At 70.7% G+C, this 112937-nt stretch carries 102 protein-coding genes, 6 tRNA genes and 1 pseudogene (2 of these 109 cut by a window edge); 52 read left to right on the top strand and 57 right to left on the bottom strand.

What is annotated here, in order from left to right:
- A protein-coding gene (locus ACZ4N4_RS14175) for an MFS transporter (protein WP_467588120.1) crosses the window boundary here: on the top strand, positions 1-563 show its 3' portion. It extends 646 nt beyond the left edge of the window; the window shows 563 of its 1209 coding nt (coding positions 647-1209); the start codon falls outside the window, past its left edge; its stop codon occupies positions 561-563.
- 40 nt (positions 564-603) lie between these two features.
- On the opposite strand, the gene ACZ4N4_RS14170 is transcribed toward ACZ4N4_RS14175, so the two are convergent.
- On the bottom strand, positions 604-1470 hold the full coding sequence (locus ACZ4N4_RS14170; protein ID WP_467588117.1) for a GNAT family N-acetyltransferase: 867 nt from the start codon (positions 1468-1470) through the stop codon (positions 604-606).
- A gap of 210 nt (positions 1471-1680) precedes the next feature.
- On the opposite strand from ACZ4N4_RS14170, the gene ACZ4N4_RS14165 reads away from it, so the two are divergent.
- Together ACZ4N4_RS14165 and ACZ4N4_RS14160 are read left to right on the top strand one after the other, a co-directional pair.
- Positions 1681-2313, top strand: coding sequence for an HAD family hydrolase (locus ACZ4N4_RS14165; RefSeq protein ID WP_467588115.1), 633 nt, complete (start codon positions 1681-1683; stop codon positions 2311-2313).
- A 283-nt stretch (positions 2314-2596) separates the two neighbouring features.
- Positions 2597-4075, top strand: a complete 1479-nt coding sequence (locus tag ACZ4N4_RS14160; RefSeq protein ID WP_467588112.1) for a globin domain-containing protein — start codon at positions 2597-2599, stop codon at positions 4073-4075.
- 4 nt (positions 4076-4079) lie between these two features.
- On the opposite strand, the gene ACZ4N4_RS14155 is transcribed toward ACZ4N4_RS14160, so the two are convergent.
- The 5 genes from ACZ4N4_RS14155 to ACZ4N4_RS14135 form a co-directional block, all read right to left on the bottom strand.
- Complete coding sequence (locus ACZ4N4_RS14155) at positions 4080-4562, bottom strand: NUDIX hydrolase (RefSeq protein ID WP_351695799.1); 483 nt, start codon at positions 4560-4562, stop codon at positions 4080-4082.
- A gap of 86 nt (positions 4563-4648) precedes the next feature.
- Positions 4649-5554 (bottom strand): LysR family transcriptional regulator, encoded by a 906-nt coding sequence (locus ACZ4N4_RS14150; RefSeq protein ID WP_467588109.1) that lies wholly within the window; start codon positions 5552-5554, stop codon positions 4649-4651.
- 230 nt (positions 5555-5784) lie between these two features.
- The gene (locus tag ACZ4N4_RS14145; protein ID WP_467588106.1) at positions 5785-6933 is read right to left on the bottom strand and encodes a cystathionine gamma-lyase; all 1149 of its coding nucleotides are present in this window, start codon (positions 6931-6933) and stop codon (positions 5785-5787) included.
- Positions 6930-7421, bottom strand: a complete 492-nt coding sequence (locus tag ACZ4N4_RS14140; RefSeq protein ID WP_467588103.1) for a low molecular weight protein-tyrosine-phosphatase — start codon at positions 7419-7421, stop codon at positions 6930-6932. The genes ACZ4N4_RS14145 and ACZ4N4_RS14140 overlap by 4 nt, the downstream gene beginning before the upstream one ends.
- A 7-nt stretch (positions 7422-7428) precedes the next feature.
- Positions 7429-7806, bottom strand: coding sequence for a phage holin family protein (locus tag ACZ4N4_RS14135; RefSeq protein ID WP_450760480.1), 378 nt, complete (start codon positions 7804-7806; stop codon positions 7429-7431).
- A 60-nt stretch (positions 7807-7866) separates the two neighbouring features.
- On the opposite strand from ACZ4N4_RS14135, the gene ACZ4N4_RS14130 reads away from it, so the two are divergent.
- The 4 genes from ACZ4N4_RS14130 (at position 7867) to ACZ4N4_RS14115 (ending at position 10101) form a co-directional block, all read left to right on the top strand.
- Positions 7867-8184: a cupin domain-containing protein gene (locus tag ACZ4N4_RS14130; RefSeq protein WP_453568393.1), complete on the top strand. Its 318-nt coding sequence runs from the start codon at positions 7867-7869 to the stop codon at positions 8182-8184.
- 168 nt (positions 8185-8352) lie between these two features.
- A complete protein-coding gene (locus ACZ4N4_RS14125) occupies positions 8353-8565 on the top strand; it encodes a DUF5326 family protein (RefSeq protein ID WP_351695787.1) in 213 nt (70 codons plus the stop codon).
- 211 nt (positions 8566-8776) lie between these two features.
- On the top strand, positions 8777-9565 hold the full coding sequence (locus ACZ4N4_RS14120) for an IclR family transcriptional regulator (RefSeq protein WP_467588098.1): 789 nt from the start codon (positions 8777-8779) through the stop codon (positions 9563-9565).
- Positions 9566-9663: 98 nt separating this feature from the next.
- Positions 9664-10101: an SsgA family sporulation/cell division regulator gene (locus tag ACZ4N4_RS14115; protein ID WP_351748159.1), complete on the top strand. Its 438-nt coding sequence runs from the start codon at positions 9664-9666 to the stop codon at positions 10099-10101.
- Positions 10102-10233: 132 nt separating this feature from the next.
- Here the strand turns inward: ACZ4N4_RS14115 and ACZ4N4_RS14110 are convergent, their stop codons facing one another.
- Positions 10234-11754: a YibE/F family protein gene (locus ACZ4N4_RS14110; protein WP_467588094.1), complete on the bottom strand. Its 1521-nt coding sequence runs from the start codon at positions 11752-11754 to the stop codon at positions 10234-10236.
- Positions 11755-11995: 241 nt separating this feature from the next.
- On the opposite strand from ACZ4N4_RS14110, the gene thiC reads away from it, so the two are divergent.
- Positions 11996-13816 (top strand): phosphomethylpyrimidine synthase ThiC, encoded by a 1821-nt coding sequence (gene thiC, locus ACZ4N4_RS14105; protein ID WP_467588092.1) that lies wholly within the window; start codon positions 11996-11998, stop codon positions 13814-13816.
- Positions 13817-13924: 108 nt separating this feature from the next.
- Here the strand turns inward: thiC and ACZ4N4_RS14100 are convergent, their stop codons facing one another.
- The 4 genes from ACZ4N4_RS14100 to ACZ4N4_RS14085 form a co-directional block, all read right to left on the bottom strand.
- The gene (locus ACZ4N4_RS14100) at positions 13925-15154 is read right to left on the bottom strand and encodes a serine hydrolase domain-containing protein (RefSeq protein WP_467588090.1); all 1230 of its coding nucleotides are present in this window, start codon (positions 15152-15154) and stop codon (positions 13925-13927) included.
- A gap of 217 nt (positions 15155-15371) precedes the next feature.
- Positions 15372-16241, bottom strand: a complete 870-nt coding sequence (locus ACZ4N4_RS14095) for a hypothetical protein (protein WP_467588087.1) — start codon at positions 16239-16241, stop codon at positions 15372-15374.
- A 180-nt stretch (positions 16242-16421) separates the two neighbouring features.
- Positions 16422-17510 (bottom strand): metallophosphoesterase, encoded by a 1089-nt coding sequence (locus ACZ4N4_RS14090; RefSeq protein ID WP_467588084.1) that lies wholly within the window; start codon positions 17508-17510, stop codon positions 16422-16424.
- A gap of 327 nt (positions 17511-17837) precedes the next feature.
- Positions 17838-18950, bottom strand: a complete 1113-nt coding sequence (locus ACZ4N4_RS14085) for a LacI family DNA-binding transcriptional regulator (RefSeq protein ID WP_450760494.1) — start codon at positions 18948-18950, stop codon at positions 17838-17840.
- Positions 18951-19387: 437 nt separating this feature from the next.
- Here ACZ4N4_RS14085 and hisC point away from each other — a divergent pair, with 437 nt between their 5' ends.
- The 4 genes from hisC (at position 19388) to cydD (ending at position 27117) form a co-directional block, all read left to right on the top strand.
- Positions 19388-20467, top strand: a complete 1080-nt coding sequence (hisC, locus tag ACZ4N4_RS14080) for a histidinol-phosphate transaminase (RefSeq protein ID WP_453568380.1) — start codon at positions 19388-19390, stop codon at positions 20465-20467.
- 268 nt (positions 20468-20735) lie between these two features.
- Positions 20736-22244 carry a cytochrome ubiquinol oxidase subunit I gene (locus tag ACZ4N4_RS14075; protein WP_453568378.1) on the top strand — a complete coding sequence of 503 codons (1509 nt, stop codon included), beginning with the start codon at positions 20736-20738 and terminating at the stop codon, positions 22242-22244.
- An 18-nt stretch (positions 22245-22262) separates the two neighbouring features.
- Positions 22263-23270 (top strand): cytochrome d ubiquinol oxidase subunit II, encoded by a 1008-nt coding sequence (cydB, locus tag ACZ4N4_RS14070; RefSeq protein ID WP_467588079.1) that lies wholly within the window; start codon positions 22263-22265, stop codon positions 23268-23270.
- 115 nt (positions 23271-23385) lie between these two features.
- The gene (gene cydD / locus ACZ4N4_RS14065) at positions 23386-27117 is read left to right on the top strand and encodes a thiol reductant ABC exporter subunit CydD (protein WP_467588076.1); all 3732 of its coding nucleotides are present in this window, start codon (positions 23386-23388) and stop codon (positions 27115-27117) included.
- A gap of 1 nt (position 27118) precedes the next feature.
- Here cydD and ACZ4N4_RS14060 read toward each other — a convergent pair whose 3' ends face one another.
- The 7 genes from ACZ4N4_RS14060 to ACZ4N4_RS14030 form a co-directional block, all read right to left on the bottom strand.
- On the bottom strand, positions 27119-28006 hold the full coding sequence (locus ACZ4N4_RS14060; RefSeq protein WP_467588073.1) for an HAD-IIB family hydrolase: 888 nt from the start codon (positions 28004-28006) through the stop codon (positions 27119-27121).
- Positions 28007-28122: 116 nt separating this feature from the next.
- Positions 28123-29025, bottom strand: coding sequence for an LLM class flavin-dependent oxidoreductase (locus tag ACZ4N4_RS14055; RefSeq protein WP_467588070.1), 903 nt, complete (start codon positions 29023-29025; stop codon positions 28123-28125).
- A 42-nt stretch (positions 29026-29067) separates the two neighbouring features.
- Complete coding sequence (locus tag ACZ4N4_RS14050; protein WP_467588068.1) at positions 29068-29532, bottom strand: hypothetical protein; 465 nt, start codon at positions 29530-29532, stop codon at positions 29068-29070.
- Between the two features lie 19 nt (positions 29533-29551).
- Positions 29552-30121 carry an RNA 2'-phosphotransferase gene (locus tag ACZ4N4_RS14045; RefSeq protein WP_467589098.1) on the bottom strand — a complete coding sequence of 190 codons (570 nt, stop codon included), beginning with the start codon at positions 30119-30121 and terminating at the stop codon, positions 29552-29554.
- A gap of 175 nt (positions 30122-30296) precedes the next feature.
- A complete protein-coding gene (locus ACZ4N4_RS14040) occupies positions 30297-31247 on the bottom strand; it encodes a MerR family transcriptional regulator (protein WP_467588065.1) in 951 nt (316 codons plus the stop codon).
- Entirely contained in the window at positions 31244-33004 is a 1761-nt protein-coding gene (locus tag ACZ4N4_RS14035) for an SDR family oxidoreductase (protein WP_467588062.1), read from the bottom strand. The genes ACZ4N4_RS14040 and ACZ4N4_RS14035 overlap by 4 nt, the downstream gene beginning before the upstream one ends.
- The gene (locus tag ACZ4N4_RS14030) at positions 33001-33852 is read right to left on the bottom strand and encodes a M24 family metallopeptidase (protein ID WP_467588059.1); all 852 of its coding nucleotides are present in this window, start codon (positions 33850-33852) and stop codon (positions 33001-33003) included. The genes ACZ4N4_RS14035 and ACZ4N4_RS14030 overlap by 4 nt, the downstream gene beginning before the upstream one ends.
- Before the next feature lie 225 nt (positions 33853-34077).
- Between ACZ4N4_RS14030 and ACZ4N4_RS14025 the strand changes: the two genes are divergently transcribed.
- From ACZ4N4_RS14025 to ACZ4N4_RS14000, 6 genes are all read left to right on the top strand, one after another.
- Entirely contained in the window at positions 34078-35043 is a 966-nt protein-coding gene (locus ACZ4N4_RS14025) for an ABC transporter ATP-binding protein (RefSeq protein WP_362559838.1), read from the top strand.
- The gene (locus tag ACZ4N4_RS14020) at positions 35033-35941 is read left to right on the top strand and encodes an ABC transporter permease (RefSeq protein ID WP_453568361.1); all 909 of its coding nucleotides are present in this window, start codon (positions 35033-35035) and stop codon (positions 35939-35941) included. Before ACZ4N4_RS14025 ends, ACZ4N4_RS14020 begins: the two co-directional genes overlap by 11 nt.
- Positions 35938-36849, top strand: coding sequence for an ABC transporter ATP-binding protein (locus tag ACZ4N4_RS14015; RefSeq protein WP_450760516.1), 912 nt, complete (start codon positions 35938-35940; stop codon positions 36847-36849). The genes ACZ4N4_RS14020 and ACZ4N4_RS14015 overlap by 4 nt, the downstream gene beginning before the upstream one ends.
- A gap of 10 nt (positions 36850-36859) precedes the next feature.
- Complete coding sequence (locus ACZ4N4_RS14010) at positions 36860-37579, top strand: ABC transporter permease subunit (RefSeq protein WP_453568357.1); 720 nt, start codon at positions 36860-36862, stop codon at positions 37577-37579.
- 79 nt (positions 37580-37658) lie between these two features.
- The gene (locus ACZ4N4_RS14005; RefSeq protein ID WP_450760519.1) at positions 37659-37871 is read left to right on the top strand and encodes an SGM_3592 family protein; all 213 of its coding nucleotides are present in this window, start codon (positions 37659-37661) and stop codon (positions 37869-37871) included.
- 223 nt (positions 37872-38094) lie between these two features.
- Positions 38095-38200: transfer RNA gene (locus ACZ4N4_RS14000), tRNA-OTHER, on the top strand.
- Positions 38201-38218: 18 nt separating this feature from the next.
- Here the strand turns inward: ACZ4N4_RS14000 and ACZ4N4_RS13995 are convergent.
- From ACZ4N4_RS13995 to ACZ4N4_RS13955, 9 genes are all read right to left on the bottom strand, one after another.
- Positions 38219-39016 (bottom strand): HAD family hydrolase, encoded by a 798-nt coding sequence (locus tag ACZ4N4_RS13995; RefSeq protein ID WP_453568355.1) that lies wholly within the window; start codon positions 39014-39016, stop codon positions 38219-38221.
- Positions 39013-40290, bottom strand: coding sequence for a serine--tRNA ligase (gene serS, locus ACZ4N4_RS13990; protein ID WP_453568353.1), 1278 nt, complete (start codon positions 40288-40290; stop codon positions 39013-39015). The genes ACZ4N4_RS13995 and serS overlap by 4 nt, the downstream gene beginning before the upstream one ends.
- Positions 40291-40820: 530 nt before the next feature.
- Positions 40821-41756 (bottom strand): prephenate dehydratase, encoded by a 936-nt coding sequence (gene pheA, locus ACZ4N4_RS13985; RefSeq protein WP_467588054.1) that lies wholly within the window; start codon positions 41754-41756, stop codon positions 40821-40823.
- Positions 41757-41855: 99 nt separating this feature from the next.
- Positions 41856-43139, bottom strand: coding sequence for an iron uptake transporter deferrochelatase/peroxidase subunit (gene efeB, locus ACZ4N4_RS13980; RefSeq protein WP_467588051.1), 1284 nt, complete (start codon positions 43137-43139; stop codon positions 41856-41858).
- An 8-nt stretch (positions 43140-43147) separates the two neighbouring features.
- On the bottom strand, positions 43148-45220 hold the full coding sequence (locus tag ACZ4N4_RS13975) for a copper resistance CopC/CopD family protein (RefSeq protein WP_467588049.1): 2073 nt from the start codon (positions 45218-45220) through the stop codon (positions 43148-43150).
- Positions 45221-45234: 14 nt separating this feature from the next.
- Positions 45235-45696 carry a copper chaperone PCu(A)C gene (locus ACZ4N4_RS13970; RefSeq protein ID WP_467589096.1) on the bottom strand — a complete coding sequence of 154 codons (462 nt, stop codon included), beginning with the start codon at positions 45694-45696 and terminating at the stop codon, positions 45235-45237.
- A 62-nt stretch (positions 45697-45758) separates the two neighbouring features.
- Positions 45759-46412: an SCO family protein gene (locus tag ACZ4N4_RS13965; RefSeq protein WP_467588046.1), complete on the bottom strand. Its 654-nt coding sequence runs from the start codon at positions 46410-46412 to the stop codon at positions 45759-45761.
- Between the two features lie 129 nt (positions 46413-46541).
- Positions 46542-47276, bottom strand: a complete 735-nt coding sequence (locus tag ACZ4N4_RS13960; RefSeq protein WP_467588043.1) for a YcnI family copper-binding membrane protein — start codon at positions 47274-47276, stop codon at positions 46542-46544.
- A 162-nt stretch (positions 47277-47438) separates the two neighbouring features.
- Entirely contained in the window at positions 47439-48332 is an 894-nt protein-coding gene (locus tag ACZ4N4_RS13955) for a hypothetical protein (protein ID WP_467588040.1), read from the bottom strand.
- A 240-nt stretch (positions 48333-48572) separates the two neighbouring features.
- Here ACZ4N4_RS13955 and ACZ4N4_RS13950 point away from each other — a divergent pair, with 240 nt between their 5' ends.
- From ACZ4N4_RS13950 to ACZ4N4_RS13935, 4 genes are all read left to right on the top strand, one after another.
- A complete protein-coding gene (locus ACZ4N4_RS13950) occupies positions 48573-49022 on the top strand; it encodes an ATP-binding protein (protein WP_453568339.1) in 450 nt (149 codons plus the stop codon).
- Between the two features lie 38 nt (positions 49023-49060).
- A complete protein-coding gene (locus ACZ4N4_RS13945; RefSeq protein ID WP_467588036.1) occupies positions 49061-49636 on the top strand; it encodes a GNAT family N-acetyltransferase in 576 nt (191 codons plus the stop codon).
- Positions 49637-49758: 122 nt separating this feature from the next.
- Positions 49759-50697, top strand: coding sequence for an intradiol ring-cleavage dioxygenase (locus ACZ4N4_RS13940; RefSeq protein WP_467588033.1), 939 nt, complete (start codon positions 49759-49761; stop codon positions 50695-50697).
- Between the two features lie 10 nt (positions 50698-50707).
- On the top strand, positions 50708-51523 hold the full coding sequence (locus tag ACZ4N4_RS13935; protein WP_467588030.1) for a triphosphoribosyl-dephospho-CoA synthase: 816 nt from the start codon (positions 50708-50710) through the stop codon (positions 51521-51523).
- 1 nt (position 51524) lies between these two features.
- Here ACZ4N4_RS13935 and pdxR read toward each other — a convergent pair whose 3' ends face one another.
- The 3 genes from pdxR to ACZ4N4_RS13920 all read right to left on the bottom strand — a co-directional run bounded on the left by pdxR (position 51525) and on the right by ACZ4N4_RS13920 (position 55999).
- On the bottom strand, positions 51525-52889 hold the full coding sequence (gene pdxR / locus ACZ4N4_RS13930) for a MocR-like pyridoxine biosynthesis transcription factor PdxR (protein ID WP_467588027.1): 1365 nt from the start codon (positions 52887-52889) through the stop codon (positions 51525-51527).
- Between the two features lie 149 nt (positions 52890-53038).
- Complete coding sequence (locus ACZ4N4_RS13925) at positions 53039-54508, bottom strand: aminopeptidase P family protein (protein WP_467588024.1); 1470 nt, start codon at positions 54506-54508, stop codon at positions 53039-53041.
- Between the two features lie 111 nt (positions 54509-54619).
- Positions 54620-55999 carry a PP2C family protein-serine/threonine phosphatase gene (locus tag ACZ4N4_RS13920; protein ID WP_467588022.1) on the bottom strand — a complete coding sequence of 460 codons (1380 nt, stop codon included), beginning with the start codon at positions 55997-55999 and terminating at the stop codon, positions 54620-54622.
- A 613-nt stretch (positions 56000-56612) separates the two neighbouring features.
- Between ACZ4N4_RS13920 and ACZ4N4_RS13915 the strand changes: the two genes are divergently transcribed.
- Positions 56613-57287 carry a bifunctional DNA primase/polymerase gene (locus tag ACZ4N4_RS13915; RefSeq protein ID WP_467588019.1) on the top strand — a complete coding sequence of 225 codons (675 nt, stop codon included), beginning with the start codon at positions 56613-56615 and terminating at the stop codon, positions 57285-57287.
- A gap of 54 nt (positions 57288-57341) precedes the next feature.
- Positions 57342-57887: pseudogene (locus tag ACZ4N4_RS13910) on the top strand (hypothetical protein); the annotation flags it as partial.
- Between the two features lie 395 nt (positions 57888-58282).
- Here ACZ4N4_RS13910 and ACZ4N4_RS13905 read toward each other — a convergent pair.
- From ACZ4N4_RS13905 to ACZ4N4_RS13895, 3 genes are all read right to left on the bottom strand, one after another.
- A complete protein-coding gene (locus ACZ4N4_RS13905) occupies positions 58283-59272 on the bottom strand; it encodes a DUF5926 family protein (RefSeq protein WP_467588016.1) in 990 nt (329 codons plus the stop codon).
- 125 nt (positions 59273-59397) lie between these two features.
- Complete coding sequence (locus ACZ4N4_RS13900; protein ID WP_453568322.1) at positions 59398-60036, bottom strand: ATP-binding protein; 639 nt, start codon at positions 60034-60036, stop codon at positions 59398-59400.
- A 216-nt stretch (positions 60037-60252) separates the two neighbouring features.
- Complete coding sequence (locus tag ACZ4N4_RS13895) at positions 60253-61080, bottom strand: glycerophosphodiester phosphodiesterase (RefSeq protein ID WP_467588013.1); 828 nt, start codon at positions 61078-61080, stop codon at positions 60253-60255.
- A gap of 258 nt (positions 61081-61338) precedes the next feature.
- Here ACZ4N4_RS13895 and ACZ4N4_RS13890 point away from each other — a divergent pair, with 258 nt between their 5' ends.
- Complete coding sequence (locus ACZ4N4_RS13890; protein ID WP_467588010.1) at positions 61339-62823, top strand: S1C family serine protease; 1485 nt, start codon at positions 61339-61341, stop codon at positions 62821-62823.
- A gap of 56 nt (positions 62824-62879) precedes the next feature.
- Positions 62880-62972 (top strand) — tRNA-Ser (locus ACZ4N4_RS13885).
- A gap of 352 nt (positions 62973-63324) precedes the next feature.
- Here ACZ4N4_RS13885 and ACZ4N4_RS13880 read toward each other — a convergent pair.
- Both ACZ4N4_RS13880 and ACZ4N4_RS13875 read right to left on the bottom strand, forming a co-directional pair.
- The gene (locus tag ACZ4N4_RS13880) at positions 63325-63738 is read right to left on the bottom strand and encodes a hypothetical protein (RefSeq protein WP_467588007.1); all 414 of its coding nucleotides are present in this window, start codon (positions 63736-63738) and stop codon (positions 63325-63327) included.
- A gap of 16 nt (positions 63739-63754) precedes the next feature.
- A complete protein-coding gene (locus tag ACZ4N4_RS13875) occupies positions 63755-63916 on the bottom strand; it encodes a hypothetical protein (protein ID WP_467588004.1) in 162 nt (53 codons plus the stop codon).
- A gap of 530 nt (positions 63917-64446) precedes the next feature.
- On the opposite strand from ACZ4N4_RS13875, the gene ACZ4N4_RS13870 reads away from it, so the two are divergent.
- Positions 64447-64533, top strand: a tRNA-Ser gene (locus ACZ4N4_RS13870).
- 254 nt (positions 64534-64787) lie between these two features.
- Here the strand turns inward: ACZ4N4_RS13870 and ACZ4N4_RS13865 are convergent.
- A complete protein-coding gene (locus tag ACZ4N4_RS13865) occupies positions 64788-65669 on the bottom strand; it encodes a helix-turn-helix domain-containing protein (protein ID WP_467588001.1) in 882 nt (293 codons plus the stop codon).
- Between the two features lie 269 nt (positions 65670-65938).
- Between ACZ4N4_RS13865 and ACZ4N4_RS13860 the strand changes: the two genes are divergently transcribed.
- From ACZ4N4_RS13860 to ACZ4N4_RS13845, 4 genes are all read left to right on the top strand, one after another.
- Entirely contained in the window at positions 65939-67003 is a 1065-nt protein-coding gene (locus ACZ4N4_RS13860; RefSeq protein WP_467589092.1) for a ketopantoate reductase family protein, read from the top strand.
- Between the two features lie 381 nt (positions 67004-67384).
- Positions 67385-68368: an aldo/keto reductase gene (locus ACZ4N4_RS13855; protein WP_467589089.1), complete on the top strand. Its 984-nt coding sequence runs from the start codon at positions 67385-67387 to the stop codon at positions 68366-68368.
- 292 nt (positions 68369-68660) lie between these two features.
- The gene (locus ACZ4N4_RS13850) at positions 68661-69503 is read left to right on the top strand and encodes an MBL fold metallo-hydrolase (RefSeq protein WP_467587999.1); all 843 of its coding nucleotides are present in this window, start codon (positions 68661-68663) and stop codon (positions 69501-69503) included.
- Positions 69504-69881: 378 nt separating this feature from the next.
- Positions 69882-70760: a GNAT family N-acetyltransferase gene (locus tag ACZ4N4_RS13845; protein ID WP_467587996.1), complete on the top strand. Its 879-nt coding sequence runs from the start codon at positions 69882-69884 to the stop codon at positions 70758-70760.
- A gap of 173 nt (positions 70761-70933) precedes the next feature.
- Here ACZ4N4_RS13845 and ACZ4N4_RS13840 read toward each other — a convergent pair whose 3' ends face one another.
- Complete coding sequence (locus ACZ4N4_RS13840; RefSeq protein ID WP_467587993.1) at positions 70934-71899, bottom strand: bifunctional DNA primase/polymerase; 966 nt, start codon at positions 71897-71899, stop codon at positions 70934-70936.
- Positions 71900-72258: 359 nt separating this feature from the next.
- On the opposite strand from ACZ4N4_RS13840, the gene ACZ4N4_RS13835 reads away from it, so the two are divergent.
- From ACZ4N4_RS13835 to ACZ4N4_RS13800, 8 genes are all read left to right on the top strand, one after another.
- The gene (locus ACZ4N4_RS13835) at positions 72259-72576 is read left to right on the top strand and encodes a hypothetical protein (protein ID WP_453568312.1); all 318 of its coding nucleotides are present in this window, start codon (positions 72259-72261) and stop codon (positions 72574-72576) included.
- A gap of 183 nt (positions 72577-72759) precedes the next feature.
- Entirely contained in the window at positions 72760-73929 is a 1170-nt protein-coding gene (locus ACZ4N4_RS13830; RefSeq protein ID WP_467587991.1) for an acyl-CoA dehydrogenase family protein, read from the top strand.
- Between the two features lie 10 nt (positions 73930-73939).
- Positions 73940-74884, top strand: coding sequence for a bifunctional MaoC family dehydratase N-terminal/OB-fold nucleic acid binding domain-containing protein (locus ACZ4N4_RS13825; RefSeq protein ID WP_467589086.1), 945 nt, complete (start codon positions 73940-73942; stop codon positions 74882-74884).
- Position 74885: 1 nt separating this feature from the next.
- A complete protein-coding gene (locus ACZ4N4_RS13820) occupies positions 74886-76043 on the top strand; it encodes an acyl-CoA dehydrogenase family protein (RefSeq protein WP_467587988.1) in 1158 nt (385 codons plus the stop codon).
- Positions 76033-76482, top strand: a complete 450-nt coding sequence (locus ACZ4N4_RS13815; RefSeq protein WP_467587985.1) for a MaoC family dehydratase — start codon at positions 76033-76035, stop codon at positions 76480-76482. Before ACZ4N4_RS13820 ends, ACZ4N4_RS13815 begins: the two co-directional genes overlap by 11 nt.
- Positions 76479-77645 (top strand): lipid-transfer protein, encoded by a 1167-nt coding sequence (locus ACZ4N4_RS13810; RefSeq protein ID WP_467587983.1) that lies wholly within the window; start codon positions 76479-76481, stop codon positions 77643-77645. Before ACZ4N4_RS13815 ends, ACZ4N4_RS13810 begins: the two co-directional genes overlap by 4 nt.
- Positions 77646-77837: 192 nt before the next feature.
- Positions 77838-78395 (top strand): SigE family RNA polymerase sigma factor, encoded by a 558-nt coding sequence (locus ACZ4N4_RS13805; RefSeq protein WP_467587980.1) that lies wholly within the window; start codon positions 77838-77840, stop codon positions 78393-78395.
- A 124-nt stretch (positions 78396-78519) separates the two neighbouring features.
- A complete protein-coding gene (locus ACZ4N4_RS13800) occupies positions 78520-80175 on the top strand; it encodes a long-chain fatty acid--CoA ligase (protein WP_467587977.1) in 1656 nt (551 codons plus the stop codon).
- 162 nt (positions 80176-80337) lie between these two features.
- Here the strand turns inward: ACZ4N4_RS13800 and ACZ4N4_RS13795 are convergent, their stop codons facing one another.
- Positions 80338-84414, bottom strand: a complete 4077-nt coding sequence (locus ACZ4N4_RS13795; RefSeq protein ID WP_467587975.1) for a hybrid sensor histidine kinase/response regulator — start codon at positions 84412-84414, stop codon at positions 80338-80340.
- Positions 84415-84721: 307 nt separating this feature from the next.
- A complete protein-coding gene (locus tag ACZ4N4_RS13790) occupies positions 84722-85138 on the bottom strand; it encodes an SSI family serine proteinase inhibitor (protein ID WP_467587972.1) in 417 nt (138 codons plus the stop codon).
- Between the two features lie 170 nt (positions 85139-85308).
- On the opposite strand from ACZ4N4_RS13790, the gene ACZ4N4_RS13785 reads away from it, so the two are divergent.
- The 4 genes from ACZ4N4_RS13785 to ACZ4N4_RS13770 all read left to right on the top strand — a co-directional run bounded on the left by ACZ4N4_RS13785 (position 85309) and on the right by ACZ4N4_RS13770 (position 87173).
- Positions 85309-85399 (top strand) — tRNA-Ser (locus ACZ4N4_RS13785).
- Positions 85400-85680: 281 nt separating this feature from the next.
- Positions 85681-85753 (top strand) — tRNA-Arg (locus ACZ4N4_RS13780).
- 122 nt (positions 85754-85875) lie between these two features.
- Positions 85876-86766, top strand: coding sequence for a bifunctional helix-turn-helix transcriptional regulator/GNAT family N-acetyltransferase (locus tag ACZ4N4_RS13775; RefSeq protein WP_467587969.1), 891 nt, complete (start codon positions 85876-85878; stop codon positions 86764-86766).
- 185 nt (positions 86767-86951) lie between these two features.
- Positions 86952-87173 (top strand): hypothetical protein, encoded by a 222-nt coding sequence (locus ACZ4N4_RS13770; RefSeq protein ID WP_453568293.1) that lies wholly within the window; start codon positions 86952-86954, stop codon positions 87171-87173.
- Positions 87174-87542: 369 nt separating this feature from the next.
- Here the strand turns inward: ACZ4N4_RS13770 and ACZ4N4_RS13765 are convergent, their stop codons facing one another.
- From ACZ4N4_RS13765 to ACZ4N4_RS13755, 3 genes are all read right to left on the bottom strand, one after another.
- Entirely contained in the window at positions 87543-89852 is a 2310-nt protein-coding gene (locus ACZ4N4_RS13765) for a YncE family protein (protein ID WP_467587966.1), read from the bottom strand.
- A gap of 106 nt (positions 89853-89958) precedes the next feature.
- Entirely contained in the window at positions 89959-90480 is a 522-nt protein-coding gene (locus ACZ4N4_RS13760; protein WP_467587963.1) for a hypothetical protein, read from the bottom strand.
- Positions 90481-90579: 99 nt separating this feature from the next.
- The gene (locus ACZ4N4_RS13755; protein ID WP_467587961.1) at positions 90580-91089 is read right to left on the bottom strand and encodes a MarR family winged helix-turn-helix transcriptional regulator; all 510 of its coding nucleotides are present in this window, start codon (positions 91087-91089) and stop codon (positions 90580-90582) included.
- Between the two features lie 161 nt (positions 91090-91250).
- Here ACZ4N4_RS13755 and ACZ4N4_RS13750 point away from each other — a divergent pair, with 161 nt between their 5' ends.
- The 7 genes from ACZ4N4_RS13750 to ACZ4N4_RS13720 all read left to right on the top strand — a co-directional run bounded on the left by ACZ4N4_RS13750 (position 91251) and on the right by ACZ4N4_RS13720 (position 100091).
- Complete coding sequence (locus tag ACZ4N4_RS13750) at positions 91251-91619, top strand: HGxxPAAW family protein (protein ID WP_467587959.1); 369 nt, start codon at positions 91251-91253, stop codon at positions 91617-91619.
- Between the two features lie 73 nt (positions 91620-91692).
- Positions 91693-92565: a DUF2797 domain-containing protein gene (locus tag ACZ4N4_RS13745; protein ID WP_467587956.1), complete on the top strand. Its 873-nt coding sequence runs from the start codon at positions 91693-91695 to the stop codon at positions 92563-92565.
- 307 nt (positions 92566-92872) lie between these two features.
- Entirely contained in the window at positions 92873-93613 is a 741-nt protein-coding gene (locus tag ACZ4N4_RS13740) for a response regulator transcription factor (RefSeq protein WP_194078854.1), read from the top strand.
- A complete protein-coding gene (locus tag ACZ4N4_RS13735) occupies positions 93610-95277 on the top strand; it encodes an ATP-binding protein (protein ID WP_467587953.1) in 1668 nt (555 codons plus the stop codon). Before ACZ4N4_RS13740 ends, ACZ4N4_RS13735 begins: the two co-directional genes overlap by 4 nt.
- A 14-nt stretch (positions 95278-95291) precedes the next feature.
- Positions 95292-96782, top strand: a complete 1491-nt coding sequence (locus ACZ4N4_RS13730) for a bifunctional glycosyltransferase family 2/GtrA family protein (protein ID WP_467587950.1) — start codon at positions 95292-95294, stop codon at positions 96780-96782.
- Positions 96779-99028, top strand: coding sequence for a glycosyltransferase family 39 protein (locus ACZ4N4_RS13725; protein WP_467587947.1), 2250 nt, complete (start codon positions 96779-96781; stop codon positions 99026-99028). The genes ACZ4N4_RS13730 and ACZ4N4_RS13725 overlap by 4 nt, the downstream gene beginning before the upstream one ends.
- 328 nt (positions 99029-99356) lie before the next feature.
- Complete coding sequence (locus ACZ4N4_RS13720; RefSeq protein ID WP_467589083.1) at positions 99357-100091, top strand: TetR/AcrR family transcriptional regulator; 735 nt, start codon at positions 99357-99359, stop codon at positions 100089-100091.
- Positions 100092-100186: 95 nt separating this feature from the next.
- On the opposite strand, the gene ACZ4N4_RS13715 is transcribed toward ACZ4N4_RS13720, so the two are convergent.
- From ACZ4N4_RS13715 to ACZ4N4_RS13700, 4 genes are all read right to left on the bottom strand, one after another.
- Positions 100187-100660: a PPOX class F420-dependent oxidoreductase gene (locus ACZ4N4_RS13715; RefSeq protein ID WP_360481068.1), complete on the bottom strand. Its 474-nt coding sequence runs from the start codon at positions 100658-100660 to the stop codon at positions 100187-100189.
- A gap of 58 nt (positions 100661-100718) precedes the next feature.
- On the bottom strand, positions 100719-101540 hold the full coding sequence (locus tag ACZ4N4_RS13710) for a YceI family protein (RefSeq protein ID WP_467587944.1): 822 nt from the start codon (positions 101538-101540) through the stop codon (positions 100719-100721).
- 111 nt (positions 101541-101651) lie between these two features.
- On the bottom strand, positions 101652-104120 hold the full coding sequence (locus ACZ4N4_RS13705; RefSeq protein ID WP_467587941.1) for an MFS transporter: 2469 nt from the start codon (positions 104118-104120) through the stop codon (positions 101652-101654).
- A 95-nt stretch (positions 104121-104215) separates the two neighbouring features.
- Positions 104216-104788, bottom strand: coding sequence for a MarR family winged helix-turn-helix transcriptional regulator (locus ACZ4N4_RS13700; protein WP_467587939.1), 573 nt, complete (start codon positions 104786-104788; stop codon positions 104216-104218).
- 194 nt (positions 104789-104982) lie between these two features.
- Between ACZ4N4_RS13700 and ACZ4N4_RS13695 the strand changes: the two genes are divergently transcribed.
- Positions 104983-105186 carry a hypothetical protein gene (locus tag ACZ4N4_RS13695; RefSeq protein ID WP_351695652.1) on the top strand — a complete coding sequence of 68 codons (204 nt, stop codon included), beginning with the start codon at positions 104983-104985 and terminating at the stop codon, positions 105184-105186.
- A 116-nt stretch (positions 105187-105302) separates the two neighbouring features.
- On the opposite strand, the gene ACZ4N4_RS13690 is transcribed toward ACZ4N4_RS13695, so the two are convergent.
- The 9 genes from ACZ4N4_RS13690 to ACZ4N4_RS13650 all read right to left on the bottom strand — a co-directional run bounded on the left by ACZ4N4_RS13690 (position 105303) and on the right by ACZ4N4_RS13650 (position 111032).
- Positions 105303-106025, bottom strand: coding sequence for a hypothetical protein (locus ACZ4N4_RS13690; RefSeq protein WP_467587936.1), 723 nt, complete (start codon positions 106023-106025; stop codon positions 105303-105305).
- Between the two features lie 50 nt (positions 106026-106075).
- Complete coding sequence (locus ACZ4N4_RS13685) at positions 106076-106990, bottom strand: RNA polymerase sigma factor SigF (protein WP_453382261.1); 915 nt, start codon at positions 106988-106990, stop codon at positions 106076-106078.
- A 454-nt stretch (positions 106991-107444) separates the two neighbouring features.
- Positions 107445-108332, bottom strand: a complete 888-nt coding sequence (locus tag ACZ4N4_RS13680; protein WP_450760618.1) for an RNA polymerase sigma factor SigF — start codon at positions 108330-108332, stop codon at positions 107445-107447.
- Between the two features lie 234 nt (positions 108333-108566).
- The gene (locus ACZ4N4_RS13675; protein WP_453568267.1) at positions 108567-108860 is read right to left on the bottom strand and encodes a Dabb family protein; all 294 of its coding nucleotides are present in this window, start codon (positions 108858-108860) and stop codon (positions 108567-108569) included.
- 22 nt (positions 108861-108882) lie between these two features.
- On the bottom strand, positions 108883-109092 hold the full coding sequence (locus ACZ4N4_RS13670) for a hypothetical protein (protein WP_467589141.1): 210 nt from the start codon (positions 109090-109092) through the stop codon (positions 108883-108885).
- Positions 109093-109277: 185 nt separating this feature from the next.
- A tRNA-Ser gene (locus ACZ4N4_RS13665) sits at positions 109278-109362 on the bottom strand.
- Positions 109363-109439: 77 nt separating this feature from the next.
- Positions 109440-109871, bottom strand: a complete 432-nt coding sequence (tadA, locus tag ACZ4N4_RS13660) for a tRNA adenosine(34) deaminase TadA (protein WP_467587933.1) — start codon at positions 109869-109871, stop codon at positions 109440-109442.
- A 56-nt stretch (positions 109872-109927) separates the two neighbouring features.
- A complete protein-coding gene (locus ACZ4N4_RS13655) occupies positions 109928-110473 on the bottom strand; it encodes a tRNA adenosine deaminase-associated protein (RefSeq protein ID WP_453568261.1) in 546 nt (181 codons plus the stop codon).
- A gap of 361 nt (positions 110474-110834) precedes the next feature.
- Positions 110835-111032, bottom strand: a complete 198-nt coding sequence (locus ACZ4N4_RS13650; protein ID WP_450760741.1) for a hypothetical protein — start codon at positions 111030-111032, stop codon at positions 110835-110837.
- Between the two features lie 116 nt (positions 111033-111148).
- On the opposite strand from ACZ4N4_RS13650, the gene upp reads away from it, so the two are divergent.
- Positions 111149-111784, top strand: a complete 636-nt coding sequence (gene upp, locus ACZ4N4_RS13645) for a uracil phosphoribosyltransferase (protein WP_360481103.1) — start codon at positions 111149-111151, stop codon at positions 111782-111784.
- Positions 111785-111909: 125 nt separating this feature from the next.
- Here the strand turns inward: upp and ACZ4N4_RS13640 are convergent, their stop codons facing one another.
- Together ACZ4N4_RS13640 and ACZ4N4_RS13635 are read right to left on the bottom strand one after the other, a co-directional pair.
- Positions 111910-112575, bottom strand: a complete 666-nt coding sequence (locus tag ACZ4N4_RS13640) for a LytR C-terminal domain-containing protein (RefSeq protein ID WP_467587930.1) — start codon at positions 112573-112575, stop codon at positions 111910-111912.
- A gap of 143 nt (positions 112576-112718) precedes the next feature.
- On the bottom strand, positions 112719-112937 hold the 3' portion of the coding sequence (locus ACZ4N4_RS13635) for a type II toxin-antitoxin system VapB family antitoxin (RefSeq protein ID WP_003999914.1). 78 nt of this gene lie beyond the right edge of the window; 219 of the gene's 297 nt are visible here — the last part of the coding sequence; its start codon lies off the right edge, out of view — the gene reads right to left on this strand; the stop codon is at positions 112719-112721.

The raw sequence follows: 112937 nt of genomic DNA, 5'->3' as shown, positions 1-112937 counted from the left end.
TCGCGGCCATCACCTACATCGCACCGATGATGACCCATGTCACCGGCTTCGCCGACGGCTCCGTCACCTGGCTGCTGGTCCTGTTCGGCCTCGGCATGGTCGGCGGCAACCTGGTCGGCGGCAAGTTCGCCGACCGCGCCCTGATGCCCATGCTGTACGTCTCGCTGGGCGCCCTGGCGGTCGTCCTCGCCCTCTTCACGGTCACCGCGCACAACAAGATCGCGGCCGCCGTGACGGTCGCCCTGATCGGCGCCCTGGGCTTCGCGACCGTCCCACCGCTGCAGAAGCGCGTCCTCGACCAGGCGCACGGCGCCCCCACTCTGGCCTCGGCCGTGAACATCGGTGCCTTCAACCTCGGCAATGCCCTGTCCGCCTGGCTCGGCGGCATCGTGATCGCCGCGGGCTTCGGCTACACCTCCCCCAACTGGGTCGGCGCCGCCCTCGCCGCGGCCGCCCTGCTCCTCGCCTTCCTGTCGGCCGCGCTGGAGCGCCGTGACAGCGCCCCGAGCGCCGGGGCCGCCGGCGGTATGCCCGTAGCGCAGCGGGAGTCGGTCCACCACTGAGACGGCCGCAAGGCCGCGGTGGGTCCGTACCGGTGGATCCTCAGCCCGCCGCCACCGTCAGGGGCGCGAACCGCCGCGTCCAGTCTCCCGGCAACTCCGTGATGCCGTAGGTCATCACGGAGTTCATGGCGACGGAGGCCAGCCCGCGCTCCTTCGCCCATGCCAGCAGTTCCTCGTGGCGGATGTCGATGTCGGTGCGGAGCGGGCGGTCGGTGTGGGCAGCGAGCGAGGCGATGAGGGACTTCGCCGTCTCCGTGTCGCGGGCGATCAGCGGCCCGACTACATGGGTGTCCATGTTGGGCCACGCGGCCGCATAGCCGACGACCTGGCCGCCGTCCACGGCCACCCGCAGCTGGTCCGAGAACGCGGGCAGGCGGGCGATGAGAGGCGTGCGGTCGGTACCGAACACCTCCTCGTCCAGCCGCAGGATGGAACCGAGGTCCTCGGCCGCGGCCGCCCGTGTCGCCACCCGAAGCTCGGGGCCGCCCGGAGTGAAGGGTCCGGTCAGCATCTCCGAGCGCCCCGTTGTCTTGAACCCCAGCTCCTCGTAGAGCGGACGGCCGTACGGCGTCGCGTACAGCGTCAGGGGAGTCGTCCCCATCGCCGAGACCACGTGGCGCATCAGTCGGCGCCCGACACCCTGACGGGCATGCCGTGCGGCGACCAGGACCATACCGATCGCGCCGAGATCCGGGCGTTCCCCCGAGCCGTACTCCGTGATGACGCAGGCGGCGACCAGGCCTCCGCCGGGGTCGTCGATGCCGTATCCCTTTCCGGCTGTGAGGAGCAGGCGCCACTTGTGTTCCTCGCGCGGCCACCCCCGATCCTCGGACAAGTCGGCGCAGGCGGTGAGATCGCGTGGCGTCAGTCGGCGAATGGGCAGTGAGGCGACGGAAGGAGTGGGCACGCAGGTCAGGCTTTCCGACCGGCACCCGTGGCGTCCACCTGTTTCCAGGTAGACGCACGCGCTTTTGGCCATGCCGTAGCCCCGATCACAGCCCCTGGACAGACGGGGGACGTTTCACGTGAAACATCGCCTCCTCGCCCCCTCGCTCCACCGCCGCTGCCCGAGACCTCCCCGGCGAGCGGTGATTCCTTCCCACTAGCCTCGGTGACCATGGCGCGACTTCATCTCTTCGATCTCGACGGCACATTGCTGCACGGCACCTCCGCCCCCATCGAGATCTCCCGTCAACTCGGCCTGGAAGCACAGACGGTGGAGCTTGACCGGGCGATTTCAGCAGGACGGATAGCCCCGTCGGAGTACGCGGCGCGCGTGTACTCCCTCTGGGCCGAGCTGACCGACGCGCATGTGACCGCGGCATTCGACGCAGCACCTTGGCTGGCTCGTATCCGGGATGTCTGGGCCGAGATCAGGGCAGCGGGCGAGTATTGCGCCGTGGTTTCGCTCTCGCCGTCGTTCTTCGTGGAGCGCCTACTGGACTGGGGAGCCCATGCGGCCTTCGGCTCGCGCTTCCCGGCGGTGCCCTTCGTCGAGCCGGTGGACCCGGCGGGCGTCCTTGATCCTGCGGCCAAGGTGACCATCGCCGACCGCCTGTGCGAGGAGTTCCGGGTCAGCCGGGCGGACTGTGTCGCCTACGGGGACTCGATATCGGACAGGGAGTTGTTCGCCGTGGTTCCGGTGTCCGTGGCGGTCAACGCGGACGGACATCTCGCCGGTCTCGCGACGTACTCCTACACGGGCCGGGATCTATGGGATGCCTACGAATTGGCTCGTGGTGCCCGGTAGTTAAGGGACCTTGTGGTTCGCCCGTTGTTGGATTGATGGGGGAGACAGGGGGGACTTGTGTGCAGAGCGACGGCCGGTAGGGTCGACTCCGGTTCCCGTCCGGGATGAGACGCCCCGCCGGGAGTGACTGCGGTCCATGTCACACTTTCGCCTTACTTGTCCGTACGCGGAGGAAGCGCGGGTTCAATGTGGCCGTGTCGGCCGCAGGCCGGACCGGGAAGAGCCAGCCGTCAACGGGGGAACACAAGCACCTTCCGAGTGAAGTGCGCAGACCGACCGAAAGATGTTCGAGGCGAGGCACACCATGGATGCTCCGACCACCAGGTCGGCGGGCAACGACGGGGCCGGCGGAAGCAGCTGGTTCACGTCCCCCAGCAACACCCCGGTCGAGCCCGCCGAGGAACATCCGATCGCGACGCCGGATGGAGGGCGGGAAACGCCCCAGAGCCGCCCTCCCGCGTCCGGAGGGGCCCGGGAGCGAATACGGCCGCCGGAGGAGCCCGTCCGCCTCCAGAACCCCGCCCAGGCTCCCCCCGCCGGGCAGCACGCGGCCTCCGGGCCCTTCACCCCCACGGCCGGACAGCCGGTGCCCCCCGCGTTCGAACAGCGCGTCCCGCCGCGGCGCGACGCACAGCCGAGTACGGACGCCTCCCCGGACGCGATGCGCATCCGCGGCACCATGGCCGAGGTCGGTCCGATAGCCGACAAGGTCACCTCGTACTTCTACGCACTGCTCTTCGTGCGCCATCCCGAACTGCGATCACTGTTCCCGGCCGCCATGGACACCCAGCGGGACCGGCTGCTGAAGGCACTGCTCACCGCGGCCGAGCACATCGACAACACGCCCGTCCTGGTCGAGTACCTCCAGAACCTGGGCCGCGGCCACCGCAAATACGGCACCCGCCCGGAGCACTACCCGGCGGTCGGCGAGTGCCTCATCGGCGCGTTGAGCAAGTACGCCTCGGGCATCTGGGACCCGGAGACGGAAGCGGCCTGGGTGCGGGCGTACACGACGATGTCCCAGGTGATGATCGACGCGGCGTCGGTGGACGAACTGCGCGCACCGGCCTGGTGGCATGCGCAGGTCGTCGCCCACGACCTCAGAACAGCGGACGTCGCGGTGCTCACGGTCCGCCCGGACCAGCCGTACCCCTTCCTCGCGGGGCAGTACGCGAGCATGGAGACGCCCTGGTGGCCGCGGGTCTGGCGGCACTACTCCTTCGCCTCCGCCCCTCGCTCGGACGGGCTGCTGACGTTCCATGTGAAGGCCGTTCCGGCGGGCTGGGTCTCCAACGCGCTGGTGCACCGTGCCCGCCCCGGTGACGTCGTCCGTCTCGGTCCTGCGGTCGGCTCGATGACCGTCGACCACTCCAAGGACAACGGACTGCTCTGTCTGGGCGGCGGCACCGGCATCGCCCCCATCAAGGCGCTGGTGGAGGACATCGCGGAGCGCGGCGCACGCCGCCCGGTCGAGGTGTTCTACGGCGCCCGTACCGACCACGACCTGTACGACATCGACACCCTGCTCCGGCTCCAGCAGAGCCATCCCTGGCTCTCGGTCCGCGCGGTCGTCGACCAGCAGGCGCATCTCCAGCTCCCCGACGCCATCCGCGCCTACGGTCCTTGGAGCGAGTACGACGCCTATCTCTCTGGACCGCCCGGCATGATCCGTAACGGTGTGCACGCCTTGCGGGACGTCGGCATCCCGGCGCGCCGCATCAGGCATGACTCGGTCGAGGAACTGGTCGTGGTCGGCGACTGACCCGTCAGCCGAGGTCGGGGGCGTGCATGGCCCGTACGCCCTCGATGTTCCCGTCCAGGTAGTGCCGAAGGGAGAGCGGTACGAGGTGTACGGAGGCGATCCCGACGCGGGTGAAGGGGACGCGAACGATCTCGTACTCGCCGGCGGGCTCCTCGACTTCGGGGCCGTGCCGCAGGGCGGGGTCCATGGACTCCAGCCGGCAGACGAAGAAGTGCTGCACCTTCACACCGGTGGTGCTGCCGCTGTCGCCGATGTGTTCCACGGTGTCCACGAAGCAGGGCACCACATCGGTGATCTTGGCGCCGAGCTCCTCGTGCACCTCGCGGTGCAGGGCGTCGACGACAGTGGTGTCCTCCGGTTCGACCCCGCCACCGGGAGTGACCCAGTAGGGATCGACACCTGGCTTGGTGCGCTTGATCAGGATCAGGTCGTCGCCGTCCAGGAGAACGGCACGTGCGGTGCGCTTGACCACGGGTCGGACGGTCATGGGAGAAATGTGGCCCAGCTGGTTCCACGTGAAACATCGCGAAGCCCCGCCGTACGGCTGTATCCCGTCAACCCCGCCTGATGAGCTCAGCCCCAGTCCACAGCCGCGTGGTGGAGCCACTCGTGTGCCCGTGCCACGTGCGGCATGGCGAGTGTGCCGGTCCGTACCACGAGGAAGTAGGTCCGCAGCGGGGGTACCGCGGGTTCGTGCAGCGCCATGACCTCGCCGCGGTCCAGGGCGGCCGTGCACAGATAGCGGGGCAGTACGGCGAGGCCGGCGCCCGCGATCGCGCAGGCGAGGACGGCACGTAGGTCGGGCACGACGACCGTGCCGGAGGTGGCCGGCAGGGCGTCGAAGACGGAGCCCCAGTAGCGCGAGACGAAGGGCAGCGACTCGTGGACCTCGACGACGGGCAGGTTCTCCAGGACCGGCGCACCCTTGTCGCGTACCGTCCCGGTGCCGATCTCCTCGGCCCAGCGGGGAGCGGCGACCAGTACGTGCTCCTCGTCGCAGAGGGCGGTGGCGGTGAGCAGGGCGCCACGCGGCCGGGCGGTACTGATCGCCAGGTCGTGGTGTCCGGCGGACAGCCCCTCCAGGGTCTCCTCGGCGTTGCCGAAGGAGGCGCGCAGCGCGAATCCCTGGCCGTCGTCGCCGGCGAGCTCCGAAAGGGCGGGCAGCGCTCGCTCGGCGGTGAACTCGGGCGGGCCGGCGAGATGCAGGGTACGTACCGAGGAGTCGTCGTCGAGGCCGCGTTCCGCTATCTCCACGAGCGCGTCGAGGTGCGGTGCGGCCTTGTGGGCGAGTTCGTCGCCGATGGTCGTCGGGGTCACCCCACGGGCCTGCCGCAGGAAGAGCGGACGACCCAGCTGTCTTTCCAGAGTGCGGATCTGGGAGGTCACGGCCGGCTGCGAGAGCCCGAGCAGGGCCGCGGCGCGGGTGAAGGAGCCGGCCCGGTGCACGGTCACGAAGGTCCGTAGCAAGGCCAGGTCCATCGTTCACCCTTCTTTTCGCCCTGCCCCTCGCCGGCCCTCGGGGCAGGTCCCCAACTATAAATAAGTCGATAGGTCTCTGCCCCTACAGTGATTGGACACTGACGCAGAGTCAACTAGCCTTGGTCGCGCGGTTCTTGGCGCGCGAGAGCCGGGACGGTCCGAGCCACGAGGGGGGAGGCTCGGACCGTCCGTTATGCGTAGCCGGGTCGGCGCGGGCGTCCGTAATCCGGTCACCGATCCGACTCGTCGAGCGCGTGGAGCACATCGGCCACCAGATCTTCGGGATCCTCGGCCCCGACCGACAGCCGAATGAAGCCCTCCGGTACGTCGTCCCCGCCCCAGCGTCGCCGCCGCTCGGCCGTGGAGCGCACCCCGCCGAAACTCGTCGCGTCGTCGACCAGCCGCAGGGATGCCAGAAAACGCTCGGCACGCGCGCGCGTGGGCAGCGTGAAGGAGATCACCGAGCCGTAGCGCCTCATCTGCTGCGAGGCGATCTTGTGCGCGGGGTCGTCGGGCAGTCCCGGGTAGCGCAGCCCGGTCACGTCCGGCCGACGCCGGAGCGCCTCCGCGAGCACCAGGGCGGTGGCGTTCTGCCGGTCCACCCGCAACTGGAGGGTGGCCAGCGAGCGATGGGCCAGCCAGGCCTCCATGGGCCCGGCGATCGCACCGATGATCTTGCGCCACCGGCGTACGGCGGCCATGGCCTCCGTGTCGCGCCCGGCGACGTACCCCAGCAGGACGTCCCCGTGTCCGGTGAGCTGCTTGGTGCCGCTGGCCATGGAGAAGTCGGCGCCCAGTGCCAGCGGCCGCTGGCCGAGCGGGGTGGCGAGGGTGTTGTCGACGGCGACGAGGGCGCCACGCGCGTGTGCCGCCTCGGTGAGTCGCCGGATGTCGCACACGTCGAGCCCGGGGTTGCACGGTGACTCGATCAGCAGCAGCTTCGCCCCGTCCAGAACGTCGAGCTGGGCGTCGCCGGCGGTCGGCGCGGTGCGCACCTCGATGCCGAAGGCCTCCAGCTGGGCGCGGACCAGGGGCAGCACCTGGTAGCCGTCGGACGGCAGCACGACCGCGTCCCCGGCGTGCAGCTGCGAGAAGAGCACGGCCGAGACGGCCGCCACACCGGAGGCGAACACCAGCGTCTCGACGTCCTCACCGGGCGCCTCCAGCTCGCCGACGGCGCGCTCCAGATGGGTCCAGGTCGGGTTCTCGTCACGGCCGTAGGCGTAAGGCCCGCTGACCTCGCCCGGCAGATGGAAGTGGGCGGCGAACACCGGTCCGGGCAGGGTCGGTTCGTTCTTGACCGGCTCGGGCAGTCCCGCGCGCACCGCGCGCGTGCCCTCGCCCGTCACGAGGCCGGAGTCGGAGCTGGAATCGCTCATGCCGCCGTTCCTTCCACTTCGTCGCGTACCGCAGCGAGCAGGCCCTCGCTCGCCGCCTCCACCATCTCAAGACACTCCTCGAAGCCGTCCAGACCGCCGTAGTACGGATCCGGTACGTCGAGGTCGTCGACCGCACCGGGGTCGTAGGAGCGCAGCAGGTGGACCTTGCGTGCGTCCTGCTCGGTGGGGGCGAGGCGACGCAAAGACTTGAGGTGGCCGGAGTCGAGGGCGATCACGAGATCGAGGCGGGCGAACCAGGACGCCTGGAACTGGCGGGCGGTGTGGTCGCCGTCGTAGCCGTGCTCCTGGAGGACGCGGACGGTGCGCGGGTCGGCGCCGTCGCCCTCGTGCCAGCCGCCGGTGCCGGCGCTGTCGACCTCGACACGGTCGTCGAGCCCGGCCTCGGCTATGCGGGCACGGAAGACGGATTCGGCCATCGGGGACCGGCAGATGTTGCCGGTGCAGACGAAGCAGACGCGGTAGGCCATCGGGTGCTCAGTCCGTGTCGGGGAGGATCATGTTCAGGGCCCACGACACGATCGAGATGATCAGGCCGCCCAGGACGGCCGTCCAGAACCCCTGCACGTGGAAACTCAGGTCGAGCTTGTCGCACACCCACGACGTCAGCAGCAGCATCAGCGCGTTGACCACCAGGGTGATCAGACCGAGCGTGAGGATGAACAACGGGAAGGTCAGGATCTTCACGATCGGCTTGACCAGGAAGTTCACCACGCCGAAGACCAGAGCGACCAGGATCAGAGTCCAGACCTTCTTGGTGGTGCTGTCACCGGTCAGGGTGATCTTGTCGAGCAGCCACACGGCGACGGCCAGGGCGCCCGCGTTAACGATCGTCTTGACTACGAAATTCTTCATGTGTCTGATCGTGGCAGACGAGATCAGATACGAGCAGTGGGGCGAGGGCGAACAACGGCGATGAAGGCATTCCGGCTGGACGAACTGGAGGCGGAACGCGCCGCCAACGACGGGGCCTACCTGCAGTTTCTGCGGGAGCGGAACATGTCGGTCGGCCTCTACGCCCTGAACGCGGGCGAGCGGGACCCACAGCAGCCGCACAACCAGGACGAGGTCTATTTCGTCGTCAGCGGCCGCGCCGCGATCACCGTCGGCCTGGAGACCACGCAGGTGGCCCGGGGCAGTGTGGTGTACGTGCCGGCCGGGGTGGCCCACAAGTTCCATCACATCAGCGAGGATCTGAGGGTTCTGGTCGTCTTCTCTCCCCCCGAGGCCTGACCTCCGCCTCGGGGTTCCCTAGGGGAAGGGTCAGGGGAGGACAAGGGATCAGGGGCCCCCGGACGGCCCCCTCGCGGCTCTAGCATCGAGTGCAGGACATCGCATCGTGCGGCGCGCACGAGACCGACCGTACGTGCCGAAGCGCACGGGAAAGCAGAGGGCAGGGCAATGCGAGAGATCTTCACGGGTCTGCCGTGGTGGGTGAAGTGGATCGCGGTGCCGGTCATCGCGCTGGTGGTGTTCGGTGGCCTGATCGGCTCCATCGTCGGCTTCCTGGCCTACCTGCTCTTCAAGTTGCTGATCTTCGTGGCGCTGGTCGGCGGACTGATCTACATCGTGCGGAAGTTCATGTCGAACTCCTCGTCAAAGAGCGACTGGTGAGGACCGTGGGAATCGGTGACCGGTAACAGGAATCGCCGGTTCCCTCGGGGGAGGGAAGTTTCCCGCAGGGGCCGACCGGGAGCGGTGGCGGACGGTTAGAGTCGCTGACCCCCTCGCGCTCCGGGAGTGACCCTTGGCCACGCTTGACGCCACCTCCGCACCCACAGAACTTCCACCACCCCCCACCCAGCGCCGGTCCGGCACGCCCCCCGTGCAACGGCCGGCTACCCCGTCCGATCCCGCACAGCCGCACTCGGCCACCCTCATCGGCTCAGTGCAGCGTGCGATGCGCCTGCTGGAGTGCGTCGCCGGACACGAACACGGCGCCCCCGCCAAACAACTGGCCCGCGAGACCGGCCTCGCGCTGCCCACCGCCTACCACCTGCTGCGCACCCTGGTCCACGAGGGCTATCTGCGCCGTGACAAGGGGCTGTTCTTCCTCGGTGAGGCCGCGGAGCGGCTGAGCAGCAGCGGGGCACAGCAGAAACGTCGCAGCGTGGTGGTCGACACCCTCGCCCACTGGCGGGATTCGATCGGTGCGCCGGTGTACTACGCCATGTACCGGGACGGCGAGATCGAGGTCGTGTGCGTCTCCGACTCCCCGGGCACCCCGGCGGTCGAGGAGTGGGCCGACTTCCGCGAGACCGCGCACGCGCACGCCATCGGCCAGTGTCTGCTCTTCCAGCTGGACGAGAACGCCCGCCGTGACCATCTCGACCGCTACCCCCTGCAGGCCCTCACCCCGTACACGGTCCGCGACAGCCATGCACTGTTGCGGCGGCTGGAGCGGACGCGGCGAATGGAGCCGTTGGTGGAGCGCCAGGAGTACGCGCTGGGCACGGTGTGCGCGGCGATCCCCATCACCGTCGGCACCACGGCGGCCACGGTGGCCATCTCCCTGCCCCTCCACCAGGCCGACCGGCTGCTGCCCGCCGCACGCCAGTTGCAGGCGGAGGTGGGCCGGCATCTGGGATCCCTGGCGATCGCTATCAGTATCTGAAAACTCACTCCTTGTGATCTGCTGTGTACGTTCAGCAAGATTTGACCACCACAAAGGGATAAATCCCGGCCAGTCGGTGTCATATGACGGGGTAGGCGATGCGCGAGTCCGTACAAGCAGAAGTCATGATGAGCTTTCTCGTCTCGGAGGAGCTCTCCTTCCGCATCCCCGTGGAGTTGCGCTACGAGACCTGTGATCCGTATGCCGTACGGCTCACCTTCCATCTGCCCGGGGACGCGCCGGTTACCTGGGCCTTCGGCCGTGAGCTGTTGATCGACGGTGTGGGCCGGCCCTGCGGGGAGGGTGATGTGCATATCGCCCCCGCCGATTCCGAGGTGCTGGGTGAGGTTCTGATCAGGCTTCAGGTCGGCGGCGACCAGGCGGTGTTCCGGTCCTCGGCGCCACCGCTGGTGGCCTTTCTCGACCGTACCGACAAGCTGGTGCCGCTGGGCCAGGAGGGTGCGCTCGCCGACTTCGACGCCCATCTCGACGAGGCTCTGGACCGCATCCTGGCCGAGGAGCAGAGCGCGGGCTGAAGCGTTACGGCACGGGGCGCGAGCCGCTCCGCCGAGCCGCGTGAGGATGCGCAGGAACGCTTCTGCGCGTCCCTGGGCGGGCGGCGGAACGCTCCTCCTCGTGCGGACCGTCACGTGCCGCCCGCCGCGCTCTCACCGCTTCCGGCGCCGCCCTCGCCCGCCGCGCGCCGGGGCCTCCGCGGACGCGGCCGTCGTCGTGCCCGGCCGGTCGGCCGACACCACCAGGGCCGCGAGCAGCGTGGTGACGGGCACCGAGGCCACCAGGCCGATCGAGCCGACCAGCGTGCGCACGATCTCCTCGGCCACCAGCTCACTGTTGGCGACCGTCGCCACGCTGCTCTGCGCGATGGAGAAGAGCAGCAGCAGCGGCAGCGCGGCGCCCGCGTAGGCCAGGACGAGGGTGTTGACCACGGACGCGATGTGGTCGCGGCCGATGCGGATACCGGCCCGGTACAGCCCGCGCCAGCCCATCGTCGGGTTTGCCTCGTGCAGTTCCCAGACGGCCGAGGTCTGGGTCACCGTCACATCGTCCAGGACACCGAGCGAACCGATGATGACGCCGGCCAGCAGAAGACCACTCATGTCGATCGACGGGTACAGGCCGTGGATCAGACCGGTGTTGTCGTCGGTGTTGCCGGTGAGCGCGGCCCAGTCGATGAACTCCGAGCCGAGGAGGCCGATCAGGCACAGTGAGACCAGCGTGCCGAGCACCGCCACCGAGGTCCGGGCCGACAGGCCATGGCACATGTACAGGGCGATCAGCATGATGGCGCTCGCCCCGACCACCGCCACCAGCAGCGGATTCGAGCCCTGCAGGATCGCCGGCAGGATGAACAGGGTCAGCACCATGAAGCTGACGGCGAGCGCCACGAGCGCCATCACACCGCGCAGCCGGCCCACCACGACGACGGCGAGCGCGAAGATCCCGGCCAGCAGCGCCATCGGGAGCTTCCGGTTCACGTCGGTGACCGAGTACTGCAGGTCCTTGGGCGCCGAGGGCTCGTAGGCGACCACGACCTTCTCGCCCTGGTCCAGCTGACGTGACTGGTCGGGCTGCACGATCTCGGTGAACGTACGGCCCTTGTCCTTGCCGGTGTCGATCCGGACCGTGGCCTTCTTGCAGGTGCCCTCCTCCTCCTGCTTGGCGGAGCTTCCCTCGGCGGTGGAGGTGTCGCCGGTCGAGCTGCCCCCGGAGGCGTTGACCGACTTGCAGCTGACCGAGACGACCTTGGTGACCGTCGCCTGCTGTGTCTGACGGTCGAAGCCGACGCCGGTGCGCTCGTGCGCCGGGGCGCCGCCGGGCCACAGCACCACGAGGCCGACCACGACCGCGGCGGTGAAGGGGATGAGGATCGCCGCGATGACCTTGCGCAGATGCTTGGAGACCGGCGCGGCGGGGCCATGGCTGTGCGAGTGACCGTGCCCGCCGCCTGCCCCGGAGCCGCCCTGGCCGGGTCCCTGACCGGGCGGGTGGCCGTGGCCATGGCCGTCGTCGTGACTGTGGGCGTGCCCCTGGTCGTACCGGTGGCCCTGCCCGTGGTCGTGTGCGTCACCGGCACCATGGCCCCCGTGGCCGGTTCCGCCGCCCTGTGTGGCACCGTTGCCGCGCCTCGGGTCGGGGGGTGGGTAGGGGTGCTGCTGTGTCGTGGTCACCGCCCGATCATCGCAAGAACGGCAGGGGCCCTCTGTTCACCGCGCCCGAATTGACGCTAGCGTGGAGGCACCTTTGCACACGCGGGAGCTCGGAGCACCGGGCTGAGAGGGCGCTGACCTCCGTATTCGCGATGTTTCACGTGGAACGAGCGATGTTTCACATGAAACGCCGCCCGACGGAAGCCGCTGCGTCGACCGCCGAACCTGTTACCGGGTAATGCCGGCGTAGGGAGTAGGTCTCATGACCAACGAGGACGCACGCACGCCTGCCTTCAGCCAGGACGAACAGCCCATCGCGGGTGAACCGTCCCCGGAGGCCGGGAAGTCCATCGGCTGGCACAAGGGGTACGTCGAGGGTTCGCGCCCCGACCTTCGGGTGCCGGTCCGTCAGGTGCATCTCACCAACGGGCAGTCGGTCACGCTCTACGACACCTCCGGCCCGTACACCGATCCGCTCGTCGAGACCGACGTCCGCAGGGGTCTGCCGCCGCTGCGGGAGAACTGGATCATCGCCCGTGGGGACACCGCCGAGTACGCGGGCCGTCCCGTCCGTCCCGAGGACGACGGGGTCAAGCACACCTCGCCGCGTGGTGGGCTGCGCAACCTGGACGCGGTCTTCCCGGGCCGCCCGCGCCAGCCGCGTCGCAGCCGGGACGGCGAGGCGGTCACACAACTGGCCTATGCCCGCCGGGGTGAGGTCACCCCGGAGATGGAGTACGTGGCCCTCCGCGAGAACGTCTCCCCCGAGGTCGTCCGTGAGGAGATCGCGGCGGGACGGGCCGTGTTGCCGGCCAACGTCAACCACCCGGAGATCGAGCCGATGATCATCGGCAAGCGGTTCCTGGTGAAGGTCAACGCCAACATCGGCAACTCGGCGGTGACCTCCTCGATCGAGGAGGAGGTCGAGAAGATGACCTGGGCGACCCGCTGGGGCGCCGACACGGTCATGGATCTGTCCACCGGGCGCAACATCCACACCACCCGCGAATGGGTGCTGCGCAACTCCCCCGTCCCTATCGGCACGGTGCCGCTCTACCAGGCTCTGGAGAAGGTCGACGGCAGGGCCGAGGAGCTGACCTGGGAGATCTACAAGGACACGGTGATCGAACAGGCCGAGCAGGGCGTGGACTACATGACCGTCCACGCGGGCGTGCGGCTGCCGTATGTGCCGCTCACCGCCAACCGCAAGACCGGCATCGTCTCGCGCGGCGGCTCGATCATGGCGGCCTGGTGCCTCGCGCACCACAAGGAGTCGTTCCTGTACGAGAACTTCGAGGAACTCTGCGAGATCCTCGCCGCCTACGACGTCACGTACTCGCTGGGCGACGGCCTGCGTCCCGGCTCCATCGCGGACGCCAACGACGAGGCCCAGTTCGCGGAGTTGCGCACGCTCGGAGAACTCAACCGGATCGCCAGGCGTTTCCACGTACAGACGATGATCGAGGGCCCGGGCCATGTCCCGATGCACAAGATCAAGGAGAACATCGACCTTCAGCAGGAGATCTGCGACGAAGCTCCGTTCTATACGCTCGGCCCGCTGACCACGGACGTCGCGCCGGCGTACGACCACATCACCTCCGGCATCGGTGCCGCGATGATCGCCTGGTGGGGCACGGCGATGCTGTGCTACGTCACGCCCAAGGAGCACCTGGGTCTGCCCAACCGGGACGACGTCAAGACCGGCGTGATCACCTACAAGATCGCCGCCCACGCGGCGGACCTCGCCAAGGGCCACCCGGGCGCGCAGGAGTGGGACGACGCGCTGTCCGACGCCCGCTTCGAGTTCCGGTGGGAGGACCAGTTCAACCTCGCCCTGGACCCGGACACGGCACGCGAGTTCCACGACGAGACGCTTCCGGCGGAGCCGGCGAAGACGGCCCACTTCTGCTCGATGTGCGGGCCGAAGTTCTGCTCGATGAAGATCAGCCACAGCATCACGGAGCGGTTCGGTGGGGCGGCGGCTGACGGAGCGTCTGCCGAGGAGGTCGTGGAGGGGATGCTGCAGAAGTCGAAGGAGTTCGCGGCGAACGGCAACCGGGTGTACCTGCCGATCGCGGACTGACATCGACCGCTGGCGCGCTGCACCGGAATACCGGCAACGGCCCGGGGTGCAGCGCCCCCGCTCTGGTCGGCGAACGGCTGCGGCTGCGCGCCCAGAGGACGGTACGGCCTAGCTCTTCGCGGGCCTGTCGCACAGGGCGTGGTCGACGAGGGCGCCCGTCGCGCGGTTGAGGGCGGCCAGGTCCGGCGGCGCGGTGGTGGTGGTGATGGAGACGGTCACCGCTCGTTTGCCGTCCGCGCTCACCGCGGGGCGGGTGTTGACGCCCGCCCCGTCGCCCTCGTGGGTGTAGTAGAAACCGCCGCAGGAGAGCGGGATCCTGCGCAGCCCGAGACCGTAGGTGCCCTCGGGCATTTCCGCCACGTCCTCCGGATCGTCGGTCCGCTGGACGGTCCGCCGCATCTCACGCCACTGCTCGGCCGGCAGCAGCTTTCCGCCGGCCAGCGCCCGGAAAAAGGTGTTCAGGTCGGCGGTGGTGCTCACCACCCCGGAGTCCGCGGTGTGCTGGAAGCTGTGCTCGGTGACGTCGAGACGCTTGCCGTCGGCGGCCGTCAGGTACGCGTGCACGTGCGGGTCGGGCAGGTAGGGGTCGAGCCCGGGAACGGAGGTGTTCCGCAGTCCCAGCCTCGCGATCACCCGGTGCTCGACCAGCGCGTCCCAGGGTGCGCCGCCGGCCTTCTCCGCGATCATCCCGGCCAGCAGGTAGTTGGTGTTGGAGTACGCCCATCGGGTGGTCCCGCCCGGCTCCGGCACGAACACCGGCCGGTGCTTCATCGCCACCGCGACCAGGTCGGCCGCCGGAGTGGCGTCGTAGCGGTTCTCGTCGAAGTGGTTGATCAGCCGGTCCTGGATCTCCGGGTCGTCGATGTAGTCGTACAGGCCGCTGGTCTGGCGGAGCAGGTCGCGGACGGTGATCCGGCCGCCGTCGTTGCCGTTGCCCGCGACGACGCCCGGCAGCCAGTGCTCGGCGGTGTCGTCCAGCGACAGCCGCTTCTCCGCGACGAGTTGCAGGACCACGGTCGCCACGAACGTCTTCGTCGTGCTCGCCACGCGGAAGTGCGAGTTCCACGGGATCGGGGCCGAGGAGGCGGCCGTCCGGGTGCCGATGCGTGCCATGAGCGGCGCGCCGTTCCTTCGGTCCACCCTGGCCAGCACGTTCACGTCGCCGCCCCCGGCCTTCCGCACGGCTGCCAGGTCCTGCCGGAGTGCGGCTCGGTCGTAGGAGTGTCTTGCGGTCGTGGGATCGGCGGTGGCGGCGGTCGCGACCGCGGGTGAGCCCAGCGCGAGCAGCGCTGCCGCCAGCACGGCGGCCCTGCCCTTTTTCGACAACGGCATCTGCATGTTCGAATCCCCCGGTGCTCTGCGTCCTGGTCGGTGACGATCACCAGCCAACCGGATCCGCATGCGCCGGAGAATGGGACTGGCCTCCGAAGGAGGGGTGTACCCAGCCCCCCTTCGTCGTCACCCGCCGGCCCCCTTCGCCCTCACCCACCAGGGACGGCACATTCGCGTGGACCGGGTGTCCGGCCTGCGCCCCCGGCCGGGGGCGCAAGCCGCGCTATTCCGGCTGGTGCTCCGGGCCTCCGAAATCCGGGCTGGTGTAGTCCGGGCTGGTGAAGCTCGGCCGCGAGGCGGGTGCGGCGCCGTCATCGGTGCTGAAACCGGGGCGGTCGTAGCCCAGGCGCGGCATCCGGCTCCCCGGACCCGACTGGGTCGCACGGCGCAGTTCGGCCGTGCCGGGCTCGGTGGCCAGTGCTTCCCGCAGGAAGGGCAGGATGCCGCGCTCCAGCAGGGCGTCCCGCCAGGCGTCCCGGGCCTTGACCACCTTCCCGCCGGGTTCGCCGTAGGCTCCGGCCTCCAGTGAGGGACTGTTGCGCAGTGCGGTGAGCAGCAGCCCCGCGCCGGCCATGAGGATGGCGGCCGCGGTCAAGACGCCGAAGACCCAGCCGGCGGTGAGCATGGTCTGGGCGAACGCCGGGGCCGGGTCCAGCATCTTCAGGACGTAGCCGACGAGCAGGAAGATCGCGGCGGCGGTGCCGGCGAGCACGGGCGCCAGGACCAGGGCGAGGGCGAAGCCGCCGGCACCCGTGGTCTCGGCGGCCTCGCCGAGGGTGGTGGCGAGCCCCATCGCACCGCCCGTGGCCGACTCCCCGGAGCCGGACTCGTGGACAGTGGCCGGGGTGGACCGCGCAGGGTTGCGCAGTTCCTCGCGGACCTTCACATAGTGCTGGTACTCGGTCGCCGCGGCCGCCGTTATCAGTGCGGTGGCGTTGAGCGCCATGGTGCGCAGCTGTTCGGTGTTCAAACGCTGGCCGGTACCGGCCAGTTCGGGACGGTAAGGGGAGGAGCGCAGCGCCTCATCGAGGATCCGCTCGTATTCCTGGCGGTCCTCGCTGTGCAGGTGCTGCGGAACGCTGTTCATGTGCATCCCCCGATGCTCCGTAGGGCTTGGGGCTCGCACGCCGGCGAGCCGTCGGGCAGAAACGGAGGGGAGCCTGCTACGGATAAACCGATGGTAGAGCCGTTAAGGCACGCGGTGACAGGGGGTTGCCGGAAATTGGGGGTGGCCCGCGTGTGACATCGGGGTACAGAACAGCGTGCCGAACGTTCAGCTGTCCAGTGGAAGTTGCCTGACCAGCAGCTTTCCGGCCATGGTCACTCCGCCGTCCATGGCGATGGCCAGCCCGTCCGCGTAGACGTGCGGTCCCTCTACCACGGGGCCGGTGGTCTCCTCGCCCTCCTCGGAGCCGACTTCCCCCAGCAGATAGGGAATCGGGCTGTGCCCGTGAACGATGCGGGTGCCGCCGTACGTATCGAGAAGGGAACGGACGGCGTCTGCACCCCCCTCGTCGCGGAAGGAGAACCGCTTGGTGAACTTACGGAACAGGTCCCAGACCTCGTCCGCGTCGTTACGGGTGATGGTCTCGCGGACCGTGTCGTTGACCGCCTCGATCGAGTCGCCGTAGTCGAGGTAGGCGGTGGTGTCGGAGTGGACCAGCAGATAGCCGTCGACCTCCTCGACCGCGTCCAGGCGGGCCATCCACTGGAGGTGGTGGTCCTGGAGCCGGTCCATGTCGGTCTTCTGACCGCCGTTGAGCAGCCAGGCCGCCTGGAAGGTGGCGGTGCCCGCGCCGGAGTTGACGGGTGTGTCGCCGAACCGCTTGGCGCCGAGCAGCAGCAGCTCGTGGTTGCCCATGAGCGCCTTGCAGTAGCCGCCGGCCGCGGCCGCCTCGGCGGACAGCCGCATCACCAGGTCGATGACGCCGATGCCGTCCGGACCCCGGTCGGTGAAGTCGCCGAGGAACCACAGCCGAGCGGTGCCCGCGCACCAGTGCCCGTCCGTGTCGGTCAGTCCCTGTTCCCGCAGCGCGTCGATCAGCTCGTCGAAGTAACCGTGCACGTCACCGACGACGTACAGCGGACCCGGACCGGCCGCCGTCTGTGCGGCCGGATCGGCGGCCGGGTCGACCGGCGGCCGGAGGGTGTCGCCGCGGTTGATGACGGGCAGGTCGCGCTGGGTGGGCGTGTACCCCTCGGGATATCCGTCGGGATACGGCTCGTCGAGCGCCGGAGCCACGTCGCCGGGGTGGGTGCTCTGGACGTACGGACCGGTCTCGTTGACGTACGCGGGCACCCGGAAGTCGCGCAACGTCGCCGTCCGCTCCGCTTCGGGTCCCTGACCGGCCCCCTGAGTCATCAGACCCCTCCACCATCGCGCCGCATCTGCACCGCTTCGGACTGCCTGGTCGCAGCGGCCCGCGGTGTCGTGGGCCCATCATAGGAATGCGCGTCGCGCCGTGTGATGACCCAGGGGTGGTGAATCGGAGCGGGACTCCAGTTCCGTGCGGCTTTCGCCCCGGTTGGGCAGGGGTTCGTCCGCCCGCCGCTCACCTGCCGGCCGTCTTTCGACGACGTCCGGCAGGCGCGTCGGCCGCCGCCCTGCGCGCACGGACCGTCCGGGCGGGCGTAGGCAGCGGCCGTGTGTGGGTGCGGGGCGCCCGTGCGTGGGTGCGGAGCGTCCGTACTACTCCTCCTCCGGTGCCCGCGGCGGGCTGACCGTGGTGCGCTGCGGGCGTCGCTGGGAGGAGGTACGCACGATCAGTTCGGTCGGTATCACCTGCTCGACCGGCTGGTCCGACTCCACTCCCTCGATCGCGTCGATGAGCAGCTGCACCACCGCCGTGCCGATGCGGCGCGGCTTCAGGGAGAGCGTGGTGATGGGCGGCTCGGTGTTGGCGTACACGGTCGACTCGCTGCAGCACACCAGCAGCAGGTCCTCGGGGACGCGCAGCCCGTAGCGGCGGGCGGCGGCGAGCAGGTCGGTGCCGTTGGGGTCGAAGAGGCCGTAGACGGCGTCGGGGCGGTCCGGGCGGGCCAGCAGCCGGTCGGCGGCGACCGCGCCCGCACAGGGGTCGTGCGCCGGGTAGGCCTCGTAGACCGGGTCCTGGCCGACCCGTTCGCACCAGCGCAGGTAGGCGGTGGTGGACAGATGGGTGTACGTGTCCGTCGTGGTGCCCGTGAGCAGGCCGATCCGGCGGGCGCCCGCGTCGGCGAGATGGTCGAGGATGCCGAGTACGGCGGCCTCGTGGTCGTTGTCCACCCAGGCGGTGACCGGGAGCGAGCCGGCCGGGCGGCCGTCGGAGACCACCGGCAGCCCCTGCCGGACCAGCTCGCTGACCACCGGGTCCTGGTCGGACGGGTCGATGACGACCGTGCCGTCCAGGGCGACGTTCGACCACACGTCGTGGCGCGAGGTCGCCGGAAGGATCACCAGGGCGTAGCCGCGGGCGAGCGCGGCCGAGGTGGCGGCCCGCGCCATCTCGGCGAAGTACGCGAACTCGGTGAAGGTGAAAGGTTCATCCCCGTACGTCGTCACGGTCAGGCCGATCAGTCCCGACTTGCCGGTACGGAGGGTGCGGGCGGCGGCCGAGGGTCGGTACCCCAGCCGGTCGGCGACCTCGCGGACGTGGCGCCGGGTGGCATCCGGGAGCCGGCCCTTGCCGTTCAGGGCGTCGGAGACGGTCGTGATGGAGACTCCGGCGGCGGCGGCCACGTCTCTGATGCCCGCCCGGCCCGGCCGGCTGCCTCGCCGAGAGGTTTCCGCGCGGCTCACCTGGTGCTTCCCTGCTGCTGTCATGGCGAGCCGATAGTAGGGCTCATGCGGTGGGGTAGTGCGGACGCATATGCACGCGTTGACAGGCACGTTTCTGCAAGGTCAAAGGGGGTCAACTACCTTAGAAAGACAGTCAGTTGAACGATCCAATGGCGAGACGTGACTTGTCGGCACGCATGGGCCTGCCAAGTGCCCGATGTCTCGAAGAGGTCTCAACTCACCTTCACGGGTGATGCGCGCCACGGCGTGAGCCACCGGCGCGTAGATATATGTAGGGCGCGCCCCCGAAAAATGCGCCTTCGCGTGGTGATGCCCGTGATGCCAGTGGGACGGATGAGGTCAGGCACCCGCCTACCGGGTCGCTCCGCTGCTGTACGCAGCGGCACCGAATCCTCATAAGGTAAGCAGTATTGGATGCCGGCGGCGCGGACGGTCCGCCGGTGGTCGCGAGGAGGACTGCGGTGAGCGAGACGAGCCCCAAGCTGCGCGCCGAGCTGGAGAGCATCCCCACCTACAAGCCGGGCAAGCCTGCCGCGGCCGACGGCCCGGTCGCCTACAAGCTCTCCTCCAACGAGAACCCGTATCCTCCGCTGCCCGGAGTGCTGGAGTCCGTGACCGCGGCCGTTGCCTCCTTCAACCGCTACCCGGACATGGGGTGCACGGCACTGATGAACGAGCTCTCGGACCGCTTCGGCGTCCCGCTCGGCCATCTGGCCACCGGCACCGGCTCGGTCGGCGTCGCCCAGCAGCTGATCCAGGCCACCAGCGGCCCGGGCGACGAGGTGATCTACGCCTGGCGGTCCTTCGAGGCCTACCCGATCATCACGCAGATCAGCGGCGCCCGCTCGGTCCAGGTGCCGCTCACGCCAGGGGACGTGCACGACCTCGACGCGATGGCGGACGCGATCACCGACCGCACCCGCCTGATCTTCGTCTGCAACCCCAACAACCCGACCGGCACGGTCGTGAAGCGAGCCGAACTGGAGCGCTTCCTGGACCGGGTGCCGAGTGACGTGCTGGTGGTCCTCGACGAGGCCTACCGGGAGTTCATCCGCGACCCCGAGGTGCCCGACGGCGTCGAGATCTACCGCGAACGACCGAACGTCTGTGTCCTGCGGACCTTCTCCAAGGCGTACGGCCTCGCCGGGCTGCGCGTCGGCTTCGCGATCGCCCATGAGCCGGTGGCGGCGGCGCTGCGCAAGACGGCGGTGCCGTTCGGCGTGAGCCAGCTCGCCCAGGAAGCGGCGATCGCCTCGCTGCGGGCCGAGGACGAACTGCTGGGCCGGGTCGGCTCGCTGGTGTGCGAGCGGCAGCGGGTGGTCGCGGCGCTCCGTGCCCAGGGCTGGACGGTTCCGGAGACCCAGGCCAACTTCGTGTGGCTGCGGCTGGGGGAGCGCACGACGGCCTTCGCGCAGCTCTGTGAGGAGCACGGCGCGGTCATCCGGCCGTTCCCGGGCGAGGGTGCCCGGGTGACGATCGGGGAGACCGAGGCGAACGACATCTTCCTCAAGGCGGCGGAGAACTTCCGCAAGGAGCTCTAGCCGCAAGGTGCCTAGGCCGTCGGTCAGTTCCACCTGTACGGGGTCGCCGTGAGGCGGCCCCGTTGTCGTACGGGTTTCACGTGGAACCGCGGGCCGCGGGGTGGCGTGACGGAGAAGACAGGCCCCCCATGGCTGCGTCGAAAATCAGTGCGTCATAATGGCTTGTGAATGTGAATGCATTCACAAGCTCGTCCCCTTTGGTCCGTGATGTACGTGACAAAGAGGGCAAAGTGCCGCTGTACCCCGGCGACGTAAGGAGACTGACGACGTGGACCTGGCTCTGGCGCCGGAGACACTGGCGCGTTGGCAGTTCGGCATCACCACCGTCTACCACTTCCTGTTCGTCCCGTTGACGATCTCTCTCGCCGCCCTCACGGCGGGCCTGCAGACCGCATGGGTGCGCACGGAGAAGGAGAAGTACCTCAGGGCGACCAAGTTCTGGGGCAAGCTCTTCCTGATCAACATCGCGATGGGTGTGGTCACCGGCATCGTGCAGGAGTTCCAGTTCGGCATGAACTGGTCGGACTACTCGCGGTTCGTCGGTGACATCTTCGGCGCCCCGCTCGCCTTCGAGGCACTGATCGCGTTCTTCTTCGAGTCCACCTTCATCGGGCTGTGGATCTTCGGCTGGGACAAGCTGCCCAAGAAGATCCATCTGGCCTGCATATGGATGGTCTCCATCGGCACGATCCTGTCCGCGTACTTCATCCTCGCGGCCAACTCGTGGATGCAGCACCCCGTCGGCTACAAGATCGACAAGGTGAAGGGGCGCGCCGAACTGACCGACTTCTGGGCCGTCCTGACCCAGAACACCGCGCTGGCCCAGGCCTTCCACACGCTGACCGCGTCCTTCCTGACCGGTGGCGCGTTCATGGTCGGCATCGCCGCCTTCCACCTGTTCCGCAAGAAGCACATCACCGTGATGAAGACCTCGCTGCGGCTGGGTCTGGTCACCGTCGTCATCGCCGGCCTGCTCACCGCGATCAGCGGCGACACCCTCGGCAAGGTCATGTTCAAGCAGCAGCCGATGAAGATGGCCGCCGCCGAGGCTCTGTGGGACGGCCAGGAATCCGCGCCGTTCTCGGTCTTCGCCTACGGCGACGTGAGCAAGGGCCACAACACCGTCGAGCTGTCGGTCCCCGGCATACTGTCGTTCCTCGCCGACGACGACTTCAACTCGTACGTCCCCGGCATCAACGACACCAACAAGGCCGAGCAGCAGAAGTACGGTCCGGGCGACTACCGCCCGATCGTCCCCGTCACCTTCTGGGCGTTCCGCTGGATGATCGGCTTCGGCATGGCGTCCTTCGCCATCGGCCTGGTCGGACTCTGGCTGACCCGCAAGAAGTTCATGCTGGCCCAGCATCTGCGGGTCGGTGAGGACGAGGTGCCGCATCTGGTCCTCTTCAAGAACAAGGCCCTCAGCCCGAAGCTCGGCAGGCTGTACTGGCTGGTGGCGATCTGGACGCTGGGCTTCCCGCTGATCGCCAACTCCTGGGGCTGGATCTTCACCGAGATGGGCCGTCAGCCCTGGGTCGTGTACGGCGTTCTGCAGACCCGTGACGCGGTCTCCCCCGGTGTCTCTCAGGCCGAGATCCTCATCTCGATGATCACCTTCACCGCGCTGTACGCCGTCCTCGCCGTCATCGAGGTCAAGTTGCTCGTGAAGTACATCAAGGCCGGCCCGCCCGAGCTCACCGAGGACGACCTCAACCCGCCCACGAAGATCGGTGGCGAGGCGCGTGACGCCGACAAGCCGATGGCCTTCTCGTACTAGGCCGAGGGAGACGCAGTCATGGAACTTCACGACGTCTGGTTCGTCCTGATCGCCGTCCTGTGGACCGGCTACTTCTTCCTGGAGGGCTTCGACTTCGGGGTCGGCATCCTCACCAAGCTGCTCGCCCGGGACCGGCCGGAGAAGCGGGTGCTGATCAACACGATCGGCCCGGTCTGGGACGGCAACGAGGTGTGGCTGCTCACCGCGGGCGGTGCGACCTTCGCCGCCTTCCCCGAGTGGTACGCCACGCTCTTCTCCGGCTTCTATCTGCCGCTGCTGGTCATCCTGGTCTGCCTGATCGTCCGGGGTGTCGCCTTCGAGTACCGGGCGAAGCGGCCCGAGGAGAGGTGGCAGCGCAACTGGGAGACCGCGATCTTCTGGACCTCGCTGATCCCGGCGTTCCTGTGGGGCGTGGCCTTCGCGAACATCGTGCGGGGCGTGAAGATCGACCAGCACTTCGAGTACGTCGGCAACGTATGGGACCTGCTCAACCCGCACGCCCTGCTCGGCGGACTGGTGACGCTGACCCTGTTCACCTTCCACGGAACGGTGTTCACCGCCCTCAAGACCGTCGGTGACATACGGGTAAGGGCGCGGAAGCTGGCGACCAAGGTCGGCCTGCTCGCCGCCGTGCTGGCGCTGGCCTTCCTGGTGTGGACGCAGGCGGACAGCGGGGACGGCAAGAGCCTGGTGGCCCTGGTCGTGGCGGTCGCCGCGCTGGTCGCCGCCCTGGGAGCCAACCTGCGGGGCCGCGAGGGATGGGCGTTCGCCCTGTCCGGCATCACCATCGTGGCCGCCGTGGCGATGCTCTTCCTGTCGCTCTTCCCGAACGTCATGCCGTCGTCGCTCAACGCGGACTGGAACCTCACGGTCACCAACGCCTCGTCGAGCCCCTACACCCTGAAGATCATGACGTGGCTGGCGGCGATCGCCACGCCCCTCGTCATGCTCTACCAGGGGTGGACGTACTGGGTGTTCCGCAAGCGGATCGGCACGCAGCACATCGCAGCCGAGACCGCCCACTGAGTCGGCGCCGAGTCGGTACTCAGTCCGTACTGGCTTCGCACTGACTGCGCGCTGAATCCGCATGAGTCCAAGGAGTGGGTGTTTCACGTGAAACACCCACTCCGGGCCGAAGGGCATGTTTCACGTGAAACCAATCGATCCGCGTCTGCTGCGCTACGCCCGAGCCACTCGTCTCTTCTTGATCGCGGTCGTCGGCCTCGGTGCGGCGGGGGCCGGGCTGGTCATTGCCCAGGCGATGCTCATCGCCGAAGTGGTGGTCGGCGCCTTCCAGCACGACCACTCGGTATTCGAACTCCGCACTCCTCTGCTGCTGTTGGTGGCCGTTGCCATCGGTCGGGCGTTGGTCTCCTGGCTGACCGAGCTTGCCGCGCACCGGGCGAGTGCGGCGGTCAAGTCCGAACTGCGGGGGCGGCTTCTCGACCGGGCTGTGGCGCTCGGTCCCGGCTGGCTGAGCGGTCAGCGGACGGGGTCACTGGTCACCCTCGCCACGCGCGGCGTCGACGCCCTCGACGACTACTTCTCGCGCTACCTGCCCCAGTTGGGGCTCGCCGTGGTCGTACCGGTCGCGGTGCTCGCCCGGATCGTCACCGAGGACTGGGTGTCCGCGGCGATCATCGTCGGCACTCTGCCGCTCATCCCGCTCTTCATGGTGCTGATCGGCTGGGCCACCCAGTCCCGTACGGACCGCCAGTGGCGGCTGCTGTCCCGGCTGTCCGGCCACTTCCTGGATGTGGTTGCCGGGCTGCCCACGCTGAAGGTGTTCGGGCGGGCCAAGGCGCAGGCCGAGTCCATCCGGCGGATCACCGGCGAGTACCGGCAGGCGACCATGCGGACCCTGCGGATCGCCTTTCTCTCCTCCTTCGCGCTGGAACTGCTCGCCACGCTGTCGGTGGCACTGGTCGCCGTGACCATCGGTATGCGGCTGGTCCACGGCGACATGGACCTGTACATCGGGCTGGTCATCCTGGTGCTGGCGCCCGAGGCATACCTCCCGCTGCGGCAGGTGGGTGCCCAGTTCCACGCGGCGGCGGAGGGGCTCGCGGCGGCGGAGGAGATCTTCGCGGTGCTGGAGACGCCGGTGCCGGTGTCCGGTACGGGCGAGATCCCCTCCGCGGCCTCCCTGGCCTTCGAAGGAGTGACGGTCCGCTACCCGGGACGCTCGGCGGACGCGGTGACCGAGGTGTCGTTCACCGTGGAACCCGGCGAGACCGTCGCACTGGTCGGCCCGAGTGGAGTGGGCAAGTCGACGCTGCTGAACGTGCTGCTGGGGTTCGTGCGGCCGACGGCGGGCCGGGTGCGGATCGGGGGAGCCGAGCTCGGCGAGGTGGACCTGGAGGCGTGGCGGTCGCGGATCGCGTGGGTGCCGCAGCGGCCGCATCTGTACGCCGGGACGATCGCCGAGAACGTACGGCTCGCGCGTCCCGACGCGGACGACGAGGCGGTACGGCGGGCGTTGCGGGACGCGGGGGCGCTGGAGTTCGTGGAGGCGTTGCCGGACGGCGCCGGGACCGTGCTCGGCGAGGACGGGGCCGGACTGTCCGCCGGGCAGCGGCAGCGGCTGGCGCTGGCGCGGGCGTTCCTGGCGGACCGGCCCGTGCTGTTGCTGGATGAGCCGACGGCTGCGCTGGACGGGGCGACCGAGGCGGAGGTCGTGGCGGCGGTACGACGGCTTGCCGCGGGGCGGACGGTGTTGCTGGTGGTGCACCGGCCGGCGCTGCTCTCGGCGGCGGACCGGGTGGTGCGGCTCTCCGGCAGCGAGGCCCCCAGGGGGCTCCGCCCCCTCGGCCCCCAGCCGCTTCCCCAACCCACCACCCGACTCGGTCGATGGGAAGACGAGGAGACCGAGCAGCTCGGTCGACTGGAAAGCGGTCCGGCGGAGTTGCGCGGCGAGCTGGAAAGCGGTCCGGCGGAGTTGTGCGAACCGGAAAGCGGGCCGACGGACTTGCTCGGGCAGATCGGATCGCCCGGTCGGCCGGAAAGCGGCTCGGTGGAGGGGCTCGGTCGGTCGGCGGGGGGCTCGGCGGGGCGGCTCGGGCTTTCCGGACGTGGCTCGGGGAAGCCGGTGGCCGGGTCTCGGCGGGGCGTTCTGAAGCGGCTTCGGGGGGACTCCGGGGCTCGGCAGGGGCGGTTGCTGCTCGCTCTTCTGCTGGGAGCTCTCGCGCTCGGCAGCGCCGTGGGGTTGATGGCGACCTCCGGGTGGCTGATCTCGCGGGCCTCGCAGCAGCCGCCGGTGCTGTATCTGATGGTCGCCGTGACGGCGACGCGGGCTTTCGGAATCGGGCGGGCCGTGTTCCGGTACAGCGAACGGCTCGTGTCGCACGACGCCGTGCTGCGGATGCTCGCCGACACCCGGGTCGCCGTCTACCGGCGCCTTGAACGGCTCGCGCCTGCCGGGCTCCGCGCGACCCGGCGCGGGGATCTGCTCAGCCGGCTGGTCGCCGACGTGGACGCTTTGCAGGACTACTGGCTGCGGTGGCTGCTGCCCGCCGGGGCCGCGATGGCCGTGTCCGCCGGGGCCGTGGGGTTCACCGCCTGGCTGCTGCCCGAGGCGGGCGCCGCCCTGGCCGTGGGGCTGCTGGCGGCCGGCGCCGGGGTCCCGCTGGTGACCTCCGCCGTGGCCCGTCGCGCCGAGCAGCGGCTGGCGCCCGCCCGCGGCCTGCTCGCGACCCGGGTCACCGACCTGCTCACCGGCACCGCCGAACTGACCGTCGCCGGTGCGCTGCCCGCCCGTACCGCCGAGACCCGGCAAGCCGACCGCACGCTCACCCGGATCGCCTCGCGGGCCGCCACCGCCACCGCGCTCGGTGACGGACTGACCGCTCTGCTGACGGGTCTGACCGTCGCCGCCACGGCACTGCTGGGCGCCCAGGGGGTCGCCGACGGCCGGCTGAGCGGGGTGGCGATGGCCGTGGTCGTGCTCACTCCGCTGGCCGCCTTCGAGGCCGTACTCGGGCTCCCGCTCGCCGTGCGGCACCGGCAGCGGGTGCGCAGGAGCGCCGAGCGCATCTACGAGGTGCTGGACGCGCCCGAGCCCGTACGCGAGCCCGAGCGTCCGCGCCAAGCGCCCGCCACGCCCTTCCCCGTCGTACTGAAGGGCCTGTCCGCCCGTCACGAGGGACGGCGTCAGGACGCGCTCGCGGGGCTCGACCTCACCCTCCACGAGGGGCACCGGATCGCCGTGGTCGGCCCCTCCGGCTCCGGCAAGACGACCCTCGCCCAGATCCTGCTGCGGTTCCTCGACCCGGGGGCGGGCTCCTACACCCTGGCCGGCGTGGACGCGCAGGGCATGGACGGCGACGACGTACGCCGGCTCGTCGGGCTGTGCGCCCAGGACGCCCACCTCTTCGACAGTTCCGTACGCGAGAACCTGCTGCTCGCCCGCAAGGACGCCACCGAGGAGGACCTGCGGGACGCGCTCGGCCGGGCCCGGCTGCTGGACTGGGTGGACGGGCTGCCCGACGGGCTCGACACCCTCGTCGGCGAGCACGGGGCCCGGCTGTCCGGCGGGCAGCGGCAGCGGCTGGCGCTCGCCCGGGCACTGCTCGCGGACTTCCCGGTGCTTGTCCTCGACGAGCCCGCCGAGCACCTCGACCTGCCCACGGCGGACGCGCTCACCGCGGATCTGCTGGCCGCCACCGAGGGCCGTACGACCGTGCTCATCACCCATCGGCTGGCGGGCCTGGAGGCCGTGGACGAGGTGGTCGTGCTCGACGGGGGCCAGGTGGTGCAGCGCGGACCGTACGCGGAGCTGGCCGCCGTGGCCGGGCCGTTGCGGGGGATGGCGGAGCGGGAGGCGGCGACGGAGTCGCCGGCGGAAACGCCTGAGGGCCTGGTGGGTGCGGCTTGAATCAGCTGCGAGTGGCCAGCAGCTGTTCGATCACGACCGCGACACCGTCCTCGTTGTTGGCGACCGTGCGGCCGGAGGCGGCGGCGATCACGTCGGGGTGGGCGTTGCCCATCGCGTACGACTGTCCGGCCCAGGTCAGCATCTCGACGTCGTTGGGCATGTCGCCGAAGGCCACGACCTCCTCGTGCGAGATGCCGCGCTCGGCGCACTCCAGGGCCAGCGTGCTGGCCTTGGACACTCCCGGACCACTGATCTCCAGCAGGGCGCTGGGGCTGGACCGGGTGACGTTGGCGCGGTCGCCGACGGCGAGACGGGCGAGGGTGAGGAAAGCGTCGGGGTCGAGGTCGGGGTGGTAGGCGAGGATCTTGAGCACGGGCTCGCCGGCGCCCCGGCCGTCGGCCGCGAGGATCTCCTCGGCGGGCAGCAGATGGTCCGGCGTCTCCAGGTGCAGCTTGGGATAGGCAGGCTCCTGGTGAAAGCCGTACGTCTGCTCGACCGCGTACACCGTGCCGGGTGCGGCGTCGCGCAGCAGCCGTACCGCGTCCAGCGCGTTCTCCCTGGCCAGTTCGCGTACCTTCACGAAACGGTGGGCGCCGGGGCCGCCGTGCAGGTCCACCACGGCGGCGCCGTTGCCGCAGATCGCCAGGCCGTGGCCGTGGACGTGGTCGCTGACGACGTCCATCCAGCGGGCCGGGCGGCCGGTGACGAAGAAGACCTCGATACCCGCCTCCTCGGCGGCGGCCAGCGCGGCGACCGTCCTCGGGGAGACCGACTTGTCGTCGCGCAGCAGGGTGCCGTCGAGATCGGTGGCGATCAGCCGGGGCGGGGTGGCGAAGGCGGGGGACTCGGGCTGTCGGGTCGCTGAGGTCACCGGCCCATTCTCGCGCATATGCCCGCACGCCCGTGCGGTGCTCCGTACAGATGAGACACAGATGACTTGCCGAGCATGCTCCGGGTACGGCCCGGTGCCCCTCGACCCCAGTCCGGCGGCTCTGCCTGTCGGCCTCAGGCCAGCTGGGCAGGGGCCTCCATGGCGATCTGCTCGAAGACCTTCTCGTCGGCCGCGAAGTCCGAGTCCGGGATGGGCCAGTGGATCACCAGCTCGGTGAAGCCCAGTTCCTGGTGGCGGCCGGCGAAGTCCACGAAGGCGTCCAGAGAGGCCAGCGGACGGGCCCGGTCCGGGGTGAACCCGGTGAGCAGGATCCTGTCCAGCTCCGACGCGTCCCGGCCGATCGCCGCGCAGGCCTCGCCGAGCTTCGCTGTCTGACCGCGCAGCGCCTCGACGGACTGCTCGGGCGTGCCGTTCTCGTACAGCTTCGGATCGCCGGTGGTCACCCACGCCTGTCCGTGCCGCGCGGCCAGCTTCAGCCCGCGCGGGCCGGTGGCCGCGACCGCGAAGGGCAGCCGGGGCCGCTGCACGCAGCCCGGAATGTCACGCGCCTCGTGGGCCGAGTAGAACTCGCCCTCCTGTGTCACGGAGTCCTCGGTGAGCAGCCGGTCGAGCAGCGGCACGAACTCGGCGAACCGGTCGGCGCGCTCGCGCGCGGTCCACGGTTCCTGGCCCAGCGCGGTGGCGTCGAAGCCGGTGCCGCCGGCGCCGATGCCGAGCGTCACCCGGCCGCCGGAGATGTCGTCGAGGGAGATCAGTTCCTTGGCGAGCGTCACCGGGTGCCGGAAGTTCGGCGACGTGACGAGCGTGCCCAGACGCAGCCGGTCGGTGACGGACGCGGCGGCGGTCAGCGTCGGAATCGCACCGAACCACGGGCCGTCCCGGAAACTGCGCCAGGACAGGTGGTCGTAGGTGTACGCGGTGTGGAAGCCCAGTTCCTCGGCCCGCGTCCAGGCGGTACGGCCGCCCTCGCTCCAGCGGCGGTACGGCAGGATCACGGTGCTCAGACGCAGACTCATGCGTCCGAGACTAAGGGCCTGGACCGACGACGGACGAAACGGTCACCGTATGCGGCCGCTCAGCCACGGCGTGAGGAGGCTGACGGTGAGGCACTCCTTGTATGTGCGGTCCCCGGGCAGCGGTACGACCAGCCAGGCCATGGGCGGGAAGCGGCGGGAGCGGACATGGGCCAGCCCGCCGAAGACGGAGCGGAGGAACGCGGGCACGTCGTCGCGCGGGAGGTCGTGGAACGCGACGCCCTCCACCGTGATCAGCGCGTCGTCGTCCGGGTAGAGCCGCACGCTCACCTGGGGCAGTCCGCCGAACTCGGCGTACGCCTCGTGCGGCAGCGAACCGTCCGGGTCCGTGGTGACGCCGAAGCCCGCCGCGCCGCGCCGGGAGGTCTGGTCGGCACCGATGTCGTGGGTCACCTCGATCTCGCGGCCGAACTCGGCGGCGACCGCGTGCAGGGCGGTCACGGCCGCCTCGGTAGTGGGGAGTTGGTCCCTGCGGTCACTCTGGTCCATACCAGCCATCATGCAGGGGTCAGTGCGGGTCGGGGAAGCGCAGGTATTGCGGCGGTACGGCTTTCGTCAGCCACACCCCGTTCGCGCTGACGTGGAAGACATGGCCGGCCCGGTGCATCGCGCCCGCGTCCACCGACAGCACGACCGGGCGCCCGCGCCGGGCACCGACCCGGGTCGCGGTCTCGCGGTCGGCCGACAGATGCACGTCGTGCCTGTTCATCGGGCGGAGACCCGCGGTCCGGATCGCGTCCAGGTACCGGGCCACCGTCCCGTGGTAGAGGTACGGCGGCGGGGTCGCCGGGGGCAGTCCGAGCTCGACGTCGACGCTGTGGCCCTGGCTGGCGCGGATCCGGGCGCCTTCGATCGCGAAACGCTGCTTGTCGTTGGCGGCGACGACGTGGTCGAGTTCCTCGCGGGTGACCGGGAAGCCGTGCGCCGCTGCCGCCGCGAGCAGCGTGTCGATCTCCACCCAGCCGGCCTCGTCGAGCGTGAGGCCGATGCGCTCGGGCTGGTGGCGCAGGTGTTTGGAGAGGTACTTCGACACCTTCACGGTGCGCCGCTCGTCCCACGTCCTGTCGTTCTGTCCGATGGTCGGCTTGTCGTTCTTTTCGTGGTGCGGTCTCTGACTCTTCTTGTCGTTCACGCCACCAGCGTGCCGGGAGAGACGCGGATCACGCAGTTATTTTTCGCCCGAGGTTTGATCCACAACCAAGTCTGGTTATCCACAGGGCAATTGGCCGCGCTGTGGACAACCGCTGGGCGTTTCACGGTGTTTCGTCAAGATCGTTAACAGGTCTGTGATCTGTGGTGAGAGCGTCCAAGTGGCGTGCCCTGGCCTCTCGTTCGGCGGCCAGGGCGATGAACTCGGCGATGTTGTCCGGGCCAACGAGACGTCCTACGGCCTGAATCGTGTCGGCGGGGAGAGACACGGTACGTGTCTCCTCCCGAGAGTTCGGCTGCTCCCCCGCGCCAAGTCGCCGGCGCACCTCGCGGGTCGCGAACAGGCGCATGGCACGGGCCAGTTCGGCGTCCACGGTCTGCTGGGCGAGCGGGCGCAGGCGCCGTACCAGGGAGGCCGCCTCGGCCGCTTTCGCGTCGGTGCGGTGGTGCGGGTCGTCGAGGTAGCGGGCGAAGACGTGCTCGGTGGTGAACTCCAGGAAACGGGCGGCTATGTGCTCGACCTGGACCCGCAACTCCCGCAGATGGTCCGAGATCGCGGTGAGCGGTACGCCCGCCGCGTACAACTCGGCGGCCACGGCCAGCTCTTGGGGGCTCGGGACGAGGAAGGAGTCGGGGTCGTCCGGCACCGGTTCCAGGACTCCGAGTGCCACGGCCTCGGCCACGGCGGTGTCGTCGGGGGTGCCGCCGAAGCGGGCGTCCAGGTCGGCGCGGGACAGCCGGGCCGGCTCCTCGTCGGTCCAGGGCCCCTCGGCCTCGGTGACGAGGCCCAGGACGCCGGCCAGGCCGCGGCCGGTGTCCCAGGCGTCGAGGAGCTCCTTGATGGAGGCCAGGGTGTAGCCGCGGGCGAGGAGATCGGCGATCTGGTGGAGGCGGGTGAGGTGGACGTCGGAGTAGAGGTTGGCCCGCCCCTGGCGTTCCGGGCGCGGGAGGAGACCCTTGTCCTGGTAGGCGCGGATGGTTCGGACGGTGGTCCGGGACCGGTGGGCCAAGTCCTCGATGCGGTAGGTCTTGTGGGGCGGGGGATCGGCCGTCACAGCCTCGGCTCCATCCTCGCGATCCTCCGCAGCACCCCCGGCGCCACCCGCGACAGCATCCGCGCCCCCCGTGCCTCCGGGGTCACCGGTACCACCGCCCTGTTGTGCTCCACCGCCTCCAGAATCGCCGAAGCGACCTTCTCCGGAGGGTAGTTGCGCATCCCGTACAGGCGGGCCGAGCGCTGCTGCCTGCGTCGCTGCTCCGCGTCGTCGACCCCGGTGAAGCGGGCCGTCGAGGTGATGTTGGTGTTGACGATGCCGGGGCAGATCGCGGTCACGCCGATGCGCTGAGCGGCGAGTTCGGCGCGCAGGCACTCGGACAGCATCAGGACCGCCGCCTTGGAGGTGCTGTAGGCCGGCAGCGCCCGCGAGGGCTGGAAGGCGGCCGCCGAGGCGACGTTCACGATGTGGCCGCCCTGGCCGCGGTCCGCCATCCGCGCGCCGAACAGGCGGCAGCCGTGGATCACGCCCCAGAGGTTGACGTCCAGGACCTTGCGCCAGTCCTCCGTGGTCGTCGTGAGGAACGAGCCGGACAGGCCGATACCCGCGTTGTTGACCAGTACGTCCAGGACCCCGTACTCGCGGTGGACCCGCTCGGCGAGCTTCTCCATGGCCTGTTCGTCGGAGACGTCGGCCGTCTCGGGCCATGCGTCCGCCGCTCCGATCAGCCGGGACAGCTCGGCGGTGCGGGCGGCGGCCTCCGCGTCCCGGTCCACGGCCACCACGCGCGCGCCCGCCTCTGCGAAGGCGAATGCCGTGGCCCGGCCGATACCGCTGCCGGCGCCGGTGACCAGCACCAGCTGGCCGCCGAACCGCTGGGCATGGCGGTCCGCGCGCTTCGGCTCGGTGCCCCGGCCGTCCTCGACGGAGATCACGAACTCCTCGATCCAGGCCGCCACCTGGTCCGGGCGGGTGCGCGGGATCCAGTGCTTGTCGGGCAGGGTGCGGCGGGTCAGCTGCGGTGCCCAGCGCTCCAGGTCGTCGTACAGCCGCTCGGAGAGGAAGGCGTCGCCCAGGGGCGTGATGAGCTGCACGGGCGCGTGCGCGTACGCGTCCTCGCGCGGGCGGCGCAGCCGGGGCCGTACGTTGTCGCGGTACAGCCAGGCACCGTGCGCCGCATCGGAGCGGAGGGAGCCGGTCGGGTAGTCCCCGGCGGGGAGCCTCTCGGCCCGTCGGAGGATGCCCGGCCAGGCCTTGCCCAGCGGGCCGCGCCAGGCCAGTTCGGGGATGGCGGGGGTGTGCAGCAGATACACGTACCAGGACTTGGCGCCCTGGCCGAGGAGCTGTCCCAGCCGGCGGGGCGTGGGACGCTTCACGCGCGCGTTGATCCAGTGTCCGAAGTGGTCGAGGGACGGCCCGGACATCGAGGTGAAGGAGGCGACGCGGCCCTCCGTGCGCCCCACGGTGACGAACTCCCAGGACTGCACCGAGCCCCAGTCGTGGCCGACCAGGTGCACCGGGCGGTCCGGGCTCACCGCGTCGATCACCGCCAGGAAGTCGTCGGTCAGCTTGGCCAGCGTGAAGCCGCCGCGCAGCGGTTGCGGTGCGGTCGAGCGGCCGTGGCCCCGGACGTCGTACAGCACCACGTGGAAGCGCTCGGCCAGGCGGGGCGCGACCTCGGACCAGACCTCCTTGCTGTCCGGGTAGCCGTGGACGAGGACGACCGTCGGCTGTGCCGGGTCGCCCAGTTCCGCCACGCACAGTTCGATGCCGCCGGTGCGTACCCGGCGCTCGCGTGCGCCCTTCAGTGCCGTCACTTGTCCTCCGCCCAGCGCCGCACGTGCGGCAGATCGTCGTCCAGCCAGAAGGCGCTCTGCTCGGGGTCCCGGGAGTCGGTGACCACGAGGATCTCCTCGAACTTGGCTCCGGTGCCCCGGAAGCCGAGGTGTGGTTCGACCGCCCACAGGCCCGGTCGGGGCGGGTGGTCGGAGAAGCGGTACGGCGACCACAGCGGCGACCAGCCCTCGCGGTGGCCGTGCAGGGCGTCGGCGGCGAGGCCCTTCAGGGACTGGGTGCCGAACCCGAAGAGGTGAGGTGACCAGCGGCGCTGCCTCACCCGGTCCACCTTGTGGGCGATCACGCCGAACGGGTACGCGCGGTGCCGGTTGGCGTAGCCCTGGCGGACCATCAGGCGGTCCACGTCCTCGTAGATCTCGCGCAGCGGGCGCCGTTCGCGCACCTCGCGCAGGATCAGCTCCCGGTGTGCCTCCAGGTCGGCCATCAGCCGGTCCTGCACGGGGTTGATGCCGAGGGAGCCCGAGTAGCCGATGTCGGCCGTGAAGCCGTCGTAGACCGGGGCCAGGTCCAGGATGAACGGCATCCCGGGGGCCAGCCGGCGGTCGGTCGGGAAGAACTGCAGCGGTATGCGGAAGTCCGTGAACGCGGTGCGGTCGCCGAACCAGGCGAAGGGGAGGTGGAACCAGTCCCGTACGCCACGGACGCGCAGCCACTCGCGCTGCATCCGGGCCGCCTCGCGCTCGGTGATCCCGGGCTCCAGCCGGGCCGCGACCGCCTCCGCGCATTCGTACGCGAGTCGCTGCACCCGCCGGAAACCCTTCAGCTCCGTGGCGCGTTCGGAGAGTACGTCCTGCACTGTCGTCGTCATCCGCCCCGTCCCCATCGACTGCGGTACGCGTCCGTAACCTGACACTGGTGAATGTGACAGTTGTTAGAGGCGACGTCAACAGGAGGCGCAAAGCCTGTGGATAACTCTGTGTAGCTCTCAGGCAGGGGATCCCCTAGGGTCCCGTAATACTCGAGAGTGATGCGAAGACGGCTCTCGGGTCTGACGACCTCCGTGGTCCACATCACTACCTTCGATGACGTGACTGTGATCGCGACCGAAAGCCTGAGCAAGCGGTTCCCCCGGGTGACCGCGCTCGACCGGCTGTCCGTGGACATCGGACCCGGTGTGACCGGACTCGTCGGAGCCAACGGCGCCGGCAAGTCCACCCTGATCAAGATCCTGCTGGGTCTGTCCCCCGCCAGCGAGGGCCGAGCCGAGGTGCTCGGCCTCGACGTGGCGACCAAGGGTGCCGCCATCCGCGAGCGGGTGGGCTACATGCCGGAGCACGACTGCCTGCCGCCCGACGTCTCGGCCACCGAGTTCGTCGTGCACATGGCCCGCATGTCCGGCCTGCCGCCCGCCGCCGCGCGCGAGCGCACCGCCGACACCCTGCGCCATGTCGGGCTCTACGAGGAGCGGTACCGCCCCATCGGCGGCTACTCGACCGGCATGAAGCAGCGCGTCAAGCTCGCCCAGGCGCTGGTGCACGACCCCCAGCTGGTCTTCCTGGACGAGCCGACCAACGGCCTCGACCCGGTCGGCCGCGACGAGATGCTCGGCCTGATCCGCCGGATCCACACCGACTTCGGCATCTCGGTCCTGGTCACCTCGCACCTGCTCGGTGAACTGGAGCGCACCTGCGACCACGTGGTCGTCGTCGACGGCGGCAAGCTGCTGCGCTCCAGCTCCACCACGGACTTCACCCAGTCCACGACCACCCTCGCGATCGAGGTCACCGACAGCGACGAGCACCCCGACGGCACCCGCGCGGTGCGCGACGCGCTGCACGCGCGCGGGGTGGAGACGGACCACGAGGGCGGCGGCCTGCCCGGCGCCGGCCACATCCTGCTGCTCACCGCCCAGGGCGAGGAGACGTACGACCTGGTGCGTGACGTCGTCGCCGACCTCGGGCTCGGCCTGGTGCGCATGGAGCAGCGCAGACACCACATCTCCGAGGTCTTCACCAGCAGCGACGAGCAGCGGAAGGAGGCGGCCGTCCATGGCGGTTGAGCAGCCTCTGGCCACCCCCGCGGGTGACCAGTCCCGTATCCACGACATCGGCTACCGCGGCTACGACGGCCCGCGCCTGGGCCGCGCCTACGCCCGCGTGTCCCTCTACTCGCAGACCCTGCGCGGCTCCTACGGCCTCGGCCGCTCGGTGAAGTCCAAGGTGCTGCCGATGCTGCTGTTCGCGGTGATGTGCGTGCCGGCGGCCATCATGGTGGCGGTCGCCGTCGCCACCAAGGCGCACGAACTCCCGGTGTCGTACACGCGGTACGCGATCATCATGCAGGCCGTCATCAGCCTGTACGTCGCCTCGCAGGCACCCCAGGCGGTCTCCCGCGACCTGCGCTTCAAGACCATCCCGCTGTACTTCTCGCGGCCCATCGAGACCGCCGACTACGTCCGGGCCAAGTTCGCGGCCCTGGCCTCGGCGCTGTTCATCCTCACCGGAGCCCCGCTGGTCGTGCTGTACGTGGGCGCCCTGCTGTCCAAGATGGACTTCGCCCACCAGAGCAAGGGATTCGGCCAGGGACTGGTATCGGTGGCCCTGCTGTCCCTGCTGTTCGCCGGCATCGGCCTGGTCATCGCCTCGATCACGCCCCGCCGCGGCTTCGGCATCGCCGCCGTGATCGCCGTACTGACCATCTCCTACGGGGCGGTCTCCACCCTCCAGGCCATCGCGGACTCGCAGGGCAGCACCGGCGCCATCCCGTGGATCGGCCTGTTCTCGCCCGTCACCCTGATCGGCGGCCTGAGCACCGCCCTCCTCGGTGGCACCAACACCTTCCCGGGCGGAGACGGACCCTCCCACGCCCAGGGCGCGGTGTACGTGCTCGTCGTCCTCGGCCTCATCGCCGCGAGCTATGGCCTGCTGCTGCGCCGCTACAAGAAGGTGGGACTGTGACCACGCTCTCCATCGACCACGTCTCCCGCTGGTTCGGCAACGTGGTCGCCGTCAACGACATCACCATGACCATCGGCCCGGGCGTCACCGGCCTGCTCGGCCCCAACGGTGCCGGAAAGTCCACCCTCATCAACATGATGGGCGGCTTCCTCGCCCCCTCCACCGGCACGGTCACCCTCGACGGACAGCCCACCTGGCGCAACGAGGCCATCTACAAGCACATCGGCATCGTCCCCGAGCGAGAGGCGATGTACGACTTCCTCACCGGCCGCGAATTCGTCGTCGCCAACGCCGAGTTGCACGGCCTCGGTGCCAAGGCCGCCCAGAAGGCGCTGGCCACGGTGGAGATGGAGTACGCGCAGGACCGCAAGATCTCGACGTACTCCAAGGGCATGCGCCAGCGTGTGAAGATGGCGTCCGCCCTGGTCCACGACCCCTCGCTGCTCCTGCTCGACGAGCCCTTCAACGGCATGGACCCGCGCCAGCGCATGCAGCTGATGGACCTGCTGCGGAAGATGGGCGACGAGGGCCGTACGGTGTTGTTCTCCTCGCACATCCTCGAAGAGGTCGAGCAACTCGCCTGGCACATCGAGGTGGTGGTCGCCGGCCGGCACGCCGCCAGCGGCGACTTCCGCAAGATCCGCCGTCTGATGACCGACCGCCCGCACCGTTACCTGGTCCGCTCCAGCGACGACCGCACCCTCGCGGCCGCGCTGATCGCCGACCCGTCGACCTCGGGCATCGAAGTCGACCTCACCGAGGGCGCGTTGCGTATCCAGGCCGTCGACTTCGGCCGCTTCACCGCCCTGCTGCCGAGGGTCGCCCGCGACCACGGCATCCGGCTGCTCACGGTCTCGCCGTCCGACGAGTCCCTCGAATCCGTGTTCTCGTATCTGGTCGCGGCGTAGGAGGCCGAAGATGTACGACCCCACAGTCGCCCGGCTCACTTATCGAGCCCTGCTCGGCCGCCGCCGGGCCCTCATCCTGGGGGCGCTGCCCCTGCTGCTCATCGCGATCTCGGTCGTCGTCCGGGGCCTTGCCGGCGCCGACGACCAGACCGCCTCCGACCTGCTCGGCGGCCTCGCGCTCGCGACCATGGTGCCGATCATCGGCGTCATCGCCGGCACGGGGGCCATCGGCCCGGAGATCGACGACGGCTCGGTGGTGTACCTGCTGTCCAAGCCGATCAAACGGCCGACGATCATCCTCACCAAGCTGATCGTGGCGATCGCCGTGACGATGGTGTTCTCGGCCCTGCCGACACTGATCGCGGGCTTCATCCTCAACGGCAACGGCCAGCAGATCGCCGTCGCCTACACGGTCGCCGCGCTGGTCGCGTCGATCGCCTACGCGGCGCTCTTCCTGCTGCTGGGCACGGTGTCCCGGCACGCGGTCGTCTTCGGGCTCGTCTACGCGCTGGTCTGGGAGGCGCTGTTCGGCTCCCTCGTCCCGGGCGCGCGCACGCTGAGCGTCCAGCAGTGGTCCCTGGCGGTCGCCCACAAGGTGACGGGCGGCGACCTGGTCACGTCCGACGTGTCCCTGGTGACGGCCACGGTGCTGCTGATCGCGGTGACGGTCCTGGCCACCTGGTACGCCGGCCAGAAGCTGCGCTCGCTGACGCTGGCGGGCGAGGAGTAGACGCCCGCTTTATTGACGGGGGCTTCACCTCTGTCCGGGCACACTGGACAAAGCGGGTGCACTGCGTAGGAGGCGCGGGATGGCTGAGGGGTTCGGAGACGGGGACTGGGACGGGGTTGTCCTGGACGAGGACTTCATACGGTCCGCGGGGACTTCGGAGCCGTCCGCGCGGGCGCGGATGCTGGCCGCGAGGTGGAAGGCCGAGGGGCCGGAGCCGCAGCCGTGGCGGTCGGACGAGCCGCCGGCGGGGTGGTTCTTCAGCAAGGGGCGGCGTAGGTGGTGGCGCCGGTGAGGTGGTGGGGCGGCCGCGGGCGCCCGCAAAATCAGTAGCGCCCAACTCGGCTCGAAGGCACAGTTGTTGTGTCACCCCACCATCTGGGAGAGGAGCCGGACGATGTCCATGCACGACAGTACGTCCCGCTCCCGTCAGGGCAGCCTGCGGCGGATCGCCATGTAGCTGCCCGGGGCGGCCGCTTCGAGCACGCGATGGTCGCTCTCGCGTGGGCCGCCCACCCGGAGGATTGGCCGAGTGGTAAGGCACTGGCTTGCGCTGTGCTTGATGCAGAGCAAGCCCTGGTCGGGCCCGGAAAGCCCGCGCACGTTCGATCCGTGCATCCTCCGCACCGCTTCGACGGCACCTCAGCCGAGCAGACGCTCCAGCACCACCGCGATGCCGTCCTCCTCGTTGGAGGACGTCACCTCGTCCGCCACAGCCTTCAGCTCCTCATGAGCGTTGGCCATGGCCACGCCCCGGGCCGCCCAGGCGAACATCGGGATGTCGTTCGGCATGTCGCCGAAGGCGATCGTGTCGGCGGACGTGAGGCCCAGCCGGCGCGCGGCCAGGGACAGGCCCGTCGCCTTCGAGAGACCGAGGGGGAGCAGCTCCACGATTCCCTCGCCCGCCATGGCCACCGTGACAAAGCCCCCGGCCGCCTGCCGTGCGGCCTCGGCCAGTTCGTCGTCGGACAGCTCCGGGTGCTGTATGTAGATCTTGTTCAGCGGGGCCGACCAGAGGTCGGCCGCGTCGGTGAAGGGGACCGACGGGAGATGGCCCCTCACCGCGTACCCCGGCCCGACCAGCACGTCGCCGTCGAGGCCGTCGCGGCTCGCGGCGAGGTACAGCGGGCCGACCTCCGCCTCGATCTTCGCCAGGGCGACCCCGGCCAGCTGACGGTCCAGCGTCACGGACGTCAGCAGGCGGTGCGACCCGGCGTCGTACACCTGCGCCCCCTGGGCGCAGACGGCGAGGCCGTCGTAGCCGAGGTCGTCGAGGATGTGCCGGGTCCAGGGGGCCCCGCGGCCGGTGACGACGATGTGCGCGGCGCCCGCCGCGGTGGCCGCGGCGAGCGCGTCACGGGTGCGCTGCGAGATCGACTCGTCGGGGCCGAGGAGCGTTCCGTCGAGGTCGGTGGCGATGAGCCCGTAGGGGAAGCTCACCGGGACACCGGCTCCAGGACCTCCCGGCCGCCCAGGTACGGGCGCAGCACCTCGGGGACCCGGACCGATCCGTCGGCCAGCTGGTGGTTCTCCAGGATGGCCACGATCGTGCGCGGTACGGCGCACAGCGTGCCGTTCAGCGTGGCCAGCGGCTTGACCTGCTTGCCGTCACGGACCCGGATCGACAGCCGGCGGGACTGGAACTCGGTGCAGTCGGACGTCGACGTCAGCTCGCGGTACTTGCCCTGCGTCGGGATCCACGCCTCGCAGTCGAACTTGCGGGCCGCGGAGGAGCCGAGGTCACCGGTGGCGACGTCGATCACGCGGAACGGCAGCTCCAGCGAGGTCAGCCACTGCTTCTCCCAGGCCAGCAGACGCTGGTGCTCCGCCTCCGAGTCCTCGGGGGCGACGTAGGAGAACATCTCGACCTTGTCGAACTGGTGGACGCGGAAGATGCCCTTGGTGTCCTTGCCGTGCGAACCGGCCTCGCGGCGGAAGCAGGGCGAGAAGCCGGCGTAGCGCAGCGGGAGCCGCTCGGCGTCGATGATCTCGTCCATGTGGTACGCGGCGAGCGCCACCTCGGACGTGCCGACCAGGTAGAGGTCGTCCTTGTCCAGGTGGTAGACGTCCTGGGCCGCCTGGCCGAGGAAGCCGGTGCCCGCCATGGACTGCGGCCGGACCAGTGCCGGGGTCAGCATCGGTGTGAAGCCGGCCTCGGTGGCCTGCGCGATCGCCGCGTTGACCAGCGCCAGCTCCAGGAGGGCGCCGACACCGGTCAGGAAGTAGAAGCGGGAGCCGGAGACCTTGGCGCCGCGCTCGACGTCGATCGCGCCGAGCAGCTGGCCCAGCTCCAGGTGGTCCTTGGGCTCGAAGCCCTCGGCACCGAAGTCACGGATCGTGCCGTGCTCCTCAAGCGTGACGAAGTCCTCCTCGCCGCCGACGGGCACGTCGGGGTGGACGAGGTTGCCGAGCCTGAGCAGCAGCTCCTGGGTCTCGGCGTCGGCCGCGTCGCGCTCGGCGTCGGCGGCCTTGACATCGGCGGCGAGCTGGCCGGCCTTCTTCAGCAGCTCGGCCTTCTCGTCCCCGGCGGCCTTGGGGATGAGCTTGCCGAGCTGCTTCTGCTCGTTGCGCAGCTCGTCGAAGCGGACGCCGGAGGACCTGCGCCGCTCATCGGCGGAGAGGAGGGCGTCGACGAGCGCGACGTCCTCTCCACGGGCGCGCTGGGACGCGCGCACACGGTCGGGGTCCTCACGGAGCAGGCGTAGGTCAATCACGGAGCCAAGGCTACCGGTGTGGGGTTGCCCCCCACTAATCACTATTGACCCGTGTTCCGAATCGCGGCTTACGTTCCGTTATGGGGGAATTGCCGAGCGTGTCAATAAAAAGTGTCTCACTCCCCGAGACGGGGCAGCCCTGCGGCCCGTGGTTGACTCGATTCCCTTGTGGAGAGCGGGACTTGGGGGCGGGGTTGTCCACAGGGATCCACACCCTCGCCAGAGTTATCCACAGGCTGTGTGGATGAGGTGTGGACTTCGGAATCGATCACTCCGGCCTCGGCGTGTGAAGAGAGGAATTCCCTGCCCAAACCTGGGCAACACCCACTTTCGAGTGGAAAGGCGTCGCTCCAAAAGATGAACCATGGGAAACGAGTGGACGAAGGGTGATGTGAGTGATCACCGGCCTGCCTGTGGGTTGTAGGCCGATTTGTCGACAGAGTCAGGTGTTGCTGTCGACTTGTCCCCAGGTCGAGTTGGGGACCTGTGGATAACCCCTGTGGATAACGTAGATGTGAACGTATGGCCGGTTAGAAACGGCCGTCCTGGCAGCGCGCCACCCAGTCGGAGGCCGCCATGAACTCCTCGTCCGACGTCCCCGGCCGCGTCGGTCCCACGGTCTCGCCCGGTTTGATGTCCGCCCGCGGGTACGAGCCGAGGAACCGGACCTGCCGGCAGATCCGCTTCAGCCCCATCAGGGCCTCCGCCACCCGGCGGTCGGAGATGTGTCCCTCGGCGTCGATGCAGAAGCAGTAGTTGCCGATGCCGGCGCCGGTGGGCCGGGACTGCAGCAGCATCAGGTTGATGCCCCGGGTGGCGAACTCGCCGAGCAGATCGCGCAGCCCGCCGGGGTGGTCGTCGTTCTGCCAGAGCACGACGGAGGTCTTGTCCGCGCCGGTCGGGGCCGCGGGCCGGGCCGGACGGCCGACCAGGACGAACCTGGTCTGCGCGTTCTTCGCGTCGTGGATCTCGGTCTCCAGGGCCTCCAGGCCGTACCGCTCGGCCGCGAACTCACCGGCGAACGCGGCGTCGTAGCGGCCCTCCTGCACCAGCCGGGCGCCGTCCGCGTTCGAGGCCGCGGACTCCCAGAGGGCGTCGGGGAGGTGGGCCCGCAGCCAGTTGCGGACCTGCGGCTGGGCGACCGGGTGCGCGGTCACCGTCTTGATCTCGGAGAGCTTGGTGCCCGGGCGGACCAGCAGCGCGAAGGTGATCGACAGCAGCACCTCGCGGTAGATCGTCAGCGGTTCGCCGGCGACCAGCTCGTCGAGGGTCGTGGTGACCCCGCCCTCGACGGAGTTCTCGATCGGCACGAAGGCGGCCTCGACCTCGCCGCCCCGCACCGCGTCCAGCGCCGACTGCACGGAGACGTAGGGGATCAGCTCCCGGGTGGCCGCCTCCGGAAGAGTGCGCAGGGCGACTTCGGTGAAGGTGCCTTCGGGACCGAGATACGCATAGCTCGCTGGCATGTCCCTCACCCTAATGGGCGCAGGGGAGCGCGGCTCGCTTGTCCCATCGGATCCACTCGACCGGGTGGTTTGAAACCCGGAAGCGCAACTCTCCGCGCCTCAGCCCTCCAGCAGCCGCTGCCCCACGTACTCCCCTTCGGTCGCCCCGCCCGGCACGGCGAACAGTCCGCTCGCCTCGTGCCGGATGTACTGCGAGAGCGCGTCTCCGCGGTCCAGCTTCCGCTGCACCGGCACGAACCCGCGCAGCGGATCCGCCTGCCAGCAGACGAAGAGCAGCCCCGCGTCCGGCGTTCCGTCGGCGTCGATGCCGTCGTGGTACGAGAACGGGCGCCGCAGGATGGCCGCGCCCCCGTTCTGGTCGGGCCGGGTGATCCGGGCATGGGCGTTGATCGGGACGACGTACTCGCCGTCGGCCCTGGCCTTCTCCAGGTCCATCGCCGTCGTCTCGGAGCCCCCGGACAGCGGTGCCCCGTTCGACTTCTTGCGCCCGATGACGTTCTCCTGGGCCGCGAGCGACAGCTTCTCCCAGTCGTCGAGGAGCATGCGGATCCGGCGTACGACGGCGTAGGAGCCGTTCGCCATCCAGGCCGGGTCGGTCGAACCGGAGGCCGGTACGAAGATCCGTTTGTCGAAGTCGGAGTCCGTCGGCTTCGGATTGCGCGTGCCGTCCAGCTGGCCCATGAGGTTGCGGGCCGTCATGGGGTGGCTGGTGGCGCCCGGGGTGCGGTTGAAGCCGTTCATCTGCCAGCGGACCCTGGCCGCGCTGCCCGCGTCCTTCTGGACGGCACGCAGCGCGTGGAAGGCGACCAGGGCGTCGTCGGCGCCGATCTGCACCCACAGGTCGCCGTTGCTGCGCGCCCTGTCGAGGTGGTCGGAGGAGAAGTCGGGCAGCGGGTCCAGGGCGGCGGGGCGCTGCTTCTCCAGGCCGGTGCGGGCGAAGAAGCTGTTGCCGAAGCCGAAGGTGACGGTCAGCGACGAGGGACCGGCGTCACGGGCCACATCCGTGTCGTCCTGGGTCATCGCCTCGCCCGCCATCAGCCGCTCGGCCGTCGTCGACCAGCGACGCAGCAGCGCGGCGGCCTCCTTCCGCCCCGCGCCCGCCGCCAGGTCGAAGGCGATGAGATGACCGCGCGCCTGGAGACCCTCGGTGATGCCGGGCTGATGTTTCCCGTGAAACATCGCCCGGTCGGAGCCCACGGTGCTGAGCGGGGTGGCCGGTGCGGGTGCGGCCGCGTAGCCGACGCCCGCGCCCGCCGCGCCGAGTACGAGTCCGGTGGCCCCGGCGGTGCCGAGCAGTGCGCGCCGGGTGACGCCTTGGGCCGGGGGAGCGGACGGGCTCTCCTCGGCGACCGGCGGACGAAGGGACTGGGACGGTTCAGCCATGGTGCGGTTCAGCCGATCTGCGCGTTCTTGGAGACGGTCACCTGGTCGATGTCGGAGGTCCGCACGGTCACGGAGATCTGCCAGTCGCCGGCCATGGGGATCTGTACTCCGTTGGCGGCCCAGTGGCCGGTGGTGACGTGGTCGGGGGTGACGGGAAGCGGCCCGATCTTCTTGGCGGCGAGCGTGAAGGCGACCTTCACCTCGGGGATGTCGAAGGCCCGGCCGTTGGGGCGCTGGACGTAGACGTGCATCTCGTTGCTGCCCACGGCCGCGGGGTCGAGGTCGACGCGGACGACGCCCTTGCCGTCCTTGCCGCCGGTGTCGAAGGACATGTCGAGGGTCAGCGCGCCCGAGGACGAGTTCGAGGCGGCGGACGAGGAGGAGGACGCCGCCGCGGCGGTGGCCTTGGCATCCTGCTCGGTGCGGCCCGGTTCGGTCTGCGTCAGCACGGTCGTGACCGCGAGCAGGGCGACGGCGACCCCGGCCTCGGCGAGCACCGAGCGGCGCAGGCCGAAGCGGTTGGGGTCGGCGTCGCGGACGCGCTTCTGCCGGGCGGCGTCCTTGGCGGCCTGCTGCCTGGCCAGTTGGGCGGCGCGGCCGGGGTCCGCGGAGTCGTCACCGGCGGAGCCTCCGCTGCCGGAGACGTTGGTGCCGGACGCGCCCGACATGCCGGACACGCCAGAAGCGGCGGACGCGCCGGAGGTGCCAGAAGCGGCGGAAACGGCGGACGTGCTGGACGCGCCGGACTTGACCGATGCCTCCTTCGTGGCGGCGGACGCCTTGACGGTCTCCTTCGCTTCCTCCGCATCGGTGACTTCCCCGACCGAGTCCTCCGTCTCCGTCACCGCCGTGTCCGCGAGCCGTCCCGTCCACCGCCGTGAGATGGACGCGATGCCGACCAGCAGCGCCACCAGCGCGATCTTGACCAGCAGCAGCTGCCCGTAGGCCGTGTCGGTGAACGCCGACCAGGAGCCGAGCTGGCGCCAGGACTGGTAGATGCCGGTGGCGACCAGTGCCACCACGCTTCCGAAAGCCACCTGGGAGAAGCGGTGTACCGCGGTGGAGCCGACGGGGTTGTCGGCCGGCGCCCGGTAGAGGGCGAACAGCAGGGCGGTCAGGCCGCCCAGCCAGGTGGCGACGGCGAGCAGATGGATGACGTCGACCGGCATCGCGATGCCCGGCTGGAGCCCGGTGGAGGCGTGCTCGGCCATGGCCCAGCTGGCCGCGAGCCCGGCGGCCACGACGGTGCCGCCGATGGCGAGCCCGAAGGTCAGGTCCCGCTTCTCCGCGCCCTCCTCACGCTTGTCGTAGGCCCCGAAGAGGACGGCGATGAACAGCGCGGCGGCCGCGAGCAGCAGCAGCCGGGAGATCAGGGCGGCGCCGGGTTTGGTCTGGAGGACCTGGCCGAGCAGGTTCAGGTCGAAGATGTCGCCGAAGCTGCCGGAGGTGGTGTACGAGCCGCGCAGCAGGAGCAGCCAGAGGGTGGCCGCGGTGAGCGTCAGCCAGCCGCCGACGACCAGCCGCTGCAGGGCCTGTACGCCGGCGCCGCGCTGCCAGCAGGCGAGCACGAAGGCGGCACCGCCGACGAGCACGATGTATCCGGCGTACGACATGTACCGCCCGAAGCCGTAGAGCCAGCCGACGACCCCGCCGCCCGCGTCCTGGTCCCCGACCGAGGCGACGGTCTTGGAGGGCGCGCCGACGGAGAAGGTGTAGGCACCGGCGACGGGGTGGCTGTCCGCCGAGACCACCTGCCAGGCGACGGTGTACGTGCCCTTGCCCAGCCCGCTCTTGAGCTGGACGCCGTAGGTCGTCCCGGTCAGGTTGTTCGGCTTGGCCACGTCGACCCGTTTGCCCGCGGGGTCGAGGACCCGGATCGAGTTGCTGTTCAGCGACACGTTCTCGGAGAACGTGAGCGAGACCTGGTCGGGTGCCTTCGGGACCACCACCCCCTGGGCGGGGTCGCTGCCGGTCAGCGCGGCGTGCGCGGAGGCCGGCCCGGCGCCGGCCAACAGCGCGCCGGTGACGGCGAGGAACAGCAGCACCAGCGTGCGCAGGCGGGGGGTGATGGTCCGCGTCAAGGTCGGTCCCTCCCTCAGTGTCCGGTCGACGGGTTGTACGTGGCGGACTTCACCGGCATCTCGACGGTGAGCGGACCGGATTCGGCGAACTTCAGCTTCAGGGTGATCGTGTCGCCCTGTTTCGGGCGGCGCTTCAGCTTCTCGAACATCAGATGGTTGCCACCGCTTTTGAACACGAGTTGACCGTGGGCGGGCACCTCGAAGGAGCTGACCTCCTCCATCGCCCCGCCGTTGGTCTCGTGCATGGTGACCTGACCGGCGGAGTCGCTGGTGACGGACGTCAGCTCGTCGTTGGTGGCGCCCTTGTTGGTGATCGTCAGGAAGCCGGCGGCCATGTCGGCGGAGACCGGCTGGGGCATGTAAGAGGCGCCGACCGAGAGTCCGGTTCCCGAGGAGCCCGAAGAATCCGAGCCGCCGCAGCCCGCCAGGACCAGCGCGCCGGCCAGGGCTATGCCGGTCGCGGCCACGCCGGTCAGGGCGAGCCGCCGCCCGGTCAGCGCCGGGCGGGGCAGTGCCGGGAGGCGCAGGGCCGGACGCCTCACGGGTTCTCCCCCTTGATCAGCTTGGGGAGGTCCTTGGTGTAGTCGTCGACGGTGGCGTTCTCGCCGTAGAGGACGTAACCGCCGTTGGTCTTCGGCGAGAACGCCAGGACCTGGGTGCCGTGCACCGAGACGGTCTTGCCGGTCTTCTTGTCCTTGTGGGTCGGCTCGATGGAGATGCCGATGGTGCGGGCGCCGGCCTGGATGGTGGAGAAGTCGCCGGTCAGGCCGATGAACTGGGAGTCGATGCCCTTGAGCCACTTGCCGAGTTCGGCCGGGGTGTCCCGGGCGGGGTCGGTGGTGACGAACACGACCCGCAGCTTGGCCTGGTCGGCCTTGGACAGCGCCTTCTTGGCGACCGCGAGGTTGTTCATGGTCAGCGGGCAGACGTCGGGGCAGTGCGTGTAGCCGAAGTAGATCAGCGTCGGCCTGCCCTTGGTCTCGGCGCGCAGGTCGTACTTCTTGCCGTGGGTGTCGGTGAGCACCAGATCAGGCTTCTGGAACGGCTGGTCCAGGACGGTCGCGGCCTTGTTCGAGGTGTCTCCGGCGACCACGGTCACGGGTGACTTGCTGTCGTCGCCGCTGCCGCAGGCGGAGAGGGTGAGAGTGGCGGCGGCGAGCAGCGCGGCCGCGGCGAACGTCTTCTTGCGCATAGGAAAATGTCCCAGATGTGAGAGATCCGGCGCGCGCCGGGGGCGTACGAGAGCTACCGGGGCGTACGAGAGCTGTCGGAGCCTCGACAGCCTCGCACGGCCCCCTGTGCGCGCTACGGACGTTTGAGCTCAGGCCTCGGAGCCGGCGGACCGGCGGCGGCCGGCGAGGACGCCGTAGGCGACCCCGGCGGCGCCGACCACGATGCCGACGACGCCGAGGACGCGGGCGGTGGTGTCACTGCCGCCCGAGGAGCCGGAGTCGTCGGAGGCCGTGGTCTCGGTCTTGGCCGCGGTGTCCTCGGCGGTGGTGGTCCCGTGGTGGTCGTCGGTGGCGGCGGACAGCGCGAGGGCCGGGGCCGGGTTCTCGGGCTCCTCCTGGCCCTTCTGCTGGACCTCGATCCAGCGGACGACCTCGTTGTCGGAGTACGTCTGGATCGCCTTGAAGACCAGTTCGTCGGTGTTCTCGGGCAGGGCGCCCACGGAGAGCGGGAACTTCTGGAAGTAGCCGGGTTCGATCCCCTTGTCCGCGGCGGTCCAGGTGACCTTGGTGACCGCCTCGGAGATCGTCTCGCCGTGCATCTCCATCGGCTTGGCCAGCTTGGACTTGGTGACCTCGACCTTCCAGCCGGCCATCGGCTGCGGCATCACGGAGGCCAGCGGGTGGTCGGCGGGGAAGTTGACCTCGAGCTTGGTGGTCGAGGCGTTGTCGCGTTCGTTGGGGACCTTGAAGTCGATGACCGCGTAACCGCCCTTGGCGGCGGTGCCCTCGGGCTGCACGCTGACGTGTGCGAACGCGGGCGAGGAGACGGCCAGGACGGCCGCGCCCGCGACGGCGGTGACGGCGGCGACACGGGAAGCCTTCATGGCACGGAAAGCCTTCATGGCAGGGAGCACTCCACTCTGAGTGAGTTCTGTCGTTGAGGGGGCGCGCGGGCAGCGGGAAGCGCGCACGCGCGCGTGCCGCGCGACGGCGGCAGGCCCCTCCGGATCCGGACAGATCCCGGGAAGTGCTCTGGTCGCGTCGCGTCAGGCGGCGAGAACGAGTACGGCGGCGGCCATGGGCGGCCCACGCCGGATCACGGAGTGCTGGAGTGCGACGGTGTGCGGCGCGGGCGGCTCGTCCCAGGTGTTGCGACGGCTGTGCGCGGGCGCCTCGGGTATGGCCATGAGCCCGGCGCACAGAGCGCACGCCAGCGCGAGCGCCCCGCGCAGCGAACGGACGAGCGCCCCTTCGGCGACCCCGTGCGCCGACAGCTCGATCAGCCGCAGCAACGCCAGGTCGCCCCGGCGCAGCAGCCATCCGGCGACGACGGCCGCGAGGAGGTGTCCGAGGAGCATGGGCACGGAGGGCAGCAGCGAGCCGGAGGCCCCGGTGACGTCCGCCGCATGGGCCGTGCCGCTCAGGCCCGCGGCCGAGTCGGGGGTGGAGGTGCTGAGATGCGCGTCGGAGAGGATCTTGTACGCGTGGGCGGGGCTGAGCTGCGCCGCCCCGGCCCCGCACACCAGCCGCGCGGCCCGCTCGACCAGCGAGGCGTCACTCGCCGACAGGGAGGTCAGGGAAGTCGTCGACAACATGCCCGGCATCGACGACATGGAAGTCGTCGACGACATGGACATCGAGCCGGCCGACATCGCCGCGCCGCCGTGCTGACCGAGCCCGAACAGCGTGTGCAGCGTGGTCTGCATGACCGCGAGCAGTGCCACGATCCCCGGCAGCGTGCGGGGCCGCCCGGTGAGCGGGGCGACGAGTGCCAGGGTGCCCAGGAAGCCCGCGCCGAGCGTCCACAGCGGAACGGTCGCGCAGGATGCCAGGGTGTGCCCCGCCGCGGCCAGTACGACACAGAGCGCGGCGAACACCGCGGCCCGCAGGAGCCGCAGTCCGCTTCCGGTGCGCGCCGCGCGCGGGTGGGGGGCGTTCATGGCGCGCTCATCATCGCACTGGGCCCGCACCCGCCATACGGCAGGTCCAACAGATTCGGTTACAGGTGAAAGGAGTGAAAGAACCGGAAGATCGTCCTTGCCGTGAACCGCCCACTCATACACCGAAACCTCCCAAGGCGCATCCCCCGGATGGGCGTTCTCACATCAACGGAGTGCTTACACCCGGGCACGGGTGGCAATAGGTATCGGTATGTCGAGCCGCGGCCAGGAGGCTGGAGCATGAGCATCTGGTGGTCACTCCATCTGCGGCGTGAGGCCGCGAGCGTCCCGCTCGCCCGGCGACTGCTGATCGGCACGATGGAGACGGCGGGCGTCGACCCCGAGATCTCCTACGACCTCTCCGTCGCCCTCAGTGAGGCCTGCGCGAACGCCGTGGAGCACGGCGGGGCGGGCCGCCCTTCGGAGGCCTACCGGGTCACCGCCTACCTGGACGGCGAGAAGTGCCGTATCGAAGTGGCCGATTCCGGCCCGGGGTTGGGCCCGGGGTTCGCCCGCACCCAGGAGATCAGACCCGCTCGCCTCGACGCCGAGCACGGCAGAGGGCTCTGTCTGATCAGAGAACTCGCCGATCACGTCCAGATCGGCAACAAGCCGGGTCGGGGCGGCACGGTGGTCAGCTTCGACAAGATCCTCAAGTGGACCAAAGATCCTTCCCTGCTTTCGGCATGACTCTCCCTCCTGCATAACCCGCGCGCTAGGGTGCGCGCATGATTCTCGAAAAGATTAAAGAAAAAGCAATCCGGCCCGGCGTGATATTGCGTCCCATTGCCGTGGGCGACGCGAAACCGCTGTCCGCCGCGTACGTCGGCAACCGAGAGCATCTCGAACCCTGGGAACCGCTCAGACCCGAGTCCTTCTTCACCGTCGAGGGCCAGACCGAACGCATCGATGGCCTGCTGCGACAGGCCGCGGACGGGATCATGGTCCCCTGGGTCATGGAGGCGGCCGAGGACCGCCGGATCGTCGGCGCGATCACTCTTTCCGGAATTTCCCTGGGTCCTTTCTGCAGTTCGTACGTCGGCTATTGGGTGGCCGGTGATCAACAGGGCCGCGGTCTGGCCAGCGCCGCCCTGGAGCGGGTCTGCGGGATCGCCCGGGATGTGCTGGGGCTCCACCGGATCGAGGCGTCCACCCTGATCGACAACACGACGTCGCAACGCGTACTGAAGAAATGCGGATTCGAGACCATCGGAGATGCGCCGCAGTATCTCCACATCAATGGAGAATGGCGGGACAGCCGGCTGTTCCAGCGGGTTCTGCACGATCGCGACCCGGCCCTGTGACGACGCCGGCCCCACCTCCGTGACCAGTGTTTTTCCGCCGAGTTCAGCTTCCTGGGCGTTCACAGCCGGTTGCCAGCCCCGGCCCATGCCTCTGACAAGCGGCCTTCCTACCTTCGTCGGCCATGACGGGAAACCACAAAGACACGTCGATCACCCGCCGCCGCGCCCTCGCGGTGTCCGGCGGCACGGTGGCGGCCGGCGGCCTCGCGGTCGCCGGCTTCCAGTCGGCCTTCGCCGATGCCGCCGGCACCGACACCGGCACCGACGCGGACGCCACGGCCACCGCGAGTTCCACCAGCAGTGAGTGCATGACGCTGATGAGCAGCGTCACGGAGGGCCCGTACTACCTCGATGGTGCCTTGGTGCGCAAGGACATCACCGAGGGCAAGGCCGGCGTCCCGCTCACCCTTCGCCTGACCGTCGTGGACGCCACCGACGGCTGCACCCCGGTCGAGGGCGCCGCGGTCGAGATCTGGCACTGCGACGCCTGGGGCTACTACTCCGGTTACACCACCGCCAACCCGGGCGGCTCCGCCCCCGCGGAGAGCGAGGAGGGCGACTCCGCCGACGACAACACCTATCTGCGCGGCTACCAGATCGCCAACGCCAACGGGGTCGTCAAGTTCGAGACGATCTTCCCCGGCTGGTACACCCCGCGCACCTGTCACATCCACGTGAAGGTGCACACGGGCGGCGAGAAGGAGGACGGCTCCTACGAGGGCGGCATCGTCAACTACACCGGCCAGCTGTTCTTCGCCGACGACATCGCCGAGGAGATCTTCACCCTCGCCCCCTACGCGAAGCACACCGGCAGCTACACCGTCCTCGCCGACGACATGGTCTACGACGGCGGCGGCGCCTCCAGCGGTCTGCTGACCCTGAAGGCCGTGCACAAGAAGGACCCTTCGAAGGGCTACAGGGGTTCCCTGACCCTGGGCATCGACCCGGACGCCGAGAACACGGGCGCCGGCAGCGGCGGCGGAGGCACCCCGCCCAGCGGCGCTCCGACGGGTACTCCGCCGAGCGACAGCGCCTCCCCTTCGGCCTCCCCCTCCTCGTAAGGTAAGGGACATGACAAGCCGCGAGGACGACGCGCTGGCGCAGGCCGCCGTGGCCGCGCTCACCGGTCAGCTGGCGCTGGCCCCGAAACCGGGGCTGCCCGACCCGCGTGACCGGGACGCCCGCAGCAGGCGCCGGGAGCACGACAGTCTGCGCTGGTCGGCCAGGGCGCTGGCGCCCGGCCTCGCGGCGATGGCCGCCTCCGCCCGCCGTACCGGTGAGGCCTCGCCGGTGCTGCGGGCGGAGCTGGGCGCGATCGGCCGGTCCACCGAGCACTCGGTCGGACTGGCCGGCGGCGGCCACAAGGGCGCCCTGTGGGCCCTCGGCCTCCTGGTCGCCGCGGCCGCCCTGGACCCCCGGGCCAAGGCCCGCGAGATCGCCGCCACGGCCCGCAGGATCGCCGCCTTCAACGACAAGGGCGCCCCCAAGCGCCCCTCCCGGGGTTCGTCGATCTCCGTCAAGTACGGCGCGGCCGGCGCCCGGGGCGAGGCCAGGGCCGGATTCCCGCACGTACGACGGGCGTTGGACGCACTGGCGACGGCCCGCACGGCGGGCGCCGCCGAGAACCAGGCGCGTCTGGACGCCCTGCTCACCGTGATGTCCACCCTCCAGGACACCGAACTCCTCTACACCGCGGGCCCCCTGGGCCTGCGCCACGTCCAGGCGGGCGCCCGCGACGTCCTGGAGGCGGGCGGTACGGCCACGGAGGCCGGCGCCGAGGCGCTGACGGCCCTGGACGCCGACCTGTACGAGCGCGGCTGGAGCCCGCGGGGCAGTGCGGGCCTGCTGGCCGGTGCCCTGTTCCTGGACGCCCTGCCGACACGCTGAGTCAGCCGTCGAGCACCTTGGCGAGTACCTCCAGGGCCTCCGGATAGAGCCACTCCCGGGGCGTCCCGTACCCGACGACCAGGCCCTGCGGCAGCCCCGCAGCACCGCCGGTGTGCCAGTGCTCCCCGAGGCCGCCCACCGCCAGCCCCGCGGCCGCCGCGCGGGCCAGCGTCTCCCGTTCGTCGGCCACCGAGACGAGCGCGTGCAGCCCGGCGGCGATCCCCCGCACGTTCCGGCCGGCGCCCAGCCGCCCCAGCAACTGGTCCCGGCGCCGTCGGTAGCGCAACCGGCACGCGCGCACGTGCCGGTCGTAGGCGTGGCTCTCGATCAGCTCGGCGAGCGCCAGCTGTCCGATGGACTCGGTGTGATGGTCGCTGTGCAGTTTGGCGTCGGCGACGGCGTCGACGAGATGCGGCGGCAGCACCATCCACCCGAGCCGCAGCGCGGGGCCCAGCGTCTTGGAAGCGGTCCCCAGATAGACGACCTGCCCCGGCGCCACCCCCTGCAGGGCGCCCACGGGCTGCCGGTCGTAGCGGAACTCCCCGTCGTAGTCGTCCTCGACGATCACCCCGCCACGTGCGCGCGCCCAGTCCACCACGGCCCGCCGCCGCTCCGGATGCAGGGTGACCCCGGTCGGATACTGATGAGCCGGGGTGAGGACGACCGCCGCCGCGTCGCCCAGCTCCGCCGCCCGTGCCCCCCGTTCGTCCACCCGCACCGGCACCACGGTCCCCCCGTTCCTCCGCACCACCTCCCGGTGGAACGGCAGCCCTGGGTCCTCCATGGCCACGGCGGCGCCGCCGCCCAGCACCCGCGTGAGCAGTGCGAGCCCCTGCACGTACCCCGAGGTGACCACGATCCGCTCCGGCGGCGCCACCACCCCACGGGCCCGCACCAGATACCCCGACAGCGCGGTCCGCAGCTCGATCCGCCCGCGCGGATCGCCGTAGTCGTACGCCAGGGAGGGCGCGCCGGCGATGGCCCGCCGCAGCGCCCGCAACCAGGCGGCCGCCGGGAACGCCCCGGCGTCCGGCCCGCCGGGCCGCAGATCGAAAAGCGGCGCACGCGCGCGTGCGGCCGCTTCGGGAGCGTCGGAGGCGGCGGAGGGAAGGGTGGCGACCCGGGTCCCGGACCCCTGCCGAGCGGTCAGATACCCCTCGGCGACCAGCTGGTCGTAGGCGGCCTTGGCGGTGCCCCGGGAGATGCCCAACTCGGCGGCCAGCCGCCGGGTGGCGGGCAAACGGGCCCCTGGCACCAGCCGCCCGACGCGAACGGCGTCCCGCAGGGCACGCTCCAGGCCAGCCCGTCGTCCGTCGCCGGTATCGCCTTCCAGACGCAGTTCGATACCACTCCAGAAGTCGTCCACTTGTAACCCCCGTTGACTGGACCTACCCAGGGCGCGGGGCTGCCTCGATGTGCGGCCACCGCCGCGCAGGCGCGACCAGCTCCCACGAACCCGCAGAACACAACAATGGCCGGGCACCCACCCAGGTACCCGGCCATTCACCTCGTACGTCAGCTCTTGAGCGAACCCATCCACGCCTCGACCTCGTCCGACCGCCGGGGCAGCCCCGCGGAGAGGTTCCGGTTCCCGTCGGCCGTCACGAGGATGTCGTCCTCGATCCGCACCCCGATCCCCCGGTACCCCTCCGGAACGGTCAGGTCGTCGGCCTGGAAGTACAGCCCCGGCTCGACGGTCAGCACCATCCCCGGCTCCAGGACGCCCTCCACGTACGTCTCGGTCCGCGCGGCGGCGCAGTCGTGGACGTCGAGGCCGAGCATGTGCCCCGTCCCGTGCAGCGTCCACCGGCGCTGCAGCCCGAGCTCCAGCACCCGCTCCACCGGACCCTCGACGAGCCCCCACTCGACGAGCCGCTCGGCCAGCACCCGCTGCGCGGCATCGTGGAAGTCGCGGTACTTGGCGCCCGGCTGCACCGCCGCGATGCCGGCCTCCTGGGCGTCGTACACCGCGTCGTAGACCTTCTTCTGCAGCTCGCTGTACGTGCCGTTGATCGGCAGCGTGCGCGTGACGTCGGCGGTGTAGAGGCTGTGCGTCTCCACGCCGGCGTCGAGGAGGAGCAGGTCGCCCGAGCGCACCGGGCCGTCGTTGCGGACCCAGTGCAGGGTGCAGGCGTGCGGGCCGGCGGCGCAGATCGAGCCGTAGCCGATGTCGTTGCCCTCCACGCGCGCGCGGAGGAAGAACGTGCCCTCGATGTAGCGCTCGGACGTGGCCTCGGCCTTGTCGAGGACCTTCACCACGTCCTCGAAGCCGCGGACCGTGGAGTCGACGGCCTTCTGCAGCTCGCCGACCTCCCAGTCGTCCTTGACCAGCCGTGCCTCGGAGAGGAAGACGCGCAGCTCCTCGTCGCGCTCGGCCGTGACCTTGTCGGTCAGCGCGGCTTCGATGCCGGCGTCGTACCCGCGCACGACCCGCACCGGGCCGGTGGCCTCGCGCAGCTTGTCGGCGAGTTCGCGGACGTCGGCGGCGGGGATGCCGTAGAGCGCCTCGGACTCGGACAGGGAGTGGCGGCGGCCCACCCACAGCTCGCCCTGCCCGGAGAGCCAGAACTCGCCGTTCTCGCGGTCGGAGCGGGGCAGCAGGTAGACGGTGGCCACGTGGCCGTCGTCCTTCGGCTCCAGGACGAGTACGCCGTCCTCCGTCTGGTCGCCGGTGAGATAGACGTATTCGACCGACGCCCGGAACGGGTAGTCCGTGTCGTTCGATCGGGTCTTCAGGTTGCCGGCCGGGATCACCAGGCGGTCGCCCGGGAAACGGGCGGACAGCTCGGCGCGGCGGCGGGCGGTGTGCTCGGCCTGCTCGACGGGGGTCAGGTCGCGCAGCTCCGTGTCGGCCCAGCCGGACTTCATGTTCTCGGCGAGCTCGTCGGACACGCCCGGGTACAGGCCGTTCTTACGCTGCTTGATCGGCTCTTCCGACTCGGTCTCCGGGGTCTCCGGAGTTTCCGGGTTGAGCTCGTCGGCCACGGTCATCCTCCTAGACACTGCACTGGATCCCGTCCATCGTACGGTCGTACCGAACGGTGCCCCAGGGCCGGACGACTCTTGACCGGGTGACCTGCCTTTTTGACTGACCGATCAGTCAAAACGGGCCGCGAGCAGCACCACGTCCTCTTCACAGCCGGCCGAGTCCAGCCCGTCGGGCAGCACCGTGCGCAGCACATGGTCGGCGATCGCCCCGGGGTCGTGGCGCAGCGCGCGCGGGATGCTCGCGGCGGCCGTGTGCAGCCGGGCGAAGGCGCGGTCCATGGGGTCACCGGTGCGGTGCAGCAGCCCGTCCGTGTAGAAGAGCACGGTTTCCCCGGCCTCGGCCTCGATCTCCACGCTGGGCGCCTCCCAGCAGGCCAGCATCCCGAGCGGCGCGGAGACCGACGTCTCGGCGAACTCGGTGCGGCGCGCCCCGATCAGCAGCGGCGGGCTGTGTCCGGCCCCGGCCAGGGTGACCTTGCGCAGCGCGGGCTCGCAGTAGGCGAACAGGGCGGTGGCGGCGCGGGCCGGTTCGGTCAGCCGCAGCAGCAGTTCGAGATCGGAGAGGACCGCGACCGGGTCCTCGCCCTCCATCACGGCGTACGCCCGCAGGGAGGCCCGCAGCCGGCCCATGGCGGCCACCGCGCTGGGCCCGGAGCCGGTGACCGAGCCCACCGAGAGGCCGAGGGCGGCGTCGGGCAGCGGCAGTGCGTCGTACCAGTCGCCGCCGCCGCGCGGGCCGGTGCGGTGCCGGGCGGCGAGCTGCACACCGGCCACCCGGGGCAGCCTGGAGGGGAGCAGCTCCTCGGCGATGGTCGCCATGCACGCGCGCGTGCGCTCGACTTCCAGCAGCCGGGCCAGATGCTCGGCGGCGAACCGGACGTACAGGCCGACGAGGTGGCGCTGGCGCTCGTTCGGCTCGGCCGGCCCGTCGTACAGCCACAGGACCGCGCCCAGGCGGGCGGCGGCGTCGGTGGTCAGGGGGAGCGCGTAGCTGGCGGCGTAACCGAGGCGGGCGGCGACCTCGCGGTGCCGGGGGTCGAGGCCGTCCTCGGCGAACAGATCGGGGTGGACCATCTCGGTGCCGGTGTTGTACGGCAGCGCGCAGGCCGGGATCGTCTCCAGGTGGCCGAGGTCCGCGCGGCCGAGTCCGAGGCCGAGCGTGCTGTGCGGGCCGAGACCGTCGGCGGGCTCCAGCGCCACGAGTCCGCGCCGGGCGCCCACCAGGGCGGCACCGGCGCGCAGCAGTTCCTGGAGGGCGGGCTCCAGTCCGCCGGTGCGGGCGAGCCGTTCGGTCAGTTCATGGAGGGTGGTGAGGTCGGAGACCCAGCCGGCCAGCCGGTCCTGGAGGACGGTGCCGGGCGCCGGTGCGGCGGGGGCCTTCGGGACGGAAGGTGCGCCCGGGGCGGGGGGAACCGGTGCGACAGTGTGTGCGGGCGTGGGGACCGTTGAATCGATTCCAGCCACTTTCGGAGGGTGCGGGGCGCTCATCGTGTCCGGCTTTCAGACCTGCGCGTATTGCTCAAAAGCATCGCAAACCCCCATGTCTTTCTGCGCCGCTAGCAGTGTCTCCACATGTACACGCACTCGTGAGGGGATGTCCAGCATTGTCCTGCCGGGATTCCTGGTGTCCATGGGTCTTCCGGTGACTTCTCCCGGACGGCTTGCACAAAAGCAAAGTTGGCTTAAAACTGACTCGGGTAACGGTTCATTGCGGTCGACTGGCCTTGCTCCACGGAGCGTCACAGCGGTCGTGATGGGTACGTACTCGGAGAAGGCCAGGGGTGGTTGGGGATCACCCGGAACCTGGCGACGGACCCGGGCGTCTTAACCACCGACGACCGTGCCCCATCCTCCCGTGGCGGCGGCGGAGAGAAACACTCGGAACGGCAAAACGCCAGACTTCGCCACCCCCATGCCGTGGCCGTGCTTTTGATAGACGCAGTATTGGATGCGGGCGCGGCCCCCGGCTCGACCCCTTGGGGTTCCCCTTGCCAGTGCAGGGGTGTGATGCGCCAACAGGTACGCACAGTGAAGTGATCGACACATGATGTGATGTGGTCCACGGTGTTGCCAGCGGTGCAACGGAAAGGAACGAGCGCTCATGCGCGAGATCCTCGGAAGGCGACGCAGGCTCCTGTCCAGGCGGAAAGACAAGGGGCCTGAGTTTCTCGGCGCGGCCCTGACCTTCGCGACGGAATGGCAGTGGCCCGTACTCCCGGGCGTGGCTCCGGACCCACAGGGCCGGGCCCGCTGTGCCTGTCCCGACCCCGAGTGCACGGTGCCGGGTGCGCACCCCTTCGACCCCGGTCTGCTCGCCGCCACCACCGACGAGCGCATGGTGCGCTGGTGGTGGGGCAACCGGCCGGCCGCGCCGATCATCCTGGCCACCGGTGCCGCCGGCGGCACGGCACCCTGCGCGGTCAGTCTGCCCGCCCTCGCCGCCTCCCATGCCCTCACTCTTCTCGACCGCCGCGGCATGCGCCTCGGTCCGGTGGTCGCGGCGCCCACCCGCTGGGCGCTGCTCGTCAAGCCGTACACCATGGAGCAGCTGGGCGAGCTGCTGTACGCCAAGGACTTCGTCCCGGGCTCGCTCCGCTTCCACGGGGAGGGCGGCTATCTCGCCCTGCCCCCCTCCGAGACCGGCCAGGGTGCGATCCGCTGGGAGCGCGCCCCGCTGCCCGGCTCGGCCAAGCCCTGGGTGCCCGATGTGGAGGCCGTGGTGGACGCCGTGGTCGACGCCCTCACCCGTACGGGTGTGAGCGCACCCGAGTTGTAAGGGTGTCGGGCGCGAGAACGCGGCTTCTCGTGCCTCGCTGGTTATCTTCCGCACATGCTGCGTAATTCTGGGGGGCAACCCCCAGGCCCCCGACTACGTCTGCTCGCCCTCGCGGGCGTCATGGTGTGCGCGGTCGCGCTGCCGTTGACCGTGGCGTCCGCGGGTCAGGTGGGCGACGCCGCCGGACACCCCGCCGGGAGCGACGACGAGAAGCTGCCGGCCCCCGTCCGGTCCCCCATGGTGCTCGGCCTGGGCCTGGCCACGGCCGCCCGCTGCGGTCCCGAACTCACCTCCCCCGGCGGAGTGGAGGCGCAGACCTGCGTGATGACCCAGGGCGCGGACACCTGGGCGCGCACCTACTACCGCAACGCCACCGGGGCGGACCTGGAGTCCGTGCTGAGCCTGATGGGCCCGCACGGCCGCAGCGTGCAGACGCACTGTGCCGCGGACGCCGGCGACGAGCCCGCCACCTGTGAGACGCCCCGGGAGCACACGCGGGGCGCGCTGGACGCCTACACGGCCGTCTCGGAGTTCGCGGCGCGTGACGACGACGGACCGTTGCTGCTGCGCAGTGCCAGCAACTCCGCGGGCGACACCGGAGACGGCTCGGGGAATGACGCCGGGAGCGATGCCGGCAGTGATGCCGAGGATGGCTTCGGGAGCCGTCCCGGGAGTGACGCCGGGCGGGCGGCCGCGGGCTCGTCCGGCAGCAACTCCGGTGCGGCCAACCGGAGTTGACGTATCGCTACGGTCCGTACACCGGACGCCGGCATGGGCGCAGTCATGAAAAGGCCCGGTTGCTGGCGACGGGGGATGCACCAGCAACCGGGCTACTGAGACGGTAACAAGAGATCGGCGGTTCGCAAATTCGATCTCGGCTATTCGGACACGTATTTGCTTGCCACGTAGGGAAGTTGTGACCGGAGTCACCCGAGTCAACGGGTCCGGAGCGGCTGACCGGTCGGTCAGCCGCGTCCCTCCGCCCGCCTTGATCGTCAGCTGAGCGTGACCTGCCGGTTGGTCAGCCCGCCGCGGGCCCGGCGCTCGTCCGCCGTGAGCGGTGCTTCCGAGGCCAGAGCGGTCGCGAGCCGCTCCGCGAACTCGGCGGCCGGCTTCTCCACGTCCTCCGCGCCGACCCCGCTCGGCAGGTCCCAGACCGGCACGGTGAGACCGTGGGCGCGGAAGGAACCGACCAGCCGGGTCCCCTCGCCGAGGCTGGACCTGCCCGCCGCGTGCAGCCGCGCGAGAGCGTCCAGAAGCTGCTCCTCGGGATACGGCATGACCCACCGCAGATGGTTCTTGTCCGGCGTCTCGCACCAGTAGGCGGAGTCGACACCGGTCAGCTTCACCGTCGGGATGGCGGCCGCGTTGGCCCGCTCCAGGGAGGCGGTCACCTCGGCGGTGGCGTTCTCCGCGTCCTGCACCCAGAACTCGAAGCCCTCGTGCACGACCGGCGCGAACGGGCCCTCGGGGTCGAGCAGATCCTGCAGCCGAGGGCTGTCGGCGGGGGCGCGGCGGCCCTGCACCGGGGTGCCCGGTTCGGCGGCGAGGGCGCGCTGGAGGGTGTCCGCGAGGTCGCGGCTGATGTCGCCGGACGCCGTGTCGTTCTGGAGGCCGAGGAGGACGGTGCCGTCCTCGCGGCGCAGCGCCGGCCAGGCCATCGGCAGCACGGTCGCGAGCGTGACCGAGGGGACGCCCTCGGGCAGGCCGTCCTTCAGGGTCAGCTCGACCGTGGCGGCGGGGACCAGCTCGCGCAGTGCCACCCAGTCGCCCTCGCCGGCCAGCCCCTCGAACGGGCGGTGCACCAGCTCGGTCGCCGCGTGTGCGGCCGCCCGGCCGTGGCACGCCTTGTAGCGCCGGCCGCTGCCGCAGGGGCAGGGTTCCCGGGCACCGACAACCGGAAAGTCTCCATCAGCGCTTCCGGCCCGTGCCGCATCGCTGAGCTGCGGCCGCGTGGCCTTTGTCTGGGGTCGCTTCTTGGCCATCTGGGTGTCTCCCGGTTACGGCTCGTCTCGTACTGGCGGGAGCCTAGCCGTTCACACCCCGAGCCACGGGTACCTGCGGACAGAGCCGCGGCACCGGGCACCGCCGGACGGGTCGGTACGGCCGGTCAGTCCATGTCCTCGAATGCGTCGGCGAAGTCCGGACCGGCCGTCTCCGGGGCAGCGGGCGCCATGACGCGCGTAGCGAACGTGTCCCGTTGGGTCCTGACGTCCGGATCGCTCACGCCCTTGTGGACCACGACCCAGACCGTCACCTCGCCCCGGGCGTCGTCCCGGACCCCCCAGTCGTCCGCCAGGGCCGTGATGATGTTCAGCCCGCGGCCGCCGTGCGCCGTGACCGACGGGGTCATGGGAGCCGGGCGGGTCGGTCCGCCGCCGTCCGTCACCTCGACGATCAGCCGGCCGCGCGAGTCCACCCGCCAGGCGGCCCGGACGTCGCCGTCCCCGGCCAGCGCGTCCCCCAAGGGGCGGCCGTGCTTGCACGCATTGCTCAAAAGTTCGGAAAGGATTAGTACGGCATCGTCGATGACCGATTCCGATACGCCACCGGTGCGCAACTGATCGCGCATGCGGTGCCTCGCCTTCCCCACGCCCGCAGGGCCATGGGGTACGGCCATGCTCGACGACGTGGGCACCTCCTGTGCCACCACCAACGCCACCCCCGAGACCTCCTTTGCCCCACGCCACGGTGTGGATGCCCCATCGGCCTGAACCGGAAACCGGCCAATGAATGTCCGGTGACGCACTCGCAACGAACGAATACGGACCGAACGCGCCGGAGCACACCCTGTGACGGGCTCGTCGCCATCCCCCCGGATATGGCTTCGTGTGGCTTGATTTCGATGGTGTGGCCGATACGTGAGAATGGTGTGAGTGGGCTGTGGGGTCAAGGGGTGCGGCGATTACTTACGCGACTCTTTATCTGAGCCTCGATCAGCAGGACGGGACCCGGGTCGTCGGACTCATCGTCCGAGCCGCCGCAGCACCGCCGCCGGCCGGTTGGTGATGACCGCGTCGACACCGAGCTCCAGGCACAGATCCACGTCCTCCGGCTCGTTCACCGTCCAGACGTGCACCTGGTGGCCGTTCCGCTTCAGCCGCTCGATGTAGGTGGGGTGGTTGCGCACGATCCGGATCGAGGGTCCGGCGATCCGCACCCCGGCCGGCAACCGGCCGTCGCGCAGCCGGGGCGAGAGGAACTGCAGCAGATAGACCGTGGGCAGCGTCGGCGAGGCCGCCCGCACCCGGTGCAGCGACCGCGCGGAGAAGCTCATGACCCGCACCTGCGACTCGGCCGCCGTGGCCGGGGCGTCCAGGCCGAACCGCTTCAGCAGGTGCATCAGCCGCTCCTCGACCTGCCCCGCCCACCGTGTGGGGTGCTTGGTCTCGATCGCCAGCTCCACCCGCCGCCCGGCGTCCGCGACCAGCTCCAGCAACCGTTCCAGGGTGAGTACGGCGGTGTCCGCGCGGTCCTCCGGCCGGAACTCCCATTCGGGCTCCTCGTCCCGCCCCCGCCAGGCCGGGCCCTTCTTCCAGGAACCGAAGTCCAGGGCGGCCAGGTCCGCGAGCTCCAGGGCCGACACCGCTCCGCGACCGTTGGACGTCCGGTTGACGCGGCGGTCGTGGACGCAGACCAGATGGCCGTCCGCGGTCAGCCTCACGTCGCACTCCAGGGCGTCGGCGCCGTCCTCGATGGCCTTTTTGTAGGCGGCGAGCGTGTGCTCGGGGGCGTCCTCGGAGGCCCCGCGGTGGGCGACGACCTGGATGCGATGCTGTGGTGCGTGGGTCACCGCGACATGGTGCCACCGTGCGGGCGTACGTGGGGGCACCCCCCGATGCCAGCAAAGGGAACTTTTGTCGGACAAGCCCTATATAAAGGTTGTCGGTGTACCCACAGCCACCGCTTATGGTGCTCTGACGGCCTGTGGGAAAAGCTGACGGCATACAAAAGCACGTGTACAGCTGAATCGCGCCGGACCGACAGCAAGCGTGAAAGAGCGTGACCGAGTGCGACCGAGAAGAAAAGCCGTGGACCGAGGAGAGAAGCTGTGAGCACCGAGAACGAGGGCAACCCGGTACCTCCGGCCCCGTCCGCACCTCCCGTGCCGCCGACGTCTCCCGCTGCCTCGCCGCAGGCAGCCGCGTCCGACGGCGGGGAAGCGCCGACCACCCCGATCCCGTCGGCGCCCCAGGGCGCGCCCGCGGGTGACCCTTACGCCGCCCCGCAGGCCCCCGAGGGCTCCTGGCCGCCCCCGCCCCCCGTGACCCCTTCCTACGCGGACGCCGGCGCGGGTGCGGCCCCCGGGTCGGCCGCCGGCGTCGGCTGGGGCTCTTCGTACGATCAGCAGCACCAGCAGTACCAGCAACACCAGCCGTTCCAGCAGCCGCAGCACGCGCCGAAGAAGGGCAGCGGGCGTGGCGGTCTGATCGCCGCCGTCCTGGTGGCCGCGCTGGTCGCGGGCGGCCTCGGCGGCGGCCTCGGCTACACGCTGGCCAAGAACAACGACGACATGGGCTCCACGACCGTCTCCGCCTCCTCCGACGGCGGCGCCACCCAGGTCAAGCGCGCGGCCGGCACCATCGCGGCGGTCGCCGGCAAGGCGCTGCCCAGCACGGTCACCATCGAGGCCGAGTCGACCAGCGGCGAGGGCGGCACCGGCACCGGGTTCGTCTTCGACACCCAGGGCCACATCATCACCAACAACCACGTGGTCGCGGATGCCCTCGACGGCGGCAAGCTGACCGCGACCTTCCCGGACGGCAAGAAGTACAACGCCGAGGTGGTCGGCCACGCGCAGGGCTACGACGTCGCGGTCATCAAGCTCAAGAACCCGCCGTCGGACCTCAAGCCGCTGGCCCTCGGCAACTCCGACAACGTGGCGGTCGGCGACGAGACGATCGCGATCGGCGCCCCCTTCGGCCTGTCCAACACGGTCACCACGGGCATCATCAGCGCCAAGAACCGCCCGGTGGCCTCCAGCGACGGCAGCTCCACCAGCAAGGCGTCCTACATGAGCGCCCTGCAGACCGACGCCTCCATCAACCCGGGCAACTCCGGCGGCCCGCTGATGGACGCCTCCGGCGCGGTGATCGGCATCAACTCCGCGATCCAGTCCGCTTCCAGCGGCGGCCTGGGCAGCACCGGGCAGTCGGGCTCGATCGGCCTGGGCTTCGCGATCCCGATCAACCAGGCCAAGTACGTGGCCCAGCAGCTGATCAAGACCGGCAAGCCGGTCTACGCGAAGATCGGCGCGTCGGTGTCCCTGGAGGACAGCAGCGACGGCGCGCAGATCACCGACTCCGGCTCGGGCGGCTCGGCCGCGGTCGAGTCGGGTGGCCCCGCCGACAAGGCCGGCCTCAAGCCCGGCGACGTCATCACCAAGCTCGACGACTCGGTGATCGACAGCGGCCCCACCCTGATCGGCGAGATCTGGACGCACAAGCCCGGCGACAAGGTCCAGGTCACCTACAAGCGGGGCGGCTCGGAACACACGGTCGAGATGACCCTGGGCTCCCGCGTGGGCGACAACTGACCCGCACACGCGCCTGCCGACCGGTTACTTTGTTCCCCGCGTCGATCTCGGTCGACGCGGGGTGGGTTGCCCGAGCGGCCTGAGGGAACGGTCTTGAAAACCGTCGTGGCAGCGATGTCACCGTGGGTTCACATCCCACCGCCTCCGCGCAGGCCAGCGTAGGTGCTGGTCAGAAGGGGTGTCCCTTGATGAGGGGCGCCCCTTCTGTATGGGGTCTGTCTCACCATGGGGTCTGTCTCACCTTGATCCGGCTCCGGCACGTTGTGGATCAATGCGTGTGGACCAGGCGTGGAAGGGGAAAGCCCCCGCCCTCCGGCTCGTTCCGGACGGCGGGGGCCTCGGGTGCCCATGCGATCAGTTGTTGTTCTTCATGGTGGAGCCGGTTCCTCCCGGCTCCTTCGGCGCCCAGCTGGGAGCTTGGGTGGCGTCCTTGAAATCGGTCGACTTCATCAGAACCCGCCAGTCCTCCTTGCCCGCATCGCCGTCGAGCCGAACGGTGAACTATCTGACCTGGTGGGTGCCATGGAAGTACAGGACCACGACTTGGCGTTCTGAACCGTCGTCATAGAAATCGCCTGTCACTTTGCCGCGTGCGCCGGCTCCGAAGCCCTTGATCCAGTTCTCGGCGGTCTTCTGGGCTACCGCATCGCTGCTGTCGCTGGTCGCCAGCTTGCGGAGCTCAGCCGTCTTGCCGTCGGCGATGTCCCACACGAGCTCCTGCATCACCAGCAACGAGCCGGTGGAGGGGTAGCCGGCCACGTGCAACGGCTCGTGGCCGGCGTACGCCTGCTCGTAGGACGCGCCGGGCCCTCTGGCATCAGCAGAGCTGCTGTCGAGAACAGCACATCCAGACGTCAGCAACACTGCTGCTGCCATCCATCCGGCCGCTGCACGGCTCTGCTTCAACCTGGGCATCTCACGTTCCTTGCTTCTAGCGGGTCTTGGGCCTGACGATCGTGACCTTCTCGATGGGGATGGCTCCGGTGGCGTCGGGAACGTCTGTGGAGGCGTGCGCTGTTCCTGTGACGGCGCCGGCGGCGGTGAGGGCGAGCACTGCTGCGCCGGTGACCGTACGGCCGAGCTTGTTGCGCAAGAGTCGGGTTCCTTCCCCCTGTGACGGGTCTCAGCCGCCCGTTGGTCGGGTCGGTGCGGCCTTCCGGACACGTTGACTACGAGGATGGAGAGACGGATGCGCAGGTTCCCAGTTGGCCGGTTTCGAGCGGTAGCCGAGCCGGAGCACCTGGGTGAAAGGCGGAGGCGTCACCTCTCCTCAGCAGGTGGGAAAGCGGCTCGACTCGCGGTGCCGGCCGAAGCGCTGGGAGTTGTTGCCCGGAGTCGGGATGGGGCCACTGCGGTTCGGGGGAGTACTACCGCGACCGCCTGCCGCTGGAAGGTGCCTCAGCCGCGGATCAATCGCCAAGGCCGTAGTAGTGCGCGTGCTGCTGCTACAGAAGGACTGAGCACCAAGCTTCTATGCCTAGGCGGAGCTGCCGACCGATTGCTGATCGGAGCGTGGTCCCGGCAGCGGGACAGAGCCGGTGGACCCTGAGTGGACCACAACCCCCACGAGACATCCGAGGCCGGTACGCTGTACCCGCTCCGCCCCTGGTGGACGGGGCAAGAGGTGGGTTGCCCGAGCGGCCTAAGGGAACGGTCTTGAAAACCGTCGTGGCAGCGATGTCACCGTGGGTTCAAATCCCACACCCACCGCGCAGGTGAACGGCCTCTGACCAGGTAGATCGGTCAGGGGCCGTTCTCTTGCCCGCTGTCCGCCGGTGCCCGTGGCTCCCCGCTGCATCCCGGCCCGACGGGCACGGGAGGGGCACTGCTCAATCAGAAGGCGCTTCGCCTTGGCCACGGGCTCGTTGGTGTCTGCAGGCTCGGGTTCCTCGGGCGCGCCTGGCTTCGACGATCCGAGCGAGCCGTCGGTGTACTCGTCGTGGAACTCCGGGCCCTCCTGGGCTTCAGGTGAGGCGTCCGTGGAGGCCAGGCTCCGGCTGCTCCTGGGTGGCGGCCCAGGTGGACAGGAGGCGCAGCGCGTCAGCACTGGGGGTCTCGGGAACGGCCGAGTAGATCACGAGCGTGAGGGTGGGGTCAGAGGCCAGAGACATGGTTTCGCAGTTCAGTTCCAGGTCTCCGACGGCCGGATGGTGGAACTTCTTGGCGCTGGCACGGTGTTGGCGGACGTTGTGGTCGGCCCAGCGCTTCCGAAAGATCTCGCTGCGGGTGGACAGTTCCCCGATGAGGTCGGTGAGGTCCTTGTCGTAAGGGTTTCGGCCGGCTTCCCCGCGGAGCATCGCGGCGACGTCGTCGGCGGCCTTGTCCCAGGCGGGGAGGAACACGCGAGCGGCCGACTCGAGGTAGATGAACCTGGCGAGGTTGGCCGGGCGACGCGGGGTGTCGAGCAGGGGGGCGTACAGGGCGCGGCCCAGGTGGTTGGTGGCCAGCAGGTCATGGCGGTCGTTGTGGATGAAGGCGGGTGCATCGCTGATGGCGTCCAGCATGTGCTGCAAGGCGGGTCGTAGGCGCCTGGAGGAGCCGCGGCGGTGGGTCGCGGCGGGGGCGGGGGCGCGGCGGGCCAGGTCGTACAGGTACTGGCGTTCGTCATCGTCGAGGTGCAGGGCGCGGGCCACGCCGTCCAGGACGTTGTCAGAGGCCCCCGAGAGGTTTCCCCGTTCCAGCCGCACGTAGTAGTCGACCGAGACGCCGGCCAGCATCGCGACTTCTTCGCGGCGCAGCCCTTTGACCCGCCTGTAGCCGCCGTAGACGGGCAGCCCAGCCTGCTCAGGGGTGATGCGGGCCCGGCGAGAGGCGAGGAACTCCTTGATCTCGGCACGGTCGTCCATGGTGTCCACGGTAGGCGCGGGTCCTGGGATGAGGCAGGTACTGGCATTACCTGGAAGACCAGGCACTGTCACCGGTCGACGACACATTGTTCACTGGGGATGGCCATTCAGGACCTCTGAGGCGACCTGCGGCGCCGACAGGATCGGTGCCGTCTTCCATCCTGCGTGGCGAGGCGTGACGACCATCTCCAACACTCGAGAAAGCGATCATGAAACACACCACTCCGGGAGGCTTGGACGTCTCCCGTATCGGCCTGGGCGCGGCGGACATGTCGACACCCGTCGGCACGCGATACATCATCATCGGAGCGGGGGCGATCGGCGGAGCGATCGGGGCGCGCCTGGCTGGTGCCGGGCATGAGGTGGTCCTCGTCGCGCGGGGCGCGCACTACGCGGCGATGAAGGCGGACGGGTTGCGCTTCCGGGCCCCGGACGGCGAACGCGTCCACCGGCTTCCCGTCGTTGAAGGCCCGGACGCACTGGGCGCGTTGCGTACGGACGACGTGCTCGTGCTGACCGTCAAGACACAGGACTGCGAGGTTGCCCTGGATATCTGGGGCGCGGCACGGGTGGCGGGCGGCGGCACTGCTGGGGAACGGCTGCCGGTGGTGTGCGCGCAGAACGGCGTCGAGAGCCAGCGGATGGCTCTGCGCCGCTTCCGCCGTGTGTACGGCGTGTGCGTCTGGCTGCCCTCCGTCTTCGTCGAGCCGGGGGTCGTCTCGGCGCCGGGCGCCCCGCTCACCGGCGTTCTGCACATCGGGCGTTACCCCCACGGCGTTGATGACACTGTCCGCCGGATCGCCGCCGACCTGGAGACCGCCTGCTTCGAGGCCCCGGTGGTTGCCGACGTGTCGCGCTGGCAATACGCCAAGTTGCTGGGCAACCTCGCCAACGCCATCAACGCATTGAGTTGGCCGGTCGCAGGGGAGGAGGCGGGGCGGCTGTACGAGCGGGTACGTGCGGAGGGTGAGTCGGTCCTCAGGGCCGCAGGAATCCCCCATGCCAGCGGGCAAGAACAGCAGGCGGCGCACGGCGACAAGGTGCGTTGGGCTGGAGTGGGCGGTGGCTCGTCTTGGCAGTCCCTCACCCGTGGCACGGGAACGATCGAGGCCGACTACCTCAACGGTGAGATCGTTCTGTTGGGTCGGCTGTACGGCGTCCCGACCCCGCTGAACGAGCTGCTGCAACGGCTGGCCACCACTTTCGCGCGTGAGCGGCGGCCGGCTGGGTCGCTGCCGGAGGCGGAGCTGGTGCGGCTGGCGCACGAGGTGGTGGCCGCGGCCGATGCCGGGGGTGTCGCGTTTGGCCAGGAGGATCACGCGGGGCGTTCCTAGGTTTGGTCACGGGCGATCCGTGCAGGCGGTGGAGCCCTCTGGCGCTTTCACATTGCCGGAGTGCAGGCGGGCAGGCTGGCCCGCCCTGGGGTGATGCGGGCCAGACGGAAGGCCGGGAACGGGTGGGGGAGGCCCCTCGAGGACGAGGCAGGTACTGGCGTTACCTGGAAGACCAGGCACTGCCACCGGCTGGCGTCACGACGTTCACTGGGTACGGCGTTCGGGACAGCCGGCGCCACCCGGGCCGCCTGCTCCAGGTGAGCCGTCCGGGCGCCGAAGGCGACGGGAAAAGGCAGCGCTTCGGCGCCCACACCTTCGGTGACCTCGTCCGCCCCGAGTCGCGAGCAGCGACGACCACCGCAAAGATTCGAGAAGGCGATCATGAAGCACACCACTTTGGGGGATCTGGAAGTCTCCCGTATCGGCCTGGGCACGATGGGCATGTCGTCCTATTACAGCGGCGCTGGAAGCGACGATGCCGAGTCCGTTCGCACCATTCAGCGGGCGGTCGACTTGGGTGTCACGCTGATCGACACCGCCGAAGTCTACGGACCGTACGTCAATGAGGAACTTGTCGGCAGGGCGCTCACGGCCCGTCGTGACGAGGTCGTGCTGGCGACCAAGTTCGGTTTGATCTCGCACGCGGACGCGGAAGGCGGCGTGCACGTCCTCGACAGCAGCCCGGCCAACATCCGCGCCGCGGTCGAAGGATCCCTCAAGCGGCTCGGGACCGGCCACATCGACCTGTACTACCAGCACCGCATCGACCCGGACACGCCGGTCGAGGACGTGGCGGGCACGGTCGCAGAGCTGGTGCAGGAGGGCAAGGTTCGGTATTTCGGCCTGTCCGAGGCCGGCCCCGAGACGATCCGCCGGGCCCACGCCGTGCACCCGGTGGCGGCGGTCCAGTCGTCGTACTCGCTGTGGAACCGTGAGGCCGAGGAGCGGGTGCTGCCCGCGCTGCGCGAGCTCGGTATCGGCTTCGTGCCGTACTCTCCGCTCGGCCACGGCTTCCTCACCGGCACACTCCGCTCTCCCGAGCGGTTCGACGAAGGCGACTGGCGGCGCACCAGCCCGCGCTTTATGGGCGAGAACTTCCAGCGAAACCTGGCCCTCGCCGACGAGGTGCGGGCCATCGCCGACGAGGTCGGGTCCACACCGGCTCAGGTCGCGCTGGCCTGGCTGCTGGCCAAGGGCGAGCAGATCGTCCCGATCCCCGGCACCAAGCGAGTCGCTCGCGTGGAGGAGAACTCGGCCGCCGACACGATCGAGCTGACCGCTGAGCAGCTGGCCAAGCTCGACCGCCTGCCCCCGGCCGCCGGCTCGGACGAAAACGAGGAGGCGAGGCAGCGGATCGAGCGCTGACGCGCTCCGTCCCCAGCCACGGCGGCTGTGACGGTCGGCCGTGGGCTACCCCAGTCGTGGGGCATCCCACCGACCGCCCGGATCGAGGCCCCAGTGCTGTGCAGACGGGTGGAAGACCGCCTGGGTCTTCTGGACGCGGCTGCAGACGGCCGCGCCGGGTGAAGTCGAGCCCCAGCCGAAGCGAAGTTACTGTGGGGAAAGCGGATCCCAGGACGGGGTCGGCGGTCGCGGGGCCAGCGCCTCGTCCAGCCGGCTCCCCCGTCATCGCCAGCCCGAGAACGCGGGAGTCGTCATGACCGCACTCGCCTACTCCGTGTACGTCGCTCCGTCCAAGCCCGCGGTGTCCGACGACCTTCCGCCAGGCGAAGACCGGCGAATGTGGTCGCCCACGGCGTCGACACTCATCTGCGGCGAGCGCGACGCGGTTCTGGTCGATCCATTGATGACCCTGGACGAATCACGCCGCCTGGCCGACTGGACGACTGAACAGGGCAAGAACGTGACCACGGTCTTCGTCACCCACGCACACGGCGACCACTTCTTCGGGGCACCCGCGCTGCTCGACCGCTTCCCGCAGGCCCGTCTGGTCGCCGCGGCGGACGTGGCCGCGCACGCTGGGGCCCAGTGGGAACCCCCTTGGTTCGACGGGTTCTGGCAGCCTCGCTTCCCGGACCAGATCTCCGACCGGCACATGATCCCCGAGCCGCTGCCCGACGGCCGGATCGAGCTGGAAGGTGAGGAACTTCGCGCGATCGAACTCGGACACACCGACACCGACGGCACAAGCGCACTGCACGCGCCCTCCATCGGACTGGTGGTCGCCGGCGACTCCGTCTACGGCGACGTCCACCTGTACCTCGGCGAGTCGAAAGGAAACGGCACACAGGACTGGCTCGACGCCCTGAACGTCCTCGAGGAGCTCCAGCCGGTCGCCGTAGTGGCCGGACACAAACGTGACGGCGACCCGGACAGCCCCGACGACATCGGCCGGACTCGCCGCTACATCGAGGACTTCACCGCTGCTACCCAGCAGGCCCACGACCAGGTGGACCTCTACGAGACGATGGTCGGCATGTACCCCGACCGCCTGAACCGCGGCGTGCTGTGGAACTCGGCGAGGATCGCCCTGCCCTGACCGGACGGCGTCTCGCGATGTCCGGTCGCGGGGGGATTCGCGGCGGGCGGTGAGGGGTTCGCCGGACGGTAATGGCCGGGGCTTCGCTGTTGAGGGCGCCGCGCAGCGGCGTCCGGCGGCTGGTCACCTTTCCCTTCCTGGTCGCTTGAGGCACGACGTCGGAGCCGTGATCTGTGGGGCTCGCGCCGACGCGGCCGGCTGAAATCGCGGAGCCGCTCCTCCGGGTGGGAGGGGGCGGCCGGAGGCGCCGTCGTGGCGCGATTCACCGTGGGTTCAAACCCCACACCCACCGCAGCTGTGTAAGGGGTGCTCCTAGGGAGGGGCGCCCCTTACGTGTGCGGTCTGGACGTGGGCCTCCGGGACGGGAACGCTTCGGGGATGCGCTCAGCCGACTGGTACTTGACCGACGACGTCGACGACTTCCTGGCCCGGGCCGGGGACTTCCTGCGTTCGCGTCCCGTCCTGCACACCTCTGCGCTGTCGGTGATGGAGAAGCTACGCACCCTCGGGAGGGCAGGGGTGGGCGGCCGGGTTCCCGTGCTCGGCCGGCTGGAGCGAGCCGGTGAGGTCAGCGCCTTCTTCTACCGCTTTCTGCCCGGCGGCCTGACCATCTCCACCCTGGACCCCGAGCAGGCCGACGACCTCGCTGCCCACCTGGCCGTCCTCGGGCACCACCTGCCCTTCGTCAGCGCGGACCACGACACCGCCACCGCCTTCGCCGAGGCCTGGCATCGGCACACCGGCGCGACGCCGACGGTCCGCGTCCGGATGCACCTGTACCGACTCGGGACGCTCACTCCGCCGGATCCGTTCCCCGCGGGCAGGGGTCGGCTCATGGGCGAGCCGGACCATGAGCACCTCATGCGCTGGTGCCGTGAGTTCGCCGCGGACGTCGGGGAGGACGTCGTCATCGACGCGGACTCCTGGGCCGGCACCCGCTTCGCCGAGAAGCGCTACACCCTGTGGGAGACGCCGGACGGCACTCCCGTCTCCATGGCGGGGGTGAACCCGATGGTCGCCGGCATGGTCCGGGTGGACCCCGTCTACACCCCGGCCCACCTGCGCGGTCGCGGCTACGGGGGCGCTGTGACCGTCGAGGTGAGCCGGGCCGCACTCGCCGCGGGCGCCCGAGAGGTCGTGCTGTACACGAACGCGGCCAACCCCACCAGCAACGCCCTCTACCAGCGCCTCGGCTACCGCACGCTCACGGACTGGGCCGTGTACGACTTCTCGTACGGCGCGCCGGAAGCCGGCTAGGGCCTCGCAGGGCCTGTGGGTCAGCCGTTGCGTCAATTGCTGATGCGCCGTTCCCACTCCCTGTCGTCCGTGGTCTCCATGATCTCGCGGCGGTGGATGCGGAGGCGAGGACGACCCGGGTCAGGGGCATGCGCGGCAGGTCAGAGGGGCCGGCGGTGGGCGGTGTTCGGTTTTCAGGGGCGGTGGCCGGTCATGCGGGCCGCCGACGCGATCGTCGCGCGGGCCTCGTTTTCGGTCAGGCCGGTGTGGACCGCCGCGTCGGTCAGCGGGGCCCGCAGGGCACGGCCGATGCCGTTCTCGTAGGCGCGGCAGGCCGCCCAGAACAGGCGGGTGTTGCGCTGGCCCTCGTGGGCGGCGAGGACGAACTGGACCAGGCCCTGCCCGCGGTTGCCGACCGAGGGGTGGGTCGCGGGGTGGGGAGCCCGTGGAGGCGGGAGGAGGAGGCGGAGCAGGGACGGCGGGCAGGGGGCCGGTACCAGGTGTTCGGTGCCGGGGGCGGTGGCGTAGACGCCGTGGTCGGTGCGGGAGCCGGGGCCGACCAGGTAGCCGCCCGCGCCCCGGATGTCGATGCCGGGGGCGAGTCGGCCGGCCGAGTTGGGGATCACGGCATCCGGTGGTCCGGTCAGCCAGAGGTGGCGGCCGCCGCTGGGCGTGAGCACGACGACGGTGGGCGGGATGGTGAACAGGTGCCGCAGCGCCAGTTCGCGCAGGGATCCGGTGGCGTCCGTACCGGACTTCACGTCCAGGTCGACACCGATGAGGCGGTACGGGGGCAGCCCGCAGGCGATGCCGTAGCCGGTCGCCCAGGGCGCCGCGGCGAACAGCTCGCGGATGCGGGCCGGGTCGGTGGTGGCGTCGTACACCCCGTGGCCGGGGCGGCCGCACTCGCCGTGGCAGGGCGGCAGCGGCGGTTCCGGCTCGCCGGGGTCCAGGGAACGGTCCGGTGTCCGGTCCGGGGACCCAGGCTGGTCCAGGGGCAGAGATCGGTCTGGGGACCGGTCCCCGGACAGGGATCGGTGCGGGGAGCGCAGGGCCGGGAGTTTGGTCCGGGACAAGGGGATGACGGCCAGGCCGCGCTCGGCGGCTGACAGGGCGTGTGCGAGGGCCAGCGTCGTGGCCTGCCGGTCGGTGGTGGCCATGGATCCATGTTCGTACGTACGTTCGAAAAAGGGAAGAGGGGCTCGGTGTGACACGCCGGGGGCGGCGGCTTGGCCGGAAAAGGTGCCGGATCGGTTCTCTCCTTGGGGTGCTTGAAGAGGAGATATCCGGACTGGTCATGACTGGGACTGGAGTCAACCAAAGATGGCGAAAGGGGTTTATCGACTTGTCATCACGCTTGAGGGCGAATAATCCCGTGAGGTCTGGTTCGCCGGGGATTCGGTGGGCAATTCTGATCTCGCGACGTCGATGACAACCACCGAGGCGGTCGGCCAACTGCCCCGGAAACAGCCTTACTTGACGTAGTTTCCGGCAAAGCCGGGCTCTGAGAGGAAACAACATGGCAAGCATCCGTACCGCCCGCGTTCTCGCCGCCGTCTCCGCCCTCCCGCTCGCCGCCGCTCTCTTCGCCGGTGTCGCCGCCGCGGACAACGGTGCGATCGCGGGCCACGGATCGAGCGCCAACGCCGGGGTGGCGGGCATCATCGGCAGCGGTGTCGGCCACGACAACAACGGCAACTCCTCCACCACGCAGCAGAACGCGGTGGGCAACGGTGCCTCGAACCAGAGCAACACCGCGCAGGTCAAGGGCTCCGTGTGGACGGCCATCCAGCAGGGCAACGACAACGTTGCCGTCCACTTCACCCAGCTGTGGTAGTCCCCGACTGAGCCCTGGTGGGGTGTGCTCTGTGGGGATGCAGCACGCCTGCGCGGCGGTACTCCGGTACCGCCGCGCAGGCGTTTTCCCGGCCTGTGGCTGTTCGGCGACGCTCCGCCTTCCGGCTCCGCGCGGCCTGTTCGACCTTGACAGGGAACGTCATCTGACGGACAGTCAGAAACCATGCATCTGGCCCCCACCGAACGCCAGCAGCGGCTGCGCGCCGAACTCCGCGCCTACTTCCGGTCCTTGATCCCCGATCCGGCCCCCGAGGCGCCCGAGGAACGCCGTGCGCTGCTGCGCCGCATCGGCGCGGACGGCCTGCTCGGCCTCGGCTGGCCCGTCGAGTACGGCGGTCAAGGGCGGGGCGCTGACGAGCAGTTCGTCTTCTTCGACGAGGCGTACCGGGCCGGTGCCCCGGTCTCGATGGTCACGCTCAACACGGTCGGGCCCACGCTCATGAAGTACGGCAGCGACCAGCAGAAGGCCCGCTTCCTGCCCGGCATCCTCAGCGGCGACCTGGTCTTCGCCATCGGCTACAGCGAACCCGCCGCCGGGACCGACCTCGCCTCGCTGCGCACCCGGGCGGTGCGGGACGGCGACGGATGGCGGATCGACGGGCAGAAGATCTTCACCTCGGGCGCCCAGCACGCCGACTGGATCTGGCTGGCCTGCCGAACCGACCCCGAGGCGCCCAGGCACCGCGGCATCTCGATCCTCCTGGTCCCCACCGACGCCCCTGGGTTCTCCTGGACCCCGATCGAGACGGTGGGCGGCCAGATCACCACGGCGACCTACTACGACGGCGTCCGCGTCCCGGCCGGCCACCTGGTCGGCGCCGAGCACGACGGCTGGTCGCTCATCACCAACCAGCTCAACCACGAGCGGGTCGCCCTCGCCGCGACCGCCATGCAGGCCGAGGACTTCTACGAGGCCGCGCTCACCGCCGCCCGTACCCCCGATCCGGTGGCGGGCCGACGTCGTGTTGACGAGCCCTGGGTGCGTTTCCGGCTGGCCGAAGCGCATGCCCGGCTGGCGGCGAACCGCCTGCTCAGCTGGCGTCTGGTGGGGGACGCGGGGGCAGGCCGGGTGGCCCCCGCGGAGGCCAGCGGCGTGAAGTTCGCGGGAACGGAATCGGCGGTCGCGACGTATCGCATGTGTCAGGAGATCGTCGGCGAGACGGCATTGGTCCGGTCCGGATCGCCGGGGGCGTTCGGGGACGGCGAGCTGGAGCGGCTCAACAGGGCGGCGCAGATCAACACGTTCGGGGGCGGGGTGAGCGAGGTGCAGCGGGAGATCGTCGCGACGATGCGGCTCGGGATGAGGAGGGGTGGCCGTGGCCGGGGGGAGTGACGAGCTGGGCATGCGGCTCAAGGCGTACGAGGGGCTGCCGGCCTCCCGGGCGGGCACCGGCAAGGACCCGGTCAACCTGCCCATGATCCGGCACTGGTGCGAGGCGATGGGCGACACGAATCCGGCGTACCGGGGAGCCGATGCGGTCGCCCCGCCCACCATGCTCCAGGCGTGGACGATGGGCGGCCTCTCCGGGAACACCGCACGCACCGGCGCGTACGACGAGCTGTCCGCCCTGCTCGACGAGGCGGGCTGTGTCTCGATCGTCGCCACCGACTGCGAGCAGGAGTACCTGCGCCCGCTGCGGCCGGGCGACGAGCTGGTCTTCGACACGGTGATCGAGTCGGTGTCCGGCCGGAAGACGACGAAACTGGGCACGGGCTACTTCGTCACCACGCGCACGGACATCCGGGTCGGCGAGGAACTGGCGGGCGTCCACCGCCTCCGCGTCCTCAAGTACGCCCCCGCCGGGAAGCCGGTCAAGGCTCCGCCGCGGCCCCGCCCTGTGATCAACCGGGACAACGCCGGCTTCTGGGAGGGCGTGGCCGAGGGCCGCCTCCTCATCCAGCGCTGCGCAAGCTGCGGCACCCTGCGCCACCCCTGGTTGCCGGGTTGCAACGCCTGCGGCTGCTCCGACTGGGACACGGTCGAGTCGGCCGGTGCGGGCACGGTCTATTCGTACGTCGTGATGCACCACCCGCCCTTCCCGGCCTTCATGGAATCCGAGCACGCCGCCGACGCTGCGGGTCCGTACGCGGTGGGTCTGATCGAACTCGCCGAGGGCGTAAGGATGGTGAGCAACGTGGTGGGGGTGCCGTACGACAAGGTGCGGATCGGGCTGCCGGTACGGGTGGAGTTCCGTCGGTACGAGGACGAGGAGGGGACGCTGACCCTGCCCGTCTTCCGGGGCGTCGACGCCCACGACGCCCTCGGCGGTCTCGGCGGGGAGGCCTGACATGGACTTCACGCCCACCGAGGCGCAGGCCGGGGCCCGTGACCTGGCCGCCAGGATCTTCGCGGACCTGGCCACCCCGGAGCGGCTGCGGGCCGCCGGCACCGGCAGTGACCCGGAGCTGTGGAAGGCCCTCACCGCGGCCGGACTGGTGGCCGCGGTGGAGGAGCTGGGTCTGCTGGGGCTGGTGCTGCTCCTGGAGGAACAGGGGCGCACCACGGCCCAGGTGCCGTACGCGGTGAGCTGCGTGTACGGGCAGCTGGCGATCGCGGCCCACGGCACGAGTGAACAGCGGGAGAGGCTGCTGCCGGGGATCGGAGACGGGTCGGTGGTCGTCGCCGGGGCGTTTCCGGCCCAGCAGGGGGTACGACCCTCCGCACGGGGCGGGTTGAACGGCATCGTTCCCGTCGTCCCGTGGCTGCGGGACGCCACGCACGTACTGGTCGCGGACGCCGGCCGGCGGCTCTGGCTGGTGCCGCTCGGGGAGGGCACCGGCATCGAGGAGACCGAGCTCACCGCGCCCTGGTCGGCGGGCCGGCTCACCCTCCACGAGGCCCCCGCCGAGCCCCTCGGCACCGGCACCGGCACCGGCACCGACACCGACACCGGCACTGGCCCTGGGCCCGACCCCGACCCCGACCTCTGCCCCGGCCCCGGCCCCGGAGGTACCGACTCCGGCGCCCGTGCCCTCGACTCCGGCACCCCCGCCCCCACCGCCTACGCCGACGTCCTGGCCGTCGCCCGTACCGCCTTCGCCGGGCTCCAGGCCGGGGTCTGCGCGGGCTCCCTGGCCCGGGCCGTCGCGCACACCAACGCCCGCGAGCAGTTCGGGCGTCCGCTCGCCACCCGGCAGGCCGTGCAGCTCCGGGCCGCCGACGCCCATATGGACACCGAGGCGATACGGGTGACGGCGTACGAGGCGGCCTGGCGGCGGGACGCCGGGCTGCCGTACGCCACGCACGCGCTGACCGCCGCCTGGTGGGCGTCCGAGGCGGGGCAGCGGGTCGTGCACACCGGCCAGCATCTGCACGGCGGCGCGGGCGCCGACGTCGAGCATCCGGTGCACCGGCACTTCCTGTGGGGGCGCCAGCTGGACGCGTATCTGGGCAGCGGGAGCGAAGTGCTGCAGGAACTGGGGGAGTTGATCGCGAGTGGGAGTTGAGACGACACGGCCGGGGGTGGGCACCGAGCTGCCGCCGCTGGAGATCCCGATCACGCGGACGCTGATCGTGGCCGGCGCGATCGCGTCCCGGGACTACCAGGACGTGCACCACGACGCCGAACTGGCCCGGCTGAAGGGCTCCCCCGACATCTTCATGAACATCCTGACGACCAACGGGCTGGTCGGCCGGTACATCACCGACTGCTTCGGTCCGACGGCGGAGCTCCGCAAGGTCGCCATCCGGCTGGGCGCGCCCAACTACCCGGGGGACACGATGGTGTTGACCGGCCGCATCGAGGAGCTGGACGAGGTGACGGGGACGGCGACGATCCGGGTGGTCGGCGCCAACGGCATCGGCAACCACGTGACCGGCACGGTGACCGTCGTCCTGACCGAGGCCACGGTGACCGTCACCCTCACCGACGAGGGGGACTCATGAGCGTGCGGGGCCGGGACTCGCTCGGCGGGCGGGCGGCGATCGTGGGGATCGGGGCCACCGAGTTCTCCAAGGACTCGGGGCGCAGCGAGCTGCGGCTGGCGGCGGAGGCGGTGCGGGCCGCGCTGGCCGACGCGGGGCTGACCCCGGCGGACGTGGACGGGATGGTGACGTTCACGATGGACACCAGCCCGGAGATCACCGTGGCCCAGGCCTGCGGGATCGGCGAGCTGTCCTTCTTCTCCCGGGTCCACTACGGCGGCGGCGCGGCCTGTGCGACAGTCCAGCAGGCGGCGCTGGCGGTGGCGACGGGGGTGGCCGAGGTCGTCGTCTGCTACCGGGCGTTCAACGAGAGATCGGGGCGCCGGTTCGGCTCGGGCGTGCTGCACCGGGAGCCGTCGGCGGAGGGCGCGGCGCTCGGCTGGTCGCTGCCGTTCGGGCTGCTCACCCCGGCGTCCTGGGTGGCGATGGCGGCGCAGCGCTACCTGCACACGTACGGGCTGACCCCGGAGGCGTTCGGGCAGGTGGCGGTGGTGGACCGGAAATACGCGGCGACCAATCCCGCCGCCTACTTCCACGGCCGTCCGATCACGCTCGCCGACCACGCGGCATCCCGCTGGATCGTCGAACCGCTCCGGCTCCTCGACTGCTGCCAGGAGACGGACGGCGGCCAGGCGCTCGTCGTCACCTCGGTGGAGCGGGCGCGTGATCTGCCGCGTCCGCCGGCCGTGATCGCGGCGGCCGCGCAGGGTGCCGGCCGGGCCCAGGAACAGATGACCAGCTTCTACCGGGACGACCTGACCGGGCTCCCGGAGATGGGCGTGGTGGCCCGGCAGCTGTGGCGGACCTCCGGGCTCGCCCCGGCCGACATCGACGTGGGGATCCTGTACGACCACTTCACCCCGTTCGTGCTGATGCAGCTGGAGGAGTTCGGGTTCTGCGGACGCGGGGAGGCGTCGGGCTACGTGGCCGAGGAGAGGCTGCCGCTGAACACACACGGAGGACAGCTCGGGGAGGCGTACCTCCATGGGATGAACGGGATCGCGGAAGGGGTACGCCAACTGCGGGGCACGGGCGTGAACCAGATACCGGGCGCGGGCCGGGTCCTGGTGACCGCCGGCACCGGGGTGCCGACTTCGGGGCTGGTGCTGACCTCGGACGGGTGAACCGGCGGCCTGCCGGGGCGCGGCCCGCCGCCTCGGCCGTACTACCCCCTCAGGGGTAAACCCGCAGGAGTACTGCGCCCGTACTCCACCTTCAGGAGGTGTAGCCGGCCCTACCCCTACAACCTGAGGCGGAGTCTCCTTCGGGACCTGCGGCCGATCCGCCGTCACGCTGTTCGCTCATAGCGTGGAGCCATGACCACACCCGTCTGCACCAGCGCTTCGGACGCCGCTGTCTCGGCGAGGCAGACCCGGCCGTACCCGTCCTTCGCGTCGTACGTCAGGGCCCGCCAGCCGGTCCTGCTGCGCACCGCCCGGTCGTTGACCGCGAACCCGAACGACGCGGAGGACCTGCTCCAGACCGCGCTCGCCAAGACGTACGTGGCCTGGGAGCGGATCGAGGACCACCGGGCGCTCGACGGCTATGTGCGCCGGGCCCTGCTGAACACCCGGACCTCGCAGTGGCGCAAGCGCCGGGTCGACGAGTTCGTCTGCGACGAACTGCCCGAGCCGGAGCCGGTGGGCGGCGGGGACGACCCGGCCGAACGGCAGGTGCTGCGCGACGCGATGTGGCGGGCGATCATGAAGCTGCCCGCGCGGCAGCGGGCGATGGTCGTGCTGCGGTACTACGAGGACCTCAGCGAGGTGCAGACGGCCGAGGTGCTCGGGGTGTCGGTGGGCACGGTGAAGTCCGCCGTGTCGCGGGCGCTCGGCAAGCTGCGCGAGGACCCTGAACTGGATGTCGCCCGATAACGGACGGACCGCCGCCGACGGGTGTTAGTTGTCGCTCCCCTAGTGACATACCGACCGGTATGTGAGCAGAATCAGCGCAGCCCCTTTACCGCCGAGTAGGCAATGTCGCCCCCGGGAGGACGCCGTGCTGAGCACCATGCAGGACGTACCGCTGCTCATCTCCACGATCCTGACGCATGGTTCGCGGGTTCACGGCGAGTCACAGGTGACCACCTGGACGGGCGACGCCGAGCCGCACCGCCGCAGCTTCGCCGATGTCGGCGCCCGCGCCGCCCAGTTGGCCCACGCCCTGCGTGACGACCTGGGTGTCCAGGACGACGACCGGGTGGCCACCCTCATGTGGAACAACGCGGAACACACCGAGGCGTACTTCGCGATTCCCTCCATGGGCGCGGTCCTGCACACGCTCAACCTGCGGCTGCCCGCCGAACAGCTGGTCTGGATCGTGAACCACGCGGCCGACCGGGTCGTGATCGTCAACGGTTCGCTGCTGCCGCTGCTCGCCCCGCTGCTGCCGCACCTCAAGCCGCTTCGGCACATCGTGGTCTCCGGCCCCGGCGACCGTTCGCTGCTGGACGGCGCGACCGTGGCCGTCCACGAGTACGAGGACCTGATCGCCGGCAAGCCGACCGCGTACGACTGGCCGGAGCTGGACGAACGCCAGGCCGCCGCCATGTGCTACACCTCCGGCACCACCGGCGACCCCAAGGGCGTGGTGTACAGCCACCGTTCGATCTACCTGCACTCCATGCAGGTCAACATGACCCAGTCGATGGGCCTGACCGACCAGGACACCTCCCTGGTCGTCGTGCCCCAGTTCCACGTCAACGCCTGGGGCCTGCCGCACGCCACCTTCATGACCGGCGTCAACCTGCTCATGCCGGACCGCTTCCTGCAGCCCGCCCCGCTCGCCGAGATGATCGAGACGGAGCGGCCCACGCACGCGGCCGCGGTCCCCACCATCTGGCAGGGCCTGCTCGGCGAACTCACCGCCCGGCCCCGGGACGTCGCCTCGCTCACCCAGGTCACCATCGGCGGCTCGGCCTGCCCGCCCTCCCTCATGGCCGCGTTCGACAAGCTGGGCATGCGGGTCTGCCACGCCTGGGGCATGACCGAGACCTCCCCGCTCGGCACGGTCTCCCGCCCGCCGGCCCATGCCGTCGGCACCGAGCAGGAGTTCGCCTACCGGCTCACCCAGGGCCGTTTCCCGGCGGGTGTCGAGGCCCGGCTCAGCGGCCCCGGCGGCGAACGCCTCCCCTGGGACGGCGAGTCGGCCGGCGAGCTGGAGGTGCGCGGCCCCTGGATCGCGGGCGCCTACTACAACGGGCCCGACGCCGACCCGCTGCGCCCCGCCGACAAGTTCAGCGAGGACGGCTGGCTGAAGACCGGTGACGTCGGCACCATCTCCCCCGACGGCTTCCTCACCCTCACCGACCGTGCGAAGGACGTCATCAAGTCCGGTGGCGAGTGGATCTCCTCGGTCGAACTCGAGAACGCGCTGATGTCCCACCCGGACGTCGCCGAGGCCGCCGTGGTCGCCGTACCCGACGACAAGTGGGGCGAGCGCCCGCTGGCGACGGTCGTGCTGCGGGAGGGCGCCAACGCGACCTTCGAGACCCTGCGCACCTTCCTCGCCGAGGAGGGCAAGATCGCGAAGTGGCAGCTGCCGGAGCGCTGGACGGTGGTGGAGGCGGTACCGAAGACGAGCGTCGGCAAGTTCGACAAGAAGGTACTGCGGAGGCGCTACGCAGAGGGCGAACTGGACGTCACCAGCCTCTGAAGACACCCTGCGCGGGAGCGCTCCGCACCGGAGCGCCCCGCAAGGGCGCGGGGCTGTATTCGCTGTGCGGCTACCGTCGCGTGGACGCGATCAGCCACGATCGACGCGCCGGCCGACGACGACAGTTCCCCGAACGGCGCTCCCTCAGTTCGTCCCGATCCGTCAGTTCGTCCCGATCCGTGCGAGCAGATCCACGATCCGACCCTGCACCTCGGCACTCGTCGACCGCTCCGCCAGGAACAGCACCGTCTCACCGGACGCCAGCCGAGGCAGGTCCGCCTGGTCGACGGCCGCCGTGTAGACGACCAACGGCGTCCGGTTGAGCTGCCCGTTCGTACGGAGCCAGTCGATGATGCCGGCCTGGCCGCGGTGCACCTGCATCAGGTCCATCACCACCAGGTTCGGCCGCAACTGCCCGGCCAGCGTCACCGCGTCCGCGTCGCTCGCCGCCCGCGCGACCTGCATCCCGCGCCGCTCCAGCGTCGCGGTCAGGGCGAGGGCGATCTCCGCGTGCTCCTCGATGAGCAGCACTCGCGGCGGATGCTGTTCGGTGTCCCGGGGCGCGAGCGCCTTCAACAGTACGGCGGGATCGGCGCCGTACGCCGCCTCGCGCGTCGCCTGTCCCAGTCCGGCCGTGACCATCACCGGCACCTCGGCCGCCACCGCCGCCTGCCGCAGCGACTGCAGCGCGGTCCGCGTGATCGGCCCGGTCAGCGGGTCCACGAACAGCGCCGCCGGGAACGCGGCGATCTGCGCGTCGACCTCCTCACGGGAGTGCACGATCACCGGCCGGTAGCCGCGGTCGCTCAGCGCCTGCTGGGTGGTGACGTCCGGCGCGGGCCACACCAGCAGCCGGCGCGGGTTGTCCAGCGGCTCCGGGGGCAGCTCGTCGTCCATCGGCTGCGGGCGCGGCGGATCCGCGACCTCGACCGCCCCGCCCGGACCGTCCAGCGGCTCCGGGCCCTCGGCGGCGTTCACGTCCGGGGCGCCTATCGCGTACGACCGCCCGGCGCCCTCGGTGGCCCCCGCGAGGCGGGACTGCCCGGCCAGCGACGGCTGGGGGAGCGGCTGGGCCGCCGGCTGCTCGGCCGACGGATGCGGCCGGGCGGCCTGCTCGGGCTGCTGCTGCTCGTTGCGTGTGCCCAGCTTGCGGCGCCGTCCGTTGCCGCCCGGCTGGTGCGGGGGCGGGGTCGTCGTCGGCTGCTGCACCTGAGCGGCCTGCCGTGAGAACGGCACCCCCTGCCCCAGCGTCCGCACGCTGAACGCCCGGCCCTGTGTGGAGTCCGGGTCGGGCGGCGCGGGCGTCGCCGCCGCCTCGGCGGGCAACGGCTGTGCGGCACGCGCGGGTTGAGCGGCGGCCGCGGGCGCCTCGTCGGCGCCGCCCGGCCACTGCTGCGGCACGGGGGCCACGGGCGCGGCCTCCGCCGGCAGCGGCTGGGCGCCGGCCGGAGCGGGCTGTGCGGGCATCGGCTGACCCGGCGTCACCGGAGCGGGGCTCTGCGGCTGTGGCTGCTGTGCCTGCGCCGGAACGGCGGCCGCGCCCGGCAGCGCCTGCGGAACCGGCTGGCCGGGCTGACCGGCCGGCACGTGCTGCTGACCGGCGGCCGCCGGGGCGCCGGGGATGCCGGACGGCGCGGCGACCTGGGCCGGGATGCCCTGCCCGGGCTGCCCGGGCGGAAGCTGCCCCGGCGGGACCGGCAGACCGGGTGCGCTCGCCTGTGCGGGCACCGTCGGCAGCACGGCCGGCGCGGCCTCCTCGGGCTGGCCCACGGCCCGTCGACGGCGGCCCGTCGGCGCGTTGGTGGGGTGCGGCTGCGGCGGGGTGTGGTCCTCGGCCTGGTCGTGCGCCACGGCGTCGTGCCGCCCGTCCTCGCCCGCCACCGCGGTCGGCTCGGGGGCGCGGTCGGCCTCGGCGGGCGGCAGCGCGAAGACCGGGCGGGGCCCCGCCTGCTGCTGCTCGGCCTGCTCCGCCCGCTCGGCCGCCGCGGCCAGCGCCCGGCGTCGGCGCCCGCTCGGCTGTGCCTCGTCGTCCTGCGCGGGAGCGGCAGCGGGTGCGGCCGCGGGCAGCGCCGGCGGCAGCGCCTGCCGTTCGTCGGGCTCACGCCGGGCGCGTCGCCCCGCCGCCGGCGCGGGCACGCCCTGCGGCGGAACGGTGCCACCGAGCCCCGTCCCCGCGGCGGCCGTACCGGCGCCCTGCTCGGCCGCCGTCACCACGGCACCCTCGGAGACACCGGCGATCCCGGCGACCCGCGCGTCATCGCCCGCGCCCGCGTCGGCCGGGCGCCCGCGCCGCCGCCCGGTACCGCCGGACGCCGACTCCGCGCTCTCGATGCTCGCGGCGCTCTCGATCGCGGCGGGCCCGCTCTCCAGGGCCGCCGCCTCGGCGGCACGCCGGCGCCGCCGCCCGGTGGGCGGCACGGCCGGGGCCTCGCCGTCGGCGGCCTCGCCGCCGGGCCCGTCGCTCTCCAGGAAGGCGTCCACGGAGGCCCGCCGGGCCCGCCGCCGGCCACCGGCACCGTTGTCGTCGGCGGCCGGGATCATGGCCACCGCCGTACCGGGCGGCGGGGGCACGGCCCCGGCGCCGCCCCCGATCGGCACCTCCAGGACGAACGCGCTGCCGCTCATGCCGGGCACCTCGTGCGTCTGCAGCACACCGCCGTGCGCGCGCACGATCCCGCGCACGATCGGCTCGTGCACCGGGTCGCCCCCGGGGTACGGCCCGCGCACCTCGATACGGACGACCTCACCGCGCTGCGCCGCCGCGACCACCACGGTGTTGTCCATGTAGCCGCCGGCGGAGACGGGCGCGTTGCCGGTGGCGTCGACACCCGCGACGTCCGCGACGAGATGGGCGAGGGCGACGGCGAGCCGCTGCGGATCCACCTCGGCCTCGATGGGCGGCGCGTGCACCGCGAACTGGACCCGGCCGGGCCCGATCAGCTCCACCGCCCCGTCCACACCGGCGGCGACGACGGCGTCCAGCATCACTTTCGTGCGGTTGATGTTCTCGGTCCCGGCGTCCAGCGCCTGGTAGCCGAGCACGTTGTCGATGAGCTGGGTGATGCGCGAGTAACCGGCCGAAAGGTGGTGGAGTACCTGGTTGGCCTCGGGCCACAGCTGCCCGGCGTCGTCGGCGGCGAGCGCGGCCAGTTCCCGGCGCAGCTCGTCGAGCGGGCCGCGCAGCGACTGCGCGAGCAGGGTCAGCAGCTGCTCGTGGCGACCGTGGAGGGCCTCGTACCGGTCCTTCTCGCGCTCGCCGAGGGCCGCGTACCGCTCCTCGCCGGACGCCAACTCCTCGGCGTGCCGCTCGCGCAGCTCCTCGACCTCGGTGACGTGCTTCTGGCGCAGTGCGGTCAGGTCGGAGGCGTGCTCCTCGGAGAGCCGCTCCAGCTCTTCGGCGTGCGCCTTCTCCTGGGTGTCCTTCTCCTCGGACAGGGCGTCGTACGGCCGCCGGTCGGTGAAGGTCATCACGGCGCCGACGAGCTGGTCGCCGTCGCGTACCGGCGCGGTCGTCAGATCGACCGGCACCTTCTTGTCGCCCTTGGCCCACAGCACCTGGCCGCGCACCCGGTGCTTGCGTCCGGAGCGCAGGGTGTCGGCGAGCGGCGACTCGGCGTACGGGAAGGGCGAGCCGTCGGCGCGCGCGTGCAGCACCAGGTTGTGCAGCTCCTTGCCGCCCAGCTCACCGGCCCGGTATCCCAGTATCTGAGCGGCGGCCGGATTGACGAGCACGATCCGCCCGTCGGTGTCCGTGCCCACCACGCCCTCGCTCGCGGCCCGCAGGATCATCTCGGTCTGCCGCTGCGAGCGGGCCAGCTCGGCCTCGGTGTCCACGGTGCCGGTCAGGTCGCGCACGACGAGCATCAGCAGCTCGTCGGCGCCGTAGCCGTAACCGTCGTACGCCTGCTGCCCGTTCTCCAGGTTGGCGCTGGTGACCTCGACCGGGAACTCCGAGCCGTCGGTCCGCCGTGCCACCATCCGGGTCGGCTTGGTCCGCCCGCGCGGATCCATGTGATCGGGCCGCCGCATGGACCCCGGGATGAGCCGGGAGTCGAACTGCGGCAGCAGATCCAGGAGCCCTCGCCCTACCAGCGCGGTACCCGGTGCCTCGAACGCCTCCAGAGCGATCGTGTTCGCGTTGACGACGGTCCCGTTGGCGTTGACCAGCACCAACGCGTCCGGCAGCGCATCGAGTATGGCTGCGAGGCGAGCAGCGCCTCGGGATGGCCTGCTGCTCACGAGACGCTTCCTCCCTGTTACCGCACCTTGCCGACCGCTCGGGCCATCTTGCCAACCGGCCCGCGGCGTGTCACGCGAGGGAGTCTAAAGGCACCGATTGTGCTCACGGCGCCGGATGAGAGGGAGGTCGCACGACGAAGTGACGGCGAACATGTGCCCGACACGCCTCACCTCCGCCGTACCTCCGCGGGACTTTTACGCGAGCGGGGCCTCCGCCGTGAAACGGCTGTGCCGTCCTGACGGCCGAATCGCCTGACGGGCGGGCAGGCGCTGTACCCGGGTTGCGGGGGCCCGACGAGCCCGGCGCTCATGGACCCAAGGGGGGCAGCAGGGGCACCATCCGGTTCCAGCGGCCGATCTCGCAGCCGTTGCTGCGGTCGTAGGCCGCGTCGACCGGGCGGCCGGCCCAGGTACCGGTGACATGGGCGGTGGCCGGGCCGCCGTAGAGCATGGTGCAGGCGGCGCCGGGGGCGACCGGCGCGAAGGTGTCGCGTCCCCAGCGGGTGTTCCGGTCGAGTGTCTCGCAGGCCCCGCCCACGTCCGGGTGACTGCCGGCGCCGGGATGACAGGACAGCTCGTACGTCCCGTCCCGCCCGTCCCCGGCGTGCAGGACGGTGACGGTGAGGTGGTCGCCCTGGCCGGCGGCGGAGGCGGGCAGGGCGGGGAGGGATCCGAGAACGGCGGCGACGGCTCCGAGGGCGCCCCGCACGACGAAGTGAGACATGCCCTGCCCAACGCGTCGGCGGCCCGGATGTTGCGCCACGCTCCGGACGGGCCGGAAGGGCTTTGCCCTGCGGCCCGGCTGCCTAGTACCGTGGGAGCCGATTGGTGACAGCACGCTCGACTGTGTCATCATCTGCACGCACCACTCGCGCTCGCGCGGGCGGCTGTGCGGGAGGCGTCGCCTAGTCCGGTCTATGGCGCCGCACTGCTAATGCGGTTTGGGCCTTAAAGCCCATCGAGGGTTCAAATCCCTCCGCCTCCGCACCTGACTCAGGGAGCTCGACCATTTTCGGTCTGGGCTCCCTGAGTTGTTTGGTGATCACCGCCGCTCCCGTCGGCCCTCGGTGGCCCGGAGCGCCGGGCACGCCGCCGCGACGGCCGGTCAGCCGGAGCGCGCAGGACCCCCAATATTTAACGTTTCCGCAGGTCGCAAGGGGTGCACCTAACGGATTTCACATGGCGGCGGCAGTCATGTAATGTTCTTCCTGTCGCCGCGAGCGGGCCGGAAGGGCCGGAAGCGAAGACGAAAAAACAAGAGAACAAGCACTCGTAGCTTAACGGATAGAGCATCTGACTACGGATCAGAAGGTTGCAGGTTCGAATCCTGCCGAGTGCACACAGGTGAGAGGCCCCGGAGAGATCCGGGGCCTCTTTCGTTGTGGGTCGGACAGTGGGCACTCGTTTCGGGTCGGACAGCGGGCCCTCGCTTCCCCATATTTCTCTGACTAACATCAGAGAATGGAACGAGAGCAGATCGAAGTGGTGCGCAGGTTCAACCGTGCGGTCACGCAGCGGGTCGGTGCGCTGAACGACGAGTACCTGTCGCGGGACCGTTCACTCGGCCTGTCGCGGCTCCTGTGGGAGATCGAGCCCGACGGATCCGAGGTGCGCGTTCTCCGCTCGCGGCTGGGCCTGGACTCCGGGTACCTGAGCCGGCAGCTGCGGCGGCTGGAGTCGGACGGTCTGGTGACCACGGACCCGGACCCGGATGACGGACGGGTGCGGAAGGTACGTCTCACCCGGACCGGCGTCGCGGAGCGGGCGGTGCTGGACCGCGCGTCGGACGGACTCGCGGAGTCGATCCTCGATCCGCTGACCGACAGCCAGCGGGGGCGCTTGGCGGCGGCGATGACGGAGGTCGAACGACTGCTGCTGGCCTCACAGGTGCGGATTGAGATCACGGACCCACGCGACCCCGACGCCCGGTACTGCCTGCGCTCCTACTTCGAGGAACTGGGACGACGGTTCGACACCGGCTTCGACCCCGCCCGCAGCCTCTCCGCCGGCGACGAGGAGATGACCCTGCCGGACGGACTGCTTCTGGTGGCGAGCGCGCAGGGCACTCCGCTGGGGTGCGGGGCGCTCAAGCTTCACCCCACGACGCGGATCGCGGAGGTGAAGCGGATGTGGGCGTCCCCGGACGTCCGCGGCCTCGGCCTGGGCCGTCGCATCCTCGAGCGTCTCGCAGACGAAGCGATCATCCGCGGGATGGAGACGCTACGACTGGAGACGAACCGTACGCTCGCCGAGGCCAGGCGCCTCTACGAGACCGCGGGATTCGTGGAGGTCGAGGCATTCAGCACGGAGCGGTACGCCCACCACTGGTTCGAGCGGAACCTCGCACGCTGACCTGAGCCGCCGGCTGTACCGGAGCGCCCCTTTTCCCGGACAGAGGTTCGTGCCTCGACCGAGCCAGATACCGACGCGTGATTTAAGCGGGAAACACCAGGTCAGTGGCATGATGCGATTGTTCACGTGTGGATCTGTGCCGACGGCCACAGCGAAACGGGCTCCGCGTGGGCTCATACTGAGCCATGACTAAGCCTGCGGCGCCGAAGCGTCATCTGCCTACCAGCCCCTTCAAGGCCCCGGCCACACCGGCTCCCAAGCACTTCGCCATGGGCGATCAGGTCACCCATGACGTGTACGGACTCGGCCGGGTCATCGGCATCGAAGAGGGAACCGCGGCGCTCGTGGACTTCGGTTCGGCGCAAATGCGGATCCTGAGCCCGTACGCCAAGATGACCAAGCTGTAGGACCGCCGTGCCCGGTCACGGCACGCCGGGTCCCGTCAGGGACCTGTAACGAAAGGCAGACCTCTCATCGACTCGACGTCGCTGTTCTCCGCCGTGGAAGGGCAACCCCGCCGCTCCACCGCCGTATCGCCGCCTCCGACGACCACGCCCTTCCAGGCCCCGGACTTCGGAGAAGACGAGATCTCCTGGTCCGAGGATGCGCAGGAGTCCGCCCCGGGCACGCCCGCGGCGCGGCCCAGGGCTGCCTAGCGGCCACTTCGACCGCCACCTCGGGAGCGGCCACGCCGGCAACAGACAGCAAAGGCCCCGGGTTCGTCCGGGGCCTTTGGCGTGGGGGCGGGCGGGGCGGGGCAGCCGCGAGGTTCGGGCTTACGAGGGGCTGCCGGGGCGGACCGTGAGGTAGGTCCATCCGGTCCAGACACCGCCGGTCTGCGCGCCCTTGGCCGGTGGTGTGTAGTGGGCGCGGACGCGGTAGTGGTCGTTGCTCGTGAAGAGCTTGAGAGCCCGGGCGTAGCCGTACCAGCCGTCGGAGTACAGGGGGACGCAGCTCTTCGAGGTCGCCTGGTGCCAGGACCCCGAGTAGTAGTGCTCGATGTACACCGAGGCGCAGCCGCCGGCCTGACTCGGCCTGACCTGGACGTCGAAGCCCATGTTGACTTCGGACTTGTAGAACACCTGGTAGGTGGTGGAGCCGATGCGGGTGGTCTTCCACGGGTACTGCAGCTCCGTGCGGACCGTGGGTGTGAGGGTCGTGCCCGTGGTCACCGTGCGCGGTGCGTAGCGGTAGTCACCCGCGAAGGCGGCGCTGAAGACGGTGTTGCGGGTGACCTTGTACGACGTGACGAGGTTCCCGTGCGCGTCGACCTTGCCGCTCTTGAGCTGTGCCCGAGGCTTGCCCGCGGGCTGGTCGTACAGCGTCACGGTGCGGGAGTTGTACGTGGTCCCCAGGTGCGCGGTGACCTTGACGGTCGCGCCGGAGTGGTACGACTTCGCGTCGGTCGTCACGGTCAGGGCGGGAGTGGCCCGGGAGACCTGCACCTTCGCCGACGCCGTGACCGGGAGGTAGGACGTGCCGCCGTCGTAGGTGAAGGCGTAGGTGTTCGTGCCGCCGGCCTGCGGGGTGTCGTGGAAGGCGAAGGTGCCGTCGGCGGCGACGGAGACGGTGCCCGCCGAGGAGCCGGAGGGGTGCGCCAGGTCGGTCTTGACGACGTGCACCGCGCCCGTCTTCACATGCGCGTGCGGCCAGGTGAGGTGACCGGTGACGGTCAGTGGTGCGGCACGACCGGCGGCGGAGGGAGCGGTCAGCGCCATGGTGGGCGCGTACTTCGCGACGGGGACGGTGAAGGTCTGGGCGGCCGGGCCGTAGTGGCCGCTTCCCGAGTAGTCGACGTGGAAGCTCAGCGGGCCGGTGAGGGGAGCGGTGCCGGCGACGTAGTAGGAGCCGAAGAAGTCGGCGACGCTCGCCGGGGTGGTCGTCGGGTCCGGGACGAGCACGCCGTCCGGGTCGGCATCGTCGTAGCGGGTGATCCGTACGGTGCCCGGCAGCAGGGTCTGGCCGGCGCTCAGCGAGAGGTACGAATCGAAGTACGTCTGGAACGAGTAGACCTCGCCGGGGGCGAGCGGGGTGGTGGTCGGTCTGCCGCCGAGCCTGACCCACGCGGTCTCCGGGTTACGGGCTGTCCGCAGCGTCGGTGTTCCACCGGAGGCGTCCACGGCCACGCCGTAGAGCCGGCTGCCGTCCGGGGTCCAGGCGAGGCCGTGCGGGGCCAGGTGCAGCGGAGCGTTGATCTCGTAGAGGTTGTAGACGCCTGTGCCGGTTTCCGGGAAGGCCTCGAACCCGTAGTTGCAGCCGCAGCCGGCCAGGGTGCCGTCCGGGGCCACGGCGACGGCCTTGCCTGCCAGTGCCTCGGGGAAGCGCCCGTCCACCGCCAGGTCCGAGGTGCGGTACCGGTTGGCGGTCGCGCCCAGCCAGGACGACACCGCCACGTGCTGTCCGTCCGCCGTGACCGCGAGGTCGCTCAGGTCGGGGACCGGCAGTTCCTTCGCGGCCTGGCGGGTCAGGGCCCCGTCCTCGGCCTGGTACGTCACGAGGGCGGAGGTGTCGCCCGTCTGCACGGCGGCCGCGAGTACGCCGGAGGGTGTCGGGGTCGTCGCCAGCATGGGCGCTGCTGACCAACTGCCGGAATCCTGCCGCAAAGTGACCGTACCGGCTCCGTCGACGGAGCCGATTCCGCCGTCGCCCGCCGTGCCGTAGCCGAACCAGAGGGTGCCCCCGGCGACGGCCAGCGAGTCCGGACGGGTGCCCGCGCCCGTGGGGTAACGAGCCGACTCGGTCAGCTGCTCCGTGCTGATCACCGATATCGCGTCCTGGCCCGGGAGAGCCGCGTACAGCGCGGACCCGTCCGCGGAGACGGCGAGGCCGGTGGCGCCCGGCTCGTCGCCGATCAGCGTCGGGTTCCCGCCGTCGAGGTCGGTGACGAGAATGCCGTCGGTGCCGGCGCCGCCGCTGATGAACAGGTGCCCGTGCGGAGCGTCCACGACCAGGTGCGCGAAGTGCGCGATGGGCAGCGGTGTGTCCGACGACGCCGCGTACGAGCCGGCCGCGCCGGGGCCTATGACGGTCGTCAGTCCCAGGAGCAGTGCTGCGGCGGTTGGCACCGAGATTCGTGCCGACTTCATGAAAGCCCCCCACATAACCCTCACGATCAAGGGGCGCAACCTAGCACAGGGATTTGACAGCGGGCGGGGCGGGTCGGACGGCCCGCGGGGGGCGGTTGGGCGCGGCTCACGCCGTGGTGAGGACGCGGGTGCGCTCGCGGCCGCGGAGGGCCTGGCCGCGTACGACGATGATGCCCAACCGGATGACGACCTCGCTGACGGCCATGAGGACCAGGGCGGCGACCCACGCCTGTCCGCTGGTGATGTCGTGGGTGGCGGAGAAGTGGGCTATGCGGGTCTCGCCGGAGGGGTGGGAGGTCCAGATCGCGAAGCCGAGGCGGAAGCCCATGCTGAGGACCCACAGGGCCGCCGCGCCCAGGGTCGCCTTGACCCGGACGTGCCCGTCCGCGAAGCGGACCCGGGTGAGCAGGCCGCCGGCCACGCCGCAGGCGATACCGATCCCGGCGAACGCCGCTATGAGGGAGAGGTCGTTGCCCGCGGTCGGGATGTCGTGCAGGTAGCTGGTCGCCACCCAGGTGATCAGTCCCAGCGGCAGCAGCAGCCTGAAGGCCGTCAGCCTCTCCTCCCGCATCTGCCTGATGACCACGAGGATGAGCGCCACATCGATGATCCAGTCGGAAATCGTCATGCCCCGACTATCCGGTTCCGGACCCGTCCGGCACTTGGACCCATGGGTGGAAGCAGGGTGGAAAACGGGTGGATGCGGCTGCTCTACCCGGGGGAGGACTCAGCACGGCCCCAGGGAGCCGCCGGACGCCTCGGACTCGTTGTGGTTCAGCCGTTCCAGGTATTCGTGGGCCAGATTCGTCGCGCGGGTGAACCAGTCGGTGAGGGTGGCCAGTTCGTCGGGGGTGTAGTCGGCGAACAGGTCCGTGAGGCGTCTGTAGTGGCCGGCGTACACCGCTTCGACGCGGCTGACCGCGTCCGGGACCGCGGCCACCCTGACCCGGCGGCGGTCGTCGGGGTCGGGGCGCCGGGTCACGTAACCCGCGCGTTCCAGGCGGTTGAGGATGCCCGTCACCGCGCCCGTCGTCACATGGGCACGGGCGGCCAGGTCACCCGCCGTCAGCAGGTCCTCGCCCGCCTCCAGGACGAAGCCGAAGCAGGTGAGGTCCGTGACGTTGACCCCGAGCCGCCGGGCCAGCTCCTGCTGGCCGATCACATGGGCCGCGATGAGGTGGTCCATCGCGGACAGGGCGCGGACGGGGTCCGCGGGCGGTCGCGGCTTGCCGTGCATGGTCGTCCCCGATTCCTTGGAGATTCGCCGATTCCCTTAGCACGTGAGAGATGTAGAGGGTAAATTTCTTAGACAGTGAGGGATTCTAGTCGTCCTCGCGTCGGACGTCGGGTCTCTGCTGCCATTGAAGTTTCCGCTGCCTATGAAGGGGAGGCGGGTACGTGAGTCTGCACGATGAAGGTCACACGGTCGCCGGGTGGACGGGTACCGCGATCGCGACCGTCGGAAGCGGTCTGCTGGGGTGGGGGGTGTGTGCCGTCTCGGTCCCCGCCCTGGTCGCAGGGGGCGCGGTGGGTGCCTTGGGCATCCTGGTCACCTGGTATCTGCACCTGGCCGGCTGGGGCAAGCCGCCCGGCCCCCGGCCCCGGGCGCAGTGGGCCCTGGGAACACGGGACACCGGCGCACGCGACGGCCACCCCGGATGCGTGGGGTGCCGGCTCGCGGGCCGGGGACGGCGTACCGGGTCCGTGCTGGAGCCGGTGACCGCCACCGGGGAGGCCGAGCCGGCCACCGCCCGGGCCGGCGGCTGACCAGGAGCCGGCACTCGAAGCCAAGTACCCGGCTCCGCCCCGTTGTCAGTGCCGCCCTCTACGCTCGCGAGTGATGGCACAGGTGTGGAAATGCTCGGGGCTGCGATGGTCGGACGACGGGCCCGTGCTGGCGTGGAGCGGCGGGCGGCGCAGTGTGCTCGGGCCGGGCAAGCGTGTCGCCTTCCGGGCGGCTGACGGAGGCGGGCGGGAGTGCGTAGGGGCGCGTGGGCACCCCTGCGCGGTACGCGCCTCCGTCTCCGGGCGGAGTACCGGCGCCCGCTGCGAGGAGTGCGGCCGGCTGGACCGGGCGCACTCCGTGGCCGCCGACGGCATCGCCGATGATCCCCGGCCGTACCACGTGTATCTGGCGTGGTTCGGGCCCGGGATGGTCAAGGTCGGGATCACCGGCGTCGAGCGCGGGTCGGCGCGGCTGCTGGAGCAGGGGGCGGTGTGCTTCAGCTGGCTGGGCGCCGGGCCGCTGATGGCCGCGCGGCGGGCCGAGGAGCTGTTGCGGGCCGCGCTCAGGGTGCCCGACCGGATTCCCTACGGCGACAAGCGCGTCGTACGGGCCGCCCTGCCGGGCAGTTCCACCGAGCGGGCCGCCGAGGTCGTCGCGCTGCACGCCCGGGCCCTGGCGCTCGGGGCGTGGCCCGAGGCGCTCGTTCCCGAGCCCTGCCAAGTCGTCGACCACATGCGGGTGTTCAACCTTGACGGGGCGCCCGCCGCCGTCGGCGAGGTGGTCGAGCTGGTCCCGGGCGGCGTGGTGAGCGGCGAGCTCGTCGCGGCCGCCGGGCCGGATCTGCATCTCGCCACCCGGCGCGGGGTCGTCGTCCTCGACACGCGCTTGCTGCCCGGGTGGGAACTGACCGCCGTCGGCGCGGGGGGCGAGGGCGAACTCGGCGTACCCGTGCGGGAGTTCATCGCACCCCAGGAGGGGCTGTTCTGAATCGCGCCGAACGCCCGGGAAGGACCCCCGGCGACGGACCTGCCGAGGTCCGCCCGAATCCACCCGACAGGCGCCCTGCCGCCCGCCCCGGTACGCTCTCATCAGCGGTTCATCGGGCTTTCATCAGCGGGCCGGGCCACACACCGGACGTACATGATCCACACAGCCCGCAGGCGGGGCGCGGTCACGAGTTCGTGCGCACGTGAGGGGATTCCCAGGCGTTCCCTGAGAGTCGCCTGTGTGTTTCTTAGGGAAATCACAGATTAGTGAAAGCGTGTTCTCAGAGGACCCCGACAAGGTGTCCACCATGACCACGACCTCGCCCCAGGGGCGCACCGAACTGCTGAGGCCGGACGGGAGCCCCGTCCGAGTGCTTGTGGTGGACGACGAGCTGTCGATCACCGAACTCCTGTCCATGGCCCTGCGTTACGAGGGCTGGCAGATCCGGAGTGCGGGTGACGGCACGGGTGCCATCCAGACCGCCCGGGAGTTCCGGCCCGACGCCGTCGTCCTCGACATGATGCTGCCCGACATGGACGGCCTCACCGTTCTCGGTCGCCTGCGGCGCGAGCTGCCCGACGTGCCGGTGCTGTTCCTCACCGCGAAGGACGCGGTCGAGGACCGGATCGCCGGTCTCACCGCGGGCGGCGACGACTACGTCACCAAACCCTTCAGCCTCGAAGAGGTCGTGGCCCGGCTGCGTGGGCTGATCCGCCGCTCCGGAGCCGCGGACCGGCGGTCGGACTCGGTGCTCGTCGTCGGTGACCTCACCCTGGACGAGGACAGCCACGAGGTCTCGCGGGCCGGGGAGTCGATCCACCTCACCGCCACCGAGTTCGAGCTGCTGCGCTTCCTGATGCGCAACCCGCGGCGCGTGCTCAGCAAGGCCCAGATCCTGGACCGGGTGTGGTCGTACGACTTCGGCGGGCAGGCCAATGTGGTCGAGCTCTACATCTCGTACCTGCGCAGGAAGATAGACGCCGGCCGGGAGCCGATGATCCACACCCGGCGTGGGGCCGGTTACCTGATCAAGCCCGCCGCGTCATGAGCGGGCGACGACGGCCGCGTGCGCAGAAGCGACGTGGGGGTCCCCTCGCTCGAGTGAAGTCGAGAGTGGGAAAGGGACAGCCGCGCACCCTGCGGACCCGGCTCGTCGTCGTGTCCGTGACCCTGATCGCCGTGGTCTGCGCGGTGATCGGGACCGTCACGACCCTCGTGCTGCGGGACCACCTGTACGGGCAGCTGAACAGCAACCTGCGCGAGGTCGCGCTGCGCGTGGCCGGCGGACCCCTGGGCGGCTTCGGTGGCAAGGGCAGCCCCCCGGCCGGCAACGCCGGCAAGCTCAAGCCGAACCAGCAGAAGAGCCTCGGCGACCTCGTCACCCAGGGGCCCCAGCCGCAGAAGACCATCGCGGCCCAGGTCGAGAACGGGTCGATCACCAGCGGCAAGGTCGGCACCAAGGAGAACAACTCCGCCGGCTACACCCAGATGACCCCCGAGGACCTCACCGAGGCCCAGAAGCGGGCGCTCGGTTCCGTCGCCCAGGACCAGCTGCCGCACACGGTCGACATCCCGGGCCTCGGCACGTACCAGGCCCAGTACGTCAAGGGCAACGACGGCACCTTCTACGTCGGCATCCCGACCTCCGACGTGGACGGCACGATCAACACCCTGATCATCGTCGAGATCAGCCTCACCCTCTCCGGCCTGATCGCCGCCTCCCTCGCCGGCACCGTCATGGTCGGCGTGGCCACCCGCCCGCTGCGCCGGGTCGCCAACACCGCCACCCGCGTCTCCGAACTCCCCCTGCACACCGGCGAGGTCAACCTCAGCGAGCGGGTCCCGGAGTCCGAGTGCGACCCGCACACCGAGGTCGGCCAGGTCGGCGCCGCGCTCAACCGCATGCTCAACCACGTGCACGGCGCCCTGCACGCCCGCCAGCAGAGCGAGATGCGGGTACGGCAGTTCGTCGCCGACGCCAGCCATGAGCTGCGCACCCCGCTCGCCTCCATCCGCGGGTACGCCGAGCTGACCCGGCGCGGCCGGGAGGAGGTCGGGCCCGACACCCGGCACGCCCTCGGCCGTATCGAGTCCGAGGCGGGGCGGATGACCCTCCTGGTGGAGGACCTGCTGCTGCTCGCCCGGCTGGACGCGGGCCGTCCGCTGCAGTTCGAGCACACCGACCTGATCCCGCTCGTCGTCGACACCATCAGCGACTCGCGCGCGGCCGGCATGGACCACAACTGGCGCCTCGACCTGCCCGACGAGCCGGCCCTGGTGGCCGCCGACGCGGCCCGTATCCAGCAGGTGCTGGTCAACCTGCTGGGCAACGCGCGCAAGCACACCCCGCCGGGGACCACCATCACCGCCCGTATCCAGCGGCGCGGACCGTGGATGTGCGTGGACGTCGAGGACAACGGACAGGGCATTCCGCCGGACCTGCTGCCGCACGTCTTCGAGCGGTTCGCGCGCGGCGACGCCGCGCGGTCGCGGTCCACCGGGTCCACCGGCCTGGGGCTCGCCATCGTGCAGGCCGTCGCGTCCGCGCACGGCGGTGCCGTCACCGTGGACAGCGTTCCCGGCAGCACGGTGTTCACCCTCTATCTGCCCGCGCTTGCCCCGGCGGCCCCGCAGCCGGACCCCGAAACGAACTGGCAATCGCACTCACAGGCACAGCACAGTGCCACCACATGGGTGCAACAGGGCGCTTGACCAGAGTCGTTCGCATGCGAACCGACTCTTCTCCCGGCACCCTGCCGGCGCGGGAGCACCTCCCGGCCGGAGACGCCGGTACGCCTGTCCTGGACGTAGTGATCCCCGTCTACAACGAGGAGAAGGACCTCGGCCCATGCGTCGTCAGACTGCATGACCATCTCAAGCGCACCTTCCCGTACGCGTTCCGCATCACCATCGCGGACAACGCGTCCACGGACACCACCCCCCAGGTGGCGAAGCGGCTCGAGGCGGAGCTGGCCGAGGTCAAGTCGTTCCGGCTGGAGCAGAAGGGCCGCGGCCGTGCGCTGCGGACCGTCTGGTCGGCCTCGGACGCGCCGATCCTCGCGTACATGGACGTGGACCTGTCGACCGACCTGAACGCGCTGCTGCCGCTGGTGGCGCCGCTCATCTCCGGCCACTCCGACCTGGCGATCGGTTCCCGGCTGGCCCGCTCGTCGCGCGTGGTGCGCGGCGCCAAGCGGGAGTTCATCAGCCGCTCGTACAACCTGATCCTGCGCGGCTCGCTGCAGGCCCGTTTCTCGGACGCGCAGTGCGGCTTCAAGGCGATCAGGCGCGATGTCGCCCAGGTGCTGCTGCCGATGGTCGAGGACACCGGCTGGTTCTTCGACACCGAGATGCTGGTGATCGCCGAGCGCGCGGGCCTGCGCATCCACGAGGTGCCCGTCGACTGGGTCGACGACCCGGACTCGACCGTGCACATCGTGAAGACGGCCACCGACGACCTCAAGGGCGTGTGGCGGGTCGGCAAGGCGCTGGCCACCGGTTCGCTGCCGCTGGACCGGATCGCCCGCCCGTTCGGCGACGACCCGCGCGACCGCGACATCCAGGACGTGCCGAAGGGCCTGGCCCGCCAGCTCGTCGGCTTCTGCGTGGTCGGCGCCCTGTCGACCCTCTTCTACCTGGCGCTGTACAGCCTCTTCCGGCAGTTCTCCGGCTCGCAGATCGCCAACGCGCTCGCGCTGCTGGTGTCGGCCGTGGCCAACACCGCCGCCAACCGGCGCCTGACCTTCGGGGTACGCGGCCGGGGCGGGGCGGTCCGGCACCAGGCGCAGGGCCTGGTCGTCTTCGGCATCGGCCTGGCGCTGACCAGCGGTTCGCTCGCCGCCCTGAACGCGGCGAGCAACGACCCCGCGCACTCCACCGAGCTGGCGGTGCTGGTCGCCGCCAACCTCGCCGCGACCGTCCTGCGCTTCCTGCTCTTCCGCGCCTGGGTCTTCCCGGACCGCGACGGCAGCCGGCCGGACTCCTCCACGGTGGTGGCCACGCACAACCCGTCGTCGCCGACGTACACCACGGTCTCCGGCGGACACCAGCCGCAGAGCCCGCTCCCGCAGCGCCCGGCGCACCAGCCCTACGCCCAGGGCGCCACCACGACCACCCGACTCCGCGCCGGCGAGGCCGCGGACGGCACCTGGAGGGACGCCACCATGCAGTTGCAGCCGGTGCGCCCCCATGACACCGATCCGGGGGATCCCCGATGAGCAGCACCCACACCGACCGTCCGGCCCCGTGGGGACCGCCCCCCGAGGCGCCCCCGGCGCCCCGGCAGTCGCCGGCCGTCCAGGACGTCCCGGCCGCGCCGGTGCCGCAGGCGGGCTCGGGCGAGCCCAAGCAGCCCTTCGCCCGCAGACTCTGGCGCGGCCGCCCCGAGGACCCCCGCTGGGCGCGCCCGGCCTTCCTCGGCCTGCTGCTCGTGACCGCGGTGCTCTACTTCTACGACCTGAGCGCCAACGGCTACTCCAACTCCTTCTACTCGGCCGCCGTCCAGGCGGGTACCAAGAGCTGGAAGGCGATGTTCTTCGGCTCGCTGGACGCGGGCAACGCGATCACCGTCGACAAGCCCTCGGCGTTCCTGTGGCCGATGGAGATCGCGGCCCGGATCTTCGGCCTGAACTCCTGGACGATCCTCGGCCCCGAGGTCCTCATGGGGGTCGGCACGGTCGCGGTCGTCCACGCCTCCGTGCGCCGCCGGTTCAGCCCCGCGGCCGGCCTGGTCGCGGGCGCCGTGCTCGCGCTCACGCCCGTCGCGGCGCTGATGTTCCGCTTCAACAACCCGGACGCGATGCTGGCCCTGCTGATGGCGCTGGCCTGCTACTTCGTCGTCCGCGCGGTCGAGGACGGCAGGACGAAGTGGCTGGTGTGGGCGGGCGTGGCGATCGGCTTCGCCTTCCTCGCCAAGACCCTGCAGGCGTTCCTGATCCTGCCGGCGCTGGCGTTCGTGTACGCGGCCGTCGGTCCGCACACGCTGAAGAAGCGGATCGGCCAGCTGGCCCTCGCGACCGGCGCGCTGATCGTCTCGGCGGGCTGGTGGGTGGCGATCGTCGAGCTGTGGCCGGCCTCCTCCCGCCCCTACATCGGCGGTTCGCAGGACAACAGCTTCCTGTCGCTGACCTTCGGCTACAACGGCCTCGGCCGTCTCAGCGGCGACGAGACCGGCAGCGTCGGCGGCGGTGGCGGCGGCACCGGCTCCGGGCAGTGGGGTGCCACCGGCTGGGACCGGATGTTCAACTCCGAGATCGGCAGCCAGATCTCCTGGCTGCTCCCGGCCGCGCTGCTCCTGCTGGTCGCGGGCCTGGTGGCGACGCGCAGGCTGAAGCGGACCTCGGTGACCCGGGCCTCGTTCCTGGTGTGGGGCGGCTCGCTGCTGATCACCATGGTGGTCTTCAGCTACATGGCCGGCATCTTCCACCAGTACTACACGGTCGCCCTCGCCCCCTACCTCGCCGCCGTGGTCGGCATGGGCGCGGGGCTGCTGTGGGAGAAGCGCGCCGAGCTGTGGGCGTCGATCACCCTCGCCGCCGCCGTGGTCTCGGCCGCGGTCTGGGGCTACGTCCTTCTCAACCGCACCTCCACGTACCTGCCCTGGCTGAAGTGGCTGGTCCTGATCGGCGGTCTGGCCGCCGCGCTCGGCCTGATCTTCGCGGGCCGGATCAGCCGTCAACTCGCCCTCGGGGCGGCCGCGGTGGGCCTGGTGGCGGCGCTGGCGGGTCCGACGGCGTACACCCTCAGCACGGTGAACTCCGCGCACACCGGCTCCATCCCGACGGCGGGCCCGGCGGGCGCGAGCATGATGGGCTTCGGCGGCGGTCCCGGTGGCCGGGGCGGCACGGGCGGCGGCGGTGGCTTCGGCCAGAACCGGCAGGGCCAGAACGGCAACGGCAACACCCAGAACCAGCAGGGCCAGAACGGCACGGGCGGCTTCCCCGGCGGCGGTACCGGCGGCTTCGGCGGCGGCATGCCGGGCCAGAACCAGCAGGGTAACGGGAACGGAAGCACGCAGAACGGCAACGGCTTCCCCGGCGGTGGCCAGATGGGCGAAGGCGGCGGCATGGGCGGCGGCGGTGGCGTCGGCGGCCTGCTGAACGGCGCGACCGTCACCTCCGAGGCCAAGAAGCTGCTGGCGCAGGACGCCTCGAAGTACACCTGGGTCGCGGCGGCCATCGGTGCCCAGAACGCGGCGAGCTACCAGCTGGCCACCGACGACTCGGTGATGGCGATCGGCGGCTTCAACGGCACCGACCCGTCCCCGACGCTGGCCCAGTTCAAGGAGTACGTGGCGGACGGCAGGATCCACTACTTCATCTCCTCCGGCACCGGCGGCGGCATGGGCGGCAGCAGCAGCGGCACGTCCTCGCAGATCACTTCGTGGGTCGAGAAGAACTTCAAGAAGGTGACGGTCGGTTCGTCCACCTTCTACGACCTCACGCAGAAGGCGAGCGGCAGCTGACGGTCGCCTGATCGGCGAGAGGGCGGTGGCTTTGGCCACCGCCCTCCGGCGTACGCCCGGGAAAACGCTGTCGGCGGGGCTGGGAGCCGGGCAGTTGGTGGGGCGGTCGAGGTGGTGGCCGGGGGGTTCGTGGCGGCGGGGCTTCTTCGTCGGGCGGAGAGGAATGTCGCCTGAGGGGGAGGGGGTATGTCTCGGATCGCGGGTACGGGTGGTTCGCGGCTGGTCGCGCGCACGGGGCGAAGCCGCATATCGGACACCGTCCCGCGCCCCTTCCAGGGGCGATGCAGCCGTAGCATCTTGAGAAGTGATCGTCGAGGAGGAGGCCGTGATGGCGCGGGCCAGTGTGTGGCTGGAGGAGAAGGCCCGCAAGGGCGGCCGTAGCGGTCAGCCCTCCGGGCTCGACCGCGAGCGCATCACCTCGGTCAGTGTCCGGCTCCTGGACTCCGACGGGCTCGACAAGTTCTCCATGCGGCGGCTGGCTGCCGAGCTCAACGTGACCGCCATGTCCGTGTACTGGTACGTCGACACCAAGGACGACCTGCTGGAACTCGCCCTCGACGCGGCCTTCGGCGAACTGCGCCTGCCGGACGCGGCCGACGGCGACTGGCGGGAGCAACTGCGGGCGCTGGCCACGGAGTACCGCGCGCTGCTGGTCCGCCACCCCTGGCTCTCCCCGCTGGCCGGCCGGTACCTCAACATCGGCCCCCACGCGCTGGCCTTCTCCCGGGTGGTCCAGCAGGTAGTCCGCCGCGCCGGTCTGCCCGCACACGGGGTGACCGGCGCGATCTCGGCCGTCTTCCAGTTCGTCTACGGCTACGGCACGATCGAGGGCCACTTCGCCGAGCGGGTGGCAGCGGCCGGCCTGACCCCGGACGAGTACGTCAGCACCGCGATGACCGCGGTGACCGAGGCACCGGCGACGGCCCAGATCATCGAGGAGTCCAAGGACCTGATGGCCGCGAGGGGTGGCGACACGGTCGCCGAGATGCTGGACAGGGACTTCACCTTCGCGCTGGATCTACTGATCGCCGGCATCGAGGCGAAGGTGACTCGACCCACCTGAGGGGCGCGGGACCGTGTCCGATATGCGGCTCCGCCGCGGGGCGCGACCAGCCACAGTCCACCCGCACCCGCCGACCGACCCGCACCCCCCACCTCTTAGGCCTCCGGCGAGGCCAACCGCGCCGGGAACCCCCCGGTGGCCACCGGCCCCCACTTCTCCGGTGTCACCCGAATGATCGACTTGCCCTGCTTCAGCATCGCCGCCCGGTACTCGTCCCAGTCCGGGTGCTCCCCGGCGATGTTCCGGTAGTACTCCACCAGCGGCTCCACCGACTCGGGCGAGTCGATCACCTCCGCGCTGCCGTCGATCTGGACCCACGGCCCGTTCCAGTCGTCGCTCAGGACGATCACGCTCACCCGCTCGTCCCGCTTGGCGTTCCGGGTCTTGGCCCGCTCGGGGTACGTGGAGGCCACGATCCGCCCGGAGTCGTCGACCCCGCAGGTCAGCGGTGACCCCTGGGGGCTGCCGTCGGCGCGGCGCGTGAGCAGGATCGCACGGTGGCGGGGCCGTACGAAGTCCAGCAGTTCGTCGAGGGAGACGGCGGTGTTCGTCGCGATGTTCGGTGCCATGCCGCCAGCCTAGGCCGACGGGACCCGCCCCGCCTGCCTCTGCCTGTCCCTGCTGTGCCTACGCCTGCGGCAGGGATTCGCCCTGCACCGCCTGGATCTCCAGCTCGACCTTGAGGGTCGTGCCGATGGCCGCGATGCCCGCCTGGACGACCTGGTTGTAGTTCATCGCGAAGTCCTCGCGGTGCAGCTCGGCCGTCGCGCGGAACGCGGCCCGCGTGCCGCCCCAGGGGTCGGCGCCGGTGCCCAGGTAGGCGAGGTGGAGGTCGACGGGTCGGACGACTCCGCGCATGGACAGCTCGCCGTGGACCGTCCAGCGGTCGGAGCCGGCCGCCGTGAGGCCCGTCGAGGTGTACGTCAGCTCGGGGTACCGCTCGACGTCCAGGAAGTCGGCCGAGCGCAGATGCGTGTCGCGCATGCCGTTGCCGGTGTCGATGGAGGCGGCCCGGATGACGGCCTGGACGCGGGACTTGGTGACGTCGTCGGGGGCGATCTCGATGGCCGCCGTGAAGTCGGTGAAGCGACCGCGGACGCTGGAGATGCCCAGGTGCTGGGCGACCGCTGCGACCGTGGAGTGCGCCGGGTCGGCGGTCCACGGGCCGGGCGGCGGCAGCTCGGTGCCGCCCTGCCGGGCGAGCGTGACCTTGCCGATCTCGGCACGGCCGCTGGCGGTGACGATCGCGCTGGAGGCGGCGGGCGCGTAGCCCACGGCGGTGACGATGACGGTGTACGCCCCGGGCACGAGCGGGTTCGGGTCCCGTACCGTGCCCTCCTCGTCCGCCTCGACGCGCAGCACCTGCGTGCCGGTCATGTCGGTCACCGTGACGACCGCGTGCGACACGGCCCATCCGTCCCGGGTGCGGATCCTGGCGGTGAGTCCCATCCCGAATTCTCCCTGAAAACCGATCTAGAGGCGTGAAAAGCCCTATAAATTGCACAGATTGCGACGGCCCGGGGCAGCCGATGAACCATCGCTGCCCCGGGCCGGGGTGAACTACTCGCCGGGGTGGGAGAGTTCGATGTCGTGCCCGTCGACACCGGCGCCGGTGACGTTCAGGGCCGTGGCGACCGGCGGGTAGCCCGTCGCGATCACGGTGTAGTCACCGCCGTCCAGGTCGGCGAAGGCGTACGCGCCGTCCAGGCCGGTGGTGGACGTGCCGACCACGTTGCCGGCCGCGTCCACGAGGGTGACGCGGGCGTCGGCCAGCGGCCCGTGCGGGGCCCTGACGACACCCTGGAGCTGGGCGCCGGCGTCCAGGTCGACCTCGATCCGGGTGACCCCGGTGGTACCGATCTGGACCGGCAGCGCGCGGGGGCGGTACCCGGCCGCGTTCACCGCGACCGTCACCACACCCGGCACCAGGTCGCCGAAGACGAACTGGCCCTGCTCACCGGTTGCCGCGGTGGCCAGCAGGTCGCCGCGCACGTCGGTGACGATCACCATCGCGTCCTTGACCGGCAGCGCGCTGCCCGCGCCCCGCACCACACCGCTCAGCCCGCTGGTGCCGCTGAGCAGGATGTCGTACGGCAGCGGGTCCTCGCCCACCAGGACGGTGGAGGCCTGCGGCTGGTAGCCGTCGGCGGAGGCGATCAGCACGTACGAACCCGCGCCGGGGGCGTCCAGGCGGTAGGAGCCGTCGAAGCCCGCGACCGAGCGGCCCAGCTGGCGGCCGGAGAGCGAGATGAGGGTGACCGCGGCCTGGGCGACCGGGGCGCTCTCGGCGCCGCGCACGAAGCCGTGCACCGGGGTGGAGCCGGAGCCCGCCGACTGCTCGGGGGCGGCGAGGGTCGCCACGGCGGTGAACTGCCGGGTGGCTTCCGCGGCGGTGTCCGTGGTGCCGCTCACGACGGGGGCGGCCCAGCTGGGGACCGTCTCCTCGGCGGCAGCCGGGACGGCAGCGGCGGCGGCGACCGGAGCGGCCTCGATGCCCTGCTCCTCGGCGGCGGCCTGGGCGAGCGCGCCCTTGGTCCTCAAGGGGACCTCCTTGATGAACAGGCTGATCAGGAACGCGAGGGCCGCGAGGCAGCCGGCGATCAGGAAGACGTCGGCGATGCCGTGGCCGTAGGCGCTCTGGAAGAGGGTGCGCAGCGGGACGGGCAGCTTGCCCAGGTCCGGGAGGCTGTCGCTGGACGAGCTCGAGCCGGCCAGGGCGGCCTGGTACTTGTGCGGAAGGGCGGCGGCGCCCTCCGTCACGTAGTGCGTGATCCGGTGGGCCATCACCGCGCCGAGCGCGGAGACGCCGACCGCACCACCGAGGGAACGGAAGAAGGTGACCGTGGAGCTGGCCGACCCGAGGTCGGAGGGCTCGACCTGGTTCTGCGTGCACAGCACCAGGTTCTGCATCATCATGCCGATGCCGAGACCCAGCAGCGCCATGAAGATCGCCATCTTCCAGTACGCCGTGTCGTACCGGATGGTGCCGAGCAGGCCGAGGCCGGCCGTCACGAGGACGCCACCGCTGACCAGCCAGGCCTTCCAGCGGCCGGTGCGGGTGATGAACTGCCCGGAGACGGTGGAGGAGACGAACAGACCGCCGATCATCGGGATCGTCAGCACGCCGGACATCGTCGGGGACTTGTCCCGGGCCAGCTGGAAGTACTGGCTGAAGAAGACCGTGCCGGTGAACATCGCGACACCGACGAACAGGGAGGCCAGCGAGGCCAGCGTGATGGTGCGGTTGCGGAACAGCCGCAGCGGGATGATCGGCTCCTTGGCCTTCGACTCGATGAGCACGAAGATCAGGCCGAGCACGATCGAACCGCCGATCATGGCGTACGTCTGCCAGGAGATCCAGTCGTACTTGTCACCGGCGAAGGTGACCCAGACCAGCAGCAGCGAGACGGCGGCGGCGACGAAGAACGCGCCGGACCAGTCGACCTTGACGTCCCGCTTCACGACCGGCAGGTGCAGGGTCTTCTGCAGCACGATCAGCGCGACGACGGCGAAGGGGACGCCGACGTAGAAGCACCAGCGCCAGCCCAGCCACGAGGTGTCGGTGATGACACCGCCGAGCAGCGGGCCGCCGACGGTGGCGACGGCGAAGGTCGCGCCGAGGTAGCCGGAGTAACGGCCGCGCTCACGCGGCGAGATCATCGCGGCCATGACGATCTGGGCGAGCGCCGACAGACCGCCGACACCGATGCCCTGGACGACACGGCAGGCGATCAGCATGCCGGCGTTCTGCGACAGACCGGCGGCCGCGGAACCCAGGACGTAGATGACCAGGGCGATCTGGACGAGCGCCTTCTTGCTGTACAGGTCGGACAGCTTGCCCCACAGCGGGGTGGTCGCGGTCATGGCCAGCAGGGAGGCGGTGACGACCCAGGTGTAGGCGGACTGGCCGCCGCCCAGGTCGGTGATGATGTGCGGCAGGGCGTTGGTGACGATCGTGGAGGACAGAATCGCCACGAACATGCCGAGCAGCAGCCCGGATATCGCTTCCATGATCTGCCGGTGCGTCATCGGGGCATCCTGCTCGACGGAGCCTCCCCCGTGCCTTGCATGGGCCCGCACACCGGCTGGTGTGGTCGTTGCCATGGGCTTCCTTTTCTTACGTCTTACGCGGGTGTACGGGTGGTCGGTTCGAGTACGGGGGCGATGGTGGGGGCGCGGGCGGCGGAGGCGACCGTGGCCGTGGCGGCGGCCTTCGGGGATCCCGGGGCCGGCTCGGCCGGGCCCGTCGCCGTCGCCCGCACAGGGCCGGTCCGGCAGTCGAAGCTGTCCCGGAGCCGGGTCATCAGCCGGATCAGCTGGTCGACCTCCTCGTCGCTCCAGTCGCCCAGCCGCTCGGTGAGCAGCTCGGTGCTGCGCCGGGACAGGTCCCGTAGCGTCGCCTCGCCCGCGGGGGTGAGGCGCAGGATGCGGGAACGCTTGTCCGCCGGGTCGGGGGACCGCTCGATCCAGCCGCGCTCGGCGACGTGCGCCACGTGCCGGCTGGTCACGGACATGTCCACGGCGAGCAGCTCGGCGAGCTTGCTCATGCGCATGGATCCGTAGCGGCCGAGCAGCGTCAGCACGGCCGCGGAACCGGCCGGGCATTCGTGCGGCAGGATCCGCGCGAGGTCCCGCTTCACAGCTCCGACGGCGCTGAGCTGACGCGCCAGCTCCTCGAACTGCGCCTGCTCCGCCATCACACCTCCCGTATTCGTTGCTTGGGGCAACCATAGAACTGCTTGGTTGCCACAGGCAAATAAGCGGGCGGGGGTGGGGATAAAAACTTGGCAAAGACAAGTATTGCGAACGTAAACACCCAGGTGAGGCTGGTTGCGCTTACGGGCAGCCCCCCACTTGGGCCGGACCACCGGATTCGCTAGTGTCTCGGGGCATGGCTAACACCCAGGGCCCCCAGGGCAACTACGACCCCGCCGGCAGCACCCAGATGTTCCGGGCGTTCGTCGACGAGGCCCCGCAGACCTCCCAGCAGACGGCGTCCCCCTCCGCCTCCGGCGGCCCCCGCATCGGCCTGATCCTCGGCGTCGTCGCCGTGGTGGTCGTGGTCGCGGCGGTGGCCTGGCTGGCACTCAAGTAGTCACCCGTCGCCCGCTCGGCCCCTCGGACGGTACGAGGGTCGGGGCGGCGGCCCGACGAAGAACCCGGGGTCCACTACCCCGGGCTTTCGTCGTGCCCGCACGGACGCGCCGCGGCTCAGCTCCAGTCGACCGTCTCGACCCGGGTCTCGACGTGCATGCCCAGGGGCACGCGCCAGTCGTCCACGCAGACCGTCCAGGTCCCGCTCGTACGGGCGCCGGGCGCGACCGGGGCCGGCAGGGACTCCGTCGATTCGATCGTCGCCCAGTCGATGCCGAGCAGGTCGATGATGTGCGTGCCGAGGCTGACCTTGCCGGAACGGACCGCCGTGCCACCCGAGTTGCGGAACTCGACGGTCACCTTCTCGCACCACCGCTTGTCCGTGGGTTCGCGGGTGGGCGTGCTCCAGGTGAGGGCGGCGGGCGAGGTGTCGGCGGGGGTGGTGCCGGTGGGCGAAGCGGCGGTCGGCCGTGGTGGGTTCGGGGCCGGTGGAGCGGACGGCCCGGGCCGGGTGCCGTCACGGCGGGGGGCGGCGGGTGAGGGCGTCGTGGCCGGGGCCGCCGGGTTTCCGGCCGACCCGGCCACTGCTGTCGGCCGGCCGTCCTTCGTCGACGGTGAGCCGCCGGCCGCCCCCGCCGGGGAACCGTCCAGCGGGACCAGCGTCACCGATCCCGTAGGTCTCGACGACGCCCCCGGTGAGGTGCCGACCGCTCCCACCGCCGTATAGCCGCCGCTGTCACCGCCTCCGCACGCCGTGAGTGCCGAGGCCAGGCAGACGGCGGCCGCCGACGCTGCCGTGACGGCGCCTCGGCGGCCACTCGGTGTCCTACGGAGAAGCATCGCGCCAGTGTGGCTGACACTCCGTCAGTAAGGAACCCGTCGGAGCCGGTTCAGTCCGCGATCAGGCCCTCGCGGAGCTGGGCCAGGGTGCGGGTCAGCAGGCGGGAGACGTGCATCTGGGAGATGCCGACCTCGTCGCCGATCTGGGACTGGGTCATGTTCGCGAAGAAGCGGAGCATGATGATCCGGCGCTCGCGGGGCGGCAGCTTGGCCAGCAGCGGCTTCAGCGACTCGCGGTACTCGACGCCCTCCAGGGCCGTGTCCTCGTAGCCGAGGCGGTCGGCCAGCGAGCCCTCGCCGCCGTCGTCCTCGGGGGCCGGGGAGTCGAGGGAGGAGGCGGTGTAGGCGTTGCCCACGGCCAGGCCGTCGACCACGTCCTCCTCGGACACGCCCAGCACGGCGGCCAGTTCGGTGACCGTCGGGGAGCGGTCCAGCTTCTGGGAGAGCTCGTCGCTGGCCTTGGTGAGGGCCAGGCGCAGCTCCTGGAGGCGGCGCGGGACGCGGACCGACCAGGAGGTGTCGCGGAAGAACCGCTTGATCTCCCCGACGACCGTCGGCATCGCGAACGTCGGGAACTCCACGCCCCGTTCGCAGTCGAAGCGGTCGATCGCCTTGATCAGGCCGATGGTGCCGACCTGGACGATGTCCTCCATCGGCTCGTTGCGGCTGCGGAAGCGGGCCGCCGCGTAGCGCACGAGGGGGAGGTTGAGTTCGATCAGGGTGTCCCGGACATAGGCACGCTCGGGGCTGTCCTCATCGAGTGCGGCGAGGCGCAGGAACAGGGAGCGGGACAGGGTGCGGGTGTCGAGGTTTCCCGAGGCCACCGGGAGATCCGGGGTCGGAGGGGTCTCCAGCGCCGGGGCGCCGTCGATGCTGTCGAGCACGTCGATGGCGTCGAGCTCCTTGGGCGCTGCCTCGCTCTTCGTGAGCGTAAGCACCTTCGAGCTGCCCTGGTCTGCGGACATGCCACCCCCTTTGGGTCGCGGGACGGTCGCGGCGACGCCCCTCACGAGGAACGGCGCCTTCACCTGAATACCGGAGCCGAAGCCCCGGCAAACGCGCTTCCCGCAGAATGTCACATGTCGGCAACACGCTGTAGTGACATGTCGACATGGGAAATGTGAATCCGCCCTGGATGCAGGGGGTCTGACGGTATTTCGCCCCCCAACTGTCGGGAAGTGCGCTGGTGAGCGATTCGCTCGTGACGGTGATGGCTCGATCCTGCTTGCGGTTACGGCCGCACCAAGTCGCCTGAAGCGTGTCTCGGACCGGTAACGGGTCCTGCTGCGGGCGCTGCGCCGGTGCGTGCGGCGGCCCGTGCGACGGCGCGTGCGCCGTAGCGTGCGGAGGGCCTCGGGGCGGCCCTCGGGGCGGGCCTCCGGGCGGGGCTCGGGGCGGGAACCGCGGCGGCGGGTGCGGTCAGGCCTCGATGCGGTTGGCCGAGCGCAGTCGCTGGAAGCTGCGGGCCAGGAGGCGGGAGACGTGCATCTGGGAGACGCCCAGCTCCGCGCTGATCTGCGACTGGGTGAGGTTGCTGTAGTAGCGCAGCAGGAGGATGCGCTGTTCGCGCTCCGGGAGCTGGACCAGCAGATGGCGGACCAGGTCGCGGTGTTCCACGCCGTCCAGGGCCGGGTCCTCGTAGCCGATGCGGTCCAGCAGGCCCGGCAGCCCGTCGCCCTCCTGGGCGGCCTCCAGGGAGGTCGCGTGGTACGACCGGCCGGCCTCGATGCAGGACAGCACCTCCTCCTCGCTGATCCGCAGCCGTTCGGCGATCTCGGCGGTGGAGGGGGAGCGTCCGAAGGCGGTGGTCAGGTCCTCGGTCGCGCTGTTCACCTGGACCCACAGCTCGTGCAGCCGGCGCGGGACGTGCACGGTACGGACGTTGTCCCGGAAGTAGCGCTTGATCTCGCCGACGACGGTCGGCATGGCGAAGGTCGGGAACTGCACGCCCCGTTCCGGGTCGAAGCGGTCGATGGCGTTGATCAGCCCGATGGTGCCGACCTGGACGACGTCCTCCATCGGCTCGTTGCGGGAGCGGAAGCGGGCGGCCGCGTAGCGCACGAGCGGGAGGTTCGCCTCGATGAGCGCCGCGCGCACCCGGTTGTGCTCCGGCGTGCCCGGCTTGAGGTCCTTCAGCTGCCCGAAGAGCACCTGGGTCAGCGCCCGGGTGTCGGCGCCCCGCCGTTTCTCCGGGGGCGGCGCGGGTGCCTGGGCGGGGGGCTGGGCGGGTCCTTGGGCGGGAGGCTGGGCAGTGGGGGGAGCGGGGGCGGGCGCCTCTTCCTGGGGCGGCGCAGAACTGGCCGACACGGTCAACGCCACCTCTTCATCGGTCAATCATCCGTCAAAAGCGGTCATAGCATCACAAGACATGTGCACCGTGCGCAAGCACCGCATAACGTCGTGTTGAGAGTGAAAGACGGCAAGTTGGGGCATAAGACGCAGAAAAGCCCCCCGCTGTTCCCGGCGGAGGGCCTGTCCCCAGAAGGTCCCGTACGGTCTCCGGAAAGCCTCGTACGGCCCCCCAGGGGGCCGCCGTACGGCTCAGAACTCGTAGTCGGCGATCACCCACGTGGCGAACTCCCGCCACTGCGCCGCGGCCGCCTGGTGGGCCGGGTGCTCCAGGTACCGCTTCAGCGCGTCCCCGTCCTCGACCGCCGAATTGATCGCGAAGTCGTGGGCGATGGGGCGCTCGGTGATGTTCCAGCCGCACTCCCAGAAGCGCAGCTCCTCGATCTGCCCGCCGAGTGCGGAGAAGGCCGCGGCGCCCGCGACGGCCCGCGGATCGTCGCGCCCGACGCCCTCGTTGAGCTTGAAGAGGACCAGGTGGCGGATCATGGTTGCTCCCGAGGGTGGTGCGCTATTTGGCTCCGTTGACGACCCAGGTCATGAACGAACCGATGGCCTTGGCCGCGTCCGATATACCCTCGAAGCCTATCTGGACGTAATCGGCCGCTTTGGCCGGGTCTGTGATGATCACGTAGAGCGCGAAGACCACGAGCACGTACGTGGCGATCTTCTTGGCATTCACCGCCACCGCGGCCTCCCCTGTGCCTGCCTCTGCCGGCATGTCTGCGTAGCCTGTGGACCCTGCTGCCGGCCGCGAGTGTAACCTTCGCGCCCCCCTCGGGGGCCAACGGCCCGCTGGTCGAGGCCCGTTGCCGGGTCCGGGGGCGCGAACGGGGGCGTGCGACGGAGATGCGCGCGGCTATGGACGCAGAAAGGGCCCCGTCTTTCGACGAGGCCCTTTTTCAGCGGTAGCGGAGGGATTTGAACCCTCGGTGACTTGCGCCACACTCGCTTTCGAGGCGAGCTCCTTCGGCCGCTCGGACACGCTACCGAGAGAGACCTTACAGCACGGTGGGCCGTGCTCCGAAATCGCTATTCGGGGGCGTGGGACCGGCGCTGGGAGCGGGCTCAGCGGTCCCGGAAGAATTCCGTGAGCAGCCCGGCGGATTCCTCGGCCAGGACGCCCTCGACGACCTCGGGACGGTGGTTCAGGCGCCGGTCGCGCACGACGTCCCAGAGCGAGCCGGCGGCACCGGCCTTCTCGTCCCGGGCACCGTAGACGACCCGGTCCACGCGGGCCTGGACCAGGGCACCCGCGCACATGGTGCAGGGCTCCAGCGTGACCACGAGGGTGCACCGGGTGAGCCGCCACTCCCCGAGCGCCGCGGCGGCCCGACGGAGCGCGAGGACCTCGGCGTGCGCGGTGGGGTCGCCGGTGGCCTCGCGTTCGTTGTGACCTGTCGCGAGCACCGTCGTGCCGTCCGGGGACAGCACGACGGCGCCGACGGGGACGTCCCCGCCCCGGACGGCCCGGCCGGCCTCGTCCAGGGCGAGCCGCATCGCGGCCCGCCAGCGGTCGCGTACCGGGTCGGCGGACCCGGCTGCCTCGTGGAAGGTCAGCGGACGGTCTCCAGGACCTCGGCGGCGCCCAGCACCTCGGCGATCTCGCTGAGCGCGTCGTCGCTGAGCGACAGCAGTTCCTTCGCGCTCACGCCCAGGTCGTCGAGGATCCGGGTGTCACCGACCGGACCGGACGGCACGGCGGACGTGTCCGTGCCCGTGTCCGTGTCCGTGTCCTCGTCGTCCTCGGCCTCCGGCTCACCGTCCTCGGTGCCGTCGAGGTCGAGGGCGTCCAGGTCGTCGTCTTCGTCCTTGGGCTCCCTTCCGAGCAGTTCGTCCGTGAGCAGGAGCTCGCCGTACGAGCTACGGGCGGCGGCGGCAGCGTTGGAGACGAAGACCCGGGGGTCCTCCTCGCCGTCCACGCGCACGACGCCGAACCACGCGTCTTCCTGCTCGATGAAGACGAGCACCGTGTCGTCGGCGTCCGACGCCGATTCCCGGGCCAGGTCGGCCAGGTCCGACAAGGTCTCCACATCGTCGAGCTCTGTGTCGCTCGCTTCCCACCCGTCTTCGGTGCGCGCGAGCAGTGCGGCGAAGTACACCGTGACTCTCCCACTGGTCTTAGGCGTGCCGGTTGGGGGTCCCCCCGGCGGAGGTTCTGGGCGGGGAGAGCTGGGCTCCGAGTCCCACCCACTCGGAATCGTGGCAGAAACAAGGCGTTCAGGGGACGTCTTCGGCTCCCTGTGTCTGGCAGTTTTGATCGCACGTATGCAAAGAGGCATCCAGGTGCCCGTGTACGGAATCACCAGCGCACTCGTTGCCGCCACCTGCGGATCGTACGCGGGTTTTCCCGCAGCCCACGCACGGCCTTGCCCATGACGGACCGCAACGCGCCACAAGCAGTGGATCTTTGCCGAAGGATCGGCTTTACGACCCTTACCGTTCTTACGGTTTTACCGACTCCTACCAGCGGAACGTCCGCATACGCATGGCGTGTCGCAGCCGGGCGGTCTTGACGCGGCGGGGCTGGACCCGGTCGCGCAGCGCCCTGGCCTCGGCGAGATCGCGCAGGAACCGGGCCCGGCGGCGGCGCCGCTCGGCCTCGGTCTCGCCCTCCGGCGCGCCGTACGCGCGGTCGGACGGTTCAGGCAGCTCAGACAGATCAGACACGGCTACACCACCCCAGGTCCGGTCATTCCCACCTTCCCCCGGACGGGGGGTTTGATGCCAGCGCGGACCCGCGCGAGGTGTACGCGGACGCGGTTACTGTTATCGGCATGCGTCTCCACGTCGTCGACCACCCTCTGGTCGCCCACAAGCTCACCACCCTGCGCGACCAGCGCACCGACTCCGCGACGTTCCGGCGGCTCGCCGACGAACTGGTCACCCTGCTCGCCTATGAGGCGACGCGGGACGTGCGGACCGAGGCCGTCGACGTCCAGACCCCGGTCTCGCCCACGACCGGCGTCAAGCTCGCCCGTCCGCGCCCGCTGGTGGTGCCGATCCTGCGGGCCGGGCTCGGCATGCTGGACGGCATGGTCCGGCTGCTGCCGACCGCCGAGGTGGGCTTCCTGGGCATGATCCGCAACGAGGAGACGCTCCAGGCGTCCACGTACGCCTCGCGGATGCCGGAGGACCTCTCCGGGCGCCAGGTGTACGTCCTGGACCCGATGCTGGCCACGGGCGGCACGCTGGTCGCGGCGATCCGCGAGCTCATCAGGAGGGGCGCGGACGACGTGACGGCGGTGGTCCTGCTGGCCGCGCCGGAGGGCGTCGAGGTCATGGAGCGGGAGCTGGCGGGGACGCCGGTCACGGTCGTGACGGCGGCCGTCGACGACCACCTCAACGAACACGGCTACATCGTCCCGGGGCTGGGCGACGCGGGCGACCGCCTGTACGGGGCGGCCGAGTAGGGGCAGGTGCCTTGGTGCCTTAGGGGTGCGTGCGCGGGTGCCGTGGGGGTGCGGGTGCGGCGCCACCGGTCTCGTCGGCGGCCGCGGGTTCGTGGCCGGGCTGGTCGCGCGGTTTCCCGCGCCCCTTACGGGGCGGGTGTGCAGCCCTTCTTCGACGTCGATGACTTCGGCTCGGGGTGCGAGAGGGCTGTGATGGCCTTCGCCGCCGTCGCCTGGGGGGTGAGGGTCTTGAACGTGTCGCCCAGGATCAGATCCACGGCGGCGCCCTTGCGGCCCGCCTCCGTGCGCTGGTCCGGTGCCGTGACCTGCGTGGCCAGCACCGGCAGGGACGTGTGCAGGGCCGAGGCCGGTCCGAGCAGTATCGCCGTGCCCTTGACCTTCGCGTCGAACTTCGCCGGCGCGTTGCCGACGTCGCCGATCCTGAAGCCGCGCTTCTTGAGTTCGTCCGCGGTGTCCTTGGCCAGGCCCGTACGGGTCGTGGCGTTGTAGACGTTCACCGTGATCTGGGCCGGCTTCGGCAGCGCCGCCGCCGAGACGTCGGCCGCCGGGCCCGTGCTCGCCGCGGCCTGCTTCACGCACGCCGTGCCACCGGCCGCCGCCGCCTCTTTGTCGCCGCCCGTGAAGACGTCGATGAGCTGCAGGGTGCCCCAGCCGACGAGGCCGAGCGCGGTGATGGAGGCGACCATGGAGAGGACGAGCCGGGCACGCCGCCGGCGCGGGCGCATGCGAGGGTATTTGTCCCCAGTGATCCGGTACTGGCCGCCCATGCCGGGGGGAGTCAGCATGCTCATGAGCGCAGCGTAGTGCGCCACGGGTGCGTTGACTAATAGATGATCATCCGACGTCGCTCGGTCCAACCCGAAAGGGGCAACCGGCGTCAAACGGCGGGTGGCGAGCGGGTGTCGGCCGAGTCGGTCGAATCGGCCGAGCCGGGTCAGTCCAGTTCGAGCACGCGCGCGTGCAGCACCTGACGCTGCTGGAGGGCGGCGCGGACCGCACGGTGCAGCCCGTCCTCCAGGTACAGGTCGCCCTGCCACTTCACGACATGCGCGAAGAGGTCGCCGTAGAACGTCGAGTCCTCGGCGAGGAGGGTCTCCAGGTCGAGCTGCCCCTTGGTCGTCACGAGCTGATCGAGGCGGACCGGGCGCGGTGC

It is taken from the genome of Streptomyces sp. NPDC026538, from assembly GCF_055567535.1.
Note: the sequence above shows the minus strand (reverse complement) of the source record. Positions and strands in the feature narration are given on the sequence as shown.

Coding starts and splice junctions, on each gene's coding strand:
- ACZ4N4_RS14165 (WP_467588115.1), top strand. CDS start 1,681: ATGGCGCGACTTCATCTCTTCGATCTCGACGGCACATTGCTGCACGGC.
- ACZ4N4_RS14160 (WP_467588112.1), top strand. CDS start 2,597: ATGTTCGAGGCGAGGCACACCATGGATGCTCCGACCACCAGGTCGGCG.
- ACZ4N4_RS14155 (WP_351695799.1), bottom strand. CDS start 4,562: ATGACCGTCCGACCCGTGGTCAAGCGCACCGCACGTGCCGTTCTCCTG.
- ACZ4N4_RS14150 (WP_467588109.1), bottom strand. CDS start 5,554: ATGGACCTGGCCTTGCTACGGACCTTCGTGACCGTGCACCGGGCCGGC.
- ACZ4N4_RS14145 (WP_467588106.1), bottom strand. CDS start 6,933: ATGAGCGATTCCAGCTCCGACTCCGGCCTCGTGACGGGCGAGGGCACG.
- ACZ4N4_RS14140 (WP_467588103.1), bottom strand. CDS start 7,421: ATGGCCTACCGCGTCTGCTTCGTCTGCACCGGCAACATCTGCCGGTCC.
- ACZ4N4_RS14135 (WP_450760480.1), bottom strand. CDS start 7,806: ATGAAGAATTTCGTAGTCAAGACGATCGTTAACGCGGGCGCCCTGGCC.
- ACZ4N4_RS14130 (WP_453568393.1), top strand. CDS start 7,867: ATGAAGGCATTCCGGCTGGACGAACTGGAGGCGGAACGCGCCGCCAAC.
- ACZ4N4_RS14125 (WP_351695787.1), top strand. CDS start 8,353: ATGCGAGAGATCTTCACGGGTCTGCCGTGGTGGGTGAAGTGGATCGCG.
- ACZ4N4_RS14115 (WP_351748159.1), top strand. CDS start 9,664: ATGCGCGAGTCCGTACAAGCAGAAGTCATGATGAGCTTTCTCGTCTCG.
- thiC (WP_467588092.1), top strand. CDS start 11,996: ATGACCAACGAGGACGCACGCACGCCTGCCTTCAGCCAGGACGAACAG.
- ACZ4N4_RS14100 (WP_467588090.1), bottom strand. CDS start 15,154: ATGCAGATGCCGTTGTCGAAAAAGGGCAGGGCCGCCGTGCTGGCGGCA.
- ACZ4N4_RS14095 (WP_467588087.1), bottom strand. CDS start 16,241: ATGCACATGAACAGCGTTCCGCAGCACCTGCACAGCGAGGACCGCCAG.
- ACZ4N4_RS14090 (WP_467588084.1), bottom strand. CDS start 17,510: ATGACTCAGGGGGCCGGTCAGGGACCCGAAGCGGAGCGGACGGCGACG.
- ACZ4N4_RS14085 (WP_450760494.1), bottom strand. CDS start 18,950: ATGACAGCAGCAGGGAAGCACCAGGTGAGCCGCGCGGAAACCTCTCGG.
- cydB (WP_467588079.1), top strand. CDS start 22,263: ATGGAACTTCACGACGTCTGGTTCGTCCTGATCGCCGTCCTGTGGACC.
- cydD (WP_467588076.1), top strand. CDS start 23,386: ATGTTTCACGTGAAACCAATCGATCCGCGTCTGCTGCGCTACGCCCGA.
- ACZ4N4_RS14060 (WP_467588073.1), bottom strand. CDS start 28,006: ATGCGCGAGAATGGGCCGGTGACCTCAGCGACCCGACAGCCCGAGTCC.
- ACZ4N4_RS14055 (WP_467588070.1), bottom strand. CDS start 29,025: ATGAGTCTGCGTCTGAGCACCGTGATCCTGCCGTACCGCCGCTGGAGC.
- ACZ4N4_RS14050 (WP_467588068.1), bottom strand. CDS start 29,532: ATGGACCAGAGTGACCGCAGGGACCAACTCCCCACTACCGAGGCGGCC.
- ACZ4N4_RS14030 (WP_467588059.1), bottom strand. CDS start 33,852: ATGACGACGACAGTGCAGGACGTACTCTCCGAACGCGCCACGGAGCTG.
- ACZ4N4_RS14020 (WP_453568361.1), top strand. CDS start 35,033: ATGGCGGTTGAGCAGCCTCTGGCCACCCCCGCGGGTGACCAGTCCCGT.
- ACZ4N4_RS14010 (WP_453568357.1), top strand. CDS start 36,860: ATGTACGACCCCACAGTCGCCCGGCTCACTTATCGAGCCCTGCTCGGC.
- ACZ4N4_RS14005 (WP_450760519.1), top strand. CDS start 37,659: ATGGCTGAGGGGTTCGGAGACGGGGACTGGGACGGGGTTGTCCTGGAC.
- pheA (WP_467588054.1), bottom strand. CDS start 41,756: ATGCCAGCGAGCTATGCGTATCTCGGTCCCGAAGGCACCTTCACCGAA.
- efeB (WP_467588051.1), bottom strand. CDS start 43,139: ATGGCTGAACCGTCCCAGTCCCTTCGTCCGCCGGTCGCCGAGGAGAGC.
- ACZ4N4_RS13965 (WP_467588046.1), bottom strand. CDS start 46,412: ATGCGCAAGAAGACGTTCGCCGCGGCCGCGCTGCTCGCCGCCGCCACT.
- ACZ4N4_RS13960 (WP_467588043.1), bottom strand. CDS start 47,276: ATGAAGGCTTCCCGTGTCGCCGCCGTCACCGCCGTCGCGGGCGCGGCC.
- ACZ4N4_RS13955 (WP_467588040.1), bottom strand. CDS start 48,332: ATGAACGCCCCCCACCCGCGCGCGGCGCGCACCGGAAGCGGACTGCGG.
- ACZ4N4_RS13950 (WP_453568339.1), top strand. CDS start 48,573: ATGAGCATCTGGTGGTCACTCCATCTGCGGCGTGAGGCCGCGAGCGTC.
- ACZ4N4_RS13945 (WP_467588036.1), top strand. CDS start 49,061: ATGATTCTCGAAAAGATTAAAGAAAAAGCAATCCGGCCCGGCGTGATA.
- ACZ4N4_RS13940 (WP_467588033.1), top strand. CDS start 49,759: ATGACGGGAAACCACAAAGACACGTCGATCACCCGCCGCCGCGCCCTC.
- ACZ4N4_RS13935 (WP_467588030.1), top strand. CDS start 50,708: ATGACAAGCCGCGAGGACGACGCGCTGGCGCAGGCCGCCGTGGCCGCG.
- ACZ4N4_RS13920 (WP_467588022.1), bottom strand. CDS start 55,999: ATGAGCGCCCCGCACCCTCCGAAAGTGGCTGGAATCGATTCAACGGTC.
- ACZ4N4_RS13915 (WP_467588019.1), top strand. CDS start 56,613: ATGCGCGAGATCCTCGGAAGGCGACGCAGGCTCCTGTCCAGGCGGAAA.
- ACZ4N4_RS13905 (WP_467588016.1), bottom strand. CDS start 59,272: ATGGCCAAGAAGCGACCCCAGACAAAGGCCACGCGGCCGCAGCTCAGC.
- ACZ4N4_RS13880 (WP_467588007.1), bottom strand. CDS start 63,738: ATGCCCAGGTTGAAGCAGAGCCGTGCAGCGGCCGGATGGATGGCAGCA.
- ACZ4N4_RS13865 (WP_467588001.1), bottom strand. CDS start 65,669: ATGGACGACCGTGCCGAGATCAAGGAGTTCCTCGCCTCTCGCCGGGCC.
- ACZ4N4_RS13860 (WP_467589092.1), top strand. CDS start 65,939: ATGTCGACACCCGTCGGCACGCGATACATCATCATCGGAGCGGGGGCG.
- ACZ4N4_RS13855 (WP_467589089.1), top strand. CDS start 67,385: ATGAAGCACACCACTTTGGGGGATCTGGAAGTCTCCCGTATCGGCCTG.
- ACZ4N4_RS13850 (WP_467587999.1), top strand. CDS start 68,661: ATGACCGCACTCGCCTACTCCGTGTACGTCGCTCCGTCCAAGCCCGCG.
- ACZ4N4_RS13845 (WP_467587996.1), top strand. CDS start 69,882: ATGCGCTCAGCCGACTGGTACTTGACCGACGACGTCGACGACTTCCTG.
- ACZ4N4_RS13840 (WP_467587993.1), bottom strand. CDS start 71,899: ATGGCCACCACCGACCGGCAGGCCACGACGCTGGCCCTCGCACACGCC.
- ACZ4N4_RS13835 (WP_453568312.1), top strand. CDS start 72,259: ATGGCAAGCATCCGTACCGCCCGCGTTCTCGCCGCCGTCTCCGCCCTC.
- ACZ4N4_RS13830 (WP_467587991.1), top strand. CDS start 72,760: ATGCATCTGGCCCCCACCGAACGCCAGCAGCGGCTGCGCGCCGAACTC.
- ACZ4N4_RS13825 (WP_467589086.1), top strand. CDS start 73,940: ATGCGGCTCAAGGCGTACGAGGGGCTGCCGGCCTCCCGGGCGGGCACC.
- ACZ4N4_RS13820 (WP_467587988.1), top strand. CDS start 74,886: ATGGACTTCACGCCCACCGAGGCGCAGGCCGGGGCCCGTGACCTGGCC.
- ACZ4N4_RS13810 (WP_467587983.1), top strand. CDS start 76,479: ATGAGCGTGCGGGGCCGGGACTCGCTCGGCGGGCGGGCGGCGATCGTG.
- ACZ4N4_RS13805 (WP_467587980.1), top strand. CDS start 77,838: ATGACCACACCCGTCTGCACCAGCGCTTCGGACGCCGCTGTCTCGGCG.
- ACZ4N4_RS13790 (WP_467587972.1), bottom strand. CDS start 85,138: ATGTCTCACTTCGTCGTGCGGGGCGCCCTCGGAGCCGTCGCCGCCGTT.
- ACZ4N4_RS13775 (WP_467587969.1), top strand. CDS start 85,876: ATGGAACGAGAGCAGATCGAAGTGGTGCGCAGGTTCAACCGTGCGGTC.
- ACZ4N4_RS13770 (WP_453568293.1), top strand. CDS start 86,952: ATGACTAAGCCTGCGGCGCCGAAGCGTCATCTGCCTACCAGCCCCTTC.
- ACZ4N4_RS13765 (WP_467587966.1), bottom strand. CDS start 89,852: ATGAAGTCGGCACGAATCTCGGTGCCAACCGCCGCAGCACTGCTCCTG.
- ACZ4N4_RS13760 (WP_467587963.1), bottom strand. CDS start 90,480: ATGACGATTTCCGACTGGATCATCGATGTGGCGCTCATCCTCGTGGTC.
- ACZ4N4_RS13755 (WP_467587961.1), bottom strand. CDS start 91,089: ATGCACGGCAAGCCGCGACCGCCCGCGGACCCCGTCCGCGCCCTGTCC.
- ACZ4N4_RS13745 (WP_467587956.1), top strand. CDS start 91,693: ATGGCACAGGTGTGGAAATGCTCGGGGCTGCGATGGTCGGACGACGGG.
- ACZ4N4_RS13740 (WP_194078854.1), top strand. CDS start 92,873: ATGACCACGACCTCGCCCCAGGGGCGCACCGAACTGCTGAGGCCGGAC.
- ACZ4N4_RS13735 (WP_467587953.1), top strand. CDS start 93,610: ATGAGCGGGCGACGACGGCCGCGTGCGCAGAAGCGACGTGGGGGTCCC.
- ACZ4N4_RS13730 (WP_467587950.1), top strand. CDS start 95,292: ATGCGAACCGACTCTTCTCCCGGCACCCTGCCGGCGCGGGAGCACCTC.
- ACZ4N4_RS13725 (WP_467587947.1), top strand. CDS start 96,779: ATGAGCAGCACCCACACCGACCGTCCGGCCCCGTGGGGACCGCCCCCC.
- ACZ4N4_RS13720 (WP_467589083.1), top strand. CDS start 99,357: ATGGCGCGGGCCAGTGTGTGGCTGGAGGAGAAGGCCCGCAAGGGCGGC.
- ACZ4N4_RS13715 (WP_360481068.1), bottom strand. CDS start 100,660: ATGGCACCGAACATCGCGACGAACACCGCCGTCTCCCTCGACGAACTG.
- ACZ4N4_RS13710 (WP_467587944.1), bottom strand. CDS start 101,540: ATGGGACTCACCGCCAGGATCCGCACCCGGGACGGATGGGCCGTGTCG.
- ACZ4N4_RS13705 (WP_467587941.1), bottom strand. CDS start 104,120: ATGACGCACCGGCAGATCATGGAAGCGATATCCGGGCTGCTGCTCGGC.
- ACZ4N4_RS13700 (WP_467587939.1), bottom strand. CDS start 104,788: ATGGCGGAGCAGGCGCAGTTCGAGGAGCTGGCGCGTCAGCTCAGCGCC.
- ACZ4N4_RS13695 (WP_351695652.1), top strand. CDS start 104,983: ATGGCTAACACCCAGGGCCCCCAGGGCAACTACGACCCCGCCGGCAGC.
- ACZ4N4_RS13690 (WP_467587936.1), bottom strand. CDS start 106,025: ATGCTTCTCCGTAGGACACCGAGTGGCCGCCGAGGCGCCGTCACGGCA.
- ACZ4N4_RS13685 (WP_453382261.1), bottom strand. CDS start 106,990: ATGTCCGCAGACCAGGGCAGCTCGAAGGTGCTTACGCTCACGAAGAGC.
- ACZ4N4_RS13675 (WP_453568267.1), bottom strand. CDS start 108,860: ATGATCCGCCACCTGGTCCTCTTCAAGCTCAACGAGGGCGTCGGGCGC.
- ACZ4N4_RS13670 (WP_467589141.1), bottom strand. CDS start 109,092: ATGCCGGCAGAGGCAGGCACAGGGGAGGCCGCGGTGGCGGTGAATGCC.
- tadA (WP_467587933.1), bottom strand. CDS start 109,871: ATGCGGCTCGCCCTGGACGAGGCCGGCCGGGCCGTCCGGGGCGGGGAC.
- upp (WP_360481103.1), top strand. CDS start 111,149: ATGCGTCTCCACGTCGTCGACCACCCTCTGGTCGCCCACAAGCTCACC.
- ACZ4N4_RS13640 (WP_467587930.1), bottom strand. CDS start 112,575: ATGAGCATGCTGACTCCCCCCGGCATGGGCGGCCAGTACCGGATCACT.